117 protein-coding genes, 1 other RNA gene and 2 pseudogenes (2 of these 120 cut by a window edge) are annotated in these 112,594 nt (G+C 53.8%); 67 read left to right on the forward strand and 53 right to left on the reverse strand.

Translation table 11 applies throughout. The features are described 5' to 3' along the window. Together RHH53_RS07865 and RHH53_RS07870 are read left to right on the forward strand one after the other, a co-directional pair. Positions 1-206, forward strand: the 3' portion of a protein-coding gene (locus tag RHH53_RS07865; protein WP_206199683.1) for a serine/threonine-protein kinase. The gene continues 1,342 nt to the left of window position 1, outside the view; 206 of the gene's 1,548 nt are visible here — the last part of the coding sequence; its start codon lies off the left edge, out of view; its stop codon occupies positions 204-206. Positions 207-321: 115 nt separating this feature from the next. Then, positions 322-492: a chlorophyll a/b-binding protein gene (locus RHH53_RS07870; RefSeq protein ID WP_011056299.1), complete on the forward strand. Its 171-nt coding sequence runs from the start codon at positions 322-324 to the stop codon at positions 490-492. A 256-nt stretch (positions 493-748) separates the two neighbouring features. Here RHH53_RS07870 and ndhM read toward each other — a convergent pair whose 3' ends face one another. From ndhM to RHH53_RS07890, 4 genes are all read right to left on the reverse strand, one after another. Then, on the reverse strand, positions 749-1,084 hold the full coding sequence (gene ndhM, locus RHH53_RS07875; RefSeq protein ID WP_206199685.1) for a photosynthetic/respiratory NAD(P)H-quinone oxidoreductase subunit M: 336 nt from the start codon (positions 1,082-1,084) through the stop codon (positions 749-751). Between the two features lie 251 nt (positions 1,085-1,335). After that, the gene (locus RHH53_RS07880; protein ID WP_315863022.1) at positions 1,336-1,674 is read right to left on the reverse strand and encodes a DNA-binding protein; all 339 of its coding nucleotides are present in this window, start codon (positions 1,672-1,674) and stop codon (positions 1,336-1,338) included. 140 nt (positions 1,675-1,814) lie between these two features. Then, entirely contained in the window at positions 1,815-3,176 is a 1,362-nt protein-coding gene (locus tag RHH53_RS07885; protein ID WP_310742721.1) for a CHASE3 domain-containing protein, read from the reverse strand. Positions 3,177-3,222: 46 nt separating this feature from the next. Then, positions 3,223-3,906: a response regulator transcription factor gene (locus tag RHH53_RS07890; protein WP_206199688.1), complete on the reverse strand. Its 684-nt coding sequence runs from the start codon at positions 3,904-3,906 to the stop codon at positions 3,223-3,225. 157 nt (positions 3,907-4,063) lie between these two features. Between RHH53_RS07890 and RHH53_RS07895 the strand changes: the two genes are divergently transcribed. Then, on the forward strand, positions 4,064-5,467 hold the full coding sequence (locus RHH53_RS07895; RefSeq protein ID WP_206199689.1) for a cation:proton antiporter: 1,404 nt from the start codon (positions 4,064-4,066) through the stop codon (positions 5,465-5,467). Between the two features lie 2 nt (positions 5,468-5,469). After that, positions 5,470-6,843 (forward strand): FADH(2)-oxidizing methylenetetrahydrofolate--tRNA-(uracil(54)-C(5))-methyltransferase TrmFO, encoded by a 1,374-nt coding sequence (gene trmFO, locus RHH53_RS07900; RefSeq protein ID WP_310743635.1) that lies wholly within the window; start codon positions 5,470-5,472, stop codon positions 6,841-6,843. On the opposite strand, the gene tsaE is transcribed toward trmFO, so the two are convergent. Genes tsaE through RHH53_RS07925 form a run of 5 tightly spaced genes read right to left on the reverse strand, consistent with a single transcriptional unit; the run spans position 6,746 to position 10,318 of the window. Next, a complete protein-coding gene (tsaE, locus tag RHH53_RS07905; protein WP_310743636.1) occupies positions 6,746-7,204 on the reverse strand; it encodes a tRNA (adenosine(37)-N6)-threonylcarbamoyltransferase complex ATPase subunit type 1 TsaE in 459 nt (152 codons plus the stop codon). The two genes, trmFO and tsaE, sit on opposite strands and share 98 nt — an antisense overlap. After that, the gene (gene bchM / locus RHH53_RS07910; RefSeq protein ID WP_310743637.1) at positions 7,205-7,897 is read right to left on the reverse strand and encodes a magnesium protoporphyrin IX methyltransferase; all 693 of its coding nucleotides are present in this window, start codon (positions 7,895-7,897) and stop codon (positions 7,205-7,207) included. Between the two features lie 48 nt (positions 7,898-7,945). Beyond that, positions 7,946-8,854 carry a permease-like cell division protein FtsX gene (locus tag RHH53_RS07915; protein ID WP_310743638.1) on the reverse strand — a complete coding sequence of 303 codons (909 nt, stop codon included), beginning with the start codon at positions 8,852-8,854 and terminating at the stop codon, positions 7,946-7,948. Continuing rightward, positions 8,823-9,545 (reverse strand): cell division ATP-binding protein FtsE, encoded by a 723-nt coding sequence (ftsE, locus tag RHH53_RS07920; RefSeq protein WP_310743639.1) that lies wholly within the window; start codon positions 9,543-9,545, stop codon positions 8,823-8,825. Before ftsE ends, RHH53_RS07915 begins: the two co-directional genes overlap by 32 nt. Beyond that, complete coding sequence (locus tag RHH53_RS07925; RefSeq protein ID WP_310453381.1) at positions 9,542-10,318, reverse strand: WecB/TagA/CpsF family glycosyltransferase; 777 nt, start codon at positions 10,316-10,318, stop codon at positions 9,542-9,544. The genes ftsE and RHH53_RS07925 overlap by 4 nt, the downstream gene beginning before the upstream one ends. Positions 10,319-10,612: 294 nt before the next feature. Here RHH53_RS07925 and psbD point away from each other — a divergent pair, with 294 nt between their 5' ends. Further along, positions 10,613-11,671 carry a photosystem II D2 protein (photosystem q(a) protein) gene (gene psbD, locus RHH53_RS07930; protein ID WP_206199695.1) on the forward strand — a complete coding sequence of 353 codons (1,059 nt, stop codon included), beginning with the start codon at positions 10,613-10,615 and terminating at the stop codon, positions 11,669-11,671. 57 nt (positions 11,672-11,728) lie between these two features. Here the strand turns inward: psbD and rfbC are convergent, their stop codons facing one another. Genes rfbC through rfbB form a run of 3 tightly spaced genes read right to left on the reverse strand, consistent with a single transcriptional unit; the run spans position 11,729 to position 14,233 of the window. Beyond that, a complete protein-coding gene (rfbC, locus tag RHH53_RS07935) occupies positions 11,729-12,277 on the reverse strand; it encodes a dTDP-4-dehydrorhamnose 3,5-epimerase (protein WP_206199696.1) in 549 nt (182 codons plus the stop codon). Next, positions 12,270-13,157, reverse strand: a complete 888-nt coding sequence (gene rfbA / locus RHH53_RS07940) for a glucose-1-phosphate thymidylyltransferase RfbA (protein WP_310743640.1) — start codon at positions 13,155-13,157, stop codon at positions 12,270-12,272. Before rfbA ends, rfbC begins: the two co-directional genes overlap by 8 nt. Next, positions 13,154-14,233: a dTDP-glucose 4,6-dehydratase gene (gene rfbB, locus RHH53_RS07945; RefSeq protein ID WP_310743641.1), complete on the reverse strand. Its 1,080-nt coding sequence runs from the start codon at positions 14,231-14,233 to the stop codon at positions 13,154-13,156. Before rfbB ends, rfbA begins: the two co-directional genes overlap by 4 nt. Positions 14,234-14,336: 103 nt before the next feature. Between rfbB and RHH53_RS07950 the strand changes: the two are divergent. Continuing rightward, a pseudogene (locus RHH53_RS07950) lies at positions 14,337-14,678 on the forward strand (nucleoside deaminase); the annotation flags it as partial. Between the two features lie 16 nt (positions 14,679-14,694). Here RHH53_RS07950 and alr read toward each other — a convergent pair. Beyond that, positions 14,695-15,846, reverse strand: coding sequence for an alanine racemase (alr, locus tag RHH53_RS07955; RefSeq protein WP_206199700.1), 1,152 nt, complete (start codon positions 15,844-15,846; stop codon positions 14,695-14,697). A 297-nt stretch (positions 15,847-16,143) separates the two neighbouring features. Here alr and murI point away from each other — a divergent pair, with 297 nt between their 5' ends. Continuing rightward, complete coding sequence (gene murI, locus RHH53_RS07960; RefSeq protein WP_310743643.1) at positions 16,144-17,037, forward strand: glutamate racemase; 894 nt, start codon at positions 16,144-16,146, stop codon at positions 17,035-17,037. 77 nt (positions 17,038-17,114) lie between these two features. Next, entirely contained in the window at positions 17,115-17,837 is a 723-nt protein-coding gene (locus RHH53_RS07965; RefSeq protein WP_206199702.1) for a Bax inhibitor-1 family protein, read from the forward strand. Here RHH53_RS07965 and aroC read toward each other — a convergent pair. From aroC to rimI, 6 genes are all read right to left on the reverse strand, one after another. Then, positions 17,834-18,925: a chorismate synthase gene (gene aroC / locus RHH53_RS07970; protein WP_206199703.1), complete on the reverse strand. Its 1,092-nt coding sequence runs from the start codon at positions 18,923-18,925 to the stop codon at positions 17,834-17,836. The genes RHH53_RS07965 and aroC overlap by 4 nt on opposite strands. A 15-nt stretch (positions 18,926-18,940) precedes the next feature. Beyond that, entirely contained in the window at positions 18,941-19,279 is a 339-nt protein-coding gene (locus RHH53_RS07975; RefSeq protein ID WP_302676218.1) for an iron-sulfur cluster assembly accessory protein, read from the reverse strand. Positions 19,280-19,290: 11 nt separating this feature from the next. Continuing rightward, positions 19,291-20,229, reverse strand: coding sequence for a TIGR01777 family oxidoreductase (locus tag RHH53_RS07980; RefSeq protein ID WP_310742864.1), 939 nt, complete (start codon positions 20,227-20,229; stop codon positions 19,291-19,293). A 6-nt stretch (positions 20,230-20,235) separates the two neighbouring features. Beyond that, positions 20,236-20,679 carry a ChuX/HutX family heme-like substrate-binding protein gene (locus tag RHH53_RS07985; RefSeq protein ID WP_302677996.1) on the reverse strand — a complete coding sequence of 148 codons (444 nt, stop codon included), beginning with the start codon at positions 20,677-20,679 and terminating at the stop codon, positions 20,236-20,238. Between the two features lie 80 nt (positions 20,680-20,759). Beyond that, the gene (locus RHH53_RS07990) at positions 20,760-21,935 is read right to left on the reverse strand and encodes a transaldolase (RefSeq protein WP_302677997.1); all 1,176 of its coding nucleotides are present in this window, start codon (positions 21,933-21,935) and stop codon (positions 20,760-20,762) included. Positions 21,936-22,034: 99 nt separating this feature from the next. Next, a complete protein-coding gene (rimI, locus tag RHH53_RS07995; protein WP_310742865.1) occupies positions 22,035-22,577 on the reverse strand; it encodes a ribosomal protein S18-alanine N-acetyltransferase in 543 nt (180 codons plus the stop codon). Between the two features lie 61 nt (positions 22,578-22,638). Between rimI and RHH53_RS08000 the strand changes: the two genes are divergently transcribed. The 6 genes from RHH53_RS08000 to ald all read left to right on the forward strand — a co-directional run bounded on the left by RHH53_RS08000 (position 22,639) and on the right by ald (position 26,707). Beyond that, a complete protein-coding gene (locus tag RHH53_RS08000) occupies positions 22,639-23,016 on the forward strand; it encodes a DUF2996 domain-containing protein (RefSeq protein ID WP_310445776.1) in 378 nt (125 codons plus the stop codon). Beyond that, complete coding sequence (locus RHH53_RS08005; protein ID WP_225901532.1) at positions 22,988-23,497, forward strand: peroxiredoxin; 510 nt, start codon at positions 22,988-22,990, stop codon at positions 23,495-23,497. The genes RHH53_RS08000 and RHH53_RS08005 overlap by 29 nt, the downstream gene beginning before the upstream one ends. A gap of 98 nt (positions 23,498-23,595) precedes the next feature. After that, positions 23,596-24,318, forward strand: coding sequence for a DUF928 domain-containing protein (locus RHH53_RS08010; protein WP_310743644.1), 723 nt, complete (start codon positions 23,596-23,598; stop codon positions 24,316-24,318). Positions 24,319-24,325: 7 nt separating this feature from the next. After that, positions 24,326-24,690, forward strand: an RNA gene (rnpB, locus tag RHH53_RS08015) — RNase P RNA component class A. 69 nt (positions 24,691-24,759) lie between these two features. Continuing rightward, complete coding sequence (gene pheA / locus RHH53_RS08020) at positions 24,760-25,608, forward strand: prephenate dehydratase (RefSeq protein WP_310743645.1); 849 nt, start codon at positions 24,760-24,762, stop codon at positions 25,606-25,608. A 7-nt stretch (positions 25,609-25,615) separates the two neighbouring features. Further along, positions 25,616-26,707, forward strand: a complete 1,092-nt coding sequence (gene ald, locus RHH53_RS08025) for an alanine dehydrogenase (protein ID WP_206199711.1) — start codon at positions 25,616-25,618, stop codon at positions 26,705-26,707. Between the two features lie 661 nt (positions 26,708-27,368). Here ald and RHH53_RS08030 read toward each other — a convergent pair. Next, positions 27,369-28,226, reverse strand: coding sequence for a phosphatidate cytidylyltransferase (locus tag RHH53_RS08030; protein WP_149821646.1), 858 nt, complete (start codon positions 28,224-28,226; stop codon positions 27,369-27,371). 247 nt (positions 28,227-28,473) lie between these two features. On the opposite strand from RHH53_RS08030, the gene RHH53_RS08035 reads away from it, so the two are divergent. Together RHH53_RS08035 and RHH53_RS08040 are read left to right on the forward strand one after the other, a co-directional pair. Beyond that, the gene (locus tag RHH53_RS08035) at positions 28,474-29,139 is read left to right on the forward strand and encodes a sigma-70 family RNA polymerase sigma factor (protein WP_206199712.1); all 666 of its coding nucleotides are present in this window, start codon (positions 28,474-28,476) and stop codon (positions 29,137-29,139) included. A 41-nt stretch (positions 29,140-29,180) separates the two neighbouring features. Then, the gene (locus tag RHH53_RS08040; protein WP_225901533.1) at positions 29,181-29,717 is read left to right on the forward strand and encodes an anti-sigma factor; all 537 of its coding nucleotides are present in this window, start codon (positions 29,181-29,183) and stop codon (positions 29,715-29,717) included. Here the strand turns inward: RHH53_RS08040 and RHH53_RS08045 are convergent. From RHH53_RS08045 to RHH53_RS08070, 6 genes are all read right to left on the reverse strand, one after another. Beyond that, positions 29,701-30,627 (reverse strand): NAD(P)H-dependent glycerol-3-phosphate dehydrogenase, encoded by a 927-nt coding sequence (locus RHH53_RS08045; protein ID WP_206199714.1) that lies wholly within the window; start codon positions 30,625-30,627, stop codon positions 29,701-29,703. The two genes, RHH53_RS08040 and RHH53_RS08045, sit on opposite strands and share 17 nt — an antisense overlap. 12 nt (positions 30,628-30,639) lie before the next feature. Beyond that, positions 30,640-30,960: a hypothetical protein gene (locus RHH53_RS08050; RefSeq protein WP_302676207.1), complete on the reverse strand. Its 321-nt coding sequence runs from the start codon at positions 30,958-30,960 to the stop codon at positions 30,640-30,642. A gap of 99 nt (positions 30,961-31,059) precedes the next feature. Next, positions 31,060-31,914: a DUF6671 family protein gene (locus RHH53_RS08055; RefSeq protein WP_302678004.1), complete on the reverse strand. Its 855-nt coding sequence runs from the start codon at positions 31,912-31,914 to the stop codon at positions 31,060-31,062. Beyond that, complete coding sequence (locus RHH53_RS08060) at positions 31,907-32,677, reverse strand: ABC transporter ATP-binding protein (RefSeq protein WP_310743646.1); 771 nt, start codon at positions 32,675-32,677, stop codon at positions 31,907-31,909. The genes RHH53_RS08055 and RHH53_RS08060 overlap by 8 nt, the downstream gene beginning before the upstream one ends. After that, on the reverse strand, positions 32,678-33,625 hold the full coding sequence (locus RHH53_RS08065; RefSeq protein WP_225901534.1) for a serine hydrolase: 948 nt from the start codon (positions 33,623-33,625) through the stop codon (positions 32,678-32,680). Between the two features lie 110 nt (positions 33,626-33,735). Next, positions 33,736-34,488, reverse strand: coding sequence for an RNA methyltransferase (locus RHH53_RS08070; RefSeq protein WP_310743647.1), 753 nt, complete (start codon positions 34,486-34,488; stop codon positions 33,736-33,738). A 410-nt stretch (positions 34,489-34,898) separates the two neighbouring features. Here RHH53_RS08070 and RHH53_RS08075 point away from each other — a divergent pair, with 410 nt between their 5' ends. Continuing rightward, a complete protein-coding gene (locus RHH53_RS08075; RefSeq protein ID WP_302676203.1) occupies positions 34,899-35,078 on the forward strand; it encodes a hypothetical protein in 180 nt (59 codons plus the stop codon). 1 nt (position 35,079) lies between these two features. Here RHH53_RS08075 and RHH53_RS08080 read toward each other — a convergent pair whose 3' ends face one another. Continuing rightward, on the reverse strand, positions 35,080-36,087 hold the full coding sequence (locus RHH53_RS08080) for a GntR family transcriptional regulator (protein WP_190278210.1): 1,008 nt from the start codon (positions 36,085-36,087) through the stop codon (positions 35,080-35,082). 166 nt (positions 36,088-36,253) lie between these two features. Continuing rightward, positions 36,254-37,363: a glutamate 5-kinase gene (gene proB, locus RHH53_RS08085; RefSeq protein ID WP_302678007.1), complete on the reverse strand. Its 1,110-nt coding sequence runs from the start codon at positions 37,361-37,363 to the stop codon at positions 36,254-36,256. 74 nt (positions 37,364-37,437) lie between these two features. Between proB and RHH53_RS08090 the strand changes: the two genes are divergently transcribed. From RHH53_RS08090 to RHH53_RS08105, 4 genes are all read left to right on the forward strand, one after another. Next, positions 37,438-38,241 carry an inositol monophosphatase family protein gene (locus RHH53_RS08090; RefSeq protein ID WP_310743648.1) on the forward strand — a complete coding sequence of 268 codons (804 nt, stop codon included), beginning with the start codon at positions 37,438-37,440 and terminating at the stop codon, positions 38,239-38,241. Between the two features lie 34 nt (positions 38,242-38,275). After that, a complete protein-coding gene (locus tag RHH53_RS08095; protein ID WP_206199723.1) occupies positions 38,276-38,725 on the forward strand; it encodes a DUF29 domain-containing protein in 450 nt (149 codons plus the stop codon). Positions 38,726-38,741: 16 nt separating this feature from the next. Beyond that, entirely contained in the window at positions 38,742-39,176 is a 435-nt protein-coding gene (locus RHH53_RS08100; protein ID WP_310453653.1) for a DUF29 domain-containing protein, read from the forward strand. A gap of 72 nt (positions 39,177-39,248) precedes the next feature. Beyond that, the gene (locus tag RHH53_RS08105; RefSeq protein WP_302676198.1) at positions 39,249-39,434 is read left to right on the forward strand and encodes a hypothetical protein; all 186 of its coding nucleotides are present in this window, start codon (positions 39,249-39,251) and stop codon (positions 39,432-39,434) included. On the opposite strand, the gene RHH53_RS08110 is transcribed toward RHH53_RS08105, so the two are convergent. Further along, entirely contained in the window at positions 39,431-40,015 is a 585-nt protein-coding gene (locus RHH53_RS08110; RefSeq protein WP_310438251.1) for an L-threonylcarbamoyladenylate synthase, read from the reverse strand. The genes RHH53_RS08105 and RHH53_RS08110 overlap by 4 nt on opposite strands. Positions 40,016-40,024: 9 nt before the next feature. Next, entirely contained in the window at positions 40,025-41,752 is a 1,728-nt protein-coding gene (gene ggt / locus RHH53_RS08115) for a gamma-glutamyltransferase (RefSeq protein WP_302676196.1), read from the reverse strand. Between the two features lie 99 nt (positions 41,753-41,851). Here ggt and RHH53_RS08120 point away from each other — a divergent pair, with 99 nt between their 5' ends. The 12 genes from RHH53_RS08120 to RHH53_RS08175 all read left to right on the forward strand — a co-directional run bounded on the left by RHH53_RS08120 (position 41,852) and on the right by RHH53_RS08175 (position 55,566). Further along, a complete protein-coding gene (locus RHH53_RS08120; RefSeq protein ID WP_302678010.1) occupies positions 41,852-43,681 on the forward strand; it encodes an NAD(P)H-quinone oxidoreductase subunit F in 1,830 nt (609 codons plus the stop codon). Next, complete coding sequence (locus tag RHH53_RS08125) at positions 43,666-45,162, forward strand: NADH-quinone oxidoreductase subunit M (RefSeq protein ID WP_310743649.1); 1,497 nt, start codon at positions 43,666-43,668, stop codon at positions 45,160-45,162. The genes RHH53_RS08120 and RHH53_RS08125 overlap by 16 nt, the downstream gene beginning before the upstream one ends. Beyond that, entirely contained in the window at positions 45,159-46,304 is a 1,146-nt protein-coding gene (locus RHH53_RS08130; RefSeq protein WP_302676194.1) for a CO2 hydration protein, read from the forward strand. Before RHH53_RS08125 ends, RHH53_RS08130 begins: the two co-directional genes overlap by 4 nt. Positions 46,305-46,370: 66 nt before the next feature. Further along, complete coding sequence (gene glyA / locus RHH53_RS08135; protein ID WP_302676193.1) at positions 46,371-47,648, forward strand: serine hydroxymethyltransferase; 1,278 nt, start codon at positions 46,371-46,373, stop codon at positions 47,646-47,648. Positions 47,649-47,679: 31 nt separating this feature from the next. Further along, the gene (locus RHH53_RS08140) at positions 47,680-48,726 is read left to right on the forward strand and encodes an MraY family glycosyltransferase (protein WP_310743650.1); all 1,047 of its coding nucleotides are present in this window, start codon (positions 47,680-47,682) and stop codon (positions 48,724-48,726) included. Positions 48,727-48,730: 4 nt separating this feature from the next. Next, a complete protein-coding gene (locus RHH53_RS08145) occupies positions 48,731-49,981 on the forward strand; it encodes a competence/damage-inducible protein A (protein ID WP_310743651.1) in 1,251 nt (416 codons plus the stop codon). Next, complete coding sequence (locus RHH53_RS08150; protein ID WP_310743652.1) at positions 49,978-50,385, forward strand: hypothetical protein; 408 nt, start codon at positions 49,978-49,980, stop codon at positions 50,383-50,385. The genes RHH53_RS08145 and RHH53_RS08150 overlap by 4 nt, the downstream gene beginning before the upstream one ends. 442 nt (positions 50,386-50,827) lie before the next feature. After that, positions 50,828-53,251, forward strand: a complete 2,424-nt coding sequence (locus RHH53_RS08155; protein WP_310743653.1) for a YadA-like family protein — start codon at positions 50,828-50,830, stop codon at positions 53,249-53,251. A gap of 105 nt (positions 53,252-53,356) precedes the next feature. Further along, complete coding sequence (locus tag RHH53_RS08160; RefSeq protein WP_302678015.1) at positions 53,357-53,515, forward strand: hypothetical protein; 159 nt, start codon at positions 53,357-53,359, stop codon at positions 53,513-53,515. After that, complete coding sequence (locus RHH53_RS08165) at positions 53,515-54,477, forward strand: glycosyltransferase family 9 protein (RefSeq protein WP_310743654.1); 963 nt, start codon at positions 53,515-53,517, stop codon at positions 54,475-54,477. The genes RHH53_RS08160 and RHH53_RS08165 overlap by 1 nt, the downstream gene beginning before the upstream one ends. Beyond that, complete coding sequence (locus RHH53_RS08170) at positions 54,470-55,060, forward strand: HAD-IIIA family hydrolase (protein WP_206199736.1); 591 nt, start codon at positions 54,470-54,472, stop codon at positions 55,058-55,060. Before RHH53_RS08165 ends, RHH53_RS08170 begins: the two co-directional genes overlap by 8 nt. Before the next feature lie 2 nt (positions 55,061-55,062). After that, positions 55,063-55,566, forward strand: a complete 504-nt coding sequence (locus RHH53_RS08175) for a hypothetical protein (protein WP_206199737.1) — start codon at positions 55,063-55,065, stop codon at positions 55,564-55,566. On the opposite strand, the gene RHH53_RS08180 is transcribed toward RHH53_RS08175, so the two are convergent. Both RHH53_RS08180 and RHH53_RS08185 read right to left on the reverse strand, forming a co-directional pair. Then, complete coding sequence (locus RHH53_RS08180; protein ID WP_206199738.1) at positions 55,555-56,250, reverse strand: Crp/Fnr family transcriptional regulator; 696 nt, start codon at positions 56,248-56,250, stop codon at positions 55,555-55,557. The genes RHH53_RS08175 and RHH53_RS08180 overlap by 12 nt on opposite strands. Before the next feature lie 5 nt (positions 56,251-56,255). Further along, positions 56,256-56,678: a hypothetical protein gene (locus RHH53_RS08185; protein WP_310743655.1), complete on the reverse strand. Its 423-nt coding sequence runs from the start codon at positions 56,676-56,678 to the stop codon at positions 56,256-56,258. 389 nt (positions 56,679-57,067) lie between these two features. Between RHH53_RS08185 and RHH53_RS08190 the strand changes: the two genes are divergently transcribed. The 3 genes from RHH53_RS08190 to RHH53_RS08200 are packed head-to-tail and all read left to right on the forward strand — an operon-like array spanning position 57,068 to position 58,135. Next, positions 57,068-57,277, forward strand: coding sequence for a DUF2997 domain-containing protein (locus RHH53_RS08190; RefSeq protein WP_190278215.1), 210 nt, complete (start codon positions 57,068-57,070; stop codon positions 57,275-57,277). A 20-nt stretch (positions 57,278-57,297) separates the two neighbouring features. After that, positions 57,298-57,684: a DUF1257 domain-containing protein gene (locus RHH53_RS08195; RefSeq protein WP_206199740.1), complete on the forward strand. Its 387-nt coding sequence runs from the start codon at positions 57,298-57,300 to the stop codon at positions 57,682-57,684. A gap of 22 nt (positions 57,685-57,706) precedes the next feature. Further along, entirely contained in the window at positions 57,707-58,135 is a 429-nt protein-coding gene (locus tag RHH53_RS08200) for a ferredoxin (protein ID WP_206199741.1), read from the forward strand. On the opposite strand, the gene RHH53_RS08205 is transcribed toward RHH53_RS08200, so the two are convergent. Continuing rightward, on the reverse strand, positions 58,122-58,553 hold the full coding sequence (locus tag RHH53_RS08205) for an NfeD family protein (protein ID WP_310743656.1): 432 nt from the start codon (positions 58,551-58,553) through the stop codon (positions 58,122-58,124). The genes RHH53_RS08200 and RHH53_RS08205 overlap by 14 nt on opposite strands. Positions 58,554-58,756: 203 nt before the next feature. On the opposite strand from RHH53_RS08205, the gene RHH53_RS08210 reads away from it, so the two are divergent. The 3 genes from RHH53_RS08210 to RHH53_RS08220 are packed head-to-tail and all read left to right on the forward strand — an operon-like array spanning position 58,757 to position 60,472. Continuing rightward, positions 58,757-58,933, forward strand: a complete 177-nt coding sequence (locus RHH53_RS08210; protein ID WP_190278217.1) for a hypothetical protein — start codon at positions 58,757-58,759, stop codon at positions 58,931-58,933. Positions 58,934-58,971: 38 nt separating this feature from the next. Further along, positions 58,972-59,736 (forward strand): EI24 domain-containing protein, encoded by a 765-nt coding sequence (locus tag RHH53_RS08215; protein ID WP_310743657.1) that lies wholly within the window; start codon positions 58,972-58,974, stop codon positions 59,734-59,736. Next, the gene (locus RHH53_RS08220; RefSeq protein WP_310743658.1) at positions 59,717-60,472 is read left to right on the forward strand and encodes a DUF429 domain-containing protein; all 756 of its coding nucleotides are present in this window, start codon (positions 59,717-59,719) and stop codon (positions 60,470-60,472) included. Before RHH53_RS08215 ends, RHH53_RS08220 begins: the two co-directional genes overlap by 20 nt. Here RHH53_RS08220 and RHH53_RS08225 read toward each other — a convergent pair. Further along, complete coding sequence (locus RHH53_RS08225) at positions 60,469-60,768, reverse strand: DUF6825 family protein (protein WP_206199745.1); 300 nt, start codon at positions 60,766-60,768, stop codon at positions 60,469-60,471. The two genes, RHH53_RS08220 and RHH53_RS08225, sit on opposite strands and share 4 nt — an antisense overlap. A gap of 285 nt (positions 60,769-61,053) precedes the next feature. On the opposite strand from RHH53_RS08225, the gene RHH53_RS08230 reads away from it, so the two are divergent. Beyond that, entirely contained in the window at positions 61,054-62,745 is a 1,692-nt protein-coding gene (locus RHH53_RS08230) for a SulP family inorganic anion transporter (protein ID WP_302678022.1), read from the forward strand. Here the strand turns inward: RHH53_RS08230 and RHH53_RS08235 are convergent. Genes RHH53_RS08235 through dnaK form a run of 4 tightly spaced genes read right to left on the reverse strand, consistent with a single transcriptional unit; the run spans position 62,736 to position 67,438 of the window. After that, positions 62,736-63,248: a DNA-3-methyladenine glycosylase gene (locus RHH53_RS08235; RefSeq protein WP_255451731.1), complete on the reverse strand. Its 513-nt coding sequence runs from the start codon at positions 63,246-63,248 to the stop codon at positions 62,736-62,738. The genes RHH53_RS08230 and RHH53_RS08235 overlap by 10 nt on opposite strands. A gap of 46 nt (positions 63,249-63,294) precedes the next feature. Beyond that, on the reverse strand, positions 63,295-64,380 hold the full coding sequence (locus RHH53_RS08240; RefSeq protein ID WP_310743659.1) for an acyl-CoA dehydrogenase family protein: 1,086 nt from the start codon (positions 64,378-64,380) through the stop codon (positions 63,295-63,297). A gap of 3 nt (positions 64,381-64,383) precedes the next feature. Then, on the reverse strand, positions 64,384-65,364 hold the full coding sequence (locus tag RHH53_RS08245; RefSeq protein ID WP_206199748.1) for a DnaJ C-terminal domain-containing protein: 981 nt from the start codon (positions 65,362-65,364) through the stop codon (positions 64,384-64,386). A gap of 49 nt (positions 65,365-65,413) precedes the next feature. Beyond that, positions 65,414-67,438: a molecular chaperone DnaK gene (gene dnaK / locus RHH53_RS08250; protein WP_206199749.1), complete on the reverse strand. Its 2,025-nt coding sequence runs from the start codon at positions 67,436-67,438 to the stop codon at positions 65,414-65,416. A gap of 290 nt (positions 67,439-67,728) precedes the next feature. On the opposite strand from dnaK, the gene RHH53_RS08255 reads away from it, so the two are divergent. Both RHH53_RS08255 and ribD read left to right on the forward strand, forming a co-directional pair. Continuing rightward, positions 67,729-68,043 carry a DUF6679 family protein gene (locus tag RHH53_RS08255; RefSeq protein ID WP_024125163.1) on the forward strand — a complete coding sequence of 105 codons (315 nt, stop codon included), beginning with the start codon at positions 67,729-67,731 and terminating at the stop codon, positions 68,041-68,043. 9 nt (positions 68,044-68,052) lie between these two features. Then, positions 68,053-69,192: a bifunctional diaminohydroxyphosphoribosylaminopyrimidine deaminase/5-amino-6-(5-phosphoribosylamino)uracil reductase RibD gene (ribD, locus tag RHH53_RS08260; protein WP_206199750.1), complete on the forward strand. Its 1,140-nt coding sequence runs from the start codon at positions 68,053-68,055 to the stop codon at positions 69,190-69,192. On the opposite strand, the gene RHH53_RS08265 is transcribed toward ribD, so the two are convergent. Then, positions 69,164-69,634: a hypothetical protein gene (locus RHH53_RS08265; RefSeq protein ID WP_206199751.1), complete on the reverse strand. Its 471-nt coding sequence runs from the start codon at positions 69,632-69,634 to the stop codon at positions 69,164-69,166. The two genes, ribD and RHH53_RS08265, sit on opposite strands and share 29 nt — an antisense overlap. 676 nt (positions 69,635-70,310) lie before the next feature. On the opposite strand from RHH53_RS08265, the gene RHH53_RS13230 reads away from it, so the two are divergent. The 3 genes from RHH53_RS13230 (at position 70,311) to RHH53_RS08280 (ending at position 73,755) form a co-directional block, all read left to right on the forward strand. Continuing rightward, entirely contained in the window at positions 70,311-71,579 is a 1,269-nt protein-coding gene (locus tag RHH53_RS13230) for a M23 family metallopeptidase (protein ID WP_310743660.1), read from the forward strand. A 3-nt stretch (positions 71,580-71,582) separates the two neighbouring features. Then, positions 71,583-73,103: a uroporphyrinogen-III C-methyltransferase gene (gene cobA / locus RHH53_RS08275; RefSeq protein WP_302678026.1), complete on the forward strand. Its 1,521-nt coding sequence runs from the start codon at positions 71,583-71,585 to the stop codon at positions 73,101-73,103. A gap of 61 nt (positions 73,104-73,164) precedes the next feature. After that, the gene (locus RHH53_RS08280; RefSeq protein ID WP_206199753.1) at positions 73,165-73,755 is read left to right on the forward strand and encodes a chromophore lyase CpcT/CpeT; all 591 of its coding nucleotides are present in this window, start codon (positions 73,165-73,167) and stop codon (positions 73,753-73,755) included. Here the strand turns inward: RHH53_RS08280 and lgt are convergent. The 3 genes from lgt to rpmI are packed head-to-tail and all read right to left on the reverse strand — an operon-like array spanning position 73,752 to position 75,162. Beyond that, complete coding sequence (gene lgt, locus RHH53_RS08285; protein WP_206199754.1) at positions 73,752-74,558, reverse strand: prolipoprotein diacylglyceryl transferase; 807 nt, start codon at positions 74,556-74,558, stop codon at positions 73,752-73,754. The genes RHH53_RS08280 and lgt overlap by 4 nt on opposite strands. A 14-nt stretch (positions 74,559-74,572) precedes the next feature. Next, positions 74,573-74,923 carry a 50S ribosomal protein L20 gene (gene rplT / locus RHH53_RS08290; protein ID WP_310453664.1) on the reverse strand — a complete coding sequence of 117 codons (351 nt, stop codon included), beginning with the start codon at positions 74,921-74,923 and terminating at the stop codon, positions 74,573-74,575. 41 nt (positions 74,924-74,964) lie between these two features. Beyond that, entirely contained in the window at positions 74,965-75,162 is a 198-nt protein-coding gene (gene rpmI, locus RHH53_RS08295) for a 50S ribosomal protein L35 (RefSeq protein WP_149818467.1), read from the reverse strand. Between the two features lie 65 nt (positions 75,163-75,227). Between rpmI and RHH53_RS08300 the strand changes: the two genes are divergently transcribed. The 3 genes from RHH53_RS08300 to RHH53_RS08310 are packed head-to-tail and all read left to right on the forward strand — an operon-like array spanning position 75,228 to position 77,154. Then, positions 75,228-75,626: a hypothetical protein gene (locus RHH53_RS08300; RefSeq protein WP_206201667.1), complete on the forward strand. Its 399-nt coding sequence runs from the start codon at positions 75,228-75,230 to the stop codon at positions 75,624-75,626. Then, on the forward strand, positions 75,627-76,358 hold the full coding sequence (locus RHH53_RS08305) for a photosystem II S4 domain protein (RefSeq protein WP_302678027.1): 732 nt from the start codon (positions 75,627-75,629) through the stop codon (positions 76,356-76,358). A 4-nt stretch (positions 76,359-76,362) separates the two neighbouring features. Beyond that, positions 76,363-77,154: a YdcF family protein gene (locus RHH53_RS08310; protein WP_206199757.1), complete on the forward strand. Its 792-nt coding sequence runs from the start codon at positions 76,363-76,365 to the stop codon at positions 77,152-77,154. Here RHH53_RS08310 and RHH53_RS08315 read toward each other — a convergent pair. Next, entirely contained in the window at positions 77,151-78,038 is an 888-nt protein-coding gene (locus tag RHH53_RS08315; protein WP_310453665.1) for an alpha/beta hydrolase, read from the reverse strand. The genes RHH53_RS08310 and RHH53_RS08315 overlap by 4 nt on opposite strands. Before the next feature lie 271 nt (positions 78,039-78,309). Here RHH53_RS08315 and RHH53_RS08320 point away from each other — a divergent pair, with 271 nt between their 5' ends. The 12 genes and pseudogenes from RHH53_RS08320 (at position 78,310) to RHH53_RS08370 (ending at position 94,094) form a co-directional block, all read left to right on the forward strand. Beyond that, positions 78,310-79,317, forward strand: coding sequence for a PstS family phosphate ABC transporter substrate-binding protein (locus RHH53_RS08320; RefSeq protein ID WP_302678029.1), 1,008 nt, complete (start codon positions 78,310-78,312; stop codon positions 79,315-79,317). A 135-nt stretch (positions 79,318-79,452) separates the two neighbouring features. Next, complete coding sequence (pstC, locus tag RHH53_RS08325; RefSeq protein WP_206199760.1) at positions 79,453-80,466, forward strand: phosphate ABC transporter permease subunit PstC; 1,014 nt, start codon at positions 79,453-79,455, stop codon at positions 80,464-80,466. A 2-nt stretch (positions 80,467-80,468) separates the two neighbouring features. Continuing rightward, complete coding sequence (gene pstA / locus RHH53_RS08330) at positions 80,469-81,416, forward strand: phosphate ABC transporter permease PstA (RefSeq protein ID WP_206199761.1); 948 nt, start codon at positions 80,469-80,471, stop codon at positions 81,414-81,416. Further along, positions 81,410-82,213 (forward strand): phosphate ABC transporter ATP-binding protein PstB, encoded by an 804-nt coding sequence (gene pstB, locus RHH53_RS08335; RefSeq protein WP_225901538.1) that lies wholly within the window; start codon positions 81,410-81,412, stop codon positions 82,211-82,213. The genes pstA and pstB overlap by 7 nt, the downstream gene beginning before the upstream one ends. A 110-nt stretch (positions 82,214-82,323) precedes the next feature. Next, positions 82,324-83,886, forward strand: a complete 1,563-nt coding sequence (locus tag RHH53_RS08340) for a polysaccharide deacetylase family protein (protein ID WP_206199762.1) — start codon at positions 82,324-82,326, stop codon at positions 83,884-83,886. A 30-nt stretch (positions 83,887-83,916) separates the two neighbouring features. Then, positions 83,917-84,588: a Uma2 family endonuclease gene (locus RHH53_RS08345; RefSeq protein WP_310743661.1), complete on the forward strand. Its 672-nt coding sequence runs from the start codon at positions 83,917-83,919 to the stop codon at positions 84,586-84,588. A 23-nt stretch (positions 84,589-84,611) separates the two neighbouring features. After that, positions 84,612-85,277, forward strand: coding sequence for a Uma2 family endonuclease (locus tag RHH53_RS08350; protein WP_302678033.1), 666 nt, complete (start codon positions 84,612-84,614; stop codon positions 85,275-85,277). A 124-nt stretch (positions 85,278-85,401) separates the two neighbouring features. Continuing rightward, positions 85,402-86,268, forward strand: a complete 867-nt coding sequence (locus tag RHH53_RS08355; RefSeq protein WP_310743662.1) for a cyanophycinase — start codon at positions 85,402-85,404, stop codon at positions 86,266-86,268. 93 nt (positions 86,269-86,361) lie between these two features. After that, a complete protein-coding gene (gene cphA / locus RHH53_RS08360; RefSeq protein WP_310743663.1) occupies positions 86,362-89,052 on the forward strand; it encodes a cyanophycin synthetase in 2,691 nt (896 codons plus the stop codon). A gap of 499 nt (positions 89,053-89,551) precedes the next feature. Then, positions 89,552-89,989 (forward strand): hypothetical protein, encoded by a 438-nt coding sequence (locus RHH53_RS08365; protein ID WP_310743664.1) that lies wholly within the window; start codon positions 89,552-89,554, stop codon positions 89,987-89,989. After that, a pseudogene (locus RHH53_RS13235) lies at positions 89,964-90,401 on the forward strand (DUF2290 domain-containing protein). Before RHH53_RS08365 ends, RHH53_RS13235 begins: the two are co-directional and overlap by 26 nt. A 45-nt stretch (positions 90,402-90,446) precedes the next feature. Further along, positions 90,447-94,094, forward strand: a complete 3,648-nt coding sequence (locus RHH53_RS08370; protein WP_310743665.1) for a hydantoinase B/oxoprolinase family protein — start codon at positions 90,447-90,449, stop codon at positions 94,092-94,094. 10 nt (positions 94,095-94,104) lie between these two features. On the opposite strand, the gene RHH53_RS08375 is transcribed toward RHH53_RS08370, so the two are convergent. Together RHH53_RS08375 and RHH53_RS08380 are read right to left on the reverse strand one after the other, a co-directional pair. Next, a complete protein-coding gene (locus RHH53_RS08375) occupies positions 94,105-94,506 on the reverse strand; it encodes an AbrB family transcriptional regulator (protein ID WP_206199770.1) in 402 nt (133 codons plus the stop codon). A gap of 497 nt (positions 94,507-95,003) precedes the next feature. Further along, complete coding sequence (locus RHH53_RS08380; RefSeq protein ID WP_302676165.1) at positions 95,004-95,612, reverse strand: Uma2 family endonuclease; 609 nt, start codon at positions 95,610-95,612, stop codon at positions 95,004-95,006. Between the two features lie 89 nt (positions 95,613-95,701). Between RHH53_RS08380 and RHH53_RS08385 the strand changes: the two genes are divergently transcribed. Continuing rightward, a complete protein-coding gene (locus tag RHH53_RS08385; RefSeq protein WP_310743666.1) occupies positions 95,702-98,713 on the forward strand; it encodes an SMC family ATPase in 3,012 nt (1,003 codons plus the stop codon). A gap of 74 nt (positions 98,714-98,787) precedes the next feature. Further along, positions 98,788-100,038: a VWA domain-containing protein gene (locus tag RHH53_RS08390; RefSeq protein ID WP_310743667.1), complete on the forward strand. Its 1,251-nt coding sequence runs from the start codon at positions 98,788-98,790 to the stop codon at positions 100,036-100,038. On the opposite strand, the gene RHH53_RS08395 is transcribed toward RHH53_RS08390, so the two are convergent. From RHH53_RS08395 to RHH53_RS08415, 5 genes are read right to left on the reverse strand one after another with little or no spacing between them, the layout of a single operon-like run. Continuing rightward, positions 100,030-100,806, reverse strand: a complete 777-nt coding sequence (locus RHH53_RS08395; RefSeq protein WP_310743668.1) for an SAM-dependent chlorinase/fluorinase — start codon at positions 100,804-100,806, stop codon at positions 100,030-100,032. The two genes, RHH53_RS08390 and RHH53_RS08395, sit on opposite strands and share 9 nt — an antisense overlap. A gap of 7 nt (positions 100,807-100,813) precedes the next feature. Further along, entirely contained in the window at positions 100,814-101,548 is a 735-nt protein-coding gene (locus tag RHH53_RS08400; RefSeq protein ID WP_310743669.1) for an SDR family oxidoreductase, read from the reverse strand. Further along, positions 101,545-102,903, reverse strand: coding sequence for an FAD-binding oxidoreductase (locus RHH53_RS08405; RefSeq protein ID WP_310743670.1), 1,359 nt, complete (start codon positions 102,901-102,903; stop codon positions 101,545-101,547). Before RHH53_RS08405 ends, RHH53_RS08400 begins: the two co-directional genes overlap by 4 nt. Further along, entirely contained in the window at positions 102,881-103,288 is a 408-nt protein-coding gene (locus RHH53_RS08410; protein ID WP_310743671.1) for a GtrA family protein, read from the reverse strand. Before RHH53_RS08410 ends, RHH53_RS08405 begins: the two co-directional genes overlap by 23 nt. Next, on the reverse strand, positions 103,285-104,691 hold the full coding sequence (locus RHH53_RS08415; RefSeq protein WP_310743672.1) for a UbiA family prenyltransferase: 1,407 nt from the start codon (positions 104,689-104,691) through the stop codon (positions 103,285-103,287). The genes RHH53_RS08410 and RHH53_RS08415 overlap by 4 nt, the downstream gene beginning before the upstream one ends. A 239-nt stretch (positions 104,692-104,930) precedes the next feature. On the opposite strand from RHH53_RS08415, the gene RHH53_RS08420 reads away from it, so the two are divergent. From RHH53_RS08420 to RHH53_RS08440, 5 genes are read left to right on the forward strand one after another with little or no spacing between them, the layout of a single operon-like run. Beyond that, the gene (locus RHH53_RS08420; RefSeq protein WP_310743673.1) at positions 104,931-105,890 is read left to right on the forward strand and encodes an SPFH domain-containing protein; all 960 of its coding nucleotides are present in this window, start codon (positions 104,931-104,933) and stop codon (positions 105,888-105,890) included. Positions 105,891-105,893: 3 nt separating this feature from the next. After that, complete coding sequence (gene purS, locus RHH53_RS08425) at positions 105,894-106,163, forward strand: phosphoribosylformylglycinamidine synthase subunit PurS (RefSeq protein WP_206199780.1); 270 nt, start codon at positions 105,894-105,896, stop codon at positions 106,161-106,163. Positions 106,164-106,168: 5 nt separating this feature from the next. Next, positions 106,169-106,774 carry a hypothetical protein gene (locus RHH53_RS08430; protein ID WP_302676104.1) on the forward strand — a complete coding sequence of 202 codons (606 nt, stop codon included), beginning with the start codon at positions 106,169-106,171 and terminating at the stop codon, positions 106,772-106,774. After that, complete coding sequence (purQ, locus tag RHH53_RS08435; protein ID WP_302678045.1) at positions 106,771-107,496, forward strand: phosphoribosylformylglycinamidine synthase subunit PurQ; 726 nt, start codon at positions 106,771-106,773, stop codon at positions 107,494-107,496. The genes RHH53_RS08430 and purQ overlap by 4 nt, the downstream gene beginning before the upstream one ends. Before the next feature lie 23 nt (positions 107,497-107,519). Next, entirely contained in the window at positions 107,520-108,200 is a 681-nt protein-coding gene (locus RHH53_RS08440) for a C40 family peptidase (RefSeq protein ID WP_206201670.1), read from the forward strand. On the opposite strand, the gene RHH53_RS08445 is transcribed toward RHH53_RS08440, so the two are convergent. From RHH53_RS08445 to glyS, 3 genes are all read right to left on the reverse strand, one after another. Then, the gene (locus RHH53_RS08445; RefSeq protein ID WP_206199783.1) at positions 108,197-109,360 is read right to left on the reverse strand and encodes a GuaB3 family IMP dehydrogenase-related protein; all 1,164 of its coding nucleotides are present in this window, start codon (positions 109,358-109,360) and stop codon (positions 108,197-108,199) included. The genes RHH53_RS08440 and RHH53_RS08445 overlap by 4 nt on opposite strands. Before the next feature lie 112 nt (positions 109,361-109,472). Beyond that, on the reverse strand, positions 109,473-110,372 hold the full coding sequence (locus tag RHH53_RS08450) for a hypothetical protein (protein WP_302676106.1): 900 nt from the start codon (positions 110,370-110,372) through the stop codon (positions 109,473-109,475). A 144-nt stretch (positions 110,373-110,516) separates the two neighbouring features. Further along, a protein-coding gene (glyS, locus tag RHH53_RS08455; protein ID WP_310743674.1) for a glycine--tRNA ligase subunit beta crosses the window boundary here: on the reverse strand, positions 110,517-112,594 show its 3' portion. The gene runs 106 nt beyond the window's last position; the window shows 2,078 of its 2,184 coding nt (coding positions 107-2,184); its start codon lies beyond the right edge, outside the window; its stop codon occupies positions 110,517-110,519.

A 112,594-nucleotide genomic window follows, 5' to 3' on the forward strand; every position in this document is an offset into this window, starting at 1 on the left:
CGCAACACTGCATCAATGTCCGCATGTTTACGATCGCTACCTTCCAGCGGCAACTGCTACGGGATTGGCTGCAAACCAGTAAAAGCTTGCCCAGTTCTGCCCCAGCGATTGTGAGCCGTAATCTCCTCAAAGCAGAGTTTGAAAACTACAAGCCGCAAATCCTCGCCAAGCTGGAGAACGTGAAGATGGCCACAGTCATTGATTAGGGATATCGCGATCGCCCTCTAGGACAGCAATAGAGAAAAATATATTAAGAGATGTTGCGGAATTAGTAAAGAATTGTTACAGTGAGGGTACAGGGTTCGATCAGGAGTCAAAACCATGGAAGATACCAAAACCATCAAAGCTGAAGATCGCAACGCATGGGTCTTTGGATTCACCCCCCAAGCTGAAATTTGGAACGGTCGCCTCGCCATGATCGGCTTTGTGGCGGCGCTACTCACAGAACTGATCACCAAACAAGGCGTGCTTCACTTCTGGGGTCTCCTCTAGACCTTAACTCTCTCCCAATTTTCAGCGGTCAAAGTGTCATTTTGAGGTCAGTAATGGCCTCTTTTTTTTGGCCAATTCAGCGGTACTACAAGGCAAACACAGCGCCTTCCACAAAGAGAGCACACCTTCAAAACCGTGAAAGCGACTAGCAGAGAGGATTGTACTCCCTCTATCCATCCCAATAGGTCAGGACTGTAGCGGGAAATGCCGCTGTCAAAATACCTGTTAAATAATCCGCAATTGAGGATGAATAAATCTAGGAGTGATTCACACGAGGAATCCCCAGACTGTAGTTGCGCACACGACTGTTGAGGTTGTAGCCAATTTCCCCCTGCATCAGCAAAGAGCGAATAAAATGCTCCAAGTCCGAGCCAATGCGCCGCAGATTATATTCCGTCAAGTCCTCGCCAGCGGCATTTGCCACCAACTCCTGAAATTTGGCTTCCACCTTCGCTAGGGCGGCGTCGTTCCACTCCAACTCGTTATCGGGATCCACATTCAGCGTCAGCGTTTCTGTATCAGGATGAACTTCCCCATCAACCACATGGCCGGCATAGATGTGAACGTGGCGTGTTGTAGACTTCAGTAGCATGGCTAACCAATGACGAGTGAACCGTAGTTCGTAAACGCTTCTACTATACCAAGAATCCTTGCGCGGAAAGTTTCGAAAAACTCATGCCTTAACCCAAGAATCCGTAATAGAACTAGGCTGGATTCTAGGCTGATTTTGGCTAGCGATCGCTAAAAGCTGAACATAAAAGGGGCAATTGCCCCCTCTATCCATCCAGATTTTTAGCTACCTCACAAAATTTCCCAGCCGCCTATGTGGTAACGGGCTTCCTCCTAACGTGCCTGTCGTTGCTCCCAGCGTCGCCGGCCACCCGCCCAGGGGGGAGGTCCACCATGGGGACGAATGTTAATCACCTCGCCATTGGCGCGGGTAATGCGAAAGGCGTCAAAGTCATAATCATCATATTTGCCGACAACTGTAACGGTTTCGCCGGGCTGGAGATTGATTTGGTGAAACCAACGGGGACCGGCATCCACAATGACTTGACCCGTGCCATCGTCGAGAATGAAATGATTGCCAACCGCACTGCGTACGGTGCCGCGAATGGTAATGCCATAGACATTGCCTAAATTACGAATCGGAGTTACCGACTGGGCAACACTTTGAGCCATCGGTGGCATCAAAACGCCCGTAGTACCTACAAAAAGAGACATACCCAAAGCCCATAAATACTTCCTAACCATCTTCTGTGTCCTCAATGCTTCAATCCCTAGATTAAGGAAAAAAAATGACAGAACTATGTCAACGTCCGTCAACGTCCGCTTGGGGGTAAGGTAATGGTCACCGTTGTTCCCTCCCCCACGCGACTGTGAATTTGCAGCTGTCCTTGATGAGCATCAACAATTTGTTTGACGATCGCTAGCCCCAAACCAAAGCCCTGCGGTTGTTTCTGACCTTGATGAATGCGATAAAAGCGCTCGCAGACATGGGGCAGGGCAGCTTCTGGAATGCCGATCCCCGTATCCACAACAGCAATTTGAACCTCGCGCTCCGTTGACTGAGTTTCCAATTTCACCTTGCCACCTTGGGGGGTATAGGCGCAGGCATTCCTCAAAAGATTTGCAATTGCTTGCTTGAGCAGCAAAAAGTCACCCTTTACCATGATGGGCAATTCAGGGAGTTGAACCACAAATGTAATCCCTTGGTCATCCATGGGCTGCTGCCACTCTTCAGCTAATTCCTTAATCAGCGCATGGGCATTAAACGATTGGCAATTGGCCAACTGACCTTCATGGCGAGCCAAAAACAGCAGATCGCTGACTAAATTGGCCATTTGTTTTGCAATCTGGCAGATGTTGTTTAAGTTTTGCTGCACAGTTGTAAAGGATTCACTGTCATCTTGCAGCTCTTCTTCTAAGATCATTAGAGCCAGTTGACTATTACTTAAAATTGCTGATAAAGGTGCCCTTAGCTCATGGGAAGCATTGGCTGTAAATCGTTGAAGCTGATGACAAACAACAGATAGTTTTTCATTATTTTCCCTAAGGGAATTTTCGCGCGATTCTAGTTCTGCAACCAGCTGATAAAACAAGCGAACAGAGAGTAAGCTAGCAATACCACCAATCACGGCAGCAGCAATTATAATTGACCATGCCAATTCTCGATACTCAATTTGGTGCCGCCGGCGATCGCCCAACAGCACCTCCTCATTTTTATAAAATTCGTAAATGCTTTGCCGTGCTCTTTCCATTAAAATCCGACTTTTATTCCAATCAATATTCTGCTCTTGGTTGGATTTACTGACTAAATGAGTCATAGATGCAAAATTTTCTGAATACACATAACGATCAAAAATCTGAATGTTTTGCTGAAGGGTTTCCTCGATTGAGTCTAAAGCCTTAAGTTGCTCAGGATTATCCTGTACCAGCTCTCTAATTTTTTCCAATGATGGAACAATGCGAGATTTTGCCGCAATGTAAGGTTGCAGAAAGCGGTGACTGCCTGTCAGGCTATAGCCACGCACACCCGTTTCCAAGTCCAGCAGTAAGTTAAGTAGTTTTTGCGTTTCTAGTCGTACTTTTTGCGTATGCAACACCCATTCATCATCTTCAATTAGGTTTAGCTTCAACCATATAAATGACGCGACAATAATGAACAGAAAGATAATCGGCATGGCAATAATTAAGCCAGCACGATAGCGAATTGATCCAACTACTTTCCTAAGAAACATTTTGCTGGGGATTCAAGGAATAACCACTACCATAGTGGGTTTTGAGCCAATGCTCTACACCCAGTTGCTTCAATTGCTCCCGCAGCCGTTTCACTCGCACAGCAACCGCGTTACTCTCAGGGGATTTATCCCATTCCCAGAGTTGACTTTCAATTTGCTGGCAGCTGAGAACTTGGCGTGGATGGCGCATCAGGTAGCTGAGCAACTGAAAATCTCGACTTTTAAGCTGAATTTCCACACCTTGATAGCTCAACTTCCGAGTCTCTAGGTGGAGAGTTAATCCCTCAAGGGTTAGTTCATCCCCCTGCCAGAGGGGCGATCGCCGCCGCAGGGCGCGGATGCGTGCCAATAATTCCAATAGATCCACGGGCTTAATGAGATAATCATCGGCACCCACATCTAAGCCAGTGACTTTATCCGCCGTCGTGTCCTTTGCGGTAAGAAAGACAATTGGCGCGGTTTTTTGCTGCTGGCGGTAATAGCGACACAGCTGTGTGCCTTCACCATCGGGTAAAAGCCAATCTAAAATGAGCAATTCATAATCCACCTCATGGATTAACCAGTAGGCTGTTTTCAAATCGGGTGCAGTATCAACGGTGTAGCCCTGCCGCTGCAGTGCTAGGCAAATGGGCTGTCGCTGCTGGGGGTCATCTTCGACAAAGAGAATGCGCATGATCGAGTGACCGCTGCTATAAAAAACGATGATAAACCGACTGAAATCCAACTTGATTTAGACAGAAAGAAATAGGATTCGGTTCAGGCCAGAGGCAGGTTGAGCAAAAGGGGAAGGCATGCTTAACTGAGTTAAAGAGTTTTGAGCCTTTGCTTCTATGCCTTTGATAGCGCTACTGTTTGAACCCTTTTTTGCCAATGCGGCAGCAGAATCAGTGAACTTGGCGGAAGCAGCACCTTTAATTTTGGCCGCTGTTTTACTGAGTCTGGTGGTGATTTACTTGGCGAGCAAAATGGGCGGTGAAATTTGTGCCCGCATTAACTTTCCACCGGTGTTGGGTGAGCTGGTGGGCGGTGTGGTGGTTGGTATTTCGGTCTTGCACCTGTTGGTCTTTTCCGAAGGGGGAACCACTGAGCCCTCTGTGCTGACGACGTTTATTCAGCAGACCACCGGCATGGATGACCCGCTGGCTACGGTGGTTGCCAATACTGCCAGTGAGGTCATTGCCGTCCTCTCAGAAATTGGCGTCATGATCCTGCTCTTTGAGATTGGCTTGGAGTCCGATCTAGAGGGTTTGCTGAGGGTGGGGCCGCAGGCAGCTATCGTTGCTGTGGGCGGGGTGGTGGTTCCCTTTACAGCAGGAACCCTTGGCCTCGTGACGCTGTTTCATGTGGACTTGGTACCGGCCATCTTTGCAGGGGCGGCTCTGACGGCAACCAGTATTGGCATCACAGCCAAAGTCCTTGCCGAAATTCAACGTCTTACTTCTCCGGAAGGTCAAATCATCATTGGGGCAGCCGTTCTCGATGATATTCTCGGCATTATTGTGCTGGCAGTGGTGGCCAGTCTAGCCAAAACGGGCACGGTCGAGATTAGCAATGTGATCTACTTGATCATTAGCTCTGTAGTCTTTTTGGTGGGGTCTGTTGTCGTGGGGCGGCTGCTGAGTCCCTTCTTTTTGGGAATGGTCGATCGCCTGACAACGCGCGGCAACTTACTGATTCCCTCTCTTATCTTTGCCTTTGTCCTTGGTTATGTGGCAGTGATGCTGCAATTGGAAGCGATTCTCGGTGCTTTTACCGCTGGCTTAGTCTTGGGGGAAACGGAAAAACGACGTGAGCTAGAGGAGCAGATTTTGCCCATTGCCGATATGCTAGTGCCAGTTTTCTTTGTCTGTGTTGGCGCACGCACCGATATTAGCGTTCTCAATCCCCTAGAACCGGCCAATCGTGCGGGTCTGATCATTGCCTCGTTCCTTGTATTGGTGGCCATTGTTGGTAAGGTGGTAACAGGGGCAACGGTCTTTGGCCAGCCGGGAATTAACCGTTGGGCCATTGGCATTGGTATGGTGCCTCGCGGTGAAGTGGGTTTGATTTTTGCGGCTGTGGGGTCGGCCAGCGGTGTGCTCTCGAAGGCTCTAGATGCCGGTATTATCGTCATGGTGATTGTGACCACGTTCGTTGCGCCACCCCTGTTGCGCTTGGTCTTCAAGCCAGAGGTAGAAGACTCAGAGGCGTTACCCAGCTCAGAAGTTGCAGTGGAGTCTCCCCCAGAAGGATAGCAATGGAACCGATTACGGTCATTGGTGGTGGTCTAGCGGGTACAGAAGCGGCTTGGCAAATTGTTCGAGCGGGTGTGCCGGTGGTGCTGTATGAAATGCGCCCCCATGTGCCTAGTCCAGCTCACCATACGGCGGAGTTGGCAGAGTTGGTGTGCAGTAATTCCTTTGGTGCCAAGGCCAGCGATCGCGCCACGGGGTTATTGCACCATGAACTGCGTGCCCTCGGGTCGTTGATTATTGCCACTGCCGATCGCCATCAAGTGCCTGCCGGCGGTGCTCTAGCGGTGGATCGTGCCCAGTTTAGTCGTGAGTTGACTGAAACCCTCGAACGCCATCCCCTTGTGACATTGCGGCGTGAAGAACTCCCCCATTTACCAGAGACCGGGATTGTCGTGCTAGCCACCGGGCCGCTTACCAGTGAGGCGCTGAGTGCGGATCTCCAACGCTTTACCGGACTGGACTACCTCAGCTTTTTCGATGCTGCCAGCCCAATTGTGGTTGGGGAGTCCATTAACCGTGAGGTGGCCTTTTTGGCCTCCCGCTACGACCGCGGGGAAGCGGCCTATCTCAACTGTCCCTTCACTGCTGAGGAATATCAGCGCTTTTGGCAGGCTCTCTGTGAAGCTGAACAGGCACCCTTGAAGGACTTTGAGCGTGAGAATGCTCAATTTTTTGAGGCTTGCTTACCCGTAGAGGAGTTGGCGCGGCGGGGGGTGGATACGCTGCGCTTTGGACCTTTGAAACCCGTGGGCTTGCGAGATCCGCGTACGGGAGAGCGTCCCTATGCGGTGGCACAACTGCGCCAAGAGGATCGCCATGGTCAACTGTGGAACTTGGTGGGCTTTCAAACCAATTTGCGCTGGGGCGAGCAGCAGCGAGTCTTGCGGATGATTCCGGGCTTAGAGCAGGCGGAGTTTGTGCGCATGGGGGTGATGCACCGCAATACCTTCTTAAATGCGCCGAAGTTGTTGAGTGCCAGTCTCCAGTTTCGCGATCGCCCCACCCTCTTGGCGGCGGGTCAAATTACCGGTACCGAAGGGTATACAGCAGCAGCGGCGGGGGGATGGTTAGCGGGAACGAACGCGGCTCGCTTGGCACAAGGACTCCCACCCTTGGTATTGCCGCCAACCACGATGGCCGGTGCCCTCTTCCACTACATCAGTACGGCGGAGAGCAAAACCTTCCAGCCCATGCCCCCCAACTTTGGTATTCTGCCACCCCTAGAGCAAAACGTTCGGCAAAAGGCCTTGCGCTATGCCGCTTATCGCGATCGCGCCCTTAGGGATTTAAGCATTTGGGCAACAGCGATGTCGCTGCCCCTACAGCCTCTAGAGTTAGACAGGTGCGATCCTGCTGTCGTTGAAGCTGGAGCCTAAGGTAGTCTGGGGGTAGCGTTGGCAGGCGATCGGGCCACTCTATGGCAACAATTCCGAGATCAATTTCTTCCCCAAGCCAATAGCGTTCCGGTGCCAACTCCGCCACTTCAGCGGGGGTAAGGCGATAGAGATCAAAGTGATAGAGGGGCACACGCCCTTCGGGGTATTCCTGAATCAGCGTGAAAGTGGGGCTTTGGATGACATCCGCAATGCCCAATCCCTCCCCCAAGGCTTGCACAAACGTGGTTTTCCCTGCCCCTAGATCCCCCGCTAACAAGAGCACTGTCCCCGGCGGCAGCCATGTCCCCCACTGGCGCCCCAAGGCTTGCAGATCCGCCAAGCTGAGGTTGAGGTTCGTCATCTAGGCGCGCACTGCTTCTAGGAGTCGCGAAAAGTAAAAGCGGGTTTTGGTCATGGCATTGCGTTCAATCCGCCAACCCAAGTCTCGCAAAATCCCCACAATAAATTCCTCACTGTGGAGATAGGCACGGGTGGCCTTGCTGGAGCCGGGGAAGAATTCACCAATTTTTTTCAGCAGCGTATATTTTGGTGTTTTGGGGGCAAAGCTGAGGATCAGTCGCTCCATCGCCAAGGAACTCAAGTGGGCTAGCATCCCTGCCATTTGGCTGTCGGGATAGTGGATGAGGACATCAAGGCAGATGACGGTATGGTATTGTCCCCGCAGGGCTTCAAGATCACTGACACTGAGGATGAGTTCATGGTGGCCATTCAATTGAGCAGCGGCGCGATCGCGGGCTTCGGCCACCATCTTCTCGGAAATGTCACTGGCATAGACCCGTGCCCCCAATTCCGCAAGGGGAATGCTCAGACTACCAACACCACAGCCCGCATCACAAATGAGTTTACCCTTGAGGGAGCCATCAGCCTTGAGCCATGCTAGTACCGTATCAATGGTCTGTTGGTGTCCCATGCGGATATCCGCTTGCACCTTGCTGACCTGATCCGTGCCATAGATGCGCCGCCAGCGATCGAAGCCGGTCGTGTTGAAATAATTTTGAACAATTGCTTTCTCGTCAGCCGTCAATTGTGCCATAGCCCTTAGAATCAATCGTCATTGCCCCATTTATTGTGGCATAGCCGCCTACCGCTGAGAGGTGGTTGGCAGTGCCAATCGGGTACTCACTAGCCCCAAAATTACCCCAATGATGATCAGGAACACCCCCAAGCCCAGCGACCATTCAAGGGAAACATTGCTGGCAAGAGCGCGAAAACTGGCCTGTTGGGTTAACCACTGCTGAAGCTGTTGACTACTGCCCCAGCCAACTATCCACGCCAGTAAACCACCGCCGCCACCTAGACTAGCGGCTTGAATAAATAGGGGGGTATAAATCCAAGTTTGGGTGGCGCCCACCAATGTCATGATCTCAATTTCAGGTTGGCGCACAAGGATAATCAACCGTAAAATGGCGCTCACTAAGGCAACTACCGTTAAACTCAGGAGCAGCACCAAAATGAACGTGACTGCCCGCACCACCCGCTGCACACTTTGCAGGCCCGTTAGGGCACGCTCAAGATACTGCACCGACTCAATGCCTTCCTTTTGGGCAATTTGGCTGGCTAGGGGAGCCACCTGTTCGAGGCTTTGGGCGCGGATCTTGATTTCATCGCTGAGGGGATTGGTGTCAAAGAGGGCTAAGCCACCCTGTTCACTTTTGAGGCCTAAATCAGCTTGCAATTGTGCCCAAGCGCGATCGCGATCAATCCAAGTGAAGTCGGCTACCCCCGGTAATGCCGCCAACTGCTCCTTAAGGCTGGCCATTTTGGCTGCGGGAAGTTCAGGCGACACATAGGCCGTAATTTCTAGCCGATTGCCCAAGGACTCGACACTAGCGCCAAGGAGGTGCGACACTTGCCAGCCCCAACCAAAAATAAAGAGCGTCACGGCCACAGCAATAACGGCTGCGCCATTGAGCCAACCACCGCGCCAGAGACTGCGGCGCACTTCTGGAAGCAAAAAGTCAAGGGTGGGTAAGGGACTCAAGTTTGCCATGGTGCAAATGGAGAATCCGATGGGGGACTAAGCGAGTCAAGGCTAAGTCATGGGTGGTAAAGAGAACCGTTAGCCCATGTTGATGGAGGCGATGGAGCAGGGCAAGAATTTGCTGGCTGGTTTGCGGATCCAGATTGCCCGTGGGTTCATCCGCCAGCAATAGCTCAGGCCCACCAACGATTGCCCGAGCAATGCTCACCCGCTGCTGCTCTCCCCCCGATAGAGATTGGGGATTGGCATTGGCTTTGTGGCTCAGGCCCACCAGTTTGAGCGCCGTTTGTACCCGCTGCTGAATTTCTGCTTTGGGAATACCGCGCACCAGCAGCGCAAAAGCCACATTGTCTGCCACGGAGCGATCGCCCAGCAGCTTAAAGTCTTGAAAGATTACCCCCAAGCGCCGCCGCAACTGTGCCATCCGTCGATCCTGTTGGGGATTGACTTCCTCACCAAAGAGGCGAACTATGCCCTGATCTGGGCGAACTTGGCCACAGAGGAGTTTTAAGAGGGTGGATTTACCCGACCCCGAAGCACCCGTGAGAAAATAAAACTCTCCCCGTCGCAGTTGTAAATTGACGCGATGTAAGCAGGGCAAAGTGCCACCAAAGGACTTCGTGACTTGCCACAGTTCTGCAACGATTACCCCCTCAGAGGTGGGTTCGCAGGGGGGTAACACTGGGGTCACTGCTGTCATCGGGACGAGAAACGCTGTCGCCCATACAAACGACTTAGAAGCGCCTTCCATGCAAATTGGGGCAAAGCCAACATCCGCCGCCAGCGCCACGGTTCCTGATACAGACGGTAGAGCCATTCTAGATGGAGTTTTTGCATTAGCTTGGGTGCTCGCTTTTTAACCCCTGCCCACACATCAAAACTACCGCCCACGCCAACCCAAATCGCCTCTGGACAAATGTGACGATGGCGATCAATCCAATATTCCTGACGGGGAACTCCCAAAGCCACAAAAATAATGTGGGGTTGTGTCTCCTTTAGCGTTTCAATGAGAGCAACCTCTGTATCGGCATCGTGGTAGCCTGACTGCACACCAATAATGTTTAGGTTGGGCAACTCTCGATGCCAGCGCTCAGCCACTTTTTCTGCCACCCCCGGCGCTGCCCCATAGAAGAAGACCCGCTTGGGCTGGGGCGCCTCATTGGCAAGTCGCAGGAGGGCTTCGGCAAATTCAATCCCCGGCAGACGGCGCACCGAGAGGCCATGCAACTTGAGGTAGAGAATGACCCCCGATCCATCGGGAATCACCAAATCAGCACGGTGTAAAACATCAGCAAACTCTGGTGTTCGCTCCGCCAGCATCACCATCTCTGAATTGAGCGTGATCACGTGCTGACCATGGCCATCCCGCTGTTGCATTAGCAGCCACTCAGGAGCGTTGTCCACCAAATGAAGGGGAAATCCGAAAACTGAGACTTTTGCGGGAATGGTGGGCATCACAAGGGGGTAACCCATAGGGAAATTGAGCACAAGAAACACCGAGTATCTTACAGCCCTTTTCACAGCAAGTGAACACTCTGCGCAAAACAGCGTGATGGGCAGGAGAACGCTTCAGTAGTGGATCCCCGTCGTCTGGAAAAGGGCTATATCGGATATACAAGGTCATCCCACGGGATATGCCTTGTTGAAAACCACAAAACGCCTTTGCTAGATTAGAGTCGTTATTAAGATTCGTAAACTTGGCTCTTATCGTCCCATTGAGCTACCTCACGAATCTGCCTTTATCACTTCCTTTCGGAGTTGAGTTTTATGACGATCGCAATTGGACGAGCGCCAGCAGAACGGGGATGGTTTGACATCCTCGACGACTGGCTCAAGCGTGACAGATTTGTCTTTGTCGGCTGGTCAGGCATCCTGCTGTTTCCCTGCGCCTACCTTGCCCTCGGGGGCTGGCTGACCGGTACCACCTTTGTGACCTCTTGGTACACCCACGGCCTCGCCTCCAGCTACCTCGAAGGCTGCAACTTCCTCACCGTTGCCGTTTCCACCCCCGCCAACAGCATGGGGCACTCCCTCCTGCTCCTCTGGGGTCCCGAAGCCCAAGGGGACTTCACCCGCTGGTGCCAACTGGGCGGTCTGTGGACCTTTATCGCCCTCCACGGCGCCTTTGGCCTCATTGGCTTCATGCTGCGGCAATTTGAAATTGCTCGCTTGGTGGGCATCCGTCCCTACAACGCCATTGCCTTCAGTGCCCCCATTGCCGTTTTTGTCAGCGTCTTCTTGATGTATCCCTTGGGGCAATCCAGTTGGTTCTTTGCCCCCAGCTTTGGCGTGGCTGCCATCTTCCGCTTCCTGCTGTTCTTCCAAGGGTTTCACAACTGGACTTTGAACCCCTTCCACATGATGGGGGTGGCCGGTGTGCTCGGCGGTGCCCTGTTGTGTGCCATCCACGGTGCCACAGTGGAGAACACCCTCTTCCAAGATGGCGAAGGCGCCAGCACCTTCCGTGCCTTTAGCCCCACCCAATCGGAAGAGACCTACTCGATGGTGACGGCCAACCGGTTCTGGAGCCAAATTTTTGGCATTGCCTTCTCGAACAAGCGCTGGTTGCACTTTTTCATGTTGTTTGTGCCCGTGACGGGGCTGTGGATGAGTGCGATTGGCGTGGTGGGTCTGGCGTTGAACCTGCGGTCTTACGACTTTATTTCGCAGGAGATTCGGGCAGCGGAAGACCCTGAGTTTGAGACCTTCTACACCAAGAACCTGCTCTTGAACGAGGGCATTCGCGCTTGGATGGCGCCCCAAGACCAACCCCATGAAAACTTTGTCTTCCCAGAAGAGGTACTCCCCCGTGGTAACGCTCTGTAGAGCCTAATCGTATCCTCGTCTGAGTGTCCCTCTCCAATTGGGGAGGGATTTTTTATCTCAAGCAAATAGGGGAAGTTCGTTAAACGACTTGCCCTGCTGATCCTTGGCAGAAAGGAGGGGTTCGCTGTCGATCGGCCATTGAATGCCGACGGTTGGATCATTCCACAGCAGCGTATATTCATCCCCCGGATTGTAGTAGTCCGTTGTTTTGTAGAGCACTTGGGCAGTGGCTGATTGCACCCAGAAACCATGGGCAAAGCCAGGGGGAATCCACAGTTGCCGGAAGGTCTGCGCACTCAGCCAAGTCCCCACCCATTGGCCACAGGTGGGCGAAGAGCGCCGCAAATCGACTGCGACATCGAAAATTTCCCCCTCGATCACGCGAATGAGTTTGCCCTGGGGCTGTTGGTGCTGGTAGTGTAATCCCCGTAGCACGCCCTGTTGTGAGGCAGAGTGATTGTCTTGGACAAAGGTCACCTCTAAGCCTGTAGCGGCCATAAAAGCCCGCTGATTAAAGCTTTCTAGGAAAAAGCCCCGCTGATCGCGAAAGACACGGGGTTCCAAGAGCAGAACGTCAGCGATCGCCAGCGGTTGTACCTTAAGCATGAATGCCTCCAGTGACTTCTGCCCACACCTGCAAGAGATATTGACCGTAGCTACTTTTGCGCAGGGGTTGGGCGAGTTCATAAAGTTGCTCTGGGGTAATGTAGCCCTGATGCAGAGCAATTTCCTCTAAGCAGGCAATTTTCACCCCCTGCCGTTCCTCCAGTGTGCGAATAAAGCTGCTGGCCTGTTGCAGCAGATCATGGGTACCCGTATCCAGCCACGCATAGCCGCGTCCCAGCAATTCCACCCGCAGTTGTCCCTTTTCAAGGTAGAGGCGGTTGAGATCGGTGATTTCCAGTTCCCCCCGCGCCGATGGTTGAAGCTGGGCTGCCAGATCGCACACTTGATGGTCATAGAAATAGATGCCGGGCACCGCATAGTTGGACTTGGGCACCACTGGCTTTTCCTCAATGCCGAGGACGCGACCGCTGGCATCAAACTCAATCACACCGTACTGCTGCGGATTGGCCACCCGATAGCCAAAAATCATTGCCCCTTCCGTCAATTGCGCCCCCTGTTGCAATTTTTGGGGTAAATCATGGCCGTAGAGTAGATTATCCCCAAGGGTGAGGCAGACGGGTTCTCCTTGTAAAAACTCCCGCCCTAGGATAAAAGCTTCCGCGAGACCATTGGGCTGAGGCTGCACACAATAGCTGAGGGACAAGCCCCACTGATGACCATCCCCTAGAAGCTTTTCAAAAAGATAGAGGTGCTCTGGGGTAGAAATAATGAGGATCTCCCGAATCCCCGCCAGCATCAGAATTGAGAGGGGATAGTAAATCATTGGCTTGTCATAAATGGGCATCAGTTGTTTACTGAGCACCTGTGTCAGGGGATAGAGGCGGGTTCCAGAGCCACCAGCCAAAATAATTCCTTTCATGGGCAATGACTAAGAACGCTGCCATAGTGGGTTGCCAGCCAAGCACTGTAGTCGGCGGTGCGCGCTGCTTCCACCCAGTCTTGATGGGCAAGATACCACTGCACGGTTTTTTCGAGGCCACTGCCAAACGTTTCTTGGGGCTGCCACCCCAGTTCCCGCTGAATTTTACGGGCGTCAATGGCGTAGCGGCGATCGTGACCGGGGCGATCGCTCACAAAGGTAATCAAGCTGCAGTAATTCAAATCAGCGCGAGGCACAAGGGTTTGCAGCAGATCGCAGAGGGTTTGCACGACCTCAAGGTTCGGCTTTTCGCAGTTGCCACCAATGTTGTAGGTTTCCCCCACCTGACCCTTTTGCCAAACGGTATAGACCGCACGGCAGTGATCTTCAACGTAGAGCCAATCCCGCACATTTTGACCATCGCCATATATCGGCAGCGGTTGCCCCGCTAGGGCTTGGCAGATCACCAGCGGAATCAGCTTTTCGGGAAACTGGTAGGGACCATAGTTGTTGGAGCAATTCGTTGTCAGGGTGGGCAGACCGTAGGTGTGGTGGTAAGCTCGCACCAAGTGATCTGAGGCAGCCTTTGAGGCGGCATAGGGGCTGTTGGGGGCATAGGGGCTGTCTTCGCGAAAGGGCGGATCCTCAGAGCCAAGGCTGCCATAGACTTCATCGGTGGAAATATGAATGAAGCGGAACTGCTCCTGTGCTCCAGTGGGTAACTGCTGCCAGTAGGTTTTGACCTCCTCTAGGAGATTGGCGGTGCCCACAACATTGGTTTGGATAAAGTCTTGGGGACTATTAATGGAGCGATCGACATGGCTTTCGGCAGCAAAGTGAATCACGGCATCGGGCTGAAAGGTTTGCAATAGCTCTTGCACAAGGGGGCGATCGCCCACATCCCCCTTGACAAATTGATAATTGGGCAATTGCTCGAGCATGGCCAAGGTGCCGGGGTGACAGGCATAGGTCACTTTATCGAGGTTGAGTACCGCCCCCCAGCCTTCCGTAAGGGCTAAGCGCACAAAGTTGGCGCCAATAAAACCACCCCCACCCGTTACCAAAAACTTGATCATGGACACTGACACCACCAGATTCTGGCTTGCATCATACCAAGACTAGACACCCGTTCAGAAAAAGACGTTTACTAGGAATGAACATTTGCTCAGGCGGACAATCATGGATGAATTTATGGCGGCGGCGGCGATCGCCGAGGCAGAACAAGGACTCAGAGAAGGTGGCATTCCGATTGGCTCGGTCTTGGTGCGCAATGGCCAAATCATTGGTCGCGGCCACAACCAACGGGTGCAGCGGGGCAGTCCGATTCTGCATGCGGAGATTGACTGTCTGGCCAATGCGGGTCGCATCGGTCGCTATGAAGATACGGTGCTGTACTCAACCCTAATGCCCTGCTATCTCTGTGCGGGTGCTGTAGTGCAGTTTGGCATCAAAAAAGTGATTGCGGGTGAATCCCAGACCTTTCCGGGGGCGCGGGAGTTCATGGCAGCCCACGGCTCTGAAGGAGAGTAGCGAAATTTTAGGACACGGGAATACGCGGCAAGCGGTTCTTGAAGCCACAGAGAATTTCCCAAGTAATTGTGCCTAGGGTGTCCGCCCAAGTTTCTACGGTTAGGCAGTCCCCGCCATCTTCGCCAAGAAGGGTCACCACATCCCCCTCCTGAAGGCCATCAATGTCACTGACATCAATCATCAGTTGATCCATCGTAATGGCCCCCACTTGGCGAACGCGCTTTCCCTGAACCAAGACTTCGAGCTTGTTGGAAAGAAGGCGGGGCACCCCATCAGCGTAGCCAATGCCCACAACGGCAATTTTCATCGGCTTGGGGGCAATGAATTGGTGGCCATAGCTAATGCCCGTATGGGCGGGAATCTCCTTCAACAGGGTAATGCGCGATCGCACTTGCATCACTGGTCGCAGCGGCACCACCCCCCGTAAATGGGGCGCCGGATACACGCCGTAGAGACTCAAACCAACGCGCACCATGTCATAGTGACTACTGCGGTTGGCCAAGGTGGCTGCTGAATTGGCCATGTGACGGCGCACAGCCCCTAAACCTAGGGCTGAAATCTGTTCCCACACCTGTTCAAAATAGGCCTGCTGCTGCCACATCAAACTGGGATCGGTGTCATCGGCACTGGCAAAGTGAGAATAGATTCCTTGGATGCGCAGGTGGGGTAACCGCTGCACAAACTGCACAAATTCGACTGCATTCTGCCACGGACAGCCCAAGCGGGACATGCCTGTATCAATCATCAAATGGACATCAAGAGGTTCCCGCCGGTGATCAGCGTAGTCAGAGAAAATCAAGGCTTGCTTGGGTGTAGAGAGGGTGGGCTGAAGCTGCCACTCGGCCATCATCTGCACCTGCACGGGCAAATTGACGGATCCCAAGACCAAAATTGGCGCTGTAATCCCCGCCTGCCGTAGGGCAATCCCTTCGGGGATTGTTGCCACCCCTAACCATGTGGCGCCGTGGGCTAAAACCGTCTGTGCCACCGTGAGGGCGCCATGACCATAGGCATCTGCTTTCACCACGGCTAAAAGTTCCGTTGTTGGTGCCAGCCATTGGCGAAGATGTTGGGTATTCGCTGCCAAGGCCGCCAAATCAATTTCAATCCACGCGCGCTCACACTCCTGGGAACTGGTGAGCTGTTCCTGACTGAGCATTGTTTTTCCTATCCTCACACCATAACTTCCCCACAGGGGGTGACCAACCCTACAGCCACGGGTGCTCTGTGATTCAATGTATAGCACCCGATGTTCAGTCTTAGCGTCAATCATTCGCTTCTTAGCAAAACCTGCTAGAGTGGCACTACAGCCCTTTTCTATGACCTAGAGTCCATCAAGGAGATCTCGCGGTTTTGAGCGTGTCCCATCTCCGTAAAAAGGGCAGTAGATTGGCTGTGGTTGCCCTCTTGCTGAACGGGGCAATGTCATTTTTGTTGGTGTGAGGTCGAGGTTCGAGTGGACAACTGGCACAAGACATCCCTAGGGCTAAATCCTCTGGGAGCGATTGGCGTGTTTGACAGTGGGGTGGGGGGCTTAACGGTTTTACAGGCACTCCAACGCCTTTTACCCCAAGAATCGTTTCTCTACTTTGGGGATACAGCACGGTTGCCCTATGGAACTCGCCGCCGCAGTGAAATCCTGCAATATGTGCGGGAGATTTTGACGTGGATGCATTCCCAAGGCGTCAAGATGGCGGTGATGGCCTGCAACACCAGTTCAGCCCTTGCCTTGGCACAGGTTCGCAGTGAGTTTCCCTTTCCGATCCTTGGCTTGATTGTCCCCGCTGCCAAGATGGCGGTCACGCTGGGAAAGCGCATTGGTGTCATTGCTACCCCCGCAACGGTTAAAAGCGGTGCCTATGCACGGGCACTTCAGGAACTCTCACCCACAGTGGCGATCGCTCAAGTGGCTTGCCCTGAGTTTGTCCCCCTTGTGGAAAGCAATTGCCTAGAGGGCGATCGCGTCCACCGCATTGTTTGTCAGACCCTAAACCCCCTAGTTCAATTTGACCCCGATACCCTCATTTATGGTTGCACCCATTACCCCCACCTGCGCCCTGTGATTGAGCAGTATTTGCCCGCAACGGTTCATCACCTTGATCCTGCCCATGCCGTTGCCCGTGCAACAGTGCGCAAACTAGAGGCCATGAATTTAGCGACTCCTTGCCCCCAAGGCCAAGTGCACTTTTATGTCAGTGGGATACCCGAACAATTTGCCCAGTTAGCCAGTCGATGGCTGGGATACTACCCAACGGTGGAGCATCTATCCTTGAGTGTCTTGACCCAATTCTATCCGCCATTAGAGATAACCGCCCCGCCACCAGAGGTCTCCGTGGTTGTTGCCAGCTAGGTGCCCTTGGGAATTTTGGCACAATAGAACTATGCCATCTGGCTGTGTTGTCTATTCACCACCCTTGGAGGATTCCCGTGAGTAGTACCAGTAATTTTCAAGAGGCGATTCGCGAGGCGCGTAGTAGCGCGATTGTAGGGCCTAATGTGATTCGCAATGCCCTGCCCTTTGTCGGTGGTGGCCTCGTCCTGACGGCGGTGGGTAGCTGGGGTGGCCTCGGCGTCATCAGCGCCGCACCTCAACTGTTCATGCCCACATTCATTGTTGCCATTATTGCTGAACTTGTCCTCTTTTTTGTGGCACAGGGAGCCGCTCGCAAAGGGAATAATGGGCTAGCCCTACCCCTGTTGGCCACCTACAGTTTGCTGTCGGGTTATACGCTCTCTGGATTGATTGCCCTTGCCCTCAGCACCGTGGGCATTATGGGGATCATCATTGCCGCTGGTGGCTGTGGCATTACCTTTATGGCCGCTAGTCCCATTGGTTCCAATCTGTCGGAACGTGATGGTTTTGCCCTTGCCAAAACGGTACAACTGGGGATTATTGCCCTGCTGGTGGTGCTCGTTCTCCAGTTAGTCTTCAGCTTCTTTGGTGTCTTTACACCCACGTTTCTGGAAATTGCGATTTCTGGCATTGGTGTCGTGCTCTTTGTGGGGGCTGCGGTGGTGGACTTCTTTGTGCTGCCCCGTACCTACCGCGATGATCAGTACCTCTCTGCTGCCCTTTCGATGTACCTGACCTACATCAACCTGTTTATCTTTATCCTGCGGTTACTGATTGCCCTCAATCGCAGTCGCTAAAACAGCAGATGACACTGGGCATGATCCCGGAGCAGATGGTCACAGAGAACGAGAGCTACCATTGCCTCGACCATCGGCACCGCTCGCGGTAACACACAGGGATCATGCCGCCCTTTTGCCGCTAGCATGGTTTCTTCACCCGCTTGGTTCACGGTTTTCTGGGCTTGACCAATGGTGGCGGTGGGCTTAAAAGCTACCCGCAAAATAATGTTTTCGCCATTGGAGATGCCCCCCTGAACCCCCCCAGAGCGATTGGTGCGGGTGCGAATTCTTCCCTGTTCATCGGTATAAAACTCGTCATTGTGCTCTTGACCCGTGAGCAGGGTACCGGCAAAGCCAGAACCAATTTCAAAGCCCTTACTGGCGGGCAGCGACATCACCCCCTTGGCAAGATCTGCTTCTAGTTTGTCAAAGACGGGGGAGCCTAGGCCGACAGGCACATTGCGAACCACGCACTCAATGACACCGCCAATGGAGTTGGCCTGCCGCCGCACCTCATCCACAAGGGCAATCATCTTTTCTGCGGTGGTGGCATCGGGACAGCGCATGATATTCGCCTCAACGGCAGCCGCTGCCACGGTATCAGGATCAACAACGGCTTCAATGTCCTTGACCCGCTTGACGTAGGCAATGATTTCGGTACCCGCGACTTGAGCCAGAATTTTGCGGGCGATCGCCCCCGCGGCCACACGCCCAATGGTTTCCCGTGCCGAGGCACGGCCCCCCCCTTGCCAGTTGCGAATCCCGTATTTGCCGTCATAGGTAGCATCTGCATGGGAGGGACGATAGACCCGTGCCATTTCGGCATAATCTTCGGGGCGAGTGTCCTTGTTGCGCACCAGAATCGCAATGGGCGTGCCGAGGGTTTTGCCCTCAAAGACACCGGAGAGAATTTCACAGCGATCGCTCTCTTGGCGAGGGGTCGTGAGCCGACTTTGGCCGGGGCGGCGGCGATCCAGTTCCTTTTGAATATCCGCTTCTGACAGTTCCAATCGGGGAGGGCAGCCATCCACAACCACCCCTACACCGCCCCCGTGGGATTCACCAAAGGTGGTGACGCGAAAGAGATGCCCAAACGTATTGCCCATAGTGATTTCTGAAACCTACGATCCGCTCACCCGAAAGGCCATGCCACAGCCACAGGTTTGACTGGCATTGGGATTGTGGAAGCGAAAAGCGCCCCCCATTAAGTCTTCGATGTAATCCACCCGCAACCCCCGCAACATCTCAGCCGCTTCCGCCGCGATCGCGATTGTCCAGCCTTGGGACTGGGTGAGCACATCCGTCGGCTCGGGTTCGGTCACAAGGGCAAGATCGTAGCGCCAGTCACCGCAGGCACTAGGTTGCACCTGAATCCGTAGAATCGCGGCCCGACCTCGACTGACGCCATGGGCTTGGAGACGTTCCAACTCTTGAATGGCTGCGGGGGTCAATTCCACCATCTTGCACCAAACTAGCGGGAACCATCAGTATATCGTGGTTTGAGGAGGTTGGTGAGAGCTGCCTTGGCGTTGGGGTAGTCAAATTGAAATCCCGTAGCCAGCGTCCGCTCCGGCAAGACCCGCTGCCCCTTGAGCACCACATCGGCACCTTCCCCCAGCAGCAATTGGAGAACTGGGGCAGGCACAGGCAACCAAGAGGGGCGCTGCATCACCTCTCCTAATACCCGGCAAAAGTCCGCCATCGTCAGTGGCTCTGGGGCGGTGGCATTGTAAACCCCCTGCATTCCCGCTTGATCCACTGCGGCCAGAATCAGGCGCACTAAGTCCTGCTGATGGATCCACGAAAACCACTGCTGACCCGACCCAAGGGGCCCCCCTAGATATAACTGAAAGGGCAATAGGAGCTTGGCCAGTGCCCCCTGCTCGCCGAGGACAATGCCAAAACGCAGAATTACGAACCGCACCCCTAAATCCGTTACCTCTTGGGCAGCCGCTTCCCAGTCCACACAGACCTTGGCCAGAAAATCATTTCCCGCTGCATGGGTTTCGACAAACGTTTCTGTATCGCTAGTGCCGTAGTAGCCAATGGCAGAGGTCGAGACCAATACCCGCGGGCGCTGTTGACATTGGGCGATCGCCCGCACCAACTGCTGTGTGCCGACAACCCGGCTATCGTAGATCTCCTGTTTGCGCTGCGCTGTCCAGCGACCATTGGCAAGGGGTTCTCCTGCCAAGTTAATTACTGCATCCGCCCCCTCAAGGGCAGCAAACCAGTCCCCAGCGGCTTTGGGGGTATAGCCCACCCATTCAACATGGGTCATGCCAGCGAATTGTTTGGCGGCTTTCGCCGGGGAGCGTACTAAGGCAACCACGTGATCGCCGCGATCGCTGAGGGCGCTGACGACCTGCTGCCCGACAAATCCAGTAGCACCGGTTACAACGACTCTCATAGATCCCTATCCATGGGTTGCGCTGGACGCTTTTGCCTCAAGGGCGGCCACCACGGGTTGCCACTCTGTACCGTAGCGTTCCCGCAGGGTGTGCCAAGCTGCCACTTGACCTGCGGCGTATTCACCGGGCTTACCCCACTGCAAAAAGGCACTGAGGACGGATTTCTCATTGGCATCGAGAAAGCGAATGGCGTAGGTAGGAAAGTTGCCCCGCTTGGCTTGCCCTTCCTCAAAGCGAATTTTGGCCACCTGATCCATATTCAAGTGAAACTCAAAGTCCTCCGTGTGCATATTGGCATAGCGCCCCTTGGGCAGTTCAGCATAGAAAACCTTGGTGAGGGGCGATCGCACCTCCAGAACGGCAGTTTCGTTTGTAACCACAAGGCGCAGTAGCCCCAATTGCTCACAATCCCTGAGAAATTGCTGAAAGGAGGGAGAAGTATCAGACATCGTTGGTGCATCAGCTATGAACGCTTCTTCCACTGTGACGCACAGAGGATGCTGATGCAAGACTGCCAAGTTGGTCTTTGTTATTTGGCCTTGGCCAAGTGCAGCACCACCCCCAAGCCTGCTCCCATGTCCTCCGGGGTCACCTTACCATCGTGGTTGGCATCGAGGGCATCAAACACTGCATCCGTTCCCAGCCACTCTTCGCGGGTAATAATGCCATCGCCATCGAGGTCATAGACATGGAAGAGTTCTTCTGCTGCATGGGTGAGGGTTTCCGCCCCTTCAAGGCGGGTCAGTCGCTGCGTCAAGAGATCCTCAAGGGTCTCCAGTGCCTTGGTGAAGCCCTTAATGCCCTCATCCAGTTTTTCACTGGCCATCTCATCAGCCGCGTGCATCTTGCGGAAGGTGGCTTCATCCATAGCGACTTTTTCAATGTCAAGGGTGGCAGCGATCGCCGGATCCAGTTTGCGTTTTAGCTCGCCATTGGTGTTTTGTAGCTCCTGTAGCAGTGCCGGTGAAATCGTCAGCAGATCACAACCCGCCAGTTCAATAATTTCGCCAATGTTGCGGAAGCTGGCGCCCATCACTTCCGTGGGGTAGCCGAATTTCTTGTAGTAGTTGTAGATTTTGGTGACGGAAATCACCCCTGGATCCTCAGGCCCTGGATACTCGGCACGACCTGTTTTTTTCTTGTACCAGTCGAGAATGCGCCCAACAAAGGGGGAAATCAATGTCACACCCGCCTCAGCACAGGCGATCGCCTGATGGAAGCCAAACAGCAGGGTTAAATTACAGTGAATGCCCTCTTTTTCGAGAATTTCGGCAGCGCGGATGCCTTCCCAGGTCGAGGCAATTTTAATCAGCACGCGATCGCGCCCCACGCCTGCGGCTTCGTATTGGCCAATCAACTCCCGCGCCTTTTGCACTGTAGCTTCTGTATCGTAGGAGAGCCGCGCATCTACTTCCGTTGAGACCCGACCGGGGATAATTTGCAAAATTTTCAAGCCAAAGGCCACCGCCAAGCGATCCACAGCAAGGGAGACAATCTCACGGGGAGTAGCACCAGACCCCAAATCAGCTTTGGCTTTGCGCAGGGTTTCATCCACAATGGGCTGGTACTCCTTCATTTGGGCAGCAGCCGTAATCAACGAGGGATTGGTGGTGGCATCACGGGGGGTGAATTTTTCGATGGCGAGGATGTCTCCCGTATCGGCGACCACAACTGTCATTTGTCGCAACTGTTCCAGCAAGTTCATGGGACAAGTCTCCCAAACGTGTCCCTTTCATTATCGTTCGCCAGCCCAAGGGTCGGGGAAAGCGCCGTAACAAAGCGCAATATGTCACCCCTCGGCTCTCTAGGTGTCATCGATGAGCGACCAACCTTGCGCCTCAACCCGCGATCGCCAGTGCTGCCAGTGCCGCTCAAGTTCCTGCCCCATTTCGGGAGTATTGAGGTGATTGCGCCAAAGAATCAGGGCATCCTCTGGGGGGTTCTCGTAGTAGTGGGGACGCCGTCCGACCAGTTCAAAGCCAAAGCGCTGATAGAGTTGTTGGGCGGCTGCATTGCTGGCGCGTACTTCCAACGTTGCCCACTGGCGATCGCCCCCTTGATGCCCCAGTTGCAAGAGCCGACATAGGAGTAACCCTGCTAACCCCTGCCGCCGGTACTGCGGATGCACCATCAACAGCACCAGGTGCAATTCATCGGCAATCCCCCAGCTCACGCCACAGCCCCACACTCCATCAAGGGTGGCCACCACCAGCAGCGTATGTTGCGGATTCTCCAACTCACGGGCATAGCCTTGGTGCGACCAAAAGCCCCCCAGACACACCTGATCCAGTTGAACGATGCTATCTAAATCCTTAATCGTTGGGCGTCGTAATTCTAATTGCCCCATGGCCGTTGCCTGCAAGGGAGAGTGCTATCATGCAGAGGAAATGGTACCCTATAGCAGCGCTATGGCAGAAGAGACGCCCACCCAAGCCCCCAAAAAAGAAAAGCCCCCCGCCATTGAGGATAAACCCTTTGCTGAGTTTATTAATGAGGCTTTTTTGCCTGCTCTCCAGAACGCCCTCAGCGCCAAAGTGGGGGATGTGAGTCTGCGCCTAGAGGAGAATACCGTGATGGGTGAGTGGGGCAAGGGAATGTATCAGTTTCGCCTCTACTTCCTAGAGGGGGATATCCAAGGGCCGAAGGCTTTTGTCTGTAGCAGCGGTGGCATTGCCCCCAGCACCATTGAGCCATTTTTGGGGGATGAGCGTAAAGTAACGCTTGATCTACTGGTCTTTGGGGTGATGCAGCGCCTGAATGGCCAAAAGTGGTTGGGAGGCAATTAGCGAGAGTATGGCCACAGCAATTCAAGTGGGCGATCGCGCCCCTGACTTTGAACTCACGGCTGCCGATGGCCGCAAGGTGAAGCTCTCTGACTTTCGTGGCAAAAAGAACGTTGTCCTCTACTTTTACCCCGCCTCAGAAACCCCCGGCTGCACGATTCAAGCCTGTGCCTTTCGCGATGCCTACAGTGTTTTCCAAGAACTGGGCGCTGAAGTGATTGGCATTAGTGGCGACCCCGTGGAGCGGCAGCAGGGCTTCCAGAAAAATCACCAACTCCCCTTTCTCGTCCTCAGTGATCCCGGCAACAAGGTTCGCCAGCAGTATGGTGCCTCTTCGCTCTTTGGTCTCTTTCCGGGGCGGGTCACCTATGTCATTGATCAAGAGGGTGTGGTGCGCTACGTTTTTGACTCTATGCTCAACTTCAAAGCCCACGTAGATGAGGCGCTCAAGATTTTGCGGCAGTTGGCCAGTGCCACTGCCTAAAACAAGCGATCGCAATCACACCCCAACGGTAAGCGAGTTCACTGCCAAGGCCAACTCCCTAGGGCTAGGGTAGAGCTATTCTTCTTAGGAGTTTGGCCATGCGTTCCTACCTTGCCCTTGTACCTGCGGTGACCCTCTTTCTGTTGTCCCTTGGTTCTCTCAGCCTTGCTCAGGGAACGACCCCTGTGGTGAGCCAGCCTTCCAGTCTTGTGGCGCGACTGCGGGCGAATCTGCCGAACCGTGGTGTTCCCGGTAGTCGCTTTGGGGGGGCAACCCGTGGAGCCTGTGTTAGCGGCAGTGAACGTTTAACCGCCTTACTCCCTGATACCCACCTTGGCCAAACGGCTGTGGCGACACCAACCCTCTTTGTTTTTGTGCCCAAGAGCAAAGCCACGCAGGGGGAAGTGGTGATTGCTGATGCTGAGCATCGTCCCCTAGCAACAATGGTGGTGGATCTACCCGCTGAACCGGGGATTCTGGCACTGAAGCCCAATGTGCAACTCCAACCCGGCCAAGACTACCGCTGGATCTTTACCCTACTGTGTGGTGCTGATGCCGATGATCCCTCCGCCTTTATCTCTGTCAGTGGCGTGATTTCGCGGGTGCAGCCGGCCACGGATTTGGCAAAGCAACTTCAGGGCAAGAGTGGGGGCGATCGCCTTGGGGCAGCAGTTGATGCGGGTCTTTGGTACGAAACCTTGGCGATTTTGGCCGAGCTGCAAGGGAATGAAGCCACACGGAACCTAGCCCGCAGTGAATGGGTCGCCGTATTATCTGCCGTTGGTCTAGGGAGTATTGCCCAAGCGCCCCTAGTACAATAAAACTGAATGAGTTAGCGCGGTGGTTGCGGGAGTCTCTCACTCCTGAGGAAAGTCCGGGCTTCCGAAAGACCAAGCTTGCTGGGTAACGCCCAGTGCGGGTGACCGCGAGGATAGTGCCACAGAAATATACCGCCGATGGAGGGAAACCTCACAGGCAAGGGTGCAACGGTGCGGTAAGAGCGCACCAGCAACATCGAGAGGTGTTGGCTCGGTAAACCCCGGCTGGAAGCAAGGTGTGCTAGCGCTAAGGAACTAGGGTTGGTCTTTTCCCCAGTTCTTTGCTAGCCAGAGCCGCTAGAGGCACTTGGTAACAAGTGTCCCAGATAGATAACCACCCTTTGAACAGAACCCGGCTTACGTCTAACTCATTCATTAGACCCTTTTGCAAATCCCTTGTGAGGATGTGTCCTTGAGTCTTTGCCCCCCTTGTCTAGATCCTCTATGGTGAAGCTGGGTTATCTTGGCCCAGTGGGCACCTACAGTGAAGAAGCCGCTCAAAGCTACGCCCAATGGCAACAGGGAGAACCCCTGACGCTGATTCCTTTGACGACGATCGCTGGCTGTTTGGAGGCGTTGGCCGCCAGCGAGTTGGATTTGGCGCTAGTCCCCAGTGAAAATTCCGTTGAGGGCAGTGTCAACATTACCCTTGATTCACTATGGCGACTGGATACGCTGCACATTCAGTACGCCTTTATCCGCCCCATTGTCCATGCCTTCATTGCCCAAACCACAGATTTCGCCCAAATTCAAGCGGTCTATTCCCATCCCCAAGCTCTCGGGCAGTGCCAGCGCTGGTTACAAGCCCATCTTTCCCATGCTCGCCAATGTCCGGTGACCTCCACCGCCGAAGGGCTGCAATACGTGGCTCAATCCGATCGGGTGGCGGCGATCGCCTCCGTGCGAGCCGCCCAACTCCATCAACTACCCATTGTCGCCACCGAAATTCAGGATATTCCCGACAATTGCACGCGGTTTTGGGTGGTGAGTCGCCAACAGGGGGACGGCTGGCCCCAGCCGGGGGATACCCACACTTCCATTGCCTTTAGCCTGAAGGCCAATGCCCCCGGTGCCCTGCTCAAGGTGCTGCAACTCTTTAGCGATCGCCAGATTAACCTCAGCCGCATTGAATCGCGCCCCAGCAAACGTGCTTTGGGGGATTATCTCTTCTTTGTTGACTTAGAGGTGAATGGTCGCCCTGATGTGGTGGCTGATTGTCTGCTGGCGCTTAAGGACGCTACAGATGTGTTGAAGGTCTTTGGTAGTTATCAATTTCTAGACCTCGGAGAATAGATTGGCCATGCGTATCGGTGTCCCCAAAGAAATGAAGGATCAAGAATTCCGCGTCGGTCTGACGCCAGCAGGGGTGCAAAGTCTGCGGGAGCGCGGTCATGAGGTTCTCATTGAAAGTGGCGCGGGGGTGGGTTCAGGCTTTCTCGATGAGGCCTATGTTGCCGCAGGGGCCCAAATTGTGGCCACGGCCCAAGCGGCGTGGGATGCCCAACTGGTGGTCAAAGTCAAGGAACCCTTGCCCTCGGAGTATCGCTATTTGCGTTCTGGCCAACTGCTCTTTACCTACTTGCACCTTGCCGCTAGTCGGGAGCTGACGGTGGCTCTGTTGGAATCGGGGATTACCGCGATCGCCTATGAAAGTGTTGAAGAAACGCATCATCACCAACGCAGCTTCCCGCTGCTAACCCCCATGAGCATGATTGCCGGTCGCTTGGCAGTGCAGTTTGGTGCCCGCTTCCTAGAGCGTACCCAAGGGGGGCGGGGAGTGCTCCTCAGTGGCATTCCGGGGGTGCGGCCGGGGCGGGTTGTCATTTTAGGGGGCGGTGTCGTCGGCACAGAGGCGGCGCGGATGGCTGTGGGTTTGGGGGCACAGGTGAGCATTCTCGATATTAATGTCGAGCGTCTCAAGTACCTAGAAACCCTCTTTGGCGCCCGGGTGGAGTACCTCTACAGCAGTTCTCACCTCATTGCTGAGCTATTGCCCCAAGCCGACTTAGTGATTGGTGCTGTCCTTGTGCCGGGTCAGCGTCCTCCCTGTTTGGTGCCCAAGTCCCTTGTGCAAACGATGCGCCCCGGCGCTGTGATCATTGATGTGGCCGTGGATCAAGGGGGCTGTGTGGAAACGCTGCGACCCACGACCCATTCCAACCCCACCTATACCGCCTTTGGTGTGGTTCACTATGGCGTGCCGAATATGCCGGGAGCTGTGCCTTGGACAGCCACCCAAGCCCTGACGAATAGCACCTTGCCCTATATTCTTTGCCTCGCCGATCATGGCGATCGCGCCCTCGAACTCTCCCCTGCCCTTGCCAAGGGTCTAGTGGTCAAGCAGCACCATTTAGTCCATCCCGATGTGCGGGTTGTCTTTCCTGATCTTTAGGCCGACGATCAAGTACCTCTGGACAGGCTGAGCCCCGTTCTCATTGACGCTCATCCCGCTAAGGCTAGGCGTATAGCAGGAGATTCCCCGTTCACAGCATCTCTACGAAAAACCTAGGCCATGCTAGTTGAAGTCCGTCCGAGGTGGAGAGAAAGTATTCCAGGTCAACATCGAGGCCAACCACCCGCTTCAAGACTTGCTGCAATGCTTGGGCGTTAACCGACGCTAAATCAGGGTTGGTCTGCTTTGCTTGGGTTAATCCTTGGCACTGCACGTTGAAGCTGGGGTAGGGGGCATCCGCTGGGATGATGTACTCGCTAGGCACAGAGCAGGCATTGACTGGACATTTGCGCGAAGCAATCCAGTCTTTGCGCTCCCTCAGCGCATCATTTCAAACTTGGCGACACACGTCTAGATCGTAGTCGATCTGCTTAGCCTGCTGCTGGGTTAGTTTTAGTTTGTACTCGTACGTCAGGGTGATCATGAGTGGACTATAGCTATCAGTCGCACCCGATGTTCGGTGCTAGCTCAATATATCCAGCAACAAGCTGAGATTGAGTGACTGCTCCCTATGGTCGCCCGCCGCCTCACCACTACCTAACCGCTTTGCGGTATAGACGGAGCACTGCGGCGAATTTTGGTAGATTGAATGGCAAGAAACTCATTGACACAAGGGCAATAGTAACGTCACAAAGTAAAACACAAGGGGTGCCGTAAAAACATAGCTATCGGCGCGATCCAAAATGCCGCCATGCCCGGGAATCAACTGGCCAGAATCTTTGACGCCGGCATCCCGTTTCATCATTGACTCCGTTAAGTCCCCCAATAGACTGGCAATGCCAATCATGAGGCCAAACATTGCACCCAAAAGCCAAGGGAGTGGCCAGCCGAGGGAATGTGCTCCCCAAAGGGCGACGCCTAAACTCCCTAAAACGCCAAACACTGCCCCTTCTACGGTTTTCTTGGGACTGATGTGGGAAAGCCGTGTCCGGCCAAAGAGCTTACCAACAGCATAGGCACCAATATCTGCCGCCCAAATACAGACAAAGGCCAAGAGGGTTACCTGCAACCCCAAGGGCAAAGCGGTGAGTTGAAACTGCTCTGGCCAAAATCCTCCCAAAGGTAATGTTGCCTGTTGCTCCAATCCCCGCAAGCGCACCCAATAGCTTGGCAAATAGCCGCCGTAAAATAGCCCCATGATTGAAGTGGAAATGTCGGCGATCGAGGCCAGCTTGGGTTGAAATAGCAAGTAGAAGCAAATGAAGGTACCTGCGACGGGAAAGACAGCATCCGCAAGGTCTGGACGCAGCAGTGAGGTGATCAGGAGCACTTGACTCACCACGAGGGTGGTTTTAGCCGCCGGCGCACTCCCTTTGGCACGGGCTAGCTCAAAGTATTCCAGTTGACCCAGATAAATCAGTGCCCCAATGCCCAGACAAAAATACCAACCGCCTAGAAAGGTCATCAGCAGCGCGAGAGCGATCGCGACAAGTCCACTGGCAATGCGGATCCAGAGCATGGTGGTGAGGGGCGGTGATAAGGGGTTACATTGAGCCGCGCGTTGAGTATTTGCGTAGCGCGTCCAAAGAACGATCGCCGCTACAATAAAAAGTTTAATCTAAATTCACCAACGTTAAGGAAACATTAACAGACTCGCAGCCAAAACAGGATGCATGGCAATGTCCTTGGCAAGCTATAACGGATCAGGGAACATCATGGGGGCAAGGGCGTCATGAAAAGCGATTGGTCTGAGGTCGATTGTATCCATGACATCCAGTCTTCCCCTTGCTTGGACGCGTGTTGAGGAGACCAGTGCTCGGGTGACGCTGCCGCTGACAAAACTTACACCCCAAGAGTTGGTTGTCCGCTGTCAAGCCGGCAGAACCCCAGATCGTGCTGCCTTTACTGAATTGTTGCGGCGATACCAATCCCATGTGGAGCGAATTATCTATCACCTCGCGCCCGACTGGGACGATCGCGCCGACCTTGTGCAAGAAGTCTGGATTCGGGTCTATCGCAACATTCACAAACTCCAAGACGCCAGCAAATTTCGGGGTTGGCTCAGCCGCATTGCCACCAACTTGTTTTACGATGAGTTGCGCAAACGCAAACGCCATCAACCGCCCCTGTCGCTGGATGCACCCCTGAAAACCCAAGAGGGTGAAATGAGCTGGGAACTTGCCGCCAGTGATGCCAGTCCCGATGACCGGTTGCGTACGGATGAATTCTATGATCAATTACGGCGGGCGATCGCCAACCTACCGGCAACCTTTCGGACAACGATTGTTCTGCGGGAAATTGAAGGCCTCTCCTACGAAGAAATTGCCCAAATCACTGGGGTTTCCCTCGGAACCGTGAAATCGCGAATCGCCCGTGCCCGACAGCGACTCCAACTAGAACTCCAACCCCACCTCGATCTCCCTTCAACCTGATGCGAATCACCCCTACCCTTTTCCTGCAAGGACAGACCCCTATGATGGACGAACTGGATCACTGCAAACGCGATACCTTTGAACTCCTGAGCGCCTACCTCGATGGTGAAGTGACGGCTGCAGAACGGCAACAGGTGGAAGCATGGCTGGCCACTGACCCCGAAGGCCAACGCCTCTATCAGCGACTCCTGACCCTCAAGCAACAGATGCAAGAACTGCCCGTACCCTTGACCCCCTGTCCAGCGGATCGTTTGGCCGCTGAAGTGATTGCTAAGGCCCATCGCCCCCGTCGTATTTGGGTCTTAGGGAGTGCAGGAGCAACCCTAGCGGCATCCTTCGTGGCAATGCTGACGGGTCTAATTCCCAATCCCTTCTCCAGTCTGCCTGTGGCTATCACCAGTCCTGCCGGCATTGAGCCAGCGGTATCTCCTCTACCGATTGAGCCAACGGCAGTTGGTTTGATGCTCAGTCTTGACCGTCCCCCTGTGGCCATTCCCGTCAGTGAAACGGCTCCTGCGGCGCTGCCGGCACCTTGGGCAAGTTCACAGCCAAGGACTGAAGCTACTGACCAGGAATAATCTCCGGCTTGAAGGGACGCTCCAAAAGACAGTTGAGGGCAGCTTGGGGAGTGAGATGGCCACTAAGAACGGCATTCACCATCGCCGTAATCGGGATATCTAACTGGTGCTGCTGGGCATAGGTGCAGAGCACGCGAGCAGTGTTCACCCCTTCAGCCGTCCCCTTGGTCAGCGCTAGGGCTTGGGAGAGGGATTGACCCTGGGCAAGATGCCACCCCACTTGATAGTTGCGACTCAGGGCGCTGGTACAGGTGGCGAGGAGATCCCCTAACCCTGAAAGGCCGTAGAAAGTTTCCACTTGTCCGCCCCAGTGGGTACCCACCCGCACCATTTCCACCAGTCCTCGGGTAATCAGGGCAGAGCGGGCATTGACGCCAAGACCCAGACCATCATTGACGCCACAGGCGATCGCAATCACATTTTTGAAGATGCCCCCCATTTCCACACCCCGCCGATCCTCATTGCTATAGAGGCGAAAGGTGGTACTGCCCAAACAGTCTTGCACTGGCTTGGTGGCTGCTGGCTTTCCCCCCACCACTGCCGCTGCCGGTAGTCCCTGTTGAATTTCACCGGCCAAGTTGGGGCCAGAAAGAACGACGAGATCGTGATGCGGGCAGTAGGTTTGCCAAATATCCGCTGCTGTGGCAAAGGTTTCTGCTTCTAAACCCTTGGTGGCACTGACAAGGATGGTGTCTAGGGGGGGCTTGAGGGCGGCCACTTGGGCAGCGACTTCCCGCACAGCTTTGATGGGGAGAGCCGAAACCAATAAGTGAATCTCTTGGAAAAGAGCAGCCGAGAGTGCCCCCTGCGATCGCCCCCAGCAGGAGACCCTGCAGCCCTGTTGCTCAAATAGGTATGCCAGTGTTTGTCCCCAATGACCTAAGCCCAAAATCAATACCCTTGGGGACATACCATCCCCGTCCTAGGGCGTAACCGTTAGATTTTGAAATTGTTGCTGCTGTCGTTTGCGAAAGGCCTCTGCTTCAGCATTAAGATTTTCCATTTGATCCGCCACTACTTCGTTGGGATCGCGACCATCCATCAAACGCAGGCGATTCATCAGTCCGGGCACGGAAAAGTTGCCATTCTGGGGATTAAGAATGCTTCCCAAATCATTGGTATTGCCGTTTTGTTGCCAGCCTTCCATTGGGTTATTCGTGTTTGCAGTCTGGGCAAGCGCCATACCCCCGAGATTGAGAGTGAGTGCAGCAAGGGCAAGACTGGTGAGATAGCGAGGTGTCATGGGTCACTCCTCAAAACATGCGCTAGGAATGCAGACGATAGGATGGCTTAATCGGTGCCGAGGGCTGTACAAGGGATTATACCAAGTCTTTGTCCTTGCCTAGGGGTTGCAGAAGTAGCATTGACTGGGATCGGCAACGGCTTCAGGAACTGGCACTGTGAGTTGGTGCAAACAGCGTTGACAGCGGTAACGGCTGGCTTTGATGGCGCTGGTGGGTGCGCCACACCGTTCACAGGGTAGCCCCGGCAGTTTCTCACGAGCCACAAACCCCGGCCAACCACACTGAGGACAGCCCTGAGCCATTGCTTGAACGAGGTCAGCAGCCGCTTGAGCAATCACCTGCATGCGCGTCGGGTTCATGTGGGCCCGCATATCGGTTTCAAGGTGAATGGTGGGGCGATCGGTTTCCAAGGTGGCGATCGCCCTTTGCAACTGTTCCTCGCTTTGAATCCCTTTGAAAATTGGCGTATTGGGTAGAGGATCCGCCTGCGCCATTGCAATCAAACCATGGGATGGAAAGCCCACCCGTGCGCCAAAGGCCAAGGCCTCTTCAAGATGACTCACGGTGGCATGGTTAAAGTTGGTTTCTAGGGAGAGCACCTCCCCCCGCAAGACAAGGTCATGGCGGCGATCCACAAGCAGGATGAGTTCGCGATCGCTCGGAAGCATCGGAAATTGCGGATGAGGGCCAAAGCTCCCCTCACTGGCAACCACTAAGTCTGCCTCCGTTTGTGTCAGCACCGCTTCTGCCTTGGCGAGAGCTGCCTCCTCTTGGGTGCCACAGCGGGGAATTTCACGGCTAAACGTCCCAAAGCGATCGCTATCAAAATCCGAGGCCACAACCACCGTTACCCCTAGACGCGCCAGCACCGGGGCGATCGCCTGCTCTTTGCCATGCTTGGTGGCAAGAATGGCTGTTCGTCCTTGGAAATAGGAATCCGTCGCCTTAAACATCACCGCCGAGGTATGCCTCAATCACCTTGGGATCATTTTTAACCGTCAGGGGATCCCCTAAAGCAATGAGTTGACCAAAGTCCAATACTGCCAAGCGATCGCACAAACTCATCACCAAGGGCACATGGTGCTCAATGAGAATCACCGTCAGGTCAAAGGTCTCCTTGAGGCGGCGAATTAACTCACAGAGGTCTTGCTTTTCCTTGGGGTTCATACCCGCAGCCGGTTCATCTAACAAGAGCAGGCGGGGTTGCAGTGCCAAGGCACGCGCCAGTTCAAGGCGGCGTTGTTCACCATAGGGTAAGTTGCCTGCCCGCTCGTGGCGCCGCTCATAGAGATTCACCCAGTAGAGGAGTTCCTTGGCGCGGTTTTCCAAGCGCTCCTGAACATACCGTACGGGCGCTGCTCCCCAGAGGTTTGCCCAAAAACCGGCAGGGGCATGGAGATGCTGTCCCATGCGCACATTCTCCCAAACACTCATCTCTGGAAAGAGGCGAATATTTTGAAAGGTGCGAGCAATGCCCAACCCAGCAATCTGGTGGGGCTTAAGCAGGTGCAGGGGCTGCTGCTGAAACTGAATTTCTCCTGAGGTGAGAGGAATTAACCCCGTCAGCAGGTTAAAAAGGGTGGTTTTACCAGCGCCATTGGGGCCAATAATGCCAAAAATCTCCCCCGTTGCCACGCTAAAGGACACGCAATCAACCGCCTTGAGGCCGCCAAAGTAGCGGCACACATTCTCTAAGGTCAGGAGTGGCTGCGACATCTAGGGCTGAGAAGGGGGAAGTTTCTCGAAGGCTTGGTAGGCCATGCGCGAGACTTGGCGAATGAGTTCACTACCTCGGGGATCATTGTAGGGGCGTTTCACCATCATTGCTGCCACATAGCGTTGGCCATTGGGCATATCCACCATGCCCGCATCTCCCACCACAATACCAATATCGCCAGTTTTGTGGGCAATCGTAGCCCCTTTGCCAAGGCCAGCGGGCAAGAGGGTATTAGTGACCGTGCGCCGCATAATGTCCAGCAGGCGATCGCGACTACGGGGGGAGACAATTTCCCCCTGACCAATTTTCAGCATCAGCGTTGCCAAGTCGCGGGGGCTAGTGGTGTTGGTGCCCTTCATATCCGGTAGCAGATTGTTGATCACTGTATTTTCTAAGCCCCATTCCTGAAACTGTTGGTTGAGCACGGCTGCGCCCCCAAGGCGATCAATAATCATATTCGTTGCCGTGTTGTCGCTAATGGTAATCATTAAATCGGCCACCTCAAGGGCAGGATACTGGGAATTGGGCTTTTGATACTGCAGCGTACCGGCCTCAGGGGCAATCAGATCCGGACGCATGGTGAGGCGTTCATGGAGCGTGACTCGTCCCTCATCCACCGCCTTGAAAAAGGCAACAAGGATGGGAAATTTAATCGTAGAGGCCGCTGGAAAGACCGCATCGCCGCCTACATTCAGAGATGCCCCGGAGTCGAGGTTAAAAAAGTACAGCCCCGCCGTCAGATTGGGTTGACGGCTCACCAGTTGTTGAATTTGCTGTTGCAGAGTGGGGAGGGGACGTTCTGGGGGCAAGTTGGGGGTTGGTGTTTCAGGAGCGATCGCCTGACTGGCCGTGGTCTCTAGGGACAGTTTTTCAGGCTGCAACACCGACAGCAGTGTGCCGACTATGGTGGCAAGGGCAACCACACTGACGCCAAAGCGAAAAGTCATTAAGAACAAATTGGGACGGGGAGGCGTTGGGCTAGGAAGCGGTGACGGATGAGACAGTGAGGAAAGCGTAGAGGACGAAACCATTGAACGCGACTGAGCAACCATGCCATTTACTGTAGAGGGAAGGTGTCCGAAGCAATCGTGGCTGCGTGCTGAATCGCCCACTCCACCTGACGAACCATGCCCCGCAACAGCGCCACTTCGGCATCCGTGGGGTAGGCACGCCCGAGGAGCGATCGCACCTTGGCCATACGACTAGCAGCGGTATGGGGATACAAAAAACCAATCTGGAGCAGCACCTGCTCTAAATGGTCATAAAACCCCTGCAACCGCTCAAAGGGGACGGCAGACCCTTGGGGAAAAGTTCCCGCACTGTCGCAGGCCGTCAACCACAACTCATAGCAGCATACGGCAACAGCTTGCGCCAGATTCAAAGATGGATAAGCATTAGCCGTAGGAATCTGCACCAAACCATGGGCACACTCCAATTCTGCATTCGTGAGTCCCCGATCCTCGCGACCAAAGACCAGTGCTGCCTGCGGGACAGCCAACAGTTGCGGTGCCGCCTGACGCGGTGTCCACAGAGGTAACGCCAAATCCGCCACCTCTCGCCCCACCGTGGCAAAGACCCGCTGACAATCCGCCAGTGCCGTTGCGAGGGAGTCCGTCATTCTGGCTTGCTGGAGCACATCCTCTGCATGAACCGCCCAGCGACGGGCTAGCTCTCCCTTGGGATCACAGCGGGGACTGACAATCCACAACTGCTGTAACCCCATATTTTTCATCGCACGGGCAATGCTGCCGACATTGATCTCCCCTTGGGGTTCCACGAGCACAATACGTACCGGAGGCAGGGTATCCACGCTTGCTGGCTGAGCCAAAATAAAAAAATAATTAACATTTTCTAGATGATTTTAGAAGACTTCTTTAATCTTTCTCAAGTCCTTACAAATTCAGGACTTTGCTGCATATTTCATAAAATTTAATAACTGTAACACGCTGAGTACGGTTCTTAGCGCAATCAGTAAAATTGGAAATAACTTTTTAGGTGTGACCCCTACTCGCAAACCGCGTTCCCTTGCTTAGGAAGTTCTCCAGAGATTTCCTAGGTACAGTCCTGTTCTAAAACATGGGGGACACAAAGGGGGCTTCTCTCCTATAGAGACTTTCACCGTTTTAACTGTGTTCCATCCCTGTGAAGAGGGCTGGGTTTTGGGCTGGCAGCAGGGGTCTTGACTTATGTGGTGTGGTTCTGTCAATGAGGAGTTAACTCATGTGGCGTTTTATGAGCTTGCATTGGCCAAAACTCAGTGCCGTCGGCATCCTGTACTGTAGTCTAGCCGCTGGCTTAGGTTATCTTACGAACCTACAACTGGATGCAATGCACAATCAAGCAAAAAATCAGGTAATCACCGTGCAATTGTCCCATAGCCTGAATGACCTCAATCCCTGAGTCAAGAGGCTTTAGCTTCGAGGGGGAGATCCTCCGTCAGACCAATTTCCCGTTTCAGCAGCTCAACCGACTGTGGATCAATGTAGCTTTCGCAGCAAATGAGACGGGGGATGCGAATCAACTCATGACGGGCCGCCGCAATGGCTGCCTTGACCCGTTCCCCACTGGCGCGATCGCTAATGATCGTGTGGGCACGGTGCACCAAGGCATTGAGCTTATAGCTATCGTTGGCTTGAGCCGTCACCAAGAGTAGCTCATCCCCTCGCAAACTGTGGATCATCACCTCGGCCACACCGAGGGTACCGGAACTCAGGCTCACCAACCCCAAGCAGGAGCCTTTTGGCAATTGTCGCACCACTTCCAGTTCCCGCTGGTAGTTGTAGATGTCGATGAAAAATACTCGCACGTCCTTATCGCGGGTAATCGCTTCCGTCATGCTGGCAAAATAGCGCACGGTAACGACAGTTGCAGAGGTATCGCCATCAAGGACGGTTTCTAAGTCTTCAAGAAAAATCAGCTCGACGGGAATTGGCAGCAGTTGTTGCAGTTCCTGAACAATCAGTTCGCCAGCCCCTTGATCGTGGCGGGGCACCGTCACCAAAACCCTCACTCCAGCTTTCTGGCGGGCATCAATCTCGGCAAGGAATAACTCGCGAATTTGACTCAGGGAATAGCCCATTTCGAGGAGGGTATCGACACTTTCTTGAACAATGCGGTGTACAGGCACAACAGCGGGTCGGCGTTGGCGAGGACGGGTTTCCTCTTGGCCGAGGGCACGCACATAGATGCCCGACCCCACTTGGGGCACGACTAAACCAGCAGCTTCAAGGCGTTCGTAAACTTTGCTGATCGTGTTGCGGTGCAATCCAGTTTGCATGGCGAGCTGCCGCGTACTGGGCAAGCGATACCCCGGCGGAAATTGCCGTGCAGCGATCGCAAAACTAATTTGGTTAAAGAGCTGAGTTGAAGCAGGAATTTCGCTATCTGGTTGGATGTGGAATTGAACCATACGTGTCCTTTCGCCCATCAGGTACTGTCCTAGAGGGATACGCCCTCCTTGGTGTGACTATGCCAGATGCAAAACCTACCCCCAATCGCTGCATAAACCGTCACAGTTAGTGAGTAATTTTACCGCACTTGCTACCGATCGTTCTTTTTGGGGCGATAAAGCACGGTTACAGGGTCACCACCAAGTTGTCGCGGTGGACAATCGTATCGGCAGCGGCATAGCCGAGGATCTTGGCTAGTTCGCTGGACTGTTGCCCCTGCACACGCCGGATTTCTTCACTGTTGTAGTTGACAAGGCCACGGGCAATTTCAGTGCCTGCGGGGTCACAGAGCTTAACAGCATCTTGGGCTTGAAACTCCCCTGCAACACGGGTGATGCCTGCTGCTAAGAGGGACTTGCCACCCACAGTAATGGCCTTAACGGCACCCTCATCGAGCCACAACTCGCCTTTGGGAATGAGGGCACGGGCAATCCAGCGTTTGCGGGCATTGATGGTTTTGGGACGGGGTTCAAAGTGGGTGCCCAAGGGCTCACCCGCAAGAATTTTTAGCAGGTTGGTGGGCGATCGCCCATCGGTAATGACAGTGCGTACGCCGGCTTCGGTGGCAATCTCGGCAGCCTGAATTTTGGTGGCCATGCCCCCGGTGCCCCAAGGGGAGCCAGCAGCACCAATTTGAATCGTTTGGGCTAACTCGGCTAAGGAGACCACCCGCTCAATGGGAACGGCTGTTTTATCAATGCGCGGGTCTGCTGAGTAGAGGCGATCGACATCCGTGAGCAAAAATAACCAATCGGCTTCCACAAGGCTCGCCACAAGGGCTGAGAGGGTATCATTGTCGCCAAACTTGAGTTCATCCACCGCTACCGTATCGTTTTCATTGACAATGGGGATGACGCCCAGTTCAAACAGCGCTTGGAACGTGTTGTAGATATTCAGGTAGCTCTGGCGATCGACAAAATTTTGCCGCGTCACGAGGATTTGGGCAATCGGCTGGCGCAGGACTGAAAAAAGATCATCGTACATGCGCATTAGGTGTCCCTGCCCCACTGCTGCCACTGCTTGTTTTTGGGCTAATTGTTGGGGACGCTCTGTTAAGCCCAAGCGCACAGCACCCACGCCCACCGCCCCAGAGGAGACGAGTACCACGCGATCGCCCCGCCGTTGACAGTGACACAAGACCTCCACCAGTTGGGCAATGGTGGCCAAGGCCAGATTTCCTTCTTTACCCCCCGTTAAGCTCGATGTGCCAATTTTGACGACCAGTGTTTGTGCCATGGGGAGTCGGGACGGATATTGACCAGTGGGTATAGGATCAGACGTGCTCATTGTATCGCGGTGGGAGACAGCCAATGAACTCAGGGTTTTGGTCTGAGGTGCTGCAGACCTGTCAACAGATTCAACAGGTGGTTGCCCCCCGTTTGCTGGAGTGGGCAGGGCAATCCCCCAGCGATCGCAAAGCCGATGGCAGCCTTGTTACCCGTGCTGACCTTTGGGCCGATCAAAAAATCACCGCGATGCTGCAAGAGCGCTTTCCCCACCATGGCTGCCTGAGTGAAGAGGGCAACCATACCTACGGTGGTGAACAGTGGTGTTGGATCATTGATCCGATTGATGGCACGACTAACTATAGTCATGGTCTGCCCATTTGGTGTATTGCCCTCAGTCTGCTCTACCAAGGCACACCCGTATTTGGCTATGTGCACGTTCCCGGCTTGCAGCAGACGTTTTATGGCTTCTATCAAGCCCCTGACCATGCCAACGGTGCCTATTTGAATGAGAAACCCATTCGCGTCAAGGTCAGTGAGCCAACGTTGCAGACGTTTTTTAGTCTTTGTGCCCGCAGTACTGATGTGCTCAAGCGCTCCTTCCCCTGCAAAATTCGCATGTTGGGATCCGCCAGTTACAACTTGCTGACCGTTGCTGCGGGTTATACGCTCGGTGCTGTGGAGCGCACACCTCGCATTTGGGATGTTGCCCCCGCTTGGCCAATTGTCCATGCCGCTAGTGCCCACTGGCAATGGTTAGACCCGCCAGAACCGTGGCAGAGAATGTTTCCCATTCAGCCGGGGCAGGAAGCCGGGAGTCGTATCTTTCATACACTGGTGAGTGCCAGTCCCAGCTTGGGGCAATTTTTTGCAGCGTACATTATCTAAAATGCAGCTTGAGGGGATCAGCTCATCAAAAATCATGCAAAGCAATCTTTATGAAAGCGACTTTTATGCTTGGACCCTAGAGCAGGCGAAGTTGCTCAAGGGAGGCGACTTTGGCCATCTTGATATTGCCCACCTAGTAGAGGAAATCGAAGCCTCGGGACGGCAGGAGCGGCAAGAACTAAAAAACCGCCTCGGTGTTTTGATTGGGCATTTGCTGAAGTGGGAGTATCAGCCAGAAAGACGCAGTAAAAGTTGGCGAGTCACGATTCAGATGCAACGACGCGAGATTAAGGATTTATTGGAGGAAAATCCTAGCCTTCAGTCTTATCTAACGAAGGCGATCGCCAAAGCCTATTTGGCAGGACTAGACTTAGTGTGCTTGGAAACGCCCCTAGACTATCCAGATTTACCCCCAACCTGTCCCTATACCCTAGAACAATTGCTCGACCCAGACTTCCCGCGAGATTTGTATCCCACGGAATAGTTCACCATCAAAGGCCATGACCTCTCCTCTGTATGACACGGACTTTTATGCTTGGACCCTAGAGCAGGCGAAGTTGCTCAAGGCAGGCGACTTTGCCCACCTTGATATTGCCCACCTAGTAGAGGAAATCGAAGCCTTGGGACGGCAGGAGCGTCGGGAGCTAGAAAATCGCCTCGGGATTCTCATTGGACAGCTCCTGAAGTGGGACTATCAGCCGCAAAAACGCAGTAAAAGCTGGCGAGCAACCATTCGCGAACAACGGCGAGCTGTGGAGAAGCTGATCAGTCAAAACCCCAGCCTGCAACCCTACTTACCCCAGGCGATCGCTGAGGCCTATGAATCTGGCAAAGATTTAGTGGTGCGTGAAACCCCCTTGGATTACTCAGATCTCCCTGAAACCTGTCCCTACACCTTGGAGAAAGTCTTAGGTACCCAATTGCTTGGCCAATAGAGACAAACGTCAGCTTTACAAAGCATGAGGCTATACTGGCAGTGACTGGCAGTGACGACGTGGAGTCGCAGTATGGATACAGCCCAAATTAAAGCTTTAGTGGAAAAAGCCCTAGAAGATAAAATTCTGACCCTGGAGGAACATGGCCAAATTATTGACGCAGTGCTTGCCGATGGCGAAATTTCCGAAGAAGAGGAAAAAATTTTACAGGAACTCCTCGAACGGGTCGCCTCTGGGGAAATTGATTCCCAGTATTAGGGTGTTTTCATCTGCACTCGCCCTTGGCGCAGGACGTGCCATTCCCCCGATTGCCATTGCACGACGGTTGAAGGTTCTGGGGGAGTAGGGGGTAACTGCCACGGGTGGAGCGTCAGCACTTGGGGAAACTCACGGGCGATCGCCCCCCATTCAATGAGTGGCGGCTGACCTGAACGGTTAATACTAGTGGTGGCCAATGGTCCTGTTTGCTCGAGGAGGGCTTGGGCAGGCGGCCAATCGGGAACCCGCAAGCCAATTGTGCCTGTACCTAGGGGGTTCAAACCTGCAGGAAGTTCAGCAGCGGGCAACACCAAGGTCACGGCCCCCGGCCAATAACGCGCCGCCATGGCAAACCACTGCTCCCATTCAGCAGCACTACCGCGCACAAAGGGCCAGAGTTGCTCAGGATGGGCACCCATGAGGATCAAGGGTTTAGCCGGTTGGCGCTCCTTGGCAGCATAGATCAATTCCCCGCGATCGCACCGACTGGCCAAGGCGGGCACCGTATCGGTGGGAAAACTAATCAACCAATTGCCCGCTCGCACTGCGGCGACTAAGGCGGCCATACTCACCTGTGCCATATTTCTCCTCTACCAACCCATGGCAGCACCTTCCCCCCGCGGATCGGCTGCCCCTTCCAATTGTCCCTGATCCAAAACGCGAATTAAGCTGGCATTTCCCCAAGGGCGGCTTTGTTCTACCCGATAGCCCCACTGTTGCCACGCTTGAATCCAAGAACTTGGAATCGTTGGCTCGACAAAGAGGGTATCCGGTGCCCACTGCTGATGAATGCGGGGACGGGCAACGGCGGTGGCGGCATCCTGCCCTAAATCAACGACGTTCAGAAACAGTTGCAGCACAGTGGTAATAATGCGACTGCCGCCGGGGGAGCCTAAAACCATATTGGGGCGATTATCCTTGAGGACAATTGTTGGACTCATGCTCGAAAGGGGACGCTTGGCGGGTTCGATGCCATTGGCAAGGGGGGCATTTTCTGATTGAATACCAACCACACCAAAGAGGTTGGGTTGATTGGGGGCAATGGCAAAATCATCCATTTCATTGTTGAGGAGAATCCCCGTTTGCGGCACCACCACACCCGCCCCAAAGGGACCATTAATCGTAAAGGTTAGGCTAACGGCATTTCTTTGGGCATCGACAACATTCAGGTGACTGGTGTTGTCTGACTCTGCAAGTTGAATTGGGGTTGCGGCACTCACAGCACGTTGGGGACGGGCACGACGGGGAAGAATTTCAGTGACCCGCTGTTGGGCATAGCGAGGATGGGTGAGGGCCGTGACCGGCACCGGCACAAAGTCACTATCCCCGAGGTAACGGGCGCGATCGGCGTAGGCAATTTGCATGATGCTGGCTAGGTAGTGACCGCGATCGCTGGGGGTAGAAGCAGGGGGCAACAGTTGCCAGAGGTTGAGCATTTGCACAAGGGCCACACCACCAGCAGAGGGGGGTGGCATCGAACAGACCTGAAACGCACGATAGGTGCCACAAATTGGCTCTCGCCAAACGGGGGTATAGGTTCGTAAATCCTCTAGGGTGATCTTGCCCCCTTGCTGCGCCATAAACTCGGCAATCGCTCTGGCAATCCAACCCTCATAAAAGCTGCGGGGATCACGGGCGATCGCCCCCAAGGTTTTTGCTAGCTCCGGCTGTTGAATCACCGTGCCCAAGGGGGGGACTTGGCCATCCCTGAGGAAAATGCGCGCGGCGGTAGCATCGTGCTGCAGAACGGCTTGGCGCATCGTTGCCCACTGCTGATAACGTGGGGTAACCGCAAACCCCTGTTGGGCAGCCTGAATGGCGGGTGCCACCACCTGCGACCAAGGCAGTTGACCATAGTGCTGGTGCAAAGCGGCTAAGCCAGCAACGGTGCCGGGGGTGCCTGCGGCCAAGACTCCATCCAAACTGGCGCGGGGAATCACCTCTCCCTTCGCGTTGAGATACATCGTTGGTGTCGCTTGCAGGGGGGCACGCTCCCGAAAATCAAGGGCACGCAGGGTTTGAGATTGGGCGTGATACACAAGGACAAAGCCACCGCCACCAATCCCAGCGGCATAGGGTTCAACGACGGCGATCATGAATGCGGTTGCCACGGCTGCATCCACGGCATTGCCCCCTGCCTTGAGGATATCTCTTCCTACGTTTGCTGCTGCGAGTTGAGCTGCTGTCACCATTCCCCGCTGGCTAATCGTTTGAGCTGGGGCGGGTGGGGCGGCAAAAAATGTTACCGCTAGGACAATAGCGAGGAAGGGCGATCGCCCCCATTGCTCAACCTTCCCTAGAGTGAATCCTTGCCCCATGATTGATTTGGCTCAAAACTGCTGCGGAACCCCAGCCTGTAAAATACACGAAGAGAGCAGTATTGCAAACGTCCTCAACCGCCAAGGTTCATTTTTGCCATGCCAAATTCACTGTTAGAAACCAGTTGGTGGGTACCCTGTTATGGCTTAGTGGGTGCAGCCCTGACGTTGCCTTGGGCCACCGGTGTTGTGCGGCGCACCGGGCCTCGACCCGCAGCCTATTTCAATCTGCTGATGACGATTGTTGCTTTTGTGCATGGCTTTTTCCTATTGCAACAAACTCGCAGTGGCGCCACCGCAACGATTGTTTGGCATTGGCTACAGGCACCGGGACTCGATCTCTCGTTTTCATTGCTCATCAACAGTGTCACCACGGGGGCTATGGAGTTGGTGACGGGTCTGAGTATCCTCGCCCAGATTTTTGCCCTTGGTTACCTCGAAAAGGACTGGGGCATGGCACGCTTCTTTGCCTTGATGGGCTTTTTTGAGGCGGCCCTCAGTGGCATTGCGATCAGTAACTCGTTGCTCCTCAGCTATGGTCTGTTGGAGATGCTGACCCTCTCGACCTATTTGCTGATTGGCTTCTGGTATGCTCAGCCCCTTGTGGTCAAAGCAGCACGGGATGCCTTTCTCACCAAACGGGTGGGGGATATCTTACTCCTCATGGGGGTAGTCGCTGTCGGCAGCCTTGCGGGGAGTTATGATTTTCCCGATCTCTACCAATGGGCAGAAGACGCGAATTTACCAGACGGTTGGGGCTTTTTACTGGGCTTAGCCTTGATTGCAGGTCCCACGGGTAAATGTGCTCAAGTGCCTTTGCACCTGTGGCTCGATGAAGCGATGGAAGGACCCAACCCCGCCTCGATTATGCGCAACTCAGTGGTGGTGGCGGCGGGTGCCTATATTCTCATTAAGCTACAGCCGATTCTGGTGGCCTGCCCGGGGGCAAACATTGCGCTGATCCTGATTGGGGCGGTGACTGCCATCAGTGAATCCCTTGTTTCCATTGCCCAGATTGACATTAAACGGGCACTGTCCCACTCGACGAGCGCCTATCTGGGGTTGGTGTTTATTGGGGTCGGCACCAACTGGACAGATTTTGCCCTGTTTGTCTTGCTCACCCACGCGATCGCCAAGGCACTGCTGTTTATGAGTATTGGCAGTGTGATTATGACCACTAACTGTCAGGATTTGACGGAATTGGGGGGCTTAGGCGGACGGATGCCAGCCACAAGTTCAGCCTTTGTGATCGGCGGTCTATCCCTAATTGGCTGTCTGCCCTTGGGTGCCTTTTGGTCGTTTTATCGCGGCATTGACTATTACTGGCAAACCCAGCTTGGCTTGGTGGGGCTGATTTTGCTGGTTAATACCCTAACGGCTGTCAACCTCACCCGTGTCTTTCGCTTGGTCTTCTTGGGGTCTGCCCAACCCAAAACCCGCCGCGCCCCCGAAGTGCCTTGGCCGCTGGCAGTGCCAATGGTCACCCTGAGTATTTTGAACTTGCTGGTGCCCTTCATTTTGCAGCGAGTGCAGTTGTTACCGACAACGATTGATTGGTGGATTGTGGTTCTGCTTGTGGTGTCGGGATTCACTGGAATTCTCCTTGGCGGCTTTGTCACCCTCAAACGCCAGTGGACACGTCCGATCAAGGTGCCCTTGCGCTTTGTGCAGGATCTGTTAGCCTACGATCTTTACATTGAGGAACTCTATCGCTATACCGTGGTCTGGGCAGTGCGATCGCTCTCGCAGTTGAGCGCTTGGGTGGATCGCCACATTGTCGATCGCATTGTGAATACAACGGGTGTGGCATCCCTTGTGGGGGGTGAGTTGCTCAAGTACAGTGCCAGTGGTCAATCCCAAGCCTATTTGCTGCTGGTGTTCATTGGTGTGGCGATTCTTGGGGGGGCGATCGCATGGCTACTACTGTAATGCCGCTGTTAAGTTTCCTTCTCTGGGTGCCCTTACTCGGTGCCCTTGCCCTCAGCCTGTTACCCGCTGAAAGTCTGGGACGCACCTACCGCAGTTTAGCCGCTGTCGTGATAGCGATCGCCCTTGTCGTCAGTCTCGCGATCGCCCGTCTATTTGACCCCGCCAATGCAGCACCGCAATTAACCGAGGTGATTCCTTGGTTGGAGCCACTGGGCTTGAGCTATCGCCTGAGCGTGGATGGCCTGTCGCTGCCGCTATTGGTCTTAAATAACTTCCTGACGCTGATTGCCCTCTTGGCCACTTCTGTCAATCTGCCCCGTCCGCGGTTGTATTACCCGCTGGTACTGCTGTTGAATGCGGGTGTCAGTGGCGCTTTTTTGGCCGATAATTTGCTGCTCTTTTTCCTCTTCTATGAATTGGAGTTGATTCCCCTCTACCTTCTGATTGCGATTTGGGGTGGGGCACGGCGCAGTTATGCCGCCACCAAGTTTTTAATTTACACAGCCATTTCTGGGGTGCTGCTCTTGGCTGGCTTTCTGGGACTGGTGTGGTTAGCCCATGCCCCCTCCTTTGACTTTGACCCCCAGTTATCCACCCTCTTACCCCTGAGTTCACAGCTGGTTCTGTTGGGGCTGATTTTGGTGGGCTTTGGCATCAAGATTCCCCTCGTGCCCTTCCATACGTGGCTACCTGATGCCCACGTTGAAGCCTCCACGCCGATTTCTGTGCTGCTGGCGGGGGTACTCCTGAAATTGGGTACCTATGGGCTAGTGCGCTTTGGCGTGCAGTTATTTCCGCAGGCATGGCAAGTTTTGGCGCCGGGGTTGGCCACTTGGGCGGTAGTCAGTGTCCTCTACGGTTCCCTAATGGCGATCGCCCAAACGGATATGAAAAAAATGGTGGCCTACAGTTCCATTGGGCACATGGGGTTTGTTCTCTTGGCCACTGCCACTGCCACTCCCTTGAGTATTTTGGCGGCTATTGCCCAAATGATGAGCCACGGGTTAATTTCCGCCCTCCTCTTTTTACTGGTGGGGGTTGTCTATGAAAAAACCGGCAGCCGCAACATTGAGGTACTGCGGGGATTGCTGAACCCTGAGCGGGGGTTGCCCCTGATTGGTAGCCTGATGATTGTCGGTGTCATGGCCAGTGGCGGTATCCCCGGCATGGTGGGCTTTGTGGCGGAGTTCCTGATCTTCCGCAGTAGTTTCCTCACCTTCCCAGTGCAAACACTCCTGTGTATGGTGGGGACGGGCTTAACAGCAGTGTATTTTCTCTTGCTGGTGAACCGCGTCTTTTTTGGTCGTTTGCCCAATGAATTGACGGATTTGCCGCCCGTGGCGTGGGGCGATCGCCTGCCGAGCCTCCTATTAGCCACGCTAATCTTGATCTTAGGGATTGTTCCCAACTGGCTGATCCATTGGAGTGAAACCACCGTTAGCCTTCTCACCACTGCTGTTGCTACGCTGCCCGTACCATGACCCTGATTACTGCTGCTCCAACCTCCCTGCATCAAGAACTGCGTACCGCCATCCTAGAGCGGTTGCTGAATGGTCAAGCCCTGTTACCGGATACGCCAACCCATGTGATGGAAGTGGTGGGCATCCTCAAAAGCTATGGGGTGGTGCTCAAGGCCTACGCGGAAAATCTCTGCGACATTAGTGAGCGGCAGTTTCTGGTGCTCTTTCCCTTTTTCAAATACTTCAACGGTGAGATTACCATTCCCAAGCTGCTGCGCCACTGGTGGCACGACCGCATTAACTACGAATACGCCGAATACTGTATGCGTGCCATGATGTGGCATGGGGGCGGCGGTCTTGATGCCTTCCTTGATTCGGCAGAATTTCGGCAATTGGCGGCCAAGGCGATCGCCGCTAAACTGCGGGGCAATCCCCTGATGCAATTCGTGAACCAGCTTTTTCCAGAGTTTTTGCTGGAAACGGTGCGGATGCTCTGCTACTACAGTGGCTTGGGGCAGTTTTGGACGGTGATGTATCCCATCTTTCTCACCTTGAGCGATCGCTACGATGCGGGTGAGATTCGCAGCATTCCCGATGTCGTAGATCATATTCGCGCGGGACTGATTGCGGCTGCCGATCGCCCCATTACCTACAGCGTTACCATTCACGGCCAAACTTACGATATTCTGCCGGCTAGCGCTGGTCTTACCTTTTTAGCCGACACCGCCATTCCCTATGTCGAAGCGGTGTTCCTGCGGGGTACCCCCTTCTTTGGCCTCATTTCCTTCAATGCCCAAGCGCAACAAATTTCCCGCGATCAAAGCGAGTTTGGTTATGGTGCCCTGTTTGCGGATCCCATTCCCACGGGTGCGGCTGGTATTCCTCCCACACTGCTCATGCAGGATATGCGCCACTATCTCCCTCCCTATCTTTTAGAGTTCTATCGTCGCCAAGGCCGAGGGGAAGACGATCTGCGCGTGAAAATTTGCCAAACCTTCCAAAAATCAATGTTTTGCGTCACCACAGCGGCAATCACTGCCCTTGCCCCCTATCCTTGGACGACCACTGACCCCCAAGAGCAAGCCGCCAATCGGGCATTCTACGAAACGTGGCTGGATCGCCTCGAAACCTCCCGCCTCTGGAACGTGCAACTGAGCAACTAACCAAGGCTCAGGCAGCGATCCGCGATAAGATAGTAAGGCAGTTCATCTCCCTCCATCGACAATAAAATGACCCATATTGATTGGCTTGCGCAAACGGATCCCTTGGTCGCTGAAATGGTACAGCGGGAAGTCCAGCGGCAGCAGCAACACCTTGAACTGATTGCCAGCGAAAACTTTACTTCTCCTGCGGTGATGGCCGCTCAAGGCACAGTTCTCACCAACAAATATGCCGAGGGATTGCCCGGTAAACGCTACTACGGTGGCTGCGAATTTGTGGATGAAGTAGAGCAACTGGCCATCGATCGCGCCAAGGAACTCTTTGCCGCCGCCCACGCCAATGTGCAACCCCACTCCGGTGCCCAAGCCAATTTTGCCGTCTTTTTGGCACTGCTCAATCCCGGCGACACGATTATGGGGATGGATTTGTCCCACGGTGGCCATCTCACCCACGGTTCCCCCGTCAACGTTTCTGGTAAATGGTTTAACGTCGTTCACTACGGTGTCCATCCTGAAACAGAACGCCTCGATATGGACCAGGTGCGGGATTTAGCGCGGCAGCACCGTCCTAAGCTGATCATCTGCGGCTATTCCGCCTATCCGCGCGTCATTCCCTTTGCCGAGTTTCGCCAAATTGCCGATGAAGTGGGGGCCTACCTCATGGCCGATATTGCCCACATTGCCGGTTTGGTTGCCACAGGTCACCATCCCAATCCTGTGCCCCTTTGCGATGTGGTCACCACCACCACTCATAAAACCCTGCGCGGCCCTCGCGGCGGCCTGATTCTTACCCGTGATGAAGAGTTGGGCAAAAAGTTCGATAAAGCCGTCTTTCCCGGTACCCAAGGGGGGCCGTTGGAGCACGTTATTGCCGCTAAGGCGGTGGCCTTTGGTGAAGCCCTTAAGCCCGAGTTCAAAGCCTATTCTGGCCAAGTGATCCGCAATGCCCAAGCCCTCGCTGCGGGGCTGCAAGCGCGACAACTGCGCCTTGTCTCTGGGGGCACCGATAACCACTTGATGCTGATTGACCTGCGATCGGTAAATCTAACGGGCAAAGAGGCCGATCGCCTGATGGGGGAAATCAATATCACCACCAATAAAAATACGATTCCCTTTGACCCTGCCTCCCCCTTTGTCACCAGTGGTCTGCGGTTAGGAACCCCAGCGTTGACAACCCGTGGCTTCACTGAGGCTGAGTTTACGGAAATCGCCGAAATTATTAGCGATCGCCTGCATGCCCCCGAGGATGAGGTGATTAAAAACCGCTGCCGCGAGCGGGTGGCTGCCCTCTGTACTCAATTTCCCCTCTATCCCCACTTGCAATTGCCGCAACCAGTGCTAGCCTGAGAGGGAATCCTGCTGCCAATGCCCTGAACAGATGCTGTACCACCTGATTGCCTTCCTTGCTGCCATTGCCGTTGTTCTGTTGGTCACCCCCATTGTCAATGACTTTGGCCAGAAGGCAGGGTTTGTCGATCGCCCCAATGCCCGTAAGATTCACACTCGTCCCATGGTGCGTTTAGGGGGGGTATCGATCTTTTTAGGCAATCTGGTGGCGCTGCTGATTGTTTGGAATGCGGGAGGATTTGGCGTCCTACCTCAGCCAGCAGAATATGAGATTTGGGGGGTCACCCTTGGCGGGGTGGCCTTTTTCCTGATTGGCCTAGCGGATGATCTGCTGACTTTACCAGCGCTTCTACGCCTTGTCCTGCAATTTCTGGTGGCGGGCATTGTCTGGGCCGTGGGTGTCAAAATTCGCATTATCACAGTGCCTTTGGTGGGAACTGTTGACCTCGGCTGGCTCAGTTTGCCCTTGACCACAGTGTGGCTAGTGGGGATTGCCAATGCCATTAACTTCATTGATGGTGTGGATGGCCTAGCAGCCGGGGTGTCGGGTATTGCTGCCTCAGCGATGCTGTTTGTCTGTATGCTGATGGGGGAGCCGGAGGCAGGACTATTGGCAGCTGCCTTGGCAGGAGGTGCCTTGGGGTTTCTACGCTATAACTTCAATCCGGCACAAATTTTCATGGGCGATGGCGGCGCCTACTTCATGGGTTTTACCCTTGCCGGCCTAGGGGTCATTGGCCTTGTGAAAGCCTACACAGCGGTGGCAATTTTGCTGCCCCTATTAATTCTGGCTGTGCCCATTGTGGACACCTCAACCGTTGTTTTTAACCGCCTTCTGAAAGGGCAGTCTCCCTTTGCCGCCGATAAGGGTCATCTGCACCATCGCTTGCTCAAGGCTGGTCTTTCTCAGCGGATGACGGTGCTGTTTATCTATTGCCTAACGCTATGGGTGGGGAGTCTGGCCTTGGCCTTGGCCGGTTTGCCGGGAGGATGGGGCTATGCCGTGGCTGCCTCCCTTTTGATGGGCTTTGCCGCTTGGTATGTATGGGAACGGGTGCGCAACAACGAAGATGACTGAAACAATGAGCGCAGAGATTATTTGCGTGGGCACAGAATTGCTGCTGGGGGAAATTCTCAACAGCAATGCCCAGTTTTTGGCCCAGCAACTGGCAAGCTTGGGGATTCCCCACTACTATCAAACCGTGGTGGGCGACAATCCCACGCGGATTAAGAAAGTCGTCGCCATTGCCTGCGATCGCGCCCGCCTATTGATTTTCACGGGTGGCCTTGGCCCCACGCCCGATGACCTGACAACGGAAACCATCGCCGATTTCTTTCAAGCGCCCCTCGAAGAACGTCCTGAAATTATTGCCGATCTAGAACGCAAGTATGCCCATCGCGGCGGCTTTAGTCCCAGTAACCGTAAACAGGCGCTCCTGCCTGCGGGCGCCCAGATTTTGCCCAACCCGATTGGCAGTGCCCCCGGTATGATTTGGCAGCCGCGCACGGGTCTGACAATTCTCACCTTTCCCGGTGTTCCCGCCGAAATGAAGCAGATGTGGCAAGAAACTGCGGTGCCCTTTTTGCGCTCCCAGGGCTGGGGAAAAGAGGTAATTTACAGCCGTGTGCTGCGTTTCTGGGGCATCCCTGAATCGGTACTTGCGGAAAAAGTGGCTGCCCAAATTGCCCGTGAGCATCCCACGGTGGCGCCCTATGCCAGCAATGGGGAAACCCGCCTCCGCATTACCGTCCGTGCCAAAGATGAAGCGGAGGCCCAGCAATTGATTCAACCCGTTGAAGCAGAAATCCGCCAAATTGTCGGCCTAGATTGCTACGGTGCGGATGAGGATACCCTTGCCAGTGCAGTGGCGCGGCTGCTTCAGGAACGACAGCAAACAGTGGCAGTGGCAGAGTCCTGCACCGGCGGTGGCCTTGGGGAGATGCTAACCCGTTTGCCGGGGAGTTCCCTCTCGTTTAAGGGGGGCGTAATTGCCTACGCCAATGATGTCAAGGTAACTCTACTGGGGGTCAATCCTGAGGACTTAGAGCAAGAAGGCGCCGTGAGTGCCGTGGTGGCTGCCCAGATGGCTTTAGGAGTGAAAACGCGTTTAGGCAGTGACTGGGGCGTCAGTATTACCGGGATTGCTGGCCCCGGCGGCGCGACGCTCAGTAAGCCAGTGGGACTGGTGTATATTGGCGTGGCACTGCCCAATGGCGAGGTCATGACCCGTGAATTTCGCTTTAGTGGTCAACGGGGACGGGATTGGGTGCGACATCTCAGTGCGATGAATGCCCTCGATGTATTGCGGCGGCAGTTATTGGTGAATCGATGAGTCACGGTCTGCTCTGGTTACCCCTATTAGCTATTTTTATCGTGCTGGCATGGTTGGGCTGGGTCGAGTACCGGAAGGTGGAACACTATCGCCAGTGGGCAAAAAATTTTGAAACCAGTAAATATGACATTGCCGCTGTCCTCGGTCAGCAGGGCGATCGCTTGACGTGGGGACACCCTACCCAACAGGGCATTATTCATTTGCAAACTTGCGAATTATCGACTATTCAAAACATTTGGATTGAGTGTAACGGTCAACGAATTGACACACAAACTACTCATTCTAAAGGAGCAATTCAACTGGTGCTAGAAACCTTTACAGGAGACTGTTATCGCATTCCTTTTACAGAATTCACCCTTGCCTTGGCATGGCGCGATCGCCTACAACGGGCGATCGGGAACTGATAAGGTTGATTAAAAACGAAAAAAAATCTAAATTGTGCTTGACTAAGCTTGACAATTAAGCGAAGTCTGACTAGAGTTACTTAAATAGTGAGCTAACGGGGGATACCAAAAAGGCAGGGTTTTCCTTCGCTTTTTTAGCGACGGTAGGACTTGTGTCTTTTTGGGTTTAAGGAAAGAGTAGCCCATAGGAAAGTGCAAAATTCTACAAAGCACTTGACTGTTGTATTTACACCTTAACCTTGGGAGGCCTATCCTCATGTGCAAAAGACTACACCCCGTTTTGGCTTGTGTTGTTAGCACAACAGTGCACATTATTCTGGTCACCACACCTGCATTGTCTCAAACTCTAGACTGTGGGAATCCTAGTGGTTCCTTCAATTCTACCGGTGGTGGAGCGAACGACAACCTAATTTGTGGCGCAAATAACAATTTACTCCCTGCCTTGCAACGGTCTATTGCTGTTGGTATTAGCAACACAGTAAATGGTGGCACTGTCGCCAATCATGCGATCGGTAGCAACAATAACCTTGGGTCAAACATAAATACCGAAAACACCGCTGTTGGTCATAACAACCAAATTAACGGAGTTAATGCTCAAAATCATGCCTTTGGCTCTAACAACGCAATCGGCTCTGGAGCGCCTATTCCAACTACAGAAGAAGGCAACAATAACACTGCCCTAGGAGCACAAAATCGAGTCGGCACAGTTGGAACACCCAATCCTTCAGATCCTTTTTTTCCCGACTCAGCTCGCAATAACAATACCGCAGTCGGTTATCAAAACGTTGCTGATGGCATTGCGGGTACAACTGGCAGTAACAACACCGCCATTGGCATGCAGAACCAAGCCCAGGGTGATAACAACACTGCTGTGGGGATGCAGAACCAAGCCACCCAAGCAAACGCCACCGCCGTGGGGATGCAGAATTCAGCGAATGCAGTAAATGCCACCGCTGTGGGGATGCAGAATTCAGCGAATGCAGTAAATGCCACCGCTGTGGGGATGCAGAATTCAGCGAATGCAGTAAATGCCACCGCTGTGGGGATGCAGAATAATTATGATGGCACCAGCAACACCTACCTGACCCCTGGCGACAACAGTACCGCTGTAGGGATGCAGAACCGAGCCACCCAAACAAACGCCACCGCCGTGGGTAGACAGAACTTTGCCACTCAACAGGACGCCACCGCCGTAGGCTCTGGTAACCAAGCCCAAGGATTTCAGAGCAGCGCGGTTGGCTTTACAAACACTGCCCAAGGAACTAGAAGCACCGCAATGGGGTATGTGAACCAAGCCCAAGGAAATAGAAGCACGGCAATGGGGTATGTGAACCAAGCCCAAGGAGATAGAAGCACCGCAATGGGGTATGAGAACCAAGCCCAAGGAGATAGAAGCACCGCAATGGGGTATGATAACGACGCCTTGGGAGATGCCAGCAGCGCAGTTGGCTTTGAAAACACCGCACAAGGAGTTCAGAGCAGCGCGGTTGGCTTTGCAAACACTGCCCAAGGAGTTCAGAGCAGCGCGGTTGGCTTTGTAAACACCGCCCAAGGAGTTCAGAGCAGCGCGGTTGGCTTTGCAAACACCGCCCAAGGAGTTCAGAGCAGCGCGGTTGGCTTTGCAAACACTGCCCAAGGAGATAGAAGCACCGCAATGGGGTTTGTGAACCAAGCCAATGCAGACAACACTACAGCTGTGGGGATGCAGAACCTAGCCCAAGGGCTTGACAGCACCGCAATGGGTTCAGGCAACCAAGCCACCCAAACAAACGCCACCGCTGTGGGGATGCAGAATTCAGCGAATGCAGCAAACGCCACCGCTGTGGGGATGAGGAATAATTATGATGGCACCACCAACACCTACCTGAACCCTGGCGACAACAGTACCGCCGTAGGCTCTGGTAACCAAGCCCAAGGAGCTAATAGCACCGCAATGGGTTCAGGCAACCAAGCGCTGGGGGCTCGTAGTATTGCCATTGGCCACCAAAGTACTGCAAATCCGGCTGATAGTATTGCAATTGGTCAGACTGCCCAAGTCGTGGGTGGTGCTACTGATGGTGTGGCCATTGGTAGAGGTGCCACAGTTCAACATGCCAACAGTGTGGCCATTGGGGCAAACTCTGTAACAACACAGGCCAATGTTGTGTCTGTTGGTGCCCCCGGTGCTGAACGCAAGGTTGTCAATGTTGCGCCTGGCCTCATTGCACCAACGAGTACGGATGCAATTAATGGCAGTCAGCTCTCTGCCCTCATCAACCAACTGTTTGCTACAGGAATTTGTTCAATCACTAACGCAACAGTAACGTGCGGTAACATTGCTTTGGGAAATGCTGCTAACCCTGGGGGTGCCAATAGTATTGCCATTGGCAACAATTCGACGACGGGTGCCAATAATGCCATTGCCTTTGGCCCATCGGCACAGGCCATCCATCCCAACAGTGTGGCCATTGGCGCTGGCTCTGTAACAACAGCTCCCAACACGGTTTCTGTGGGCGCCCCAGGAGCAGAACGCCGAATTACCAATGTGGCCACCCCCATCAATCCGACGGATGCTGTCAATAAAGCCTATGTTGACGGCATAGGAGCAGTGGCCTTGGGAGCAGCGAATGCTTACACCGATGCTCAAATCAATCAATTACGGGGAGAGGCCTTTGCGGGCATTGCCTCGGCAGCAGCACTCATGCCGATTGTGCCGGCACGTTCTGGTCAAACCACATTTAATGTGGGATTTGCAACCTACGGTGGATACAGTGCAGCTGGGATGGCCATAGCCCACCAAATCGGACCGGTGATTATTGATGCTGGGGCAAGTTTTTCTAGTGCAGGCTATCCCTTAGCACGCATTGGTATCGGCGCCCGTTTTTAGAACAATAGGGAACTAGGGGGCTTTGATGTCCACATTTGGGAAAAGACGCTAGCCTTTAAAATTGCAGCTAAGCCTCCTCAATACTGCCCAAGGAAACCTAGCCCTATGGATGTGTCTGTGGTCAACCAGAATCCACCATTTATGCTGAATCAGCCAGCAACGGCTCAGTCTTGGATCAAGCCCTGCCAAGTGGTCTCCTTCTGGAAAGGCAGTGGCTTTTGTGGGGCTTTGGATTCAAGGCTTTTTGCTGTTGGAGGTCGCTGATGAAAAATATTGTTGCGCTGGTGCCAGGCGGTATTGGGGATCAAATTTTGTTTTTTCCTACCCTCGAGGACCTCAAAACCCACTTTCCGAATAGTCAAATTGATGTGGTTGTTGAACCCCGTGCGGTTGCTGCCTACCAACTGAGTTCTACAGTCCACCAAGTGATTCCCTTTGACTTCAAAGACCGCAATGCCTTGGCTGAGTGGGTAAACCTGATTGGTATGTTGCGGGATGGGGAGTACGATGCCATTCTCTCCTTGGGGCGCAGTAAGGCGGTGCGCTTTTTGCTGTGGCTGACGGGGATTCCCAAGCGCGTGGGCTTTGCGAAGCTCAATCCCTTGGGGTTTCTCACCGATGCGGTACCTGTCAACCTTGATCAATACAGCGCCGCCACCTACCACGACTTACTGCAAGCCTTTGGTATCACTACCCCCTGTCCCCTGCCCAAGGCCGTGATTGCTGAGGCGGATCAACAGTGGGCAACGGCAGAGCAGCAACGCCTAGGAATTACTGGGCGGTATCGCCTCTTGCACGGTGGCTCAAGTCAGATGGCACTTACCAAGGGAATTAACAAAATTTACCCCCCCGCTGCTTGGGTTGAGGTCATCCAGACGCTGCAACAGCAGGAGCCGCACCTGCCCTTTATCGTGGTCTGTGGGCCTGAAGATCACGCATGGGTGAGTGCGCTAACGCAGGCGCTACAGGAGATTAAGATTAGCCGTCCTCCAGACTTGCGCAAACTGGCAGCTCTAATGCAACAGGCACAACAGATTCTCTGTACCGACAGTGGCCCGATGCACATTGGCGTGGCGGTGGGGACTCCCCTTGTGGCGCTTTTTGGCCCTACGGATCCTGCCAAACTCCTGCCCAACGATCCGCGCTTTCGAGCCGTCAAATCCCCTACTGGCAACATGGCCGATATTCCCGTGTCAGCCGTGATTGAGGCGGCTCGCCATGGCTAGACCGGCTGTCTTTCTCGATCGCGATGGCGTGCTGAACCAAGAGGTGGGCTATATTCACCGCCTTGAGGACTTACAGCTCATCCCCGGTGTGGCTCAGGCAGTGCGACGGCTCAATGATGCGGGGTGGTTTTGCTGCTTAGCCTCCAATCAATCAGGTCCTGCGCGAGATTATTACAGCATCGATCATGTTCATGCCCTGCACCACAGACTTCAGGAGTTGCTAGCCGCCAGTGCCGGTGCGGTGTTGGATGCGGTTTATTTCTGTCCTGATCTCAGCCGTCCTGAAGGGGGAGTGGTTGCCGACTATGCGGGCTGGACAACATGGCGCAAACCCAATACAGGAATGCTCGTAGCGGCCGCTTGGGATCATGATTTAGATCTCAGCCGCAGTGTCATGGTGGGGGACAAAGCGACCGATATTGATCTGGCGCGGAATGCCGGCTGCTATGGGATTTTAGTACAAACCGGCTTTGGCGATCGCGTTCTTGAGGGGAGTTACCAGCACGCCAGTCGACCCGATTACATTGCAGCAGATTTAGCCGCTGCCGTAGAGTGGATTTGTACGCACCTTGCACCCCGTTAGCGATGAGCGCATCGCCAGACTATACCAAGTTTCCCCTTGCTCTACTGTTGCTGGTGGTTCTGGGCTACGTCCTCGTGGGCTGGTATTTGTCTGCCTATCCTTGGCTGTGGTCAGCCTATGCCTCTTTTTTGGCAGCAATTCTGATAGTGTTTGTTGTGGGGGGCACCTCTAGCCTGTTGCGATCGCGCCAGAGCAACCCTAGAAATATCTTTAGTAGCTTAATTATGCGCGTGGGCACCCCCAGTCTCTTGACCGTACTGGTGCTGAGTACCGCTGTCACCCTTGCCATTATTGCCTTTCACGTCTTTAGTGTGATCGCCATTCTCATTGGCACCGAAATTCTCGTGCGCATTGAAATGAAAGCTGCTGGCTACCACAACTGGCAAATTATGCTAGTGCTGATTCAAATGGCAATTTTAGGGGTGTTCATTGGCTGGAGCATTGGGCATTACTTGCTGCCATCCTCTTCAGGGCAATCATTATTGTTCTTAGTCCTAAAGGAGTAAACTTTCTAGGGCACGTAGATTCGTAATGCACAGGCTCTCTGGGTTGCGGCGAATAATCCCCCTGCGCTCCAGCTTCCCAAGCACCCGTGTTACCGTCTCCCGTGCCATGCCACTTAAGCTACTCAGTTCGCGGTGGGGCAGATTCGGAATTTCTAGGCCATCCGCTCCCTGTCGCCCTTGACCATCCGCCAAAAACAGCAAAATATCCGCCACCCGTGACATACTATCCGATTCCCGCAGCCGCAGCCGCCGATTCAGTTGCCGGAGCCGTCGTGCCATCAACTTGGCGAGGCGTATGCCCGCTTGAGGTTCCGTATTGACAAGATTGACAAAATCCGTTGCGGGCATATTGGCCACAACTGTCGGTGTTAGGGTAATCACATCCGTTGAGCGGGGCACTTCCTCTAGGGGAGCCATTTCGCCAAAGAGTTCGCCGGGACCGAGGATATTCAGGGTGACTTCTTTGCCATCAATGTTGTAGGTGCGAATTTTGACCCAGCCACTGAGGATGAAGTAAACTGATGTGCCCCAGTCATTCTCCAGCAAGATCACGCGGTTAGCGGGATGCTGACGTGTCACTACATGGGCTAGGGCTTTCTCCACCACCGCCTGGGGTAAGTCGCGAAAAAAGGGCGTATTTTGTAAAGATAATTCAGGTGCAGGAGAACTACGCCGTTCTTGCATAAAGGTCAAAGCCGAGAGGGCGAAAGCAGAGGCTGAGCAGACAGGTCATCAGGCGCTGCAGGGAAATCAATACCTGTGATCTTACCATTGCTATCCATCATCACAATCAATGTATCTGTAACGTTAGAAAACGCTACCTTGATACTGACAATATTGTCGTTGATCTGACTCCCAAGACGCTCTTTGTACACGCCTACCCGCCTCAGAAAATTGGCTTGGCGTTGCTTCAATTTTTTCGGTGAAAACTCCCGTTGCAGTTGCGGATGTAAATAGCTCAACGCTAAATCAACGTGATTGCCAAAGAGGGCATCGAGAAATTGTTCAGCAGTGTGTACTTGGTCTTGGGGATTGACATTGATGGATTCTTGGGACTCGCCGCGGGCGATCGCTGGCCACAGAGAGGAAGATACCCCCCGTAGGAATGCCAAGGCTAAAACTGTTAATGGTGAAAAAGACTGCCCCATATTTTTTTAAGTTTTTTTATGGTTTTCTGAGAGTTTAAGGCGAAACGAATTTCTGAATATCATACCGCCTTTTGCAGAGGGATTGAGTGAGGTCGCGATCGCCCTGAGGCCGCCGTCCCGTCCAAGAAAAGCAATTCACATATCTCTTATCAATTCTCGACGCAGACTTGGCTCTATAGATGACTGATTCTTCAGGTCTTCAGGCAGCCGGAGGAAACTGCTGCGGAGTGTAAAGTTTATTAAAGCCCTTGACTCCTTTGGTTAGCCTTCGTCACAATGAGTTCCATAGGTTAGGACTTGAATTTTATCCTCGTGAGCGGTTTGTCATAACTGCGAGGGAGTAGGTTGTGCCAATGCTAGAAACCCTTGAATTCGTGATTTATCCCGATGGCCGTGTCGTTGAAACGGTGACGGGAATTTCTGGGGCATCCTGTGCTGAGGTGACTGCTGCCATTGAAGCGCAGCTGGGGTGTGTCATTAGCCAACAGCCCACCGCAGAATACTACGCTCCCCAAGAGGAAGAAAATCAATTGGTTGTTCAATCTGTCCCCTCCCAGTGGTAATCGTTGAGGATTGGTGATCCATGTCGCACTTCAGCCAAATCAAAACCCAAATTCGCAGTTTACCCGCCCTCCAGTCTGCCCTAACGGACTTGGGCTTACCATGGCAATCTGGCTGCCAAGAAGTGCGCGGCTTTCGCGGTCAAACCCAAACGGCTCAAGTCGTTGTTCCCCAAGACAACGGCTATGACATTGGCTTTCGCTGGAATGGCACCGAGTATGAGCTAGTGGCAGATTTGGAGTTTTGGCAGCAGGCATGGTCAGTGGATCGCTTCTTGAATAAAGTCACTCAGCGCTATGCCTACCATGCGGTGTTGCAATCCGCTACTGAGCAGGGCTTCCAAGTGCAGGCCACAGAACAGCAGGCCGATGGGAGTGTCAAGCTCGTATTGCAACGCTGGCGTTCCTAGCCGTTGAAGATCATTCAAAACAATGGAGAGGCACGGGGCAGAGGGGCAACCCCTTGGTTTAGAGCCAGAACTTGGCGGCCAACTTCGCCAAAGTGAACCTCGCAGCGGCTACGAACCTGAACTCGGGGGCACTCACCGTCAGCGCGGTGTCTATGTCGATGAAATTACCTGTATTGGCTGCAAACACTGTGCCCATGTGGCGCGAAATACGTTTTACATCGAGCCGAACTACGGGCGATCGCGGGTGGTACGCCAAGATGGTGACCCCCTTGAACTGATTCAAGAAGCCATTGATACCTGTCCCGTTGACTGTATCCACTGGGTAGATTACACGGAATTAAAACGGCTTGAGAAAGAACGCCTTGAGCAGGTGGTTCCCCTTGCCGGTTTCCCCATTGATCCAGCCACCACGCACCGCAAGAAACGGCGATCGCCCCCTAGGACTGAATAGCATCCTCGGGCATCACAATCAGCATCGTTCCCTGACGGCCAATGATAATCACCCGCTGATGTTCGGGAATGGCCAAGCGGGGATCACCACAGCGAGCTTGCCAAGAAATCCCTTCGTACAGCACTCGCCCCGTCTCGCCAGCGGGGATTTTCGTAAGTGTTTCCGCCTCGGCGGCTTCCTTGAGGACGGGGGGAACTCGCTTTGGTTGATACCGCCGCAGGAGAAAGGCCACCACAACAGAGAGCAGCATCCAGAGGAGAATCTGTATTGAAAAGCTGGGAATCAGAAACGAGAGAAAGGCAACAATCAGGGCGCTGAGGCCGAGAGTGGCTTCCATAAAAGCCGTCGGCAAAACAAGCTCCATCACAAAAAGAATGATGGCAACAATTAACCAAATCCAAAAGGGAGACAGGGGCATTGCTCTTATCACCCAAGGCAGCCACTTCAACGATAGCTCAAACTCTGCGGCTACAGCGAGCAGGTTTAACCGTTTTGAGTGTATTCAATTCTTGCGAAAGGTTGTACTGGAACTTACAAGAGTCCCACTGCGTCAAGAGAGCCAGCACTCAAGAGAGATTCATTCGATTCTGTACAATAATGACTTCAATGAGGCGAACAACGATGACGGATCTATTCATTCCCCTCCTGGTGGGACTTCTCACCCTTGGACTGTTGACCAGTTGGCTATGGCGACCGACAGCAACGCCAGTTTCCCGTGCTGAACAGGTCAATACCCCTGATTTTGTTGCCGATGCGCCGCCGCCGGATGATGAAGGAACACCGCCCCGCCGTGGATAGGCTAGGATTTTCCTAGGGGCTTCTAGAAGAATGATTGAGTGATCAAGCAGCTTTGGGCAGCAGGACGGCGGTTTCAGGCGGGTTTCTTTGCCTTTGGTCGTGGTCTTTTTTTTATCGCCCGTTATCGTCTTTGGGGCTATTTGCTGTTACCTGCCTGCTTGAGCCTCGTTCTGGGGGTAACGCTTATCATTGCTGCTTTCTGGGCTGTTCAAGTCATTGGTGATTATTGGTTTGTGGGTGGGGAATGGCAGTGGCTATACCAAGGGTTCATTGATATTTTGGCAACCCTCATTGCTGTCTTTTTGGCCCTAATTGGCTATCAAACGCTGATTCCCCTTGTGGTGATTCCTTTCCTTGGTCCGCTGCTCAACCGTGTTGAAAAAATTACCACGGGACAAACGATTGAGGTGGGGTGGCGGCGCGATCTATTGAACGCTATTATCGGTGGTTGGTTTGCGCTGCGGGATGCAGTGTTGCAGGTGATCTTCCTGCTGCTTTCATTTCTAACAGGGCCGCTGCAACCTATCGTGATGGCGATCGTTAACAGTTTCTTTCTAGGGCGAAGCAGCTTTGATTACCTCCTTGAAAAACACAGCACCTCTTTGAGAGAGCGCAAGCTCTTGACCCGTGCCTATACGCCACAAATCTATGGCCTTGGTTTGGCGCAGTTTTTGGGGCTGCTGATCCCCTTCGTCGGTTTGGTGCTCGTACCACCCGTGGGAGTTGTGGCTGCTGCTTTGCTGATTCAAGATCATCCACCGCAACAACAGTTGATGGCAGTGAATGCGGTTTCTCGGCGTTGATCTGGCTTGGAAAGGAGGGGCATCAGGGTACTGCTGTTTGCAGTGGCAGGGACAAGATTTGGCGGTGGTCGCTTGCGATCGCTCCCGTGATACGGATGAACTTTTGGCATGGATTGATCGCGATGCACCCTCTGCGCAAGCAGCCATGGTGGCGGTGGATGCCCCCCTCATTATTCCCAATTTGCGGGGAATGCGTACCTGCGATCGCCAAGCTCACCAACTGCTTGGGCGCTATCACGCCGGCTGCTATCCGGCCAATCAGCAATCCCCCTTTGCGCAGCACACCACGGGTTTTAGTCAAGCCCTTAGCCAACGGGGGTTTCGCCATGCGCCTACAATCGCCCCCCAAGCACACGGGCGATTTCAAATTGAAGTCTTCCCCCATGCCACGGCGATCGCCCTCTTTCAGCTTGACCAAATCATTAAATACAAAAAAGGCCGCCTTGCAGAACGAGCCAAAGGGTTAGCCAAGCTTAGGGATTTAATGGCCACCCAGCTTCCCCACTGTGAGCCACCCTTAGCACTAGAACTCACTATCGAAATCCTCAGCAACGGGCGAGACCTCAAGGCTCTTGAAGATCAACTCGATGCCGTTCTCTGTGCCTACACGGCAGCCTATTGGTGGTATTGGGGGCGCGATCGCCACTGGGTTTTGGGTGGTGAGTCTTTTTCCCCAGAGCCAGCATCAACCGATGCCTACTTAAAAACTGGCTATATTGTTGTTCCGCGTGCCTAGCTTTCGCGATTGCGGTAGCGTTGCAGTTCCGTGCGTAGAGCAGCAATTTCCGCCCGCAAATCATCAATCAAAGCTTGCCAATCCACTTGTTGGCTACGCCGAGGCACCACCATTTCTGCTTCTTGACGGGCACGAGCTTGCACCTCTTCCATGAATTGATGGAGCCGCTGCTGCTGCTCGGCATCAAATCGCCCCAGTTGACTTAGGAATTCCACAAATAGATGCTGCGCCTGATCACGCAGGAGCGTTGCGGTTGCTCGACCAAGGAAAAAGGCATCCAGCGGCGATTGACTCATAGGAGTGTCATGACCTCGTAAGTTGCTGCTCTCAATCCCTGAGTGTAACAAAGTTTTACAGTGAGCAAGCCTCGCTCTCTGCCGATTCTCCCCTTTTTGCCTATAGGACAGATAAGAAATTCTTTGATGTTTTCCCTAGACCGATTGTCTCCCCTAAAGCATAGAATTATATCAATTAAATATTTTCTTACCATAGCTACAAGTTATGAGGATACTCCCATAGGGAGTGCTCTTAACAGCGATTTCGCTATGACACCCTCTCTAGATTCGCCAAAAGGGGCAGAAATGCTAACAAATTTAGTTAATCGAGTTCACTTTCGCTATTGGCGCGGCGATCTCTTTGGTGGGCTGACTGCCGCCATTGTCGCCTTGCCGATGGCCTTGGCCTTTGGGGTCACCTCTGGGGCTGGTGCAACGGCGGGACTGTACTGCGTCGTCTTTCTTGGCTTTTTTGCGGCTCTCTTTGGGGGCACGCCAACACTCATTTCCAATCCGACAGGGCCGATGACCGTCGTGATGACGGCAGTGATCACCCGCCTGACCAGTGAATATCCCGAACAGGGGTTATACATGGCTTTTACGGTGGTAATGCTGGCGGGCGGTTTTCAAATCCTCTTTGGTCTGTTGCGGTTGGGTAAATACATCACCCTCATGCCCTACACCGTGATTTCTGGCTTTATGTCGGGAATTGGCCTAATCATGATCCTGCTGCAAATTGGTCCCCTGTTGGGGCACAGCAGTAAAGGGGGGGTCTTGGGGGCAGTGCAAAACTTGCCAGAGTGGATTCAAACCTTGAACTCGGCTGCCCTTACCTTGGGCTTGTTCACCCTCGGACTCATTTATTTCACGCCCCAGAAAATTCGGCGAATTGTGCCGCCACAGCTTCTCGCCTTGGTTTTAGGCACGATTTTGTCAATGGTGTTTTTTGCGGATGCCGGTTTGACCCGCATTGGCACGATTCCCACGGGGCTGCCAGCGTTTGTGCCGCCGACGTTTACACTGCCTGCGCTGAAAACGATGATTGTGGACGGGGCAATGCTGGGGATGCTCGGCTGTATTGATTCGCTCCTGACCTCGGTGATTGCCGATAGCATTACCCGCACCCAGCACGATTCCGATAAGGAACTGATTGGCCAAGGTATTGGTAACCTACTGTCCGGCTTATTTGGTGGTCTGCCCGGTGCCGGTGCCACGATGGGCACAGTGGTGAATATTCAAGCGGGGGGACGCACCTGCTTATCGGGCATGATCCACGCTGTCATTCTACTGATGGTGGTGCTGTGGGCTGCGCCTTTGACGGAACCGATTCCCAATGCCGTGTTGGCGGGGATTCTGATCAAGGTGGGGATTGACATCATTGACTGGAATTTTCTCAAGCGTGCCCACCTCTTGTCCCTGCGGGCGGCCTTCATTATGTATGGTGTGATGCTGCTGACGGTCTTTGTGGATTTGATTGTGGCGGTGGGTGTGGGTGTCTTTATTGCCAATATGCTGACGATCAAGCGCTTGGCGGATCTGCAATCGGAGGATGTGAAGGCGATTACCCACGCCGATGATCAAACGCCCCTCACCCCCGAGGAAAAAGAACTCTTCCGCGAAGCCAAGGGTCAACTACTACTCCTGCACCTTGGGGGTCCAATGAGTTTTGGCTCCGCTTGGGCAATTTCCCAGCGGCAGGCGATCATGTCGGACTATAAGGTGCTGATTCTGGATGTCAGCAGTGTGCCCCTGTTGGGGGTAACGGCAACGTTGGCCATTGAGTCACTCATCCAAGAGGCACAAAAGCATCGTTTAGCAATTTTTCTCGTGAATGGTTCGGCGGATAAGGTGCAACAGCGGCTGCAACGCTTCCGTATTTTGGATCGGTTGCCGGCAGACCATGTGGTGAGCGATCGCCGACAAGCCCTCGAAAAGGCGATCCAGTTTCTTCACCAACCGGAGGAATTGCTGGAGGTGACAACGGGCAGCTACGAATAACGCGAGACCGCCGGGTTGCCCTGCACATACCACCGCCACGGAATCTCCTGACCTTGGGAAATACCAATGCGAGTGGTTTGTACCACAGGGGCTGTTAGGGGTTGGGGTGGCTTTTCTAACCAGAGGCCGCTCTCTTTCCCTAGCATCAAGCCCGAAAGCTGGCGATCGATCCCCAAGACTTGGCACAGTTTCCCCGGACCAGCAGCACTGCGGGGGGGCAAGGGCGGACTAAGCATCTCAAGGGCACGAATGAGAACAGCACTGGCAAAATTGGGGCGATCGCTGGCGATATTCAGGCAGTGGTGAATGCCATAGATTTGATAGACATAGATTGTCCCTGGTGCCGCAAACATCGGGGCGTTGCGAGCCGTTTGGCGACGGTAGCCATGACACGCGGGGTCGCCGGCCATATAGGCTTCAGTTTCAACAATACGGCCGCGGTAGAGTTGACCATTGGCCTGCTGTCGCACGAGAAGACACCCCAGTAATTCTTGGGCAACCACTGGGGCAGGGCGAGCCAACCACTCAAGGGGCAGACACTGATCTTGCTCAGTGGGAACCCTTTTCAAGCAACAAATCCTCCATCAAGGCATGGCGCACGGGGGCATTCAAGCCAGAGACGGTGTAGAGCATGGCTTCGCGATAGAGACGCTGCACTGTGTGACTGAGCATCAAGGCACTGCCACCCGTTGTCATCAGGGCAGCCTGAGCCGCTTGGACGGCAAGGTAAATGGCGGCGGCGCGCAGTTTTGCATGGTGGGGGGGATTCAGGTTCTCTAGCTCTTCTTGAATCTGGTCGTAAAGGCGGTGCCAGCGATCGCGAAAGTGGTGATAGAGGTCTTTGGCGTCGGCACTCTCAGCGAGAATCTGCAAACTGGCACGGGCACAGCCCATGGGGGCGGCACTGCCCCGCAGCAATTGCTGGCGATCGCGGACGGCCAGCCAATCCACCTCACTGATACCCACTACATCTTCCCGCGGCACCAACCAATTCACCACTTCTGCTTGCACCGTTTGAGTTGAGGGCACAGCCGCTAGAGGCAAGGGCAATGAGAGGTGCAAAATGCCACCGCCAGCCTGTTGGGCATTGATAAAGGGCATGAGGGCAAAGAGAAGACGCCGATCGGGTAAAGGCGCGGCGGCCACAAACATGGTCATGTGCTGAAAGCCACTGAGCCAAGGCAGCGTGCCCCGCAAGAGGTAGCCCCCACTGGTGGGTTGAGCTTGTAGATCCACTGGGTTGTGGCGTAGGTGGGAAAAGCTGACACCAATCAACAGCTGCCCCTTCATTAAGTCCGCCAAGTAGGTTTGGGCAACGTTCCCTTCAGGATGTTCAAGAATCATCCCCAAGGCGGATTGATGTTGTGCCACCAAAAAGGCAAGGGCACCGGAGGTTTGCGCTAGTTGTAAGCTCAAATGCCAGAGCGTGCGGCGATCGCACCCCAATCCCCCCCTTGCCTTGGGTACCGCCAAACGAAAAATGCCCAAATTCCCTAGGGCTTGCAGACTTTCCGATAAAAGGGACTTTTGCTGATCAATGCGGTTGGCAATTGGCGCAACAACGGTACTGAGGTAGGTCTGAATGTCCTCTAGGAGAGGCTGCGCTGCGGGGTCAGCAAAGACCAAGGCATCCATAGTTTAGGAGTACGCCAGATGGGCACGGGGGTTGTAGGACTCAATGGCCTGAAGTTGCCGGTAGAGATCGCGTTCAGCATCACTCAGTTGGGGCGGCAGTGTAATGACAATTTCCACCAGTTGGTCACCGCGATCGCCATCGGGGCGAGGATAGCCCTTACCCGCCAGTCGCAAACGTTGGCCTGTGCGCACCCCTGCTGGCACCATCATTTTCACCCAACCATCGAGGGTCGGGGCTTCAATTTGGCCGCCGAGGGCAGCCTCACTGGGGGTCACGGGGAGTTCACAGACAATGTCGTAGTCCTCAAGGCGAAAGAGGGGATGGGGCGTCACTTGAATTTTCAGATAGAGATCACCTCCACCCGTACCTTGACCCCGCAGCCGAATCCGCTGACCCGTAACCATCCCCGGTGGCAGCGTCACTTCTAAGGAGCGCCCATCCCCAAGGCGAATCCGCTCCCGTCCCCCTTCGTAGGCCTTCTCGAGAGGGATTTCTAGGGTGGCTTCAGCGTCGCGACGACTCACAGCGGTATAGGCGGTTTTGACGGTGCCGGGGCGAAAGTAGTCTGTGTCTATCGTAGGCGAGCGACGGGGGGGATCCGCAGCAACCGTAGAGGTGCGGGGCGATCGCCGACCCAACAGTTGATCCAAAAACTCTTGAAAATTATCTTCACTGAGGTCGGGTTCTTCCCTGACACTGGTGCCATTGCGCCGAGCCATAGTGGTACGTTGGGAAGGGCGAGTGCGAAAGCCGGGCTGTGACCAATATTCACCGTAGCGATCGTATTGCTCACGGCGAGCCGGATCACTTAGGACTTGGTAGGCTTCACTAATGTCTTTGAACTTCTCTTCAGCAGCGCGATCGCCCGGATTCATATCGGGATGATACCGCCGCGCCAGCCGCCGATAGGCACGTTTAATTTCCTCAGTGCTCGCACCTCGATCCACGCCCAAAAGCTGGTAGTAATCTCGAAAATTACGCATCGACAGTCCTATCTACACTCACAGTTGCAGCAAACAATGCAAACAAGTTCTACCAGTCGTCGTCATCCCAATCCTCCCATGCGGCTGAATCACTGCGCTGGGAATACCCCCGAGAACGCCGCGTCCGGGGTGGCTCATCCCACTCATCCTCATAATCGTCACGCCGCCGCTCTCGACCCCGCACCGCATCAAGGCCTTTATTGACTGCTTCCTTGAGGTTGGGCAGCTTAAAGACATCCTCATCGTCTTCCAATGCTTCTTCGCTGAGGCGCAGTTGGCGGACAAAGTCGTAGAGCCGCTCTTCAAGAGCCGCATAGGTGAGGTCAATCTGGCGATCGTCCTCATTGCGAATGGCCTCCTGCAATTGCCGCACTAGGGCCTCAATACTCCGGCGCTGATCAGCGGCAAATTGATAGCCAAATTCCTGAGCCGCTTCCCGCAATTGACGTTCAGCGCGGTGAATCAAATCTTGAGCACGGTTGCGCTTCTCAATGCGTGCCCGCCGCTGGCGATCGCTGGCAGCGTTGGTCTCGGCATCCAAGAGCATCTGCTGAATTTCCTCTTCACTGAGGGTTGATGCCCCCTGAATCACCACACTTTGCTCACGACCGCTAAAGCGATCCAAGGCCACCACTTGGAGCAGGCCATTGGCATCCAAGTCAAAGGATACTTGAATTTGGGGCACCCCCCGAGGCGCTGGCGGAATTCCCGTTAACTTAAAGCGTCCCAAGGACTTATTGTGTTCTGCCAGTTCTCGCTCCCCTTGAACGACGTGGATTTCCACTTGGCTTTGGTTATTTTCTGAGGTTGAGAAAATATCGGAGCGGCGCACCGGAATCGTTGTATTGCGGGGAATCAGCACCTTCGTGACGCCGCCAATGGTTTCCACCCCTAAGGAAAGGGGGGTTACATCCAGCAGCAGGATATCCTTCATATCCCCGGCGAGAATGCCTGCTTGAATGGCGGCACCAACAGCCACCACCTCATCGGGGTTGACATTTTGGTTGGGTTCACGGCCAATCATCTGCCGCACCAGATCCTGCACCATGGGCATCCGCGTCGCACCACCCACTAGCACCACGGCATCAATTTGAGCGGGGGTTAAATGGGCATCCATCAGTGCCTGTTCGACCGGATAGCGCAGCCGTTGCAGCAGGTCTTGGCTCAGGTCTTCAAATTGGCGACGACTGAGGGTGGTTTCAATGTGTTTTGGCCCATCCGCTGTGGCGGTGACAAAGGGCAGATCGATATTGGTTTCCAGTAAGCCTGAAAGTTCAATTTTGGCTTTTTCGGCAGCATCGGTGAGCCGTTGTAGCGACTGGCGATCGCGCCGTAAATCAATGCCCTCTTTGGCGAGGAAGTCTTCGGCTAGCCAGTCCACAATCAACTTATCAAAGTCATTGCCCCCCAGTTGGGTATCGCCGCTGGTGGCCTTCACCTCAAACACGCCATCGCCAACATCGAGAATGGAGACATCAAAGGTGCCACCGCCAAGGTCAAAAACGAGAATCGTCTGCTCCTTCTGGCGATCGAGGCCATAGGCAAGGGCTGCTGCCGTCGGTTCATTAATAATCCGCCGCACATTCAGACCCGCAATCCGCCCAGCATCACGGGTGGCTTGCCGCTGTGAATCATTAAAGTAGGCGGGGACAGTAATCACCGCATCGGTGACGGGTTCCCCTAGATAGCGGCTGGCATCCTCCACCAGCTTGCGCAAGACCATGGCTGAAATTTCTTCGGGGGCAAATTCCCGTTGCAAGCGTGGGCACTTGATGCGCACTTTACCCGATTCATCGCGGCGAATCGTATAGGGTACCCGCTTGGATTCAGCCGTCAGTTCACTGTATTCGCGGCCAATAAACCGCTTCACGGCATAGAAGGTGTTTTGGGGATTGAGCACCGCCTGTCGCCGCGCCAACTGCCCCACAAGGCGCTCGCCATCTTTGCCAAAGGCCACCACAGAGGGGGTGGTGCGGGAGCCTTCTGCATTGGCAATCACAACGGGTTTTCCCCCTTCCAACACAGCAATGACGGAATTGGTTGTCCCCAAATCAATGCCAACAATTTTGCCCATGCCGTTTGAACGACTCCGCACTGGTTAGAATAAATGAATAGCGTTATAGTAACGGATTATTTACCCTTTGTTACGCTTATTCGATTGTACGAGATCTGCCCCAGACCGTCAGAGAATCACTCTTTCCCCTGTGCTGCGCGATCGCTACAACGATATGAACAACCTCAGTCCCCACACCTCCCATTCACCGCTGCTCATCTTTTGAAGTCTAGCGGTAAGATGACAGGCAAGAGGTTGCAGCACAGCTTATCAACTGTTGCTACGCCCAATTCCGAGAAGGAGACCGTTCTATGTTACACCGCAAGCTTTATCAACTCTATACCGACGGCCAAGAAGTCTGGATTTACTTGCGGGATCAACAACGCCTGATTGACCGGGCACGCATTGTGGACATCGAAGGGAATGTTGTTACCATCCGCTACGAAACGGAGGAAGACGACGAAGTGTGTGCTTGGGAAGAGATCGTCAATATCGAAAGCATTGGCTCGATTTCACGGCGGCTCGCAGCAGTTCCGCGGGGTTATGCGGAGTTACCCATTGCGGATGAGTGTCCAGAGGCGGAGCAACTGCCGAAGCATTCCTCGGAAACCGAACACGAGCGTTGATTCTTGCCCATGCGCTCAGCCCCCGTTGTGGAGGAGATAGCCACGATTGATGCCCAGTACATGGGGCGCTGCCTTGAGTTAGCCGCTCGTGCCAAAGGCTGTACGGCTCCGAATCCCCTCGTGGGCTGTGTGATTGTGGCGGAGGGACGGGTGATTGGGGAGGGGTTTCATCCCAAGGCAGGGGAACCCCATGCCGAGGTCTTTGCCCTGCGCAGCGTCAGCGAGAGCGATCGCCCCCTCCTCAGCAAGGCCACCCTCTACGTCAATCTTGAACCCTGCAACCACTATGGCCGCACGCCCCCCTGTACCGAGGCGATTATAGCGGCGGGTATTCCCAGGGTGGTGGTGGGCATGATTGATCCGAATCCCCAAGTAGCGGGGGCGGGGGTAGAACGGCTGCGCTCAGCAGGCATAGAAGTCACCGTCGGCGTGCGGGAAGCAGAGTGTCAACGCCTGAACGAAGCGTTTGTGCATCGGGTGCGCTATCAGCGTCCCTTTGGCATTTTCAAATACGCCATGACCCTCGATGGCAAAATTGCCTCCAGTGCCGGCCACAGTCTCTGGGTGAGTGGTGAAGCCGCACGCGCCATGGTGCATCAACTGCGCTCTGAATGCGATGCCGTGATTGTGGGGGGCAATACCGTGCGTCTGGATAATCCCCTTTTGACCTCGCGCCATGAGCGCAATCCCCTACGGGTGGTGATGAGTCGTACCCTTGATCTACCGCCGAATGCCTCTTTGTGGGAAACGACCACGGCTCCAACATTGGTGGTTACCGCTGCTTCACCCCAACATCCCCTCATTCCCCAATTGCAGGCACGGGGCGTGGAGGTGGTGCACCGAGAGCCGCTAACACCGACCACCGTTATGGCAGAGCTGCATCAACGGGGCATTATGACGGTGCTTTGGGAGTGCGGCGGTTCCCTTGCAGCGGCAGCGATCGCCGAAGGCATGGTACAGAAAGTGTGGGCATTTATTGCGCCAAAAATTATTGGTGGCTCCGATGCCCCCGCCCCAGTGGCCGATCTCGGCTTAACCAAGATGAATGAGGCCTTGTGCCTCGAGGACGTGACTTGGCAAACCGTGGGCGAGGACATTCTCGTGGTGGGCTACCTACCGCCTAGGCCTCGGGTTCCGTCAATTCAATAATGGTACAGCCCGTTTCTGTGGGGGGCGTATCCGCCTGCTCATAGAGCAAATCAATCCACAGTGACTCCGGGTAGGGCTTGCGACTAGAGACATAAAAAAGCCAATGCTGGCTGACATTGAGGGACTCGCGCCGCAGCTTGGCCATTGCCGGGGTTGTAATCAGGCGCAGAGCAGCGTTGGCATTGCGCCACTGCTCAATAATCCCAGCCGCCACCCGCAGGGTTTCCCCCTCGCTATTTTCTAATTCCAAAATGCCGTCAATGTGGATACTCTCCCACCAGTGCTGTGGATCCCGCAGATCCAATCCTTGGCCATCCATATAGTCAATGAGGTTGGGAAGATATTCGCGAATAAAGTTTTGGACAACACTAAAGGGAGGAAAAGGACGCAAGACTTTGAGGCGGCTTGCTGTTTGTTGAAACCACAGCTTGTGGTAAGTCATGGGGACAACGCTCCATCAAAAAGGCGATCGCCAAAAATCGTTACAAACTGGTTTATTTTACCAAGCAAGCTTGCTCTAATTGTTCCTAAGAGCGAAGATGAATATGTGCCACTTTTAGCGCAATTTGGCACAAGGGTTATAGGACAATTTTGGTTTAACGATCAACGCTGAGAAGGATGTCAACTGACTTACATTATTAAAAAAAACTATACACACTGATTAGCTAACTTTACTCTACTTATTTATTTATTGGAAATAATGATTTTTCTTTCATGGGTAGTAATTAAGCCCAAGTCGTGATGAATTCAGGTTTTTTTGATTATTGACCAGTAGGTAGAAAATTCGTATTTTTATTTTGCAGCAAGTAATTCACCCCCCCAGAGAGGGCAGGACGAGGCAAGGGGGTGGCTTGTCATTTGGTTGTGGATTGGGTAAAGTCACCTAGAAGTTTCGTCGTGGTGCCAAAACACCCTTTGCATAAACAACAGATTGGGACAGTTTTAGGCATAGATGCGGCGAGTGGCCTCTGGCTACCTTGGACGATTGCTCATGATGTGTGTTCTCGGTTCACCGCTTTGTCGAATCACTGTCAATTTTGTGTGCGAGGAGGATTACCTTGAGCAACGATAGTCGTACCCCTACCGCCTCTCAGGATGCACCTCTTGCGCCTGCTGCTATGCTTGGTCGTTCGCTGCGCTCCCTTTGTTCCTGTCTGCCCCTGCTGGGTACCTTTGTTCTGATTCAGCCTACGCAAGCCCTTGATTTGACCACTCTTGCAGGCGATCGCGATCTGGGTTCAAAGGACATTCGCCCCGAATCTCTCAACCTCCCCTCCCTCTTCAGCACTGAAACCCAAGACCCGCTTGCTGAATTTGAAAATCTTTTATCCGCCGACAAAACCGACCTACTCTTGGGCGTCACCCAAACGGCATGGCAACGCACCATCCAGCCCCAAGTCAGTTTTGCCCCCCTCACCCTCAGAAGACCGGCGCTGACCCTCTCTGCCTTTGCTTCCTTTGACCGTCTCAGCCGTCCTTCTGAGCCGACCTTCAAAGTGGTGGATCGGCGGGTTCGCACCGATAGCTTGGCGGATCTAGTGACACAAGCCACCACCTCTGTTGTTGCTTCCTTGGCCATTGATACCCCCTTTGCGATGGGTGGCTCTTTGGAGCAAACTACGACGGCAGTTGAACCACAGTCCGCCGCGGGGGAAACGACTCAACTCTCGCAGCGGGTGGCAGTTGTGCACTCTCCAGCCGCATCGACCTCAACTGCAACCCTAGAGCCTGTTCCCTTTGGGCGGGCTGCTGAGCGGCGGCGGCGTACCACCCCTGCCCTAGTTTCAGTCCAACAACCCCCTGCTCGCCCAGCGCTACCCCAGCCCACTGTTGCAAATCGCCCGCAAACAACAACAGTAACAGCACCGACACCTGCCACTGTACAGCCCATTGCCCCCCCTGTGCCCGTCAAGGTGGCACGCTCAATTGTGGCTCCCCCTTTACCCACTAATCTCGACCTACCCCCTCTGCCCAACTCCGATCGCTTTTTACCTAGCCTAACCACCAACTTTATCTGGCCGGCGCGTGGTGTGTTGACCTCTGGCTTTGGTCCGCGCTGGGGACGGATGCACCGCGGGATTGATATTGCTGCTCCCATTGGCACGCCCATCTATGCTGCTGCCGCCGGTGTCGTTACCTACTCCCAATGGAATTCTGGTGGTTTCGGCAACCTGGTGGAAATTCGCCACGCCGATGGCACCCTGACGCTCTATGCCCATAACCATCGCAACTTGGTGCGCGTGGGCCAATACGTTGAGCAGGGTCAGCAGATAGCCGAAATGGGCAGCACCGGTCGCAGCACAGGGCCCCACGTTCACTTTGAGATACATCCCCCAGGGCGGGGTGCGGTCAACCCAATGATCTTCCTGCAACGTACCCAAGGCTAGTCATTGGCGGTTTATTTTGTGGGTGCGGGGTTAGGTACCCCTCGCTCTCTCACGCTCGAAGCATGGATTTGCCTGCAGCAGGCGCAGGTGGTACTTTACGATGCCCTGCTCTCCCCTCGCCTCCTCGAACTCACACCCCCCGATTGTTTGCGAGTCGCGGTGGGCAAACGGGCAGGGGCTGAGGCAGTTCCCCAATCAGAAATCAACCGCCTTTTAGTGGCCTATGGCCAGCAGTACCAGCGGGTTGTCCGCCTCAAAAGTGGCGATCCGGGGCTGTTTGGCCGTTTGCATCAGGAACTGGATGCTGTCCTAGGGGCAGGTCTAGAGGCGGTGGTGATTCCGGGTCTATCGTCAGCGCTGGCGGCACCACTGCTGGCGGGATTGTGTCTGACGGCAAAGGATGTGAGCCAGTCCGTAGCGATTCTGTCGGGACATGCGCCAGAAACCCTTCCTTGGGCAGCGATCGCCCAAATGGAGACGCTGATTTTTTTGATGGCCACCCGTTCCCTGCGATATATTGCCGAGCAATTGTTGAGGCAGGGGCGATCGCCCGCTGAGGGACTGGCAATTTTGCAATGGGCCGGCCAGCCGCAGCAACAGTTTTGGTTCGGCACGTTGGAGAGCTATCTAAATACGCCTCACGTTCCAGACAGGGCACCAGCCGTCGTGGTTGTGGGGGCGATCGCCCAAAAACGCTACCCTTTGGCTAGTCTAGATCTGGTCTTCCCTGAATTTTTGAAGATTTCCCCATCAGCCATGTCTCCGCTCCACGGCAAAACCATTCTCGTCACCCGGGCAGCAGCGCAAGCGAGTGACTTTACGCAGCAACTGACAGCCGCCGGTGCCACCGTTTTAGAAATGCCGACACTGGAAATCGTTCCCCCCAGTTCTTGGCAGCCCCTCGATCAGGCTTTGGCGCAACTCAATACCTTTGACTGGCTCATTCTCACGTCCCACAATGCCGTTAGCTTTTTTATGGAACGGTTGCAGCATCATGGCAAGGATAGTCGTACCCTCGCGGGTCTCAAGATTGCTGTTGTTGGCGAAAAAACCGCCCAAACCCTCAGCAGTTACGGCTTAGTGGCTGACTTCACCCCCAGTGAATTTGTCGCCGATGCCCTAGTGGCAGAATTCCCAGAACCTGTAGCGGGGTTGCGTTTTCTCTTCCCACGGGTTGAAAAGGGTGGGCGACCCGTGCTAGTAGAGACCTTTACAGCGGCCGGGGCTGAGGTTGTTGAGGTGCCCGCCTACGATTCCCGCTGTCCCCAAACTGTTGATGCCCAAGTCTTAGGGGCGCTGCAAGGGGGTCAAGTGGATATGATCACGTTTACCAGTTCTAAGACGGTGAAACACTTTTGCCAATTGGTGGGTGCGCAGGCGGCAGAGTTACTTCAGACTGTGCAGATTGCCAGTATTGGCCCGCAAACCTCGCAAACTTGTCGCGAACTCTTGGGACGGGTGGATACTGAAGCCACAGAGCATACCCTTGAGGGACTCCTTCAGGCATTATTACGGATCACTTAGTGCTTTGGGTGCACCAATCCGCTAGTGTGAAAAAAGGACTGTTGTAAGGCAATTGTGGAGCATGACACACGCAACCGATGTGCTGACCCTTGGCCGTTGGATGGCGGCGGATTTTAGTAACCAAGCCCAAGCCTTTGAGAATCCCCCCTTCTATGCCCATATTCGGGTGTGTATGCGCCCCCTGCCCAGTGGTCTTTTGGAGGGCATTGCCCTTTATGTGGAACAGGCCTACGACTATTTGCTAGGGGTGCCCTACCGCACACGGGTTTTAGAACTGGTGCCCGCCAATGATCACATTGTGATTAAAAATTACGTACTCAAGGATGAAAAACGCTTCTTTGGCGCAGCTCGCGATCGCCAGCGGCTTCAGGCGATGACAGCCGATGATTTGGAACTCCTCTGTGGCTGCAATATGCTCACCTACTGGACAGGGCACAGCTTTCGCGGTGAAGTGGAGCCGGGCAAAGCCTGTAAAGTCGTGCGTAAAGGACGGGAAACCTATCTTGATAGCACGTTTGAAATTGATGGCGATCGCTTCATTAGCCACGATCGCGGACGGGATCCCGAAACCGATGAGCACGTTTGGGGCTCCGTGGCAGGTCCCTTTCACTTTGTGCGCTGGCAGAGCTTTGCTGATGAAATTATTGCCTAGGCGGTTTGCCAATCGGGTAACGGTTTGCCTTGGTAATAAAGGCGAAAGAGTCCCCAAGCCCCTAGGGCGATCGCAACCAAGCTAACCACTTGGGCAATTCGCAGCGGCCCCAACATCAGGCTGTCCATGCGCAGTCCTTCAATCCAGAAGCGACCCAAGCTGTAGGCAATGGCATAAACCATCAGGAGCGTTCCCGGTTTTTGATAGCGAGGTTGACGAAAGAGCCACAGCAGGAGAACAAAGACTCCTAGGTTCCAAAGGGACTCATAGAGAAACGTGGGGTGGTAATAGGCTTCGTTGATTAGCGCCGGGGGACGCTGCGGCGCAGGGATATAGAGTTTCCACGGCAAATCCGTAGGGGCACCAAAGGCCTCAGAGTTAAAGAAATTGCCCCAGCGTCCAATGGCCTGTCCCAAAATTAGTGAAGGGGCAATGACATCCGCCACTTGCCAAAAGGAAAGCCGCTGCACATAGGTAAAGATCGCCATCGCTAGCATACCGCCGAGGATGGCACCGTGAATGGCAATGCCGCCTTTCCAAATTTGCACCACTTGATCTAAGTGCTTTTGGTAAAAGCCCCAGTGAAAGGCGACGTAATAGAGCCGGGCAGCGGGAATAGCGGCAACCACAAGCCAAATCGACAGATCCGCAATCAGATCAGGATCAATCTGCCGCTGGCGTGCCAAGCGTTGACTCAGCCAAATGCCAATAAAGACGGCGGCGGCAATGAGTAGCCCGTACCACCGTAGGGTGATGAACCCTAGCTCAAGGGTGGCACCGGGGGATTGGAAAGTGGCGATCATGCCTAGAATAGGTTCTAAACAGCGCGAGCAGTCTGAATGACGGTGGCAAAGGCGTCGGTATCCAACACGGCCAATTGAGCCAGCATCTTGCGATTGAGTTGAATATCGGCTTTTTTGAGGGCGCCCATGAGTTGACTGTAGCTCATGCCATGTTGACGCGCAGCAGCGTTAATCCGCGCAATCCAGAGCCGCCGAAAGTCCCGTTTGCGCCGCCGGCGATCGCGATAGGCATTGCACAGTGCCTTCATGACCACCTGATTGGCGGTGCGGAAGAGCTTGGAGTGCGCCGCACGATAGCCCTTGGCGAGCTTGAGAATTTTTTTACGCCGTTTGCGGGCAACGTTACCCCGTTTGACCCTTGCCATAGTTCAATTTCACCCTTGATCAAAAACTGAAAATTTATCAATTAAGCGTAGGGCAGCATCAGCGATACTCGCTCAAAATCCCGTGGATCGACGAGGGCTTTGTGGGAAAGACGATTCTTGCGATCGCTCCCCTTATGTTCGAGTAAGTGATTTTTGTTGGCCTTACGGCGGACAAACTTACCACTGCCCGTCGTCCGAAATCGTTTGGCAGCAGCACGACGTGTTTTTAGCTTTGGCATAGCCTTGCCCTATTTTAGACACAGCTTACTAGTGTACTATTTTGAAGAGAGTCTTGGCAAGCTGCATGGAACTGGAGTTCATTCCTGTCGAAGAGTTTTATTTTGCCCTTACCTTGGCCATGCGCACCCTAGAAGATTTAGGCGATGCGGCATTTGTGGAGCGGGTGCGATCGCGCTTGCAGGAGCGGTTTGGTCAAGCCTCAACGGTTGCTGCCGGCAAGCAAAACACCTTTAACTATGTCTTTCGCGTCAAGGGGGTGGACAATAGCCCCGCCCCGCAGTTAATGCTTTCGATCGCTGACTGGCAGGGAAAAATCCGCCTCAGCAGTGACTATGGCTGGACATTGGATGCGCAGCGCAAAACAATCCGCACCGAGAAATTTGGCGATCGCTCCCAATTTTGCCAACAGGTGAAAGCCCACTTAGCCCAGTGGCTGGAATTACCCGAATTTCTTGAGGCCTAAATGTTTGACCTAGGGACCGCCCTTGAGAGAGCCATTAAAACTTGGTCGGTGGTGCATACCCTCTTTTTGCCGCCAGATCAGGTAGTGCAGGCACTCCGCACCCTTGAGCAACGAGCCGATGTTCATGGTCTCGCCTGGGGGGGGTACCCGCAAGCGGAACGCTGTCGGCTGGCGATCGCCCCCACTGAACTCAGTCTTGAGGAGCAACAGCCGCCCCTTGCTTTGGTGCGAATCACAGGCAACTTTCTCTTTGATCCCGCCACCTACAGTGATTTTGAGCGAGCGATCGCCAATGCCGGTCTTGATGACGGCGATTATGGGGATGTGATTCTCCTTGGGGAACGGGGGGCACAGGTCATTCTCATCCCTGAAAAAGTCCCTACTTTACAAGAACACTTAAAACAAGTGCGGACTGTAGCGGTGACCGTCGATCTCTGTGACTGGTCAGAACTGGCCGTAGCGCCCCCCCAACGGAAATCCCTCAGTACCGTCGAAGCATCATTGCGCTTAGATGCAGTGGCCTCAGCCGGCTTTGGCGTCTCCCGCAGTAAAATGAGCGAGTGGATTAGCCAAGGGCTAGTGCGGGTCAACTGGCAAGTGGTGCAACAACCGCGCTATCTGCTCAAGGTGAATGACCTCATTGCCATTCGCGGCAAAGGGCGATTGCGGATTCAAGAGATTCAAGTGACAAAGAAAGAACGCTACCGCATCCAGATGGAGCGCATTCGCTAACACTATGGCTCTGCTGCTGTCGAAATTACTGCCGCCACTGCTGTATCCATTGTCCTTGGCCTGTTGGGCATTGGTTTTTGCCATTGTTCGCTTTTGGCGTGCTCCCCAACAGGCAGCGATCGCCCTTGTGATTGCCCTGAGTATTTTACTCCTGAGCGGCAATGACTATGTGGCAACAGCGCTTATTGCTTCCCTAGAGCGGCAGTATTTACCCCCTGATCCCATGCCCAAAGCTGCCGCGATCGTGGTTCTCGGTGGGGCGGTTGTCCCGCAAACGGCGCCGAGGCCGTGGGTAGAAGTCACGGAAGGGGGCGATCGCATCCTCTACGGTGCCCACCTCTTTCGCCAAGGCTATGCCCCCTATCTCATCCTCAGTGGAGGGCGTATTGACTGGCTGGGCGAAGCCTTTCAGCGGGGCGAAGCAGCAGACATGGCGGAAATTGCTGCCACCTGCGGTGTGCCGACAGACAAGATGCTGCTAGACACCACCTCACTGAACACCTATGAAAATGCCGTGAATGTCAAAGCGCTTCTGGAGCAGCATCAAATTCAGGGGGATCTGCTGCTGGTGACCTCTGCTTACCACATGCCCCGCTCCGTGGCTATTTTTCGCCGTTTGGGAATGAAGGTGATCCCGGCACCCACGGACTATCGGTACCTGTCGATCGCGCGATCGCCCACTTGGCAAAACCTGCTGCTCAGCCTGATCCCCAATCCCTACAACGTGGACATCACCACGATCGCCCTACGGGAATACCAAGGTCTGCTCGTTTACAAACTCAGAGGTTGGCTTTAGAGACCCTGAGCACGCAGAAACCCTTGACAGGCCTCCACAAAAGCAGGGGCTGACTCATAGGGCAAGACATTGCGCCCCGCAATCACCACTCCCTCAGCATTGGGAAATGTCTTGGTATAAAACTGCAACCGTTCTTCAGGCAATTCAGCCCCACCCTCCCGACTGATACTCGAGGCTTGGTCTCCCATCACCACAAGCACTGGCTGCTGAGTCTGCCGCATTTTCTGACGATAGTCTCGCCGCCAAAAACCCGACAGGAATGAATACACGCCATGGCGACTCTCAAGGTCAGCACAACCAGCGGCCAGCATCTTTAGCCACTCATCATCCACATCCTCAGGCTTGGCAAAAAGCTGCTTGATTGAAAACTGCCGCAGGAAACGTTCTTGGCGGGCATAGAGATAAAAGCCCCAACCCAAGGGGGAGTCAAAGAGATTCCAGCGCACCTTTTGCCACCTAGGATCAGTGTTTTCAGAAACGAGAGAAGCCGCTGGAGGGCCACTGAGGATCATGGCTCGAACGACTTGGGGATCAAGGTGCACTAGCTCCATCGCTACGGGAAACAATGCCCCTTGGACAACAAGAATCACCGCTTGGCGAATCTCAGAGGCGATAAAGACCTGTAACTGAGCCGCCCAATCTTCGGGGTAATAGGCAATGTGGGGTAGGGCGCTCTGGCCACAGCCGAGCAAGTCAGGGATATAAAATGAGTAACCTTCCCCTTGGAACTGCCAATGACCCACACAGCGATCCCAGAACCGCCCAGAGAGGCCAACCCCCACTGGATGGATAAAAAGAATCGGTGTTTGCCCTTCTTCCGAACTCAAGCGATAGGCGCAGGAAAGACCCTGCCACTGATAAGTTCTAGAGGCCAATGACGGCATTCCTAACGCTCCTGCAAATTGCCTGAAAAAACTCTATGTAACGCGATCAACGGTAAAGTTGTTACTCCTCTCAACAATATGACTGAACCCTAACATTCAATAGAAATTTTAACCAAATTTTTCCCTTGCCTTAACCTAATCCCTTGAATCTGTTGCTTATTCTGACGAAAGGGTAGTTTGATCGGTTCGCCTTTTTGAAATGTGTGGGCAACCGTCACCCCGAAGGTACTTTACTTGCAAAACGTTGTTTACTCCGCTAGGAAACATCACCATGTTTACATCTGCAAAAAGCTATGCCCGCCTAGGGGTAGTTGCAGCCATCGCGGCTCTGTCGGGTAGCCTGATTCCCGCTGCTTTTTCCCAAGGGACACCTACGATTCGCATTGATGGCTCCAGCACTGTTTTCCCCATTACCGAAGCTGTTGCTGAAGCCTTCCAAAAAGCCCAAGGGGGCAAAGTCCGCGTTACGGTAGGTGTGTCCGGTTCAGGCGGTGGCTTCAAGAAGTTCTGCCGCGGTGAAACGGATATTTCCAACGCCTCACGCCCCATTCTGGCCAAAGAAATTGCCGACTGTCGCGCTGCTGGTATCAACTTTATTGAACTGCCAGTGGCCTACGATGCCATCACCGTGGTGGTTCATCCTCAAAATACTTGGGCAACAAGCTTAACGGTTGCTGAATTGAAGCGGATGTGGGAACCCGATTCTAAAATCAATAACTGGAGCCAAGTGCGCCAAGGCTTCCCCAATGTTCCTTTGAAACTCTTTGGGCCAGGTGCTGACTCTGGAACCTTTGACTATTTCACTGAGGCCATCAATGGTAAATCAAAAGTCAGTCGCAAGGATTTCACCGCCAGCGAGGATGATAATGTGTTAGTCCAAGGTATCGCTCGCGATCGCGGTGCGCTTGGATACTTTGGTTTTGCCTACTATGCGGAAAACCGCAATCGGCTCAAAGCGGTTGCCATTGACAGCGGCAAAGGCCCTGTTCCACCTTCCGAGCAAAACGTGCTGAATGGGACATACCAGCCCCTCTCCCGTCCCATCTTTATCTACGTCAACGCTAAGTCAGCGCAGCGGCCTGAAGTACGGCAGTTTGTCACCTACTACCTAAATAATGCCCCGGCCATGGTGAAAAAGGTGAAGTATGTGCCTCTGCCGGCTAGTGCCTACCGCACGATTCTGGCTAACTTCAACCGCAACCGTGTGGGTACGATCTTTGGGGGCAAAGAGGCTATTGGCTTGACAATCAACCAACTGCTGAGGATGCAACCCCAATAGATTAATATTTTGATTTAATGAAGGGTGTGAGGTATCAGCCCTCCACCCTTTTTTCCCATTTTGTCAACCTCAGTCGTTGATTCTCTGAAAAGATAAATTCCAACTAAAAGATTTTTGCTTGCTGGAATAATACCCATGGTAGAACAGCCCCTACCCTACTCAACGAAGCTCCCCGTCGCCTTGCCATCCCGTACTGTGAGGATTTGGCGCGAACGGATCATTGCTAGCATTCTTTTTTTGGCAGCGATCTCATCGGTCGTAACAACACTGGTCATCATCTATATCCTTTTTGCCGAGACAGTCATCTTTTTTGAAAAGGTGATGGAAGTGCACCAAGAATCTCTCTTTGAGGCTCTGCTGGAGTTCTTTACGAGCACGGACTGGTCACCTCTAATTGAGCCGGTGGGAATTGGTATCTTACCCTTGCTCTCCGGAACCTTCACGACCTGCTTTGTGGCCAGTTGTGTGGCTATTCCCCTTGGCACGATTGCGGCCATCTATCTGAGTGAGTTTGCACCTGCCAAAACGCGGGAGATCCTCAAGCCTATCCTTGAAATCTTGGCGGGTATTCCCACTGTGGTTTACGGCTACTTTGCCCTTTTGGTGGTCACTCCCTTTCTCCAGAAAATCATTCTTGGCGTTCAGCAATTCTTTAATCCTGGTAAAGAACCTTGGGAATACTTTGAGCTGCCTGGTTTTAATATGTTGGGGGCAGGTATTGTGGTGGGGCTAATGGTGCTGCCCTATATTGCCAGCTTGACAGAAGATGCCCTCCAAGCTGTTCCTTTGCAACTGCGGGAGGGATCCTATGCAATGGGGGCAACGCGTTTGCAAACAGCAATCAAGGTTCTCATGCCGGCTGCTATCTCTGGCATTATGGCCGCCTATATTTTGGGGCTGGCACGGGCAATTGGCGAAACAATGATTGTGGCCGTGGCCGCGGGGTTACAGCCGAAGTTTACGTTTAATCCTCTAGAGGGGGCTTCAACCACAACTGCTTTCATTGTGTCAGTGAGTTTGGGGGACTTGCCCCACGGATCACTAGAGTATCAGTCGATTTTTGCCGCAGGGATCATGCTGTTTTTTGCAACCTTGATCTTAAACGTGCTGGGCTACTTCTTGAGTCGCCGTTATCGTGAGGTGTACTAGCCATGCGTAGCCAACGAACGATTCTCAATAACCTCCGCAATTCGATCGCGATCGCGGCCTCGATTCGGGAGCGCAAGCGCTGGGAACAGTTTTTTATCGTTTTAGGTTGGTTCTCCCTGCTAGTCGCCTTACTCACCCTTGTTTTTCTTGTGGGTGACCTCTTCCTGCGCGGCTTACCCATGTTGAACTGGAAGTTTTTTACTTCACCGCCGAGTAGTGACCCCGAAGAGGCAGGTATCCTCACGGCATGGGTGGGTAGTTTATTGGTCATTCTTGTAACGGCGTTTGTGGCTATTCCTTTGGGCATTGCGGCGGGCATTTACCTCGAAGAATATGCTCCCAAAAACTGGCTGTTGGATTTCATTGAGGTGAACATTACCAATCTGGCGGGTGTGCCCTCAATTATTTATGGCCTACTGGCTCTCGGTTTCTTTGTCTATATCCTCAACTGGGGCGAAAGCATTCTGACTGCCGGGTTTACACTGGCATTGTTGATTTTACCCGTGGTGATTGTGACCACCCGTGAATCCTTGCGCGCCATTCCCCAGGGGATTCGGGAAGCCGCCTATGCGGTTGGTTCGAGTCGCTGGCAGGTGATTGCTGATCATGTGCTGCCCTACTCGATGGGGGGGATTCTCACGGGGATTATTGTGGGTATCTCCCGCGCGATTGGCGAGACGGCGCCCCTGATCACCATTGGTGCTTTGACGTTTATCACGTTCTTGCCGGATCCACCGATTCAAAGCGAGTTTCCCTACATTTCGTTTAAGTGGATTTGGTCTCCCTTTACGGTGCTGCCGATTCAAATGTTTAACTGGGTTTCCCGTCCGCAAGAGGCCTTTCAAGTGAATGCTGCAGCGGCTGGGATTGTCCTGCTGGTGTTGACGCTGGCGGTGAATGCAACAGCTATTTATCTACGCTATCGTTTTAGGAAGAGTATCAAATGGTAAAACCTACAGATCGGGTCGTGACTACCGAGAACGAGCCACTGAAAAAGCTGGCAGAAGTTCGGGACTTGAACTTTTACTACGGTGGCAAGCAGGCTCTGAAAAACATCAACTTGCCGGTCTATGAAAAGAAAGTTACGGCACTGATTGGGCCTTCAGGTTGTGGCAAGACCACGTTGCTGCGTTGCTTTAACCGCATGCATGATCTGTATCCCGGCAATCGCTACGAGGGGGAAATTTGGTTGGGGGATGAGCAACCGCGTAACCTCCTGCAAATGGATCCAATCGAAGTGCGGATGCAGATTGGCATGGTCTTCCAAAAGCCCAATCCTTTCCCCAAGTCGATTTACGAAAACGTTGCCTATGGATTGCGGGTGCGCGGCATCAATAACCGTGCGATCCTCGATGAGGTGGTGGAGCGATCGCTCCGTCGTGCTGCCCTGTGGGATGAAGTCAAAGATCGTCAGAAGGAACCGGGCACGTCTCTGTCGGGCGGTCAGCAGCAGCGGCTCTGTATTGCCCGTGCCCTAGCCACTGATCCAGAGATTATTCTCTTTGACGAGCCAACATCGGCATTGGATCCGATTGCCACGGTCAGTATTGAGAACCTGATTAGCGAACTCAAGGAGCAAGTGACGATTCTGATTGTGACCCATAACATGCAGCAGGCGATTCGTATTTCCCAGTTCACCGCCTTTATGTATTTGGGCGAAATCGTTGAGTACAACGAAACCATGTCCATCTTCACGAAGCCAGTGGAACAGAAGACTGCCGATTACGTGAGTGGTCGCTTTGGTTGATCGCTGCGTCAAGTCCGCTTGAGAATGTGGTCTAAGAGGTAAGGTGTGGTTGTGAATCGATCGCTACCCTAGGGCTAGTAGTTATTTGTTCTCGCTCTAGGAGCGCAGTTATGGTGGCATCGCTGGAGTCAACGGTCAGGGAGATTTCACCTCAGGCGATCGCCCGTGAATTAGCGCTCCGCCTTGCGCCGCAGGCCACCTATGTGCGTGTCGCTCACTCCGCCGAAGGCTGGAAAATTCTCCTAGAGGCAGAGCAAATTCCCAATCAACGCACCTGCCTTGATGTCTTGGTTGCTTTTTTAAGTCCTGTCCTCCCCCAATCCATTGATGTCTATGGGCGACAGTTGGGGGGGCAGCGCCCTGCATGGGGAGTACGTCTGCGGCCTCGGCCGGTTGCAACCCCCACACCCACAACAGTTCGCGATCGCCAGCTTGAACCCTTAGCCTTAGCGGCCAGTGTCTTAGGGATTTTTGGTTTAGGAGCCGTCGGCCAATGGCAGTCTCCCAGTGTTTGGTTGGCAGCAGCACCAGAACCCAGCGTTGAACAAGTGCGATCGGTCATTCTCAATGCTGCGCCCACTCTGGCTCCCGCCCGCCCACCCCTGTGGTACCACTACTCACCCCCTGAGGCCTTCCGTGGCCGTGTGTTTAATCAGGTTACCTTACCCCCTGAGCAAAAGTTGGTGGCACTGACCTTTGATGATGGCCCTGATCCGACCTACACGCCCCAAGTTCTCGACATTCTTGCCCAAGAAAAGGTCAAAGGGACATTTTTTGCTATTGCCAGAGCCGTTGCAGCGCGCCCAAAATTAGCGCAGCGCATTGTTAGGGAAGGTCATGTCTTGGCCAACCACTCTTGGAGCCACGGCTACCATTACTTTAATCCTGCCGCTGCCCAGCACGAGGTGGATCAAAGTCAACAATTGATTGAAGACATCAGCGGGGCAAATATCAAGCTCTTTCGACCACCGGGGGGAAATCTCCATAATGGTCTGGTGAGTCGCGCCAGCCAACAGGGTTACGGTGTGGTGATGTGGTCAGTGGATCCACAGGATTGGTTACCTCGCCAAACGAGCGATCGCATTGTCAACACAGTTGTTCAGCAGGCGCATGCCGGTGCCATTGTCCTGCTCCATGATGGGGGTGGCTCGCGGCGAGCCACGGTTGCGGCCTTGCCCAGCATCATTGCCGAACTGCGGGCTAAAGGCTATCAATTTGTCACTGTCCCTGAGTTGATTGCGGCTCAAGAGCCAACAAGTCTACCAGAACCCCCTTCTTGGCTAACGATTCAAGAAACGGCGCAGCTTCAGCAGTTGGTTCTGCAACTGGAGACCCGCATTCAAGCTTTAGAAAAAGATTTAAGGACCACACCCCCATGGGCGATCGCCGAACGGGAATACCTAGCAGCCACCCTACGGGAGCAACAGGCAGCCCTGTCTTGGGTGCAACAACGGCTGGCCTTTGAACAAGCTGCTGCAGGTCAATATCAAGCGGCTCTCAAACTGGCGGAGCAGGCGACGCTTGCCGCTAAGGCACAACAATCATCAGTGGCCAAAATCTTGTGGCAGCGGGCGATCGCCACCCTAGACACCATTCCCAACACGGCCTTTGTTGCCCCCCTTGCCCGGATCAAGCAACGACAATATAGCCGCAGAATGCACCAACTAAAATAAAGGCAGCACGCGAATCCCCAACAGCCTGCCATGACAATTGAACACCCAGTGCAACTGCCGCCCCTTGAAAGTGGCGATCGCCTGACGCGGGACGAATTTGAGCGCCGCTACGCCGCCATGCCTCAGCTGAAAAAAGCAGAACTGATTGAGGGAATTGTTTACGTGGCTTCTCCCCTACGCTACCGCAGTCACGGTCAACCTCACCTATTCCTAATCACTTGGCTCGGCACCTACTGTGCAGCCACACCGGGGGTCGAAGCGGCAGATGCCCCGACTATTCGCCTAGATGCCGATAATGAACCGCAACCCGATGCAATTTTACGCCTCAGCCACGGGGGGCGATCGCGAATTACTGCCGATGACTATATTGAGGGCGCGCCGGAACTCGTAGTTGAAATTGCTGCCAGCAGTGCTGCCTACGACCTGCACGATAAGCTCAGGGTGTACCGCCGCAATGGCGTTCAGGAATATCTTGTCTGGTGTACCTACGATCGCCAAATCCACTGGTTCTCCCTTGAAGCGGGGGAATACCAACCACTTGTTGCCGATACTGAGGGGATGATTCGCAGTCGTCAATTTCCCGGACTCTGGCTTGTCCCTGAGGCATTACTGACCCATGATCTGGGTACGGTTTTGCAGGTACTCCAACAGGGAATTGCCACCCCCGAACATCAAGCGTTTGTGGCTCGCCAGCAGCGATAGAGAGGTTCTGAGGAGAGAGAGCCATGACACTAAAGTATTCTCTGCCGCCCCTTGAAAATGGCGATCGCCTGACGCGGGACGAATTTGAGCGGCGCTACGCGGCCATGCCCCACCTGAAGAAAGCAGAACTGATTGAGGGAATTGTTTACGTGGCTTCTCCCGTTCGTGTCAGTCACAGTCAGCCCCATGCCGAGATCATGGCTTGGCTGGGTTTTTACAAAGCAGTTACGCCGGGCGTTCTTGTCTATGACAATCCGACGGTTCGCTTGGATGGCGATAATGAACCGCAGCCCGATGCTGTGCTCCGCCTTGAAAGCGGGGGCAACTCCCGCATTAGTGAGGATGGTTATATCGAGGGGGCACCGGAACTCGTGGTTGAAATTGCCGCCAGCAGTGCCGCCTACGACCTGCACGATAAGCTCAGGGTGTATCGCCGCAATGGCATTCAGGAATACCTCGTCTGGTGTACCTACGATCGCCAGATCCACTGGTTCTCCCTTGAAGCAGGAGAATACCAACCACTTGTTGCCGATACTGAGGCGATGATTCGCAGTCGTCAATTTCCCGGACTCTGGCTTGCCCCTGAGGCATTACTGACCCATGATCTGGGTACGGTTTTGCAGGTACTCCAACAGGGAATTGCCACCCCCGAACATCAAGCGTTTGTGCAAATCTTGACCGAAACTTAAAAAATTTCCCTAATCTGGCATTATGCTGTATAGAATCCCCGTGTCAATAGGGGGGTATTGGCATCGCCCTTGCCAAATGCATTGATTCTGTCTGCCGATTGACCGTTTCATTCACCGTAGCCCTATGTTGCAATTAGACCCCATTTCCAAAACGACCAATCAACATTCTGGTCACAAAGGCTTAGTGATGGCGATCGGGGGAGCGGAAGACAAAGTACGTGGGCGACAAATTCTCACCACCTTCTGCCAACGCGCTGGCGGCCTAGATGCCATCATTGGCGTCATTCCCTCTGCTTCCCGTGAACCCGATGCCATGGGGCGGCTCTACCACGATATTTTCCGCGAAATTGGTGTGCGCGAAGTGGACGTTCTATTGGTGGGCGATCGCGCTGATGCCGAACAGGAAGAGATGCTAGCTCGCTTGAGTCGCTGTACTGGCATTTTTATGTCCGGGGGCGATCAACTGCGTTTGTCGGCGCTGCTGGATGAAACCCCCCTCCTCTACCAATTGCGTCATCAAGTCTGGGAAGGCAAATCAATTCTTGGGGGCACGAGTGCCGGTGCCGCTGTCATGGGTGAGTGCATGATTGCTAGTGGGGGCAGCAATGAAGCTCCAAACCGCTCCTTAGTCGATTTGGCCACAGGCTTGGGTATTCTTCCCGATGTTTTAGTGGATCAGCATTTCCACAATCGCAATCGCCTCGCGCGCCTGATCAGCGCCATTTCTGCTCACCCCGACAAGCTGGGAGTCGGCATTGATGAAGATACCTGTGCCATGTTTGAAGCTGATGGTATGCTGCGGGTTCTTGGTCGTGGCTCTGTCACCATTGTTGATCCTCGGGATGTCAGCTACACGAACTATGCCCATGTGGATGTTAACGAACCCTTGAGTATCTACAACTTGCGCCTGCACATCCTCAGTGATGGTGACTGCTACAATCTCCGCACCCATCAAGTGCAGCACAAATGTATTTTGCCTCCCCTAAATTAAGTTTTCAGGAAAGTGTTGCTTAAGATACAGTCTATTGCGTCACTCGCCTCAAAACTAAAAATGGTAAGCTGTCCTTAAAAAAGCCACTCTTCTATGAAGATTCTCAAATTACAAACGCTGCGGGGTCCCAATTATTGGAGCATTCGGCGTCATAAGCTGATTGTCATGCGTTTAGATCTAGAAGAGGTGGCCAACACCCCCTCCAATGAGATTCCCGGCTTTGTGGATGGGTTGGTGCGGGTTTTACCCAGTCTCTACAATCATTTTTGTTCCCTCGGCCATGAGGGGGGCTTTCTCACCCGCCTTCGCGAAGGAACCTACCTCGGTCATGTGGTTGAGCATGTCGCCCTCGAACTCCAAGAACTAGCAGGGATGCCCGTTGGTTTTGGCCGCACGCGGGAGACCTCAACGCCGGGGGTGTATCAAGTCGTCTATGAATACCAAGTGGAAGAAGCGGGTCGCTATGCCGGCCGCGCAGCGGTACGACTTTGTCAAAGCATTATTGATACGGGCACCTATCCCCAGCGCGAACTGGATCAGGATCTCGCCGATCTCCGCGAGTTAAAAGCCAAAGCCTCCCTAGGCCCAAGCACGGAAGCGATTGTCCGCGAGGCGGAAGCCCGTAATATTCCTTGGTTTGAGTTGAGCAGTCGCTCGATTATTCAATTGGGTTATGGTGCCCGCAGTCATCGCATGCAGGCCACCTTGAGCGATCGCAGTGGCATCTTGGCCGTGGAACTCGCAGGGGACAAAGAAGGGGCAAAGCGACTGCTTCAGGATGCCGGAATTCCTGTGCCCAAGGGAACCGTCGTCCGCTACATTGAAGACCTCCCTGAAGCCATTGAGGACATCGGCGGCTACCCGATTGTCATTAAGCCCCTCAACGGCAACCACGGTCGGGGGATTACGATTGACATCAACAGCCTAGAAGAGGCCGAAGAAGCCTTTGAAATTGCCAGCAGTGTCTCCAAATCAGTGATTGTGGAACGCTATCATGCGGGTCGCGACTTTCGGGTTCTAGTGGTCAATGGCAAAGTAGTCGCCGTTGCTGAACGGGTGCCAGCCCATGTTATTGGCGATGGCCGCTCCACTATCGAAGAACTCATTGAGAAAACCAACCAAGACCCGCAGCGGGGAGACGGTCACGATAATATCCTCACTCGCATTGAGGTGAATCACGACACATGGACACTCTTGGAAAAGCAGGGCTATACCCTAAATACAGTCTTGCAACCGGGGGAAATTTGTTATCTACGCGCCACGGCGAACCTGAGTACCGGTGGCATTGCCGTCGATCGCACCGATGAAATTCACCCGGAAAATGTTTGGATTTGCCAGCGGGCGGCTCGGATCATTGGCCTCGATATTGCGGGGATTGATGTTGTCAGCCCCGATATTAGTCAGCCCCTGCCTAAAGTTGGCGGTGTGATTGTCGAGGTCAATGCTGCTCCCGGCTTTCGCATGCACACGAACCCCAGCCAAGGGATTGCCCGCAATGTCGCCGAACCGGTGTTGAATATGCTCTTTCCACCGGGAACGCCCTGCCGCATCCCGATCTTTGCGATTACGGGCACCAACGGTAAAACCACCACCACCCGTCTCATTGCCCATATCTGCAAACAAACGGGGCAAACCGTTGGCTACACCACCACAGACGGCATCTATATTGGCGATTATCTGGTGGAAAAAGGGGACACCACGGGGCCTCAAAGTGCCCAACTGATCCTGCAAGACCCCACGGTTGAGATTGCTGTCCTAGAAACAGCGCGCGGTGGTATTCTCCGCTCCGGCTTGGGCTTTGACCACTGTGATGTCGGGGTGGTGCTGAATGTGCAGGCTGACCATCTTGGCCTTGGTGATATTGACACCGTTGAACAGTTGGCGGACTTAAAGGCCGTGGTGGTGGAATCCGCTTGGCCGAATGGCTATGCTGTCTTGAATGCCGATGATCCCCTCGTGGCGGGAATGGCACGCCAAGTCAAAGCCCAAGTGGCCTATTTCTCGATGAATCCCCACAATCCGATTATTCGGCAGCACATTCAGCAGGGGGGCCTCGCCGCTGTTTATGAAAATGGCTATCTCTCGATTTTGAAAGGGGACTGGACGCTACGGATTGAGCAGGCAGAAAATGTGCCCATTACCCTTGGCGGTCGAGCCGGTTTTATGATTGCCAATGCCCTCGCTGCCAGTCTAGCCGCCTTTGCCCAAGGCATCAGTATTGAGCATATTCGCGCTGCCTTGACCACCTTCCGAACTTCAGTGGAGCAAACCCCCGGGCGGATGAACCTCTTTGATTTGGGGCAATTTAGTGTCTTGGTGGACTATGCCCACAATCCAGCAGGGTATGAGGCCATTGGTGAATTTGTCCAAAAATGGCCAGGGCAGCGCATTGGTGTCGTTGGCGGACCGGGCGATCGCCGTGATCAAGACTTAGAACAACTGGGTGAACTTTCAGCGAAAATCTTTGATTGGATCATCATTAAAGAAGATGACGATACCCGTGGCCGACCGCGTGGCGATGCTGCCTATTGGATTGAACGGGGAGTACATCACCACAGTGTCCAACGCCAATACAACATCATCCATGACGAGGTGGCAGCGATTCAATTTGCCCTTGATCGCGCCCCCCAAGGCTCCCTAGTGGTGATCTTTCCAGCGGAAGTCAGCCGCACCATTCAACTGATTCACCAGCATCATCAACGACTCCAAGGGGAAACGACCAATGGCTTTCATAGTGAGGGAATTCTCACCAGTGGTGATCTCAATCCCTCCATCTCCCATTAGGCAGTTTTTCGACCACTAGCAACGCTGATCTGATCAAGTCACTCTGATCAACAGCGAGAAGCACAGTATAGGCCTTTTCAAAAAGGTTGGAGGATCTCACCGCTTTTACGTACTCCCTTTATATTAGAAAAAGAATGCTGTATTATCCGAGTGAAGTTCTCTCAGTGCCGAGGATGTTGTCTTTTTATTACAACCCTTTTTGCTTTAAATTCATAAATAATCAATTATGAATGAGATTCATTGCATCCACGGCATTAACAATAAGCCAGTTGATTCTAAAGCACTTGAACATGCACTTCAAGCAATCTCAAACATCCACAGAGAGTGTTTTCTGGGATATCTTCTACCGACACCAGAAGGACTTTCAGCCATTGAGAATCTCTCCTCTTTACGGAAAAAGTCTCAGCAACGCCAAATTAATAGACCGAATTCTCGTTGAGCAAAGCTTAAGCAACTAGAAGATTCAATTGCTACCCTCGACCATCAGCAACATCGGGCGGTGATTGAAACCATTGATAGCGTCCAACGGATTCGTGGCTTAGCAGGCTCCGGTAAAACTATTATCCTTGCTCTAAAGGCTGCTTATTTACATAGTCAACACCCTGATTGGTACATTGCAGTAACCTTCCAGACGAGAGCCTTAAAAGGACAATTCAAGCGCCTAATTAATCAGTTCTGTATATCGCAAACCAATGAGGAACCAGACTGGATAAAAGTGCGGATAGTTAACGCATGGGGAGCTAAGGGGGATGAAGAACGGGATGGACTTTATTATGAATTTTGTAGAGTTACGGGTAGTGAGTTTCTTGATTTTTCAACAGCTAGGAGTCGTTTTGATAGTAGTGAAAAAGCTTTTGACAGTGCTTGCCAGCTAGCACTTGATACAGTCACAAAAGTACCAGAAATTTATGATGTTATTTGGCACTGGTATAGTTAATGATCAAAACTTTCCTAAGATAGTTAGGCACCCCAAATCCATATGGGATGTCAAATTTGATCACTGTGAAAACATTGCATTAGTAATAAGTGAAACGGATTATTCAGTAATTCACCAAATACTTAAAAATAATAGATACTATAGTGTAAAAATGATTGATGGTGGATTGCTTCAACTTATTTATCGGTTCCAAAGAAATACTCTCATTCAGCATCGCCTTGCTTATTATCTATCTTCTCAATTACTGCCATTTCAAGAAGATCCAGCATCTTATTTTGAAGACACGCACTTCCTTTAGATTATTAATAGACGTACTATTGCTTTTCCTTTGCGGTTTGACTTTGATCAGCAAGCGGCTATCAATAAGACACACCCAGCTTGTCATCTAACTTTGGGCGATGCAAAAAATTGATGAAAGTGGTATGGTTCACGTTGTCATTCCTGATATAGAGTGATCATGAACAATGCGGTTGCAATGAAAGCCAAATGGCAATTTTGGATCGATCGCGGGGGCACGTTTACGGATATTGTCGCCCGCCGTCCCGATGGTCAAATGGTGGTGCACAAGCTGCTCTCAGAGAATCCAGAGCAGTATCGCGATGCAGCAGTAGCGGGAATTCGTACTCTCATGGGGTTGGCGCCGGATGCCCCCATTCCCAGTGAAGCCATTGAAATTGTGAAACTGGGGACAACGGTAGCCACCAATGCCCTTTTAGAACGCAAAGGCGAGCCAACGGTGCTCCTGATTACCCAAGGCTTTGGGGATGCTCTAGCCATTGGCTACCAAAACCGCCCGGATCTGTTTGGCTTAGCGATTCAGCAACCGCCGCCCCTCTACAGCCATGTCATTGAAGTCAAAGAACGGGTGAGTGCCCAAGGGGAAATTCTCGTCCCCCTTGACTTAGAAGCCCTGAAGCCCCAATTGGCAGCGGTCTATGACCAAGGCATCCGCAGTTGCGCCATTGTGCTCGTGCATGGCTACCGCTACCCTGACCATGAACAACAGGTGGCAGCCTTGGCAAGGGAGATGGGGTTTAGCCAAGTGTCGGTGTCCCACGAGGTAAGTGGCCTGATCAAGCTGGTCAGCCGGGGCGATACGACTGTTGTGGATGCTTATTTGTCGCCGGTGCTGCATCGCTATCTACAGGGGGTGCAGGGGGAGCTGGGGGAGATTCCCCTCTACTGTATGCAGTCCAATGGCGGTGTGGTGGCGGCGGCCTGCTTGCGCGGTAAGGATAGTCTGCTTTCAGGCCCTGCTGGGGGGATGGTGGGGGTGGTGCGCACCGCTTTAGCCGCAGGGATTGAGCGGCTGATTGGTTTAGATATGGGGGGCACCTCGACAGATGTCTGCCACTATCGTCACAATCCGGATGCCCCTTGGCCAGAGTATGAGCGGTGGCAGGAAACGACCATTGCAGGTGTGCGGCTGCGATCGCCCCTCCTAGCCGTGCATACCGTCGCTGCCGGCGGTGGCTCGATTTTGCGATTTGATAAGGGGTGCTACCAAGTGGGGCCAGACTCTGCCGGTGCCAATCCCGGACCTGCTGCCTATCGTCGCGGCGGACCTCTCACGGTGACCGATGCCAATCTCCTCTTGGGGAAAATTCAGCCCGCCTATTTCCCCGCTGTCTTTGGCGCCGATGGTCAACAGCCCTTGGATCGCGAGACGGTGGAACAGCAATTTGCTCAACTGCGCCAAGAGATCTACGAGAGCACCGGAGATGCCCGCAGTGTTGCCGATGTGGCGGCTGGTTTTATTGAAGTGGCCGTGAATACCATGGCACAGGCAATTAAGAAAATTTCCCTAGAGCAGGGGCACGATGTGCGCGACTATACCCTCTGCTGTTTTGGCGGTGCCGGCGGCCAACACGCCTGTTTGATTGCCGAGGTGTTGGGAATGCCGCAGGTGTATCTCCATCCCTATGCGGGGGTGCTCTCGGCCTACGGCATTGGTCAGGCGGAGCTGCGAGTACTCAAGGAGCAAACGATTGAACAACCCCTCACCGCCGCTGTTCTGGCGGAGCTGCAAGGCCAAATTGAGCAGCTAAAAGGGCAAGCAATAGATGAACTTGTTGCCCAAGGGGTCGATCGCCCGCAGATTCAAAGTCAAGTGCGCATCGGCTTAGGTTATGTGGGGACAGATACAATCCTCTGGGTGCCCTGGGCAGATTTGGAAAGGATGGCAGCCGCATTTGCCCAAGCCCATCGCGATCGCTATGGGTTTACTATACGGGGGCGATCGCTCCGCATCGGTCAAGTCGCAGTTGAAGCCGTTGCTGTTCAGACAGTTCCAGCGGTCACAATGCCCCATGCCGCCACAGAACTCACGCCCCTTGCCCATGTGTCGGTTTACAGCAAAGGCCAATGGCACAAAGCACCCGTCTATGAGCGCGATCGCCTCCCTGCCCATCAGATCATTGCAGGGGTGGCCTTGATCTTAGATGCTACGGGTACCAATGTGGTTGAGGCAGGCTGGCAGGCCGAAGTGGATGATCAAGGGGGGCTGTGGCTGCGTCCCCTGCAGGAATCTCCGAAACCATCAAAGCAGATAGCTCCCACCGTTGCCGATCCTGTACAACTTGCGATTTTTCAGCAGTTATTTCGCGCCATTGCTGAGCAAATGGGCGTCACACTCCAGCAGACCAGTGCCTCGGTCAATATCAAAGAACGGTTGGATTTTTCCTGTGCTCTGTTTGATGCTGCCGGCAACCTTGTGGCCAATGCCCCTCATATCCCCGTCCATTTGGGGTCAATGAGCGAAAGTGTTAAGGCACTGCTGGCTGAGAAAGGCAACACCCTCCGGGCGGGTCAAGTGTTTGCCACAAATAATCCCTATCGCGGTGGCACCCATCTGCCGGATATTACCGTGATTACACCGGTGTTTCTCAAGGGGGAAGCGCAACCTGCCTTCTTTGTTGCCTCACGGGGGCACCATGCTGACATTGGGGGCATCAGTCCTGGATCCATGCCGGCCAATAGTACCGATGTCCGTCAAGAGGGCATTCTCTTTGATAATGTGCTGCTGGTGGAGGGCGGGGAGTTTCAAGAGGCCGCCATTTATCAACTGTTGAGCCAAGCCCCTTGGCCGGCTCGCTATCCTGAGCAGAATCTGGCGGATCTGCAAGCCCAAATAGCCGCCAATCAGCGGGGGGTACAAGAACTGATTACCCTGTGCGATCGCTATAGTCGCGAGGTTGTGGCTGCCTACATGGAATTTAGCCAAGCCAATGCCGCTGAGTGTGTGCGCCAATGCCTGCGATCGCTCCAAGGGGGTCGCTTTTGCGTGGCCATGGACAACGGCAGCCAAATTCAGGTGCAAATCACTATTGATAGCACCGAAGGCACCGCTTGCCTCGACTTTGAGGGCACCTCCCCGCAAACCAATGACAATTTCAATGCTCCCCTTGCCATTACCAAGGCAGCTGTGCTGTATGTCTTCCGAACCCTCGTACAGGAGGACATTCCCCTGAATGCGGGCTGTTTGCGTCCCATTGAACTGCGGGTGCCGCAAGGCTCACTATTGAACCCCCAGTTTCCGGCGGCGGTGGTTGCTGGCAATGTCGAAACCTCGCAAACCCTTACCAATGCCCTCTACGGTGCCCTCGGCATTATGGCAGCGGCTCAGGGAACGATGAACAACCTCAGCTTTGGCAGCGATCGCTATCAATACTACGAAACCCTCTGTGGCGGCGCTGGGGCAGGAGCCACCTTTGCCGGAGCCAGTACCGTGCAAACCCACATGACCAACTCTCGACTCACCGATGTCGAAGTGTTAGAAAACCGCTACCCCGTGATTGTTTGGGAGTTTTGCCGTCGCCGGGGCAGTGGGGGCAAAGGGCAGCAACCGGGAGGAGATGGGGCAATTCGTGTCCTTGAGTTTCGTGAACCCATGACCGTCAGCCTCCTCAGCCAGTCGCGCAAAATTCCCCCCTTCGGGCTTTTTGAAGGTGAGTGCGGTGCAGTTGGTGAAAATCAATGGCTGAAACTCGGCCAAATCCCCCATCCCTTAGCAGGAACCGCCACAATCAATGTTCAAGCAGGCGATCGCCTGCGCATTTGTACCCCAGGTGGTGGTGGCTTTGGGGTACCTCAACTCTCAGATTAGATATATCAAATTAATCTTCATCGTCGGTGGGTTGACCGTTGCTGCTCACTTGTCTAAGGTGAATGTGCTTACGGCCAAGGGTAATTTCAAATTCATCCCCCGGCTTGAGATTCATTTGCTTGGTATAAGCTGAACCAATGAGCAAATTACCATTGGCTTGTACCGTGATTCGATAACTAGCACTGCGACCGCCTCGGCTACCACCACGTCCTGACTTCGTATCAAGATTCATCCCCAAGGCTTCAAGAAGCGCCTTATTAAACTTCATTTTGCTGATGCGCTCCTTACCACTTTGGGTGATCGTATAGTAGCCACAGGCCTTTGCTTTTTCCTCGTGGCTGAGATGTTCCAATTGTTTGTACTTCTCTAATAAAGCAGCACCTGTCAAGGGTTCTACTTGTTTGCGTCCCATTTTAACCTACCTTTTCAATGATCCAATACTGTCTATTCATTGGCGATTCAATCAAAGAGTGCCAAAGTCTGACAGCGGACTCGTAATGAATGAGTGTCTACTTTTAGCAAACCATAATTTTTTTCAGAATTCAAGTTGCGATCGCCCTTGAGTCAGGGTTTTACATTTCCTTTAGACGAGTTACATTGACACTCTTTTCACAGGGACGCAAGAGGCTCAAAAAAGGTGAGGGCTAGTGTAGAAAGTACGCCACCTCTTTTACAGCCCTTTTCACAGGTGTCCACAGACTCAACACTACAAGAGTCACGACGGAAGAGATTTCTATCAGCGTTTATGTGTCCCCTATTTAAGATAAGGGCGGTAGATGCTCTATCCTTCAAAACAATGACGCTAATCAAACTTACGGCACTTTTTGCAAGAATTGAATACGCTCACAACAGTCGCTTCAGTGTGAGGTGGAAAAGCCCAAGAGTGTCCAACCCGAGTTGGCCTGCTGATCATTGTGAACTATTTGGGAAAATAGAAGCAAGCTCAAGCACTTGTTCGGGGAACTGCGGCAATTGCACAACGCCACTGGTCGGAATAATTCTCTTGCTGAGGTAGCCAAACTGCCGCGGTGTAATTTCAGCAGGTTCGCTATAGACTTCCAGTGTGCGATCGCTGACATTGAACAGCCAATAATAGGGAATCTTGGCTTCGGCATAAAGCGATAGTTTCACTGTGCGATCGTACTCTAGGGATGAATCCGCCACTTCTATCACAAGGAGCGTGTCCGCAGGTGTGGGATGGGCTGAGGCATAGTCATCTTCTTGGTTTTTCACGATCGCCACATCGGGTTCTGGCTCACCATCAAAGGCAATCGTAATCGGCGACTGGCACTGAAGCGTGGCGCGATCGCCCACAATCTTCGGTAAAATTCGCAATAATCGCCGCAGACAGCTTTCGTGCGCTGTTCCCTTTGCCGCCATGCGCACCAGTTCCCCCCGAATTAGCTCAATGTGGTCATCTTCCCTCAGAAACCCAAGTTCCAGTAAACGGTGGTAGTCCTGCACCGTAAATCGCACTGGTTGGGGGGTTGGAGTGGGTTGGCAAGTAGTAGTGATCATGATCTTAATTTTAGGCAGAGTCTCAGAAGTGACGCATTCCTCGCTAGAGAATGCCCTAAACTGTGGAAACATCAAGGGTGTGGTGCCCTATGATTCCACGTCAACTGGTATTGCGCAATTTCCTCAGCTATCGCCAAGCCACTCTTCCCTTTGCGGGGTTACATCTGGCCTGTATTTGTGGTGCTAATGGGGCGGGCAAGTCCTCGCTTCTTGAGGCGATCGCCTGGGCACTGTGGGGGCAAAGCCGCGCTAGCCGTGAGGATGATGTGATCTACTACGGCGAAATGGAAGCCCAAGTGACGTTTGAGTTTAGCGTTCAGGGGCAGACCTATCGGGTGGTACGGTTGCGGCGCCGCGAGCAACATACGGTTTTAGAGTTGCAGATTCAAACAGTAGCGGGCTATACCTCGCTAACGGGGCGATCGCTACGAGCAACACAGGAAAAAATCATTCAAATTCTGCGCCTTGACTACGCCACGTTCGTCAACAGTGCCTATCTGCGCCAAGGCCGTGCCGATGAATTTATGGCCAAACGCCCCAGTGAGCGCAAGCAACTCTTGGCCACCCTTTTAGGCTTGGATCAATACGAGACCCTAGCGGAGGCGGCTCGCGATCGCGCCCGTGACTACAAAGCCCAAATCAGCGTTCTGGAACAACGCCTCCAGAGCCTAGGGGAGCAACTCGCCCAAGAACCGCAGTTACGCGCCCAACAGGCAGCGGTGAGCCAGCAGATTCAACAGCAACGGCAGCAAGTCGAGCAGTGTCAACAACGGCTCCAAGAGCAACAGGCCGCCTACCACGTCTATCAGCTGCAACAGCGGGACTATGAACACCTGCAACAGCAGCGAGACACCCTCGGGACAACAATCGCCCATCTCGAGCAGCAGTGCCAGACGCTCCGCCAAGAACAGGCCGCGATTGCGGATCTAGAAGCCCGTGCCCCCCTCTTGGAAGCCGCCGTTAGCCAATGGCAGCGCCTGAAAACCGCTGAAGCGCAATTGCAGCAGTGTTTTGCTAACTATCAACGGCTGCGCCAAGAGCGCGATCGCCAGCAGCAGAACCTCGACCAGCAGCGCCAAGACCTTCTGCGCACCCTGCATGGATTGGAGAGCCAGCAGCAATTTCTTCTGGAACAATGCCAGCAGTTGGAAAAGCTCCTCAAGCAAGAAAATCAGATTGTCGCTGCCTTTGAACAGTTACAGCGATCGCGCGCTCAGCTCCAAGCCCAGGAAGAGCTTCAACAAAAAGTCTTTCCCCTTCTGCAAGCCAAACAGCGCCTTGAACTGGAACGGCAACAGCAGGAACAACGCCTCCGCAGCCGGCGCGATGAATTGCAACAGTTGTGGCGGCATCTCCATCAACAGGTGGAACGACAACCCGCTCTCCAAGAGGCAGTGACATTGATTACTGCCCAGATTGAAACCCTTGAAAAACAGCGCATCTATCAAGACCATGTGCGGGAAAAGGGACTAGAGCGCCGCCGCTTCCTAGAGCAACTGCAAGCCCGCCAGCGGGAATATGAGCGGCAAATTAATCAACTGGAGCAGCGCTTAGAACTGCTGAATCAGCCGGGAGCGATTTGCCCCCTGTGTCAACGTCCCCTCGATGCCGAGCACCACGAAGCTGTCCTGCGCCGCAATGCCGCCGAAAAAGAGGATCTGCTGAATCAGTTGTGGGTGATTCGTGAGCAATTGGCGGTCACCGAGCGGGAAATTCAAGTCCTACGGCGGGAATATATTACCGTGGGCTATGAGATCTCGCAACTGACGCAACTGTTTGAGCAACGGGGGCAACTCCAGCAGCAACTCCAGAGCACACAGGATTTAGAACCGCAATTGGATCGCTTGGCCGCAGAAATTCAGCAGATTGAGCGGCAGCTGAGGAACGGCCATCAGGAAACCCTTGGGGAACTGCAAGCCATTGAGGCGGAACTGAAACGCCTGAACTATGACGAGAAAAATTTGGCTATCGCCCGCGGGCAAGTGGAAAAATGGCGTTGGGCCGAAGCCAAGGAACAGGAACTCCGCCAAGCGCAGCGGCAATACCGCCAAATTCAGCAACAACTGCCGGCCCTAGTGGCACAACAGGAAGAACTGCAACGCCAACTCAATGCCCTTGAAACCCTCTCCCCCTTGTCACAAACCTTGGCCACCATTGATCAGCAGTTGGCGGCCTTAGCCTACGATCCTGAGCAGCATGCCCAAATTCAGGCACAACTGGCGGCATTAGAACCGGACTATGAGGCCTATCAGACCCTGCAACGGGGGCGATCGCGCCAACCCCAACTCCGCCAAGACCTCCAGCACCTAGAGGAAACGCTGCACCAACAACGGGAACAACTGCAACGCATTACTGACAAACTTGCTACCCTTGAGGACACTGCACGCGCCGCCAGCCGCCTTGCCGCCGAGCTGAACCAACGTCAACAGGAACTCCTGAAGCAGCAGCAGACCCTCGAAGCTAACCTTGCCCAGCAGGGCAAACTCACCGCTGAATTAGAGCAACTCCATCGCCTAGCCCAGGAATACGAACAGGGACAGCAAACCCTTGCCCACCTCCGCCATCAATACCGCCTCTACTGCGAACTAGCCCAAGCCCTAGGCAAAAATGGCATTCCTGCCATGCTCATTGAAACCGTCTTGCCCCATCTGGAGGCAGAAACCAACCATATCCTAGGCCGCCTGAGTAACCATCAACTCCATGTCCAATTCATTACCCAACGCAGTCGGCGGCGCAGTGGCGCTGATACTAAGCCCATTGAGACCCTCGATATTCTCATTGCCGATTGCCAAGGGACTCGACCTTACGAAAGTTATTCGGGGGGTGAAGCCTTTCGCATCAATTTTGCGTTGCGTTTAGCCTTGGCCCGACTGTTGGCACAGCGATCCGGCAGTGATGTTCAGTTTCTCATTATTGATGAGGGGTTTGGTACTCAAGATGCCCAGGGCTGTGAACGGCTGATTGCCGCCCTGAACGCGATCGCCCCTGAATTTCACTGCATCCTCGCCATTACCCATGTGCCTGCCCTCAAAGAAGCTTTTCAAACCCGTATCGAAGTCACCAAAATAGGGGGAGCCTCCCAACTCAGCATCATTACCTAGGACAGGGGTAGCAGCTTGCGGCACAATATCGGCAAAATGGTAGAGTAGGGTCAGCAACAGCACACTTTGCCACGATGACGGTTGAACTTATTGCCAAACTCAGCGATCCCATTGTCAGTGCCGGACAGGGGGCACAGCGCCAACTGGAACTAACGTTAGCGGCACAGCGACAACAACAGCAGCGCGCTCCTCTCAATCTCTGCCTGATTTTGGATCACAGTGGCTCAATGGCATGGCAACCTTTGGCAATGGTCAAGCGAGCCGCGCAGTCCTTGGTGGATCGGTTACTGCCGACGGATCGCCTGAGTATCGTGGCCTTTGATCACAAAGCTCAGGTGTTAGTGCCCAATCAATTTGTGCAGGATAAAACTGCAATCAAGGAGCAAATTGCAACCCTTGAGCCAAGTGGTGGCACTGCCATTGATCTGGGGATGAAACTGGCTCTGACAGAGTTGGCCAAAGGCAAACAGGGAACCATCTCCCAAGCCTTTTTGCTCACCGATGGGGAGAATGAACACGGCGATAACCAACGCTGCCTTGAACTGGCCAAGCTGGCAGCAGAGTACAACATTACGTTTAATACCTTGGGGTTCGGCGTTCACTGGAATCAGGATGTCCTCGAGCAAATTGCCGATGCAGGCGGCGGGCGGCTGATGTTTATTGAGTATGCTGAGCAGGCGATCGCCTGTTTTCAAGCGCTCTTTAGCCACATTAGCAGCGTGGACTACACCAATGCTCATGTCCTATTGACCCTGAGTGAGGCGGCACAACTAGGGAACTTCAAACCAGTCAACCAAGTGGCTCCCGATACGATTGAACTCACCTACGACAGCCCCACCCCCCACGAGTATGTGATTCGGGTTGGCGATGTTTCCGCTACCGTCAAACGCACACTCCTGATCACCCTGAGTACCCAACCCTTGCCCCCAGGCTCTCACCTCATTGGTTTTGTCCAAGTCCGCTACAATGACCCCGTGCAGCAGGCCACGGGTCTTTTCTCTGAAAAAATTCCCCTCACACTCACGGCAGAACCCGATCACATCGCCCAAGTGGATCCAGAAGTACAGCAGAGTATACTCACCCTCGAAAAATACCGCAAAACCCAGTTGGCAGAAACAAAGCTGCAAGCGGGAGATACCGCGGGCGCTGCCACCTTTTTGCAAAGTGCTGCCAAAACGGCTCTGCAAATGGGAGATACGGAAGCAGCAAAAGTCCTTGAAGCCTCGGCTCAAGAGCTACAGCAACAATCTACCCTCAGTGAAGCCGCCCTCAAGCGCACCCGCATTGCCTCAAAAACAGTCCTGAGCAATCCCCCCTCAAACTAGCCACACAGCATCGCCATTCTGGCAGCCTAAGAGCGACTGGGCATTGCCCCTATTAACGGCTAGCTCAATAAACCCATGACTGCCTACTAATGCCATCAGATGTTGAGGTGGAACATCACCATAGGTGTGGATGAGGGGAATCTGCTGCCCCTGAATCTGAATGTGGTGGTAGTCCTTGGCTAAAAGCGCCGCAGGGAGTGTGGTGATCACATTCCCAAAGTGATCAATCGCTTGAATCCAACCTTGGATGCCTTGGGGGGTAATCTCATAGGTGAGATGGGGCAAGCGCACCAAACTGTCTGGCTCAATGGCAGAGCCAAGGCGCGCCAAATCGGTTCCTGCAGCTAAATGGGCGGCCACGGGGGCAAAAATATCCCGCCCATGGAAGGTAGCACTGGGGTTGGGGGTGCGCCAAAACTGCGGCTGGGTGAGTTCAACCACTCGCTGAGGAGGATAGCGATCGCACACTTGACTAAAGACACCATTATCGGGCCCCACACAATACCCGATCCCCAGATCAAGGGCGATCGCCCGCCGACGGGTTCCCACCCCCGGATCCACCACCACGACATGCACCGTTTGCGGGGGAAAATAGGGTACCGCTTGCAGCAGTTGAAAACTGGCCGTGCGACAATCCTGCGGCGGAATTTCATGGCACAGGTCAATCACTTGGGCTTGGGAATAAAGACTTAAAATCACCCCCTTCATCACACCGACATAAACATCCTGATGGCCAAAGTCCGTCAGCAGGGTAATGCAGCAAGCCATGGGCGGTTTACAGAGACAGTCGCTTAAACAAGGGTTCAGGAACCCAACGAATGATCACCATGATCCAGCACCAAATGGGTCGCACATAGATCACATCTTTCTTTTTTTCTATCCCTGTGTAGATAGCAGTGGCCACTTCCTGCGGCTGAGCAGTGAGTAGGGGGGGCAACTTCATGCCCTCGGTCATCCGTGTCCTCACATAGCCCGGCAAAACCGTTAAGACTCGAACCCCCGATTTGGCTAAGCGCTGCCGCAACCCCGACAAAAATGCGGTGAACCCAGCTTTCGCAGAGCCATAGAAGTAGTTACTCGCCCGCCCCCGTTCCCCCGCCACAGAGGAAATCCCCACTAACGTCCCAAACCCCCGCTGCTCAAACATATTGGCAAAGAGACTCAAAATAACGGCTGGCCCCTCATAATTGGTGCGCATCACTTCAAGGGTAAGGGATAAATCTTGCTCACATGCCTTTTGGTCTGGCATAAAGCCAACAACGCAGATCACGATCGCTGGTTGCTCCGGGAGTTGCTGGATAAAACTTGCATGGGTCTCCACCGCTAAAACATCAAATTCATGGACACTGACGGGCACGCCGTAGCGTATTTCCAGATCTGCTTTATCTGGCTCTAGGCGACTCACCTGTCGTGCCGCCAATTGAATCGGATAGCCTTTAGCCGCAAAGCGGTGGGCGATCGCCCGCCCCATATCGGAAGTTGCCCCCAAAATCAGCACAGGCGCCCTCATAGATGTAACCTCTTCGACTGTTCCGAAGCAAAGTTCACCGTCCACTGATGGGCATTCCTAACTTGAACAAACCTCTCTACCCGAGCATCGGACTGGCGCAGGCGCATCGGCGTTAAATGGCTATCCTTGGCAAGGTAAAAGCGACCCCCATAGTGTAGGGTGATCTCCTCCAGTTGATCCAAAACCTTGAGGGTGCGTTGCGACATCGGAAAGTCCAAGGCCAAGGTATAACCCGCCATGGGAAATGAAAAATAACCCTGTTGATCCCCCAACTTCTTCAAGACCGCCAGAAAGGATCCCGCTCCTGCAGCTGACGTGGAATGCAGTAACGCCGATAAACCTTCACGGGCAGTGCTCAGGGGCAAGACACATTGGAACTGGACAAAACCGCGCCGCCCATAGATGCGATTCCATCCCAATAAGCTATCAAGGGGATAGAAGAAAGTATCCCAATCCACAAAGGACTGACCCGCTTTGCGTTGACTGTTGAGGAAATACAGTTGATTAAAGGCACGCACGGTCAATGAATTCAAGGCACCATTGGGAAAATCCACGGGAATCGAGAGTTTGCGTCGTTGCGGAGTCCGCAGTGGCCTTTGGCGATATTTGGCTGGCAACTCCTCCCGTGTGGCGTGTTCGCCCAGCATGAGCACAGACCGTCCTAACTGCGAACCAGTCGCCAGACAATCAATCCAAGCCACGGAGTAGGTCACGTCCTGAGCCGCCTCAAAGAGATTAATGACCTCGTCTAAATGCTTGGCGATGCGGGTGGTTTGGCGAATCCAAGCGGTTTCAATGGGGCGCAAGCGAAAGGCTGCCCTGAGGATCACCCCCGTCAAGCCCATTCCCCCCACCGTCCAGTAAAACAAATCCTGATTTTCGGAAGGGGAGCAGCGATAAATTTGCCCCTCGCTGGTGAGGAGATCCAGCCAGTCCAAACTGTGAACAAAACTGCCCTCTTTGTGGTGATTCTTTCCATGAACATCAGCCGCAATCATGCCCCCCACGGTGACAAACTTTGTACCGGGGGTAATCAAGGGAAACCAACCGCGAGGCACAAAGATCTCGAGAATCTCCGCCAGCAGCACCCCCGCCTCAGCAATCAATTGACCCGTGTGCGGATTAAACCCCAATAGGCGATTGAAGTGGCGCATTTGCAGCGTTACTTCGCTATTGAGGGCGCTATCGCCGTAGGCGCGGCCATTACCGCGGGCAATGAGCGACAAGCCACTGTTGAGCAGCTGCAGAATTTCGGATTCTGAGCGCGGACAATACACATGACAGGTCTGCACAGGATAACGTCCCCAGCCGCAGAGCGGTTGTAGATAGCTCCTATGGGTGATGGGAAAAGACATATCGTTTATCTAAGTGATACTTGACCACGTAGCCAATGGCTAGACCAATAATGGCGCCAATTTCGCGCATGAAATGGCTTTGCCAAATCAACCAAAAGACAGTTTCAAATCCCCAAAAGATGGCCGTTGTGAAAATCCCCATCGAAGCATACAGACTAAATTGACGGCTATAGTGATGCACACCCTTTTTATGATCAAAAAAAATCCAGCGCTTATCCAGATAGTATTTCACTACCAAACCCACGAGGGTACCCACTGCCACTGCGGTTATAAAATAAGGGAAACTATTATCAATGAGTAATATCATCCTTTGAAAAAATAAATTCATAAAGGTGGCAATAACCGCAAAAACTGTATAGCGAATAATCAGAGTTTGCAAACTCATAGAATCCCACCAAGAATAAAAAGAACTAGGCAGATCAAGAAACAAATTTGACTTTGGCGATCTTTAATTGCATAAACAATTGGATCATCGTGCATCAAACCCCGATGGGTAATCATAATGGTTCTTGTAATCCAGTATAGAAGCACACAGCAAATGCCCCAGAGCACCTGTGGTCTTGTGTAAAGAAGCTGCACTTGGGGAGAGTTGATATAGAGCGCCAGCACCAAAATTGAGACATAACCCGCCCCAATGGCCATCATGCTAATAATCGGCAAATCGTCAACGTGGTAGCCCCGACCACTGGCCTTGAGTTGTTTGCGGTGACGATGATCCACCAGTTCTGCTTGCCGCTTGACTGTTGCTAGGCAAAAGAAGAAAAAGATGGAGAAGGCCAAAAGCCAGACACTAAGGGAAATTTTTGTGGCAACCGCACCCGCAAAGATGCGAATGGTGTAAAGACCAGCCAGCGTGCAAATGTCAATAATAATCCGTCGCTTTAGGTAAAAGGAGTAGGCAGTTGTGAGACCATAATAGGCCAGCAGAATGCCCAGAAATGGCCAACTAATGGTGGTGGCGATCGCCATTCCCAGTCCTAAAAGCACCAAAATCATCCAGATGCCATGACAGAGGGGAAGATCTCCAGCAGCAAAGGGACGATGACGCTTGCGGGGATGGGCGCGATCGACCTGCAAATCCAAAAGATCATTTAAGACATAGACACTGGACGCCGTCAGACTAAAAGCAGCCACTGCCACCAGCGAAATCCAAAAGGTTGGTAAATCAAATTGATGTGCCGCGAGCATTGGCACAAAGACCAAACTATTTTTCACCCATTGATGGGGGCGGATTTCTTTCAGGTAGGGTTGAATGCTTCGTTTTGCGGTACCTAGATGTTCAACATTAGGATTAACTTGCTCTACTTTCTTGCGCAGCCGAGGTGAGGCATTGACGGTAATTGCTTTGGCCGCAACTGCCCAAACGGGCAAATCAGCCTCAGAATCCCCCATATAGATAAAATTTTTCTCACCAAAACGCTCTACGATAAACCTTGCTTTATGCTCTCCCTTCAAATTAAGCTGGCCATCAGACCCATAAACCTCATCAAAAACCCCTAAATGGGCAGCAATCTTATCAGCAATGAGTTGATCAGTGGCAGTGACGAGAGCAACCTTACCCCCCTTTGCTTTCCAAGCTTGGATATACTGAATAACCTCCGAGTTATAGGGCAGTGCTGTAACATCTATTTCAGAGAGTTTAGCTAATTTTCTTTTGATTTGGGCGCGATGAAAGCTTCTTATTTGAAAGAATATAACTAGAGACTGAGCCAAAGAAGAACAGATTAATTCCAGCAAAATATCCGTCCTCAGCAGTGTATTGTCTAGATCGATAAGAAGATAAACCATCTTTTACCGTTTAAGACTTGCGCTATGTTCTTGGTCAGCTTAAAGTAAGCTACCGCTTAACCCATTTTTTTCCATGAGCTGCATGATGGTATTAACCGAAATCCTTGCTCCATGGTGCCAGAATCAGCACTCCTAGGTCAGCTAAAGGCGAGTAACAGATTATGAATTAGCCGCTGCTGTAGCCCAACCTAGGCCGCCAGCTACTAGAGTAGTAGTGAACTGATTCGGGAACGGAAACTATGGGTGAACTCTTTGGCCTGCTGTTTCTACTGGGGTTTGGAGGCTGGGGTATCGCTAACTCTGTGCGCATTGTCAATCAGGGCAATATGGCCTTGGTGGAGCGGTTAGGCAGCTATAGCCGTCGCTTGGAACCGGGGCTAAATTTTACAGTGCCGTTCCTTGATCGCGTGGTCTTTGAGCAAACGATTCGGGAAAAGGTCTTAGATATTCCGCCGCAGCAGTGTATCACCCGTGACAATGTGACGATTACCGTGGATGCCGTTGTCTATTGGCGGATTATTGATATGGAGCGCGCCTACTACAAGGTGGAAAACCTGACGATGGCAATGGTGAATCTGGTGCAAACGCAGATTCGAGCAGAAATGGGGAAGCTAGAGCTGGATGAAACCTTTACCGCCCGCACTCAGGTGAACGAGAATCTCCTGCGGGATCTGGATATTGCTACCGATCCTTGGGGGGTGAAGGTGACCCGTGTGGAGCTGCGGGATATTGCCCCCTCGAAGGCGGTTCAAGACTCGATGGAACTGCAAATGTCCGCTGAGCGCAAAAAACGCGCTGCGATTCTCACCTCTGAAGGGGAACGGGAAGCAGCGATCAACTCGGCTCGAGGTAAAGCGGAAGCTCAAGTGTTAGCCGCCGAGGCCGAACAAAAAGCCGCTATTCTGGCAGCGGAAGCAGAACAAAAAGTGGTGGTGTTGCGTGCCCAAGCGGAGCGCCAAGATCAGATTTTGCGTGCCCAAGGAACTGCAGAAGCAATGAAGATTATTGCCGCAGCACTGCGTGAAGATCCGAAGGCGAAGGAAGCCCTCCAGTTTCTCCTTGCTCAGGGCTATTTAGATATGGGACGCACCATTGGCCATAGTAATAGCAGTAAAGTACTATTTATGGATCCCAGCAATATCCCGGCAACGATTGAGGGTGTGAAGTCCCTGATCGAGCAGTCCTCCCGCGAGGTATAGTCCATGGCACAATTTCAGGCACAGGTTTTTGTTACGCTGCGACCATCGGTGTTAGATCCCGCAGGCGTCGCGGTACAGGCGGGAATTCATCATCTGGGCTATACAAATGTGCAATCGGTACGCATTGGCAAACTGGTGGAACTCACCCTAGAGGCCAGCGATCGCGCCACTGCCGAGGCACAACTCACCCACATTGCCGATCAACTGTTGGCCAACCCCGTGATTGAAACCTTTCGCATTGAATTGCAGGAGCTGGCAACTGCCGCAGGATAGGCACGATGTTCAACTGGTGGGATGATCTATTAGCCAGTATCGAGGCGGGCATCAAGGCCGGGATTGAATCGGGATTACAGTCCTTGGCGGAGACCCTTGCCCCCTTGCTTCAGGTACCGGAACCTGCAGCCCCGTTCCAACGCATTGCCCTTTTTCGGGCGGGTGTCGATCAACCCATTGCTGGCTCTGGTCTCAGGGTTGAAGGCGCCGCTTGGTATCTGGAGTCCCACTGGCCGCAAACAATTCCCCTCTTTGAACTGCCGGAAGCCCACCTGTGGTTGGAAGTGCCTTCTGCCCAAGGGGGAGATCAGTTGCTCCTGTGTCGCGCCCTAGTGAAAACCGGGATGCTGCCTGAGGGAGGGCAACTGGTTCTCAGCCGCAGTCAACCCTTTGGTTGGACATTTTCGCGCACGGTTTCCCTCGTGGGCGATCGCGATTGGCATCTGTGTGAAGTGCCTTTTCACCTGAAACCAGAACCCCAGACCCCCGGCTTGATTAAAATTGGGGTGGAATTCATGGGACGCGGTGTGGTCTGGCTACGGGATATTGAGCTACTCCATGCCCCTGCCAAGTTAAAGCCGATTACTGACGTGATGGATGGATTGCTGTGAGTCATGCCCTAAACGTGGGGATTGTGGTTTTTCCCGGATCCAATTGCGATCGCGATGTGGCCTACGTCACGAGTGAGATTCTCGGCTGGCCCACTCAACTGCTGTGGCACGAAGAGACCCATCTGAGTGACTATGATTTGATTGTGCTACCGGGGGGCTTCAGTTTTGGTGATTATTTGCGCTGTGGGGCGATCGCCCACTTCTCACCAATTATGTCCGCCGTCAAAGACCATGCCGCCGCTGGCAAATGGGTGCTGGGCATTTGTAATGGGTTTCAAATCCTGACCGAGGCCAAACTGCTCCCCGGTGCTCTAGTGCGCAATCGGGACTTGCATTTTATTTGCGATCGCGTGTATTTGCGCTTAGAAGCCAAGGAACGCCCGTGGCTACAGGCCTATGGCGATAAAACGGTGATTCGCTTGCCCATTGCCCACGGTGAGGGCTGCTACTACGCCGATGCCGCCACCCTCGCTGAACTGGAAGCCAACCGCCAAGTCCTCTTTCGCTATGCCGATGCCCAAGGGAATGTCACCCCTGAGAGTAATCCCAATGGTTCGCTCAACAATATCGCGGGTATTTGCAATGCTGCTGGCAATGTGTTAGGAATGATGCCCCACCCTGAGCGCGCCGCTGACCCCGCCTTGAGCCACTCCCCCAGTGATCACACGTTGGATGGCCTGCAATTGTTCAAATCGCTTTTGATGGCTGCGGCTGAGGTTTAGAGGTGTTTTCGTCTTTGGAGGCGATGCAACTTCATCAACTGACGGCAACCGTCAACCTCTATGATGCCCCCACGGGCGATCGCTTGGCGACCCAAGGGGCAGCAGGACGCTTGCTCTGGGCACCTGCTTTGGGGGCTGAACGTACCTACGTGCAACTTGCTGAGGATGAATACTGGGGCTGGCTGGATCCACAGGATTACCGCCATCTCACACCCGCCACTCAGTCCTATCAACCCATTGCCCGCGATCGCGCCTACATCGAGGCTGTCCTTGAAGAGGTGATTGCCTTTTGCTGCGCGGCACAGCAGGTTCCCCATGAATATCTCTGGGGCGGAACCGTTGCCCCCAACTACGACTGTTCTGGCTTGATGCAGGCCAGTTTTGCCAGTCAAGGCATTTGGCTGCCCCGTGATGCTTATCAGCAGGAGGCCTTTGCCACGCCCCTAGGGAGCAACTCCATTGAGGAAACCTTACCCCAGCTTCAGCGGGGTGATCTGGTGTTTTTCGGTACGCGTGAAAAGGCGACCCATGTGGGTCTCTATCTGGGGCAGGGACAGTATATCCATAGCTCTGGCAAAGAATATGGCCGCAATGGCATTGGCATTGATACCCTCTACCCCAGTGAAGATCCCGTCAGCATCGCCTATCAGCAGCAGTTTCGCGGCGGTGGCCGCATTGACTATAGCTATCTGCCCCTAGGCTAGCGCCCCATCCCCAGTTTTTGCGCTTTTTGATAGACCTTGCCTTCCGTGAGCAGGGAAGGAGCAATGACAATCTCCACCTGCTGCATTTCCCGCAGATCCTTGGCGCCAAGGGTGCCCATACTGGTTTGCAATGCCCCAAGAAAGTTGTGGGTACCATCATCCAACTGAGCCGGTCCCCGCAGAATCTGCTCAAGGGTGCCAGTGGTGCCGACATGAATGCGCGTCCCCCGAGGCAGCACCGGACTAGGCGTGGCCATCCCCCAGTGATAACCGCGACCGGGGGCTTCTTTGGCACGGGCAAAGGGGGATCCCATCATCACCGCATCTGCGCCGCAGGCAATACACTTGCAGACATCGCCACCCGTGACAAGGCCCCCATCGGCAATCACAGGCACATAGCGTTGCGTCTCTTCAAAATAGGCATCCCGTGCCGCTGCACAGTCAGCGATCGCCGTGACCTGAGGCACCCCCACCCCAAGCACGCCCCGGGAAGTACAGGCTGCCCCCGGCCCAATCCCCACCAGAATCGCTGCTGCACCACAGTGCATGAGACTGAGGGCCACCTCATAGGTGACGCAATTCCCCAAAATGACGGGCATTGGCATCCGTTCACAAAAAGCAGCAAGATCGAGTGGTTCTGTCCCCTCAGGGGCAAGGTGAGCCGGTGAGACGACCGTGGCTTGGACAAAGAGCAAATCGGCCCCCGCCGCTGCCACAACATCGCCAAAACGACTAGCCCCCGCTGGGGTTAAACTGACGGCAGCAATCCCCCCTTGGGATTTGATTTCTTGAATGCGTTTTTCAATGAGGTGGGGCTGAATCGGCTGGGCATACAACTGCTGCATCAGGGGCACAAATTCATCAACACTGACGCTGGCAATGCGTTCGAGAATCGGTGCTGGATCTTCGTAGCGGGTTTGAATCCCCTCAAGGTTGAGGACGCCCAGTGCCCCCATTTGGCTGAGTTTGACGGCCATCGTAACATCCACGACCCCATCCATGGCACTGGCAATAATCGGAATTTCCCGTTCAATGGAACCAAGGCGCCAGCGGGTATCGGCCAGCTGGGGATCAAGAGTGCGGTTGCCGGGGACAAGGGCAATTTCATCAATACCGTAGGCGCGACGGGCGGTGCGATGTCCCCCTAGTTGAATCGTCATGGTGTTCCTCGCAGTAGGTGGGCTAAAGGATCAAGTACGGTGTCTAAGTTGTTGTTGACAGTGCAACAAATTTACAAAAATTTACAACACTTCGACAAGCCATGCCTTGGCGCTAGTTCAATGGGGGATTGGGCGATCGCCGAACCGGGCGAAAGGAGGTCGGACGCGGCGATGTGGGCGATGAACCGGGACGCTGAGGGCGCTGGGGACGGGCTGGCCGTGCCTTGGCTTTCTTGGGCTTCTTGATTTTGCGGGGGGGCAAAATACCCACCGTGGCTGCCTCCTGAACCACTAGACTTGTGCCCTGTCGCTGTACCTGAAAGTCCCAAAAGTATCCGGGTGACTTCATAGGCACGGTTCCTGTTAGTTTCAGTTTGAAAGCTTTGGGTTTCTCGCCCCGCCGACGCGGCAACTGTTGAATTTTAACGACGACAAAGTTCTTTTCTTGGGAGTTGAAGATCACTTCTCCGCGTACAGAAAAGTAGCCGTCATTAACGCCGGGATCCGCTGCTGCGGCATTGGCCTGTTGCAGGCGTTCCGGTTCCCATACACCCACAATTTGCAGGTGCAGCTTCACCGCTTCTTTGTCAACGTCGCGGGTGCGGGGATAGACCACCCAGAGGTGGGGTTCATTCAGGTCGAGATATTTTTTAATCAGGTTCATCACCTGCCCCAAGAGGACGGTTTCAATTTCCACGCCATCCTCGGTCATCATCACCCCGCGGTTGAACTCCTCCTCCGAAGCGGGTACATAGCGACCGCGCACAACCCCGATCGCCCGATATTGCATCCGTTCACTGGGGGGTGGGATCGGCTGGGGACGGGAAGGAAGATCTTCTTGCTCAGAAATCGCTTCTTCAGGAGCAGTATTGACCTTGGGCGGTGAGCTACCCGCTACCGCAACACCGAGAATTTCTGGGCGAGATTTGGTTTCTAACTCAGGGGAAGGCGTTGGCGGAGTCGCTGGGGTCTTCTTGGCGCGGGGGCGCTTGGCCGGGGGTTCAGCAGTCATGGCAATTCTCGCAAACAGTCTAAACACCAACTGAGCACCTGTTCAGATGAACAGGCCACGGCAATTCTCAATTGGGGTACTCTCAATTATGCGTTGCCGCTGTGAGCTAAGCAACACTTTTGTTCCTGCCAAAAGTTGTGAGAACTATGAGCTGGATGCAACGCTCTCGATTTGGACGATCGCCCCAAAATCGCCAATAATTGCCGCACAATTGCGCAATAGACCAAGGAGCGCTAAGCGATTGGCACGTACCGTTGCATCCTCTGCCATCACCAGTACACTTTCCTCGCCATCGAAGAAGCGACTGACAATCGGAGCCAAGGAGGCTAGGGCACGAACAATCTCGCCATAGGCGCGCTGCACTTGAGCTTGCTGGACGGTGGGCAAGATGTCCTTGAGGGCGGCATAGAATTCCTTTTCAATGGGGGCTGCGAGGTGCTTGGCCTTGACGGCACGGATATTCAGGCAGTCTGTCCCTAGGGTGCCTTGGCGTGCCAAGCGAGCAGCGCGGTTTACCGTGGGGTAAATCGTCATCAGTTCACCGGATTGGCGCAGTTTTTGGAGAAATTGGGCGCGATCGCGGGCATCCACCACATCCCTGAGGGCACGCGTCTGCAACCCCGGCTGATCCTCTGGAATGACGGCATTCACCAAGTCATACTCAATGCCGAGTTCTTCTTGCAGTAGGGTTCGCAGCCGTTGGCTAAAAAACTGCCGCAGTTGCTGCTCTAAGTCAGCGGCACTGAGCTTGGCGGCAAATTGGCGACAAAAGGCTTGGGCAGACTCCTGTAGCAGAGCGAGGAAATCCAAGTGATGTTCCCCCTGCCAGAGAATGGTGATCACGGCATTGGCAGCCCGCCGTAGGGCAAAGGGATCTGATGACCCCGTGGGACACAGGCCGATACCAAAAAGGCAGACAAGAGTATCCAAGCGATCGGCGAGTCCCACCACCTGACCCGTGAGACTTTGGGGCGGGCGATCGCCAGCAAAACGCGGCAGATAATGCTCAAAAATCCCCGTCGCCACCGCTGGCGCTTCCCCGGAGACCGTGGCATACACTTGCCCCATGTAGCCCTGCAGTTCCGGAAATTCCCCTACCATCTGCGTCACTAGATCCGCTTTGCACAGGCAGGCCGTGCGTTCAATGGCAGCAACGTCCGCAGCCGCACAATTTAAGGCGGTGGCAATTTGGCGAGCCAGCACAGTTAGCCGCTCCACTTTGTCGGCCATGGATCCCAATTCATCTTGGAAGGTAACCGTGGCTAGTTTGTCGCGGTAGTGCTCTAGGGGCTGTGCCGTATCCGCCTTGTAGAAGAACTCGGCATCCGCTAGGCGAGCACGAATCACCCGCTCATTCCCAGCACGAATCAAGGGGGTGGCCGCCGGGTCGCCATTGCTAATCGTGATGAATACAGGGAGTAGCGCTTGGCGAGTGGCATCGGTGTACACGGGAAAATACCGCTGATGGGACACCAATACGGTGGTAATCACCTCAAGGGGCAGGGCAAGAAACCGCGCTTCAAAACTTCCCAAAACCGCCGTTGGCCATTCCACGAGGTGGGTGACTTCCTCCAAAAGGGGCACCTCTAAATCCACCCATCCCCCCGCTTCCGCAGCAAGGGCAGCAATTTGCTCGCGAATCCGTTGCTGGCGAACCTCTGGATCCACCAAGACTCCCGCCGTTTCAAGGGCAGCTTCATAGTCTTGGGCATGCTTGAGGACAATAGCCCCTTGAGAAAGGACGCGATGGCCATAGGTGGTGCGATCGCTGGCAATGCGCACGGAATGGCTCTCCAAGACCAAGGGCAGCACCTGATCCTCCCACAGCAGCACTAGCCACCGAATGGGACGCGAAAACCGCAAATCCCCATCCCCCCAGCGCATGAAGCGGGCACCCTCAAGGGCGGCAATCCACTGTGGTGCCAACTCGGTCAATCGTTGGGGCGTCGGTTGGCCGGGGCGAACTTGCTTGAGATAGACCACCTCCCCTTTTTCCGTGGGACGGATTTCAATTTCCTCAAGACGACCTTGGCGCGATCGCAAGAACCCCAATAGGGCAGGGGTAGGTTCCCCCTCGCGAAAGGCCACGCTGGCCGCTGGCCCTTTGATTTCAATTGCTTGATCGGGTTGCTGGGGCGGCAACCCCTCAATCAGTACCGCTAAGCGGCGCGGGGTTGCCCAGACTTTGACTTCCCCCTCCAGTCCCTGTTCCTTGAGGGTTT

Origin of the sequence: Thermosynechococcus sp. PKX82, assembly GCF_031583255.1 — a bacterium.
In the GTDB taxonomy this organism is placed as follows: domain Bacteria; phylum Cyanobacteriota; class Cyanobacteriia; order Thermosynechococcales; family Thermosynechococcaceae; genus Thermosynechococcus.

Coding starts and splice junctions, on each gene's coding strand:
- RHH53_RS08390 (WP_310743667.1), top strand. CDS start 98,788: ATGACGGTTGAACTTATTGCCAAACTCAGCGATCCCATTGTCAGTGCC.
- RHH53_RS08230 (WP_302678022.1), top strand. CDS start 61,054: ATGCTAACAAATTTAGTTAATCGAGTTCACTTTCGCTATTGGCGCGGC.
- RHH53_RS08150 (WP_310743652.1), top strand. CDS start 49,978: ATGAGTCACGGTCTGCTCTGGTTACCCCTATTAGCTATTTTTATCGTG.
- RHH53_RS07895 (WP_206199689.1), top strand. CDS start 4,064: ATGCCTTTGATAGCGCTACTGTTTGAACCCTTTTTTGCCAATGCGGCA.
- rfbB (WP_310743641.1), bottom strand. CDS start 14,233: ATGATCAAGTTTTTGGTAACGGGTGGGGGTGGTTTTATTGGCGCCAAC.
- RHH53_RS07980 (WP_310742864.1), bottom strand. CDS start 20,229: ATGAGAGTCGTTGTAACCGGTGCTACTGGATTTGTCGGGCAGCAGGTC.
- RHH53_RS08055 (WP_302678004.1), bottom strand. CDS start 31,914: ATGTTTAAGGCGACGGATTCCTATTTCCAAGGACGAACAGCCATTCTT.
- rpmI (WP_149818467.1), bottom strand. CDS start 75,162: ATGCCAAAGCTAAAAACACGTCGTGCTGCTGCCAAACGATTTCGGACG.
- pstC (WP_206199760.1), top strand. CDS start 79,453: ATGGTAGAACAGCCCCTACCCTACTCAACGAAGCTCCCCGTCGCCTTG.
- RHH53_RS07880 (WP_315863022.1), bottom strand. CDS start 1,674: ATGGCTCAAAGTGTTGCCCAGTCGGTAACTCCGATTCGTAATTTAGGC.
- RHH53_RS08120 (WP_302678010.1), top strand. CDS start 41,852: ATGCCAAATTCACTGTTAGAAACCAGTTGGTGGGTACCCTGTTATGGC.
- RHH53_RS08145 (WP_310743651.1), top strand. CDS start 48,731: ATGAGCGCAGAGATTATTTGCGTGGGCACAGAATTGCTGCTGGGGGAA.
- RHH53_RS08350 (WP_302678033.1), top strand. CDS start 84,612: ATGACACTAAAGTATTCTCTGCCGCCCCTTGAAAATGGCGATCGCCTG.
- RHH53_RS08065 (WP_225901534.1), bottom strand. CDS start 33,625: ATGACTTTTCGCTTTGGCGTCAGTGTGGTTGCCCTTGCCACCATAGTC.
- RHH53_RS08305 (WP_302678027.1), top strand. CDS start 75,627: ATGTTTGACCTAGGGACCGCCCTTGAGAGAGCCATTAAAACTTGGTCG.
- RHH53_RS08420 (WP_310743673.1), top strand. CDS start 104,931: ATGGGTGAACTCTTTGGCCTGCTGTTTCTACTGGGGTTTGGAGGCTGG.
- RHH53_RS08255 (WP_024125163.1), top strand. CDS start 67,729: ATGTTACACCGCAAGCTTTATCAACTCTATACCGACGGCCAAGAAGTC.
- ndhM (WP_206199685.1), bottom strand. CDS start 1,084: ATGCTACTGAAGTCTACAACACGCCACGTTCACATCTATGCCGGCCAT.
- RHH53_RS08240 (WP_310743659.1), bottom strand. CDS start 64,380: ATGGATGCCTTGGTCTTTGCTGACCCCGCAGCGCAGCCTCTCCTAGAG.
- ald (WP_206199711.1), top strand. CDS start 25,616: ATGCGTATCGGTGTCCCCAAAGAAATGAAGGATCAAGAATTCCGCGTC.
- RHH53_RS08010 (WP_310743644.1), top strand. CDS start 23,596: ATGCGTTCCTACCTTGCCCTTGTACCTGCGGTGACCCTCTTTCTGTTG.
- pheA (WP_310743645.1), top strand. CDS start 24,760: ATGGTGAAGCTGGGTTATCTTGGCCCAGTGGGCACCTACAGTGAAGAA.
- RHH53_RS08200 (WP_206199741.1), top strand. CDS start 57,707: ATGGAGAGGCACGGGGCAGAGGGGCAACCCCTTGGTTTAGAGCCAGAA.
- RHH53_RS08385 (WP_310743666.1), top strand. CDS start 95,702: ATGATTCCACGTCAACTGGTATTGCGCAATTTCCTCAGCTATCGCCAA.
- RHH53_RS08280 (WP_206199753.1), top strand. CDS start 73,165: ATGACACACGCAACCGATGTGCTGACCCTTGGCCGTTGGATGGCGGCG.
- RHH53_RS08180 (WP_206199738.1), bottom strand. CDS start 56,250: ATGCAAGAACGGCGTAGTTCTCCTGCACCTGAATTATCTTTACAAAAT.
- tsaE (WP_310743636.1), bottom strand. CDS start 7,204: ATGACGAACCTCAACCTCAGCTTGGCGGATCTGCAAGCCTTGGGGCGC.
- RHH53_RS08100 (WP_310453653.1), top strand. CDS start 38,742: ATGACCTCTCCTCTGTATGACACGGACTTTTATGCTTGGACCCTAGAG.
- RHH53_RS08320 (WP_302678029.1), top strand. CDS start 78,310: ATGTTTACATCTGCAAAAAGCTATGCCCGCCTAGGGGTAGTTGCAGCC.
- RHH53_RS08400 (WP_310743669.1), bottom strand. CDS start 101,548: ATGAGGGCGCCTGTGCTGATTTTGGGGGCAACTTCCGATATGGGGCGG.
- RHH53_RS08380 (WP_302676165.1), bottom strand. CDS start 95,612: ATGATCACTACTACTTGCCAACCCACTCCAACCCCCCAACCAGTGCGA.
- RHH53_RS08195 (WP_206199740.1), top strand. CDS start 57,298: ATGTCGCACTTCAGCCAAATCAAAACCCAAATTCGCAGTTTACCCGCC.
- RHH53_RS08160 (WP_302678015.1), top strand. CDS start 53,357: ATGGATGTGTCTGTGGTCAACCAGAATCCACCATTTATGCTGAATCAG.
- aroC (WP_206199703.1), bottom strand. CDS start 18,925: ATGGGCAATACGTTTGGGCATCTCTTTCGCGTCACCACCTTTGGTGAA.
- rimI (WP_310742865.1), bottom strand. CDS start 22,577: ATGGGGCAATTAGAATTACGACGCCCAACGATTAAGGATTTAGATAGC.
- trmFO (WP_310743635.1), top strand. CDS start 5,470: ATGGAACCGATTACGGTCATTGGTGGTGGTCTAGCGGGTACAGAAGCG.
- RHH53_RS08190 (WP_190278215.1), top strand. CDS start 57,068: ATGCTAGAAACCCTTGAATTCGTGATTTATCCCGATGGCCGTGTCGTT.
- RHH53_RS08060 (WP_310743646.1), bottom strand. CDS start 32,677: ATGTCGCAGCCACTCCTGACCTTAGAGAATGTGTGCCGCTACTTTGGC.
- RHH53_RS08440 (WP_206201670.1), top strand. CDS start 107,520: ATGCAACTTCATCAACTGACGGCAACCGTCAACCTCTATGATGCCCCC.
- RHH53_RS07915 (WP_310743638.1), bottom strand. CDS start 8,854: ATGGCAAACTTGAGTCCCTTACCCACCCTTGACTTTTTGCTTCCAGAA.
- cphA (WP_310743663.1), top strand. CDS start 86,362: ATGAAGATTCTCAAATTACAAACGCTGCGGGGTCCCAATTATTGGAGC.
- RHH53_RS08125 (WP_310743649.1), top strand. CDS start 43,666: ATGGCTACTACTGTAATGCCGCTGTTAAGTTTCCTTCTCTGGGTGCCC.
- RHH53_RS08035 (WP_206199712.1), top strand. CDS start 28,474: ATGACATCCAGTCTTCCCCTTGCTTGGACGCGTGTTGAGGAGACCAGT.
- lgt (WP_206199754.1), bottom strand. CDS start 74,558: ATGATCGCCACTTTCCAATCCCCCGGTGCCACCCTTGAGCTAGGGTTC.
- RHH53_RS08130 (WP_302676194.1), top strand. CDS start 45,159: ATGACCCTGATTACTGCTGCTCCAACCTCCCTGCATCAAGAACTGCGT.
- ggt (WP_302676196.1), bottom strand. CDS start 41,752: ATGGGGCAAGGATTCACTCTAGGGAAGGTTGAGCAATGGGGGCGATCG.
- RHH53_RS08205 (WP_310743656.1), bottom strand. CDS start 58,553: ATGCCCCTGTCTCCCTTTTGGATTTGGTTAATTGTTGCCATCATTCTT.
- RHH53_RS13230 (WP_310743660.1), top strand. CDS start 70,311: ATGCTTGGTCGTTCGCTGCGCTCCCTTTGTTCCTGTCTGCCCCTGCTG.
- bchM (WP_310743637.1), bottom strand. CDS start 7,897: ATGGCACAATTGACGGCTGACGAGAAAGCAATTGTTCAAAATTATTTC.
- rfbA (WP_310743640.1), bottom strand. CDS start 13,157: ATGAAAGGAATTATTTTGGCTGGTGGCTCTGGAACCCGCCTCTATCCC.
- RHH53_RS08415 (WP_310743672.1), bottom strand. CDS start 104,691: ATGGTTTATCTTCTTATCGATCTAGACAATACACTGCTGAGGACGGAT.
- RHH53_RS08095 (WP_206199723.1), top strand. CDS start 38,276: ATGCAAAGCAATCTTTATGAAAGCGACTTTTATGCTTGGACCCTAGAG.
- pstB (WP_225901538.1), top strand. CDS start 81,410: ATGGTAAAACCTACAGATCGGGTCGTGACTACCGAGAACGAGCCACTG.
- RHH53_RS08090 (WP_310743648.1), top strand. CDS start 37,438: ATGAACTCAGGGTTTTGGTCTGAGGTGCTGCAGACCTGTCAACAGATT.
- ftsE (WP_310743639.1), bottom strand. CDS start 9,545: ATGACAGCAGTGACCCCAGTGTTACCCCCCTGCGAACCCACCTCTGAG.
- rplT (WP_310453664.1), bottom strand. CDS start 74,923: ATGGCAAGGGTCAAACGGGGTAACGTTGCCCGCAAACGGCGTAAAAAA.
- RHH53_RS08245 (WP_206199748.1), bottom strand. CDS start 65,364: ATGCGTAATTTTCGAGATTACTACCAGCTTTTGGGCGTGGATCGAGGT.
- RHH53_RS08000 (WP_310445776.1), top strand. CDS start 22,639: ATGGCAGAAGAGACGCCCACCCAAGCCCCCAAAAAAGAAAAGCCCCCC.
- alr (WP_206199700.1), bottom strand. CDS start 15,846: ATGCTCAGTCAGGAACAGCTCACCAGTTCCCAGGAGTGTGAGCGCGCG.
- rfbC (WP_206199696.1), bottom strand. CDS start 12,277: ATGCTTAAGGTACAACCGCTGGCGATCGCTGACGTTCTGCTCTTGGAA.
- ribD (WP_206199750.1), top strand. CDS start 68,053: ATGCGCTCAGCCCCCGTTGTGGAGGAGATAGCCACGATTGATGCCCAG.
- RHH53_RS08395 (WP_310743668.1), bottom strand. CDS start 100,806: ATGGCTTGCTGCATTACCCTGCTGACGGACTTTGGCCATCAGGATGTT.
- proB (WP_302678007.1), bottom strand. CDS start 37,363: ATGGCACAAACACTGGTCGTCAAAATTGGCACATCGAGCTTAACGGGG.
- RHH53_RS08170 (WP_206199736.1), top strand. CDS start 54,470: ATGGCTAGACCGGCTGTCTTTCTCGATCGCGATGGCGTGCTGAACCAA.
- RHH53_RS07985 (WP_302677996.1), bottom strand. CDS start 20,679: ATGTCTGATACTTCTCCCTCCTTTCAGCAATTTCTCAGGGATTGTGAG.
- RHH53_RS08265 (WP_206199751.1), bottom strand. CDS start 69,634: ATGACTTACCACAAGCTGTGGTTTCAACAAACAGCAAGCCGCCTCAAA.
- dnaK (WP_206199749.1), bottom strand. CDS start 67,438: ATGGGCAAAATTGTTGGCATTGATTTGGGGACAACCAATTCCGTCATT.
- RHH53_RS08165 (WP_310743654.1), top strand. CDS start 53,515: ATGAAAAATATTGTTGCGCTGGTGCCAGGCGGTATTGGGGATCAAATT.
- RHH53_RS08430 (WP_302676104.1), top strand. CDS start 106,169: ATGTTCAACTGGTGGGATGATCTATTAGCCAGTATCGAGGCGGGCATC.
- RHH53_RS08080 (WP_190278210.1), bottom strand. CDS start 36,087: ATGGTTCAATTCCACATCCAACCAGATAGCGAAATTCCTGCTTCAACT.
- RHH53_RS08345 (WP_310743661.1), top strand. CDS start 83,917: ATGACAATTGAACACCCAGTGCAACTGCCGCCCCTTGAAAGTGGCGAT.
- RHH53_RS08410 (WP_310743671.1), bottom strand. CDS start 103,288: ATGAGTTTGCAAACTCTGATTATTCGCTATACAGTTTTTGCGGTTATT.
- glyA (WP_302676193.1), top strand. CDS start 46,371: ATGACCCATATTGATTGGCTTGCGCAAACGGATCCCTTGGTCGCTGAA.
- RHH53_RS08105 (WP_302676198.1), top strand. CDS start 39,249: ATGGATACAGCCCAAATTAAAGCTTTAGTGGAAAAAGCCCTAGAAGAT.
- RHH53_RS08370 (WP_310743665.1), top strand. CDS start 90,447: ATGAACAATGCGGTTGCAATGAAAGCCAAATGGCAATTTTGGATCGAT.
- pstA (WP_206199761.1), top strand. CDS start 80,469: ATGCGTAGCCAACGAACGATTCTCAATAACCTCCGCAATTCGATCGCG.
- RHH53_RS07885 (WP_310742721.1), bottom strand. CDS start 3,176: ATGCCGATTATCTTTCTGTTCATTATTGTCGCGTCATTTATATGGTTG.
- psbD (WP_206199695.1), top strand. CDS start 10,613: ATGACGATCGCAATTGGACGAGCGCCAGCAGAACGGGGATGGTTTGAC.
- RHH53_RS08175 (WP_206199737.1), top strand. CDS start 55,063: ATGAGCGCATCGCCAGACTATACCAAGTTTCCCCTTGCTCTACTGTTG.
- RHH53_RS08355 (WP_310743662.1), top strand. CDS start 85,402: ATGTTGCAATTAGACCCCATTTCCAAAACGACCAATCAACATTCTGGT.
- RHH53_RS08315 (WP_310453665.1), bottom strand. CDS start 78,038: ATGCCGTCATTGGCCTCTAGAACTTATCAGTGGCAGGGTCTTTCCTGC.
- RHH53_RS08220 (WP_310743658.1), top strand. CDS start 59,717: ATGCGGTTTCTCGGCGTTGATCTGGCTTGGAAAGGAGGGGCATCAGGG.
- RHH53_RS08450 (WP_302676106.1), bottom strand. CDS start 110,372: ATGACTGCTGAACCCCCGGCCAAGCGCCCCCGCGCCAAGAAGACCCCA.
- RHH53_RS08300 (WP_206201667.1), top strand. CDS start 75,228: ATGGAACTGGAGTTCATTCCTGTCGAAGAGTTTTATTTTGCCCTTACC.
- RHH53_RS08405 (WP_310743670.1), bottom strand. CDS start 102,903: ATGTCTTTTCCCATCACCCATAGGAGCTATCTACAACCGCTCTGCGGC.
- purS (WP_206199780.1), top strand. CDS start 105,894: ATGGCACAATTTCAGGCACAGGTTTTTGTTACGCTGCGACCATCGGTG.
- RHH53_RS08005 (WP_225901532.1), top strand. CDS start 22,988: ATGGCCAAAAGTGGTTGGGAGGCAATTAGCGAGAGTATGGCCACAGCA.
- RHH53_RS08075 (WP_302676203.1), top strand. CDS start 34,899: ATGTGGCGTTTTATGAGCTTGCATTGGCCAAAACTCAGTGCCGTCGGC.
- RHH53_RS07870 (WP_011056299.1), top strand. CDS start 322: ATGGAAGATACCAAAACCATCAAAGCTGAAGATCGCAACGCATGGGTC.
- RHH53_RS08375 (WP_206199770.1), bottom strand. CDS start 94,506: ATGGGACGCAAACAAGTAGAACCCTTGACAGGTGCTGCTTTATTAGAG.
- RHH53_RS08045 (WP_206199714.1), bottom strand. CDS start 30,627: ATGTCCCCAAGGGTATTGATTTTGGGCTTAGGTCATTGGGGACAAACA.
- RHH53_RS08030 (WP_149821646.1), bottom strand. CDS start 28,226: ATGCTCTGGATCCGCATTGCCAGTGGACTTGTCGCGATCGCTCTCGCG.
- RHH53_RS08340 (WP_206199762.1), top strand. CDS start 82,324: ATGGTGGCATCGCTGGAGTCAACGGTCAGGGAGATTTCACCTCAGGCG.
- RHH53_RS07975 (WP_302676218.1), bottom strand. CDS start 19,279: ATGGTGGAATTGACCCCCGCAGCCATTCAAGAGTTGGAACGTCTCCAA.
- RHH53_RS08050 (WP_302676207.1), bottom strand. CDS start 30,960: ATGACACCTCGCTATCTCACCAGTCTTGCCCTTGCTGCACTCACTCTC.
- RHH53_RS08040 (WP_225901533.1), top strand. CDS start 29,181: ATGATGGACGAACTGGATCACTGCAAACGCGATACCTTTGAACTCCTG.
- RHH53_RS08140 (WP_310743650.1), top strand. CDS start 47,680: ATGCTGTACCACCTGATTGCCTTCCTTGCTGCCATTGCCGTTGTTCTG.
- RHH53_RS08310 (WP_206199757.1), top strand. CDS start 76,363: ATGGCTCTGCTGCTGTCGAAATTACTGCCGCCACTGCTGTATCCATTG.
- RHH53_RS08445 (WP_206199783.1), bottom strand. CDS start 109,360: ATGACGATTCAACTAGGGGGACATCGCACCGCCCGTCGCGCCTACGGT.
- RHH53_RS08225 (WP_206199745.1), bottom strand. CDS start 60,768: ATGAGTCAATCGCCGCTGGATGCCTTTTTCCTTGGTCGAGCAACCGCA.
- RHH53_RS08210 (WP_190278217.1), top strand. CDS start 58,757: ATGACGGATCTATTCATTCCCCTCCTGGTGGGACTTCTCACCCTTGGA.
- RHH53_RS08110 (WP_310438251.1), bottom strand. CDS start 40,015: ATGGCACAGGTGAGTATGGCCGCCTTAGTCGCCGCAGTGCGAGCGGGC.
- RHH53_RS07925 (WP_310453381.1), bottom strand. CDS start 10,318: ATGGGTTACCCCCTTGTGATGCCCACCATTCCCGCAAAAGTCTCAGTT.
- RHH53_RS07990 (WP_302677997.1), bottom strand. CDS start 21,935: ATGAACTTGCTGGAACAGTTGCGACAAATGACAGTTGTGGTCGCCGAT.
- RHH53_RS07890 (WP_206199688.1), bottom strand. CDS start 3,906: ATGCGCATTCTCTTTGTCGAAGATGACCCCCAGCAGCGACAGCCCATT.